The 115343-nt window shown below is 40.6% G+C and carries 94 protein-coding genes, 2 tRNA genes, 1 other RNA gene and 3 pseudogenes (2 of these 100 cut by a window edge); 36 read left to right on the top strand and 64 right to left on the bottom strand.

Annotated features, from left to right (window positions below; genetic code table 11):
• Window positions 1–1393 carry the end of a DEAD/DEAH box helicase gene (locus ES754_RS00730; protein WP_147221144.1) on the top strand. 1853 nt of this gene lie to the left of the window's left edge, so 1393 of the gene's 3246 nt are visible here — the last part of the coding sequence; its start codon lies beyond the left edge, outside the window; it ends in the stop codon at window positions 1391–1393.
• Window positions 1394–1487: 94 nt separating this feature from the next.
• On the opposite strand, the gene ES754_RS00725 is transcribed toward ES754_RS00730, so the two are convergent.
• Window positions 1488–3740 (bottom strand): ankyrin repeat domain-containing protein, encoded by a 2253-nt coding sequence (locus ES754_RS00725; RefSeq protein ID WP_147221142.1) that lies wholly within the window; start codon window positions 3738–3740, stop codon window positions 1488–1490.
• Between the two features lie 550 nt (window positions 3741–4290).
• Between ES754_RS00725 and ES754_RS00720 the strand changes: the two genes are divergently transcribed.
• Both ES754_RS00720 and ES754_RS00715 read left to right on the top strand, forming a co-directional pair.
• Entirely contained in the window at window positions 4291–6669 is a 2379-nt protein-coding gene (locus tag ES754_RS00720) for an AAA family ATPase (RefSeq protein ID WP_147221140.1), read from the top strand.
• A complete protein-coding gene (locus ES754_RS00715) occupies window positions 6666–7937 on the top strand; it encodes an McrC family protein (protein WP_147221138.1) in 1272 nt (423 codons plus the stop codon). The genes ES754_RS00720 and ES754_RS00715 overlap by 4 nt, the downstream gene beginning before the upstream one ends.
• Window positions 7938–8276: 339 nt before the next feature.
• Here the strand turns inward: ES754_RS00715 and ES754_RS00710 are convergent.
• From ES754_RS00710 to msrB, 4 genes are all read right to left on the bottom strand, one after another.
• Window positions 8277–8353, bottom strand: a tRNA-Asp gene (locus tag ES754_RS00710).
• 54 nt (window positions 8354–8407) lie between these two features.
• Window positions 8408–8483, bottom strand: a tRNA-Val gene (locus ES754_RS00705).
• 245 nt (window positions 8484–8728) lie between these two features.
• Window positions 8729–9220: a glutathione peroxidase gene (locus tag ES754_RS00700; protein ID WP_147221136.1), complete on the bottom strand. Its 492-nt coding sequence runs from the start codon at window positions 9218–9220 to the stop codon at window positions 8729–8731.
• Window positions 9221–9327: 107 nt separating this feature from the next.
• Window positions 9328–9753, bottom strand: a complete 426-nt coding sequence (gene msrB / locus ES754_RS00695) for a peptide-methionine (R)-S-oxide reductase MsrB (protein WP_147221134.1) — start codon at window positions 9751–9753, stop codon at window positions 9328–9330.
• A gap of 529 nt (window positions 9754–10282) precedes the next feature.
• Here msrB and ES754_RS00690 point away from each other — a divergent pair.
• Complete coding sequence (locus tag ES754_RS00690; protein WP_147221132.1) at window positions 10283–11995, top strand: aminotransferase class I/II-fold pyridoxal phosphate-dependent enzyme; 1713 nt, start codon at window positions 10283–10285, stop codon at window positions 11993–11995.
• A 151-nt stretch (window positions 11996–12146) separates the two neighbouring features.
• On the opposite strand, the gene ES754_RS00685 is transcribed toward ES754_RS00690, so the two are convergent.
• A complete protein-coding gene (locus ES754_RS00685) occupies window positions 12147–13757 on the bottom strand; it encodes an inorganic phosphate transporter (RefSeq protein ID WP_147221131.1) in 1611 nt (536 codons plus the stop codon).
• Window positions 13758–14294: 537 nt separating this feature from the next.
• Window positions 14295–16118, bottom strand: coding sequence for an ATPase (locus ES754_RS00680; RefSeq protein WP_147221129.1), 1824 nt, complete (start codon window positions 16116–16118; stop codon window positions 14295–14297).
• Between the two features lie 288 nt (window positions 16119–16406).
• Between ES754_RS00680 and ES754_RS00675 the strand changes: the two genes are divergently transcribed.
• From ES754_RS00675 to ES754_RS12380, 5 genes and pseudogenes are all read left to right on the top strand, one after another.
• Window positions 16407–17120: an FFLEELY motif protein gene (locus ES754_RS00675; RefSeq protein ID WP_147221127.1), complete on the top strand. Its 714-nt coding sequence runs from the start codon at window positions 16407–16409 to the stop codon at window positions 17118–17120.
• Between the two features lie 347 nt (window positions 17121–17467).
• Window positions 17468–18331, top strand: coding sequence for a bifunctional demethylmenaquinone methyltransferase/2-methoxy-6-polyprenyl-1,4-benzoquinol methylase UbiE (gene ubiE, locus ES754_RS00670; RefSeq protein ID WP_147223155.1), 864 nt, complete (start codon window positions 17468–17470; stop codon window positions 18329–18331).
• Between the two features lie 49 nt (window positions 18332–18380).
• Window positions 18381–19094, top strand: coding sequence for a ubiquinone biosynthesis accessory factor UbiJ (locus ES754_RS00665; RefSeq protein WP_147221125.1), 714 nt, complete (start codon window positions 18381–18383; stop codon window positions 19092–19094).
• A gap of 139 nt (window positions 19095–19233) precedes the next feature.
• Window positions 19234–20895, top strand: coding sequence for an ABC1 kinase family protein (locus ES754_RS00660; protein ID WP_147221123.1), 1662 nt, complete (start codon window positions 19234–19236; stop codon window positions 20893–20895).
• Between the two features lie 32 nt (window positions 20896–20927).
• Window positions 20928–22355, top strand: a pseudogene (locus ES754_RS12380) (FAD-binding oxidoreductase).
• Window positions 22356–22428: 73 nt separating this feature from the next.
• Here ES754_RS12380 and ruvB read toward each other — a convergent pair.
• The 5 genes from ruvB to ES754_RS00630 form a co-directional block, all read right to left on the bottom strand.
• Window positions 22429–23406 carry a Holliday junction branch migration DNA helicase RuvB gene (gene ruvB / locus ES754_RS00650; RefSeq protein ID WP_147223153.1) on the bottom strand — a complete coding sequence of 326 codons (978 nt, stop codon included), beginning with the start codon at window positions 23404–23406 and terminating at the stop codon, window positions 22429–22431.
• A gap of 248 nt (window positions 23407–23654) precedes the next feature.
• On the bottom strand, window positions 23655–24275 hold the full coding sequence (ruvA, locus tag ES754_RS00645) for a Holliday junction branch migration protein RuvA (RefSeq protein WP_147221121.1): 621 nt from the start codon (window positions 24273–24275) through the stop codon (window positions 23655–23657).
• A 72-nt stretch (window positions 24276–24347) separates the two neighbouring features.
• Complete coding sequence (gene fba / locus ES754_RS00640; RefSeq protein WP_147221119.1) at window positions 24348–25385, bottom strand: class II fructose-bisphosphate aldolase; 1038 nt, start codon at window positions 25383–25385, stop codon at window positions 24348–24350.
• Between the two features lie 273 nt (window positions 25386–25658).
• The gene (locus tag ES754_RS00635; RefSeq protein ID WP_147221117.1) at window positions 25659–26030 is read right to left on the bottom strand and encodes a hypothetical protein; all 372 of its coding nucleotides are present in this window, start codon (window positions 26028–26030) and stop codon (window positions 25659–25661) included.
• Between the two features lie 324 nt (window positions 26031–26354).
• Complete coding sequence (locus ES754_RS00630) at window positions 26355–27563, bottom strand: phosphoglycerate kinase (RefSeq protein WP_147221115.1); 1209 nt, start codon at window positions 27561–27563, stop codon at window positions 26355–26357.
• Between the two features lie 344 nt (window positions 27564–27907).
• On the opposite strand from ES754_RS00630, the gene ES754_RS00625 reads away from it, so the two are divergent.
• The gene (locus tag ES754_RS00625) at window positions 27908–28237 is read left to right on the top strand and encodes a TraR/DksA family transcriptional regulator (protein ID WP_147221113.1); all 330 of its coding nucleotides are present in this window, start codon (window positions 27908–27910) and stop codon (window positions 28235–28237) included.
• 40 nt (window positions 28238–28277) lie between these two features.
• Here ES754_RS00625 and ES754_RS00620 read toward each other — a convergent pair whose 3' ends face one another.
• Together ES754_RS00620 and ES754_RS00615 are read right to left on the bottom strand one after the other, a co-directional pair.
• The gene (locus tag ES754_RS00620) at window positions 28278–28961 is read right to left on the bottom strand and encodes a thiamine phosphate synthase (protein WP_147221111.1); all 684 of its coding nucleotides are present in this window, start codon (window positions 28959–28961) and stop codon (window positions 28278–28280) included.
• A 93-nt stretch (window positions 28962–29054) separates the two neighbouring features.
• Window positions 29055–30119: a serine hydrolase gene (locus ES754_RS00615; RefSeq protein ID WP_147221109.1), complete on the bottom strand. Its 1065-nt coding sequence runs from the start codon at window positions 30117–30119 to the stop codon at window positions 29055–29057.
• A 448-nt stretch (window positions 30120–30567) separates the two neighbouring features.
• Here ES754_RS00615 and ES754_RS00610 point away from each other — a divergent pair, with 448 nt between their 5' ends.
• The 3 genes from ES754_RS00610 to ES754_RS00600 all read left to right on the top strand — a co-directional run bounded on the left by ES754_RS00610 (window position 30568) and on the right by ES754_RS00600 (window position 34941).
• Window positions 30568–31203, top strand: coding sequence for a response regulator (locus ES754_RS00610; RefSeq protein WP_147221107.1), 636 nt, complete (start codon window positions 30568–30570; stop codon window positions 31201–31203).
• 43 nt (window positions 31204–31246) lie between these two features.
• Window positions 31247–33046, top strand: coding sequence for a sensor histidine kinase (locus ES754_RS00605; protein WP_147221105.1), 1800 nt, complete (start codon window positions 31247–31249; stop codon window positions 33044–33046).
• 194 nt (window positions 33047–33240) lie between these two features.
• Complete coding sequence (locus tag ES754_RS00600) at window positions 33241–34941, top strand: sigma-54-dependent transcriptional regulator (RefSeq protein ID WP_147221103.1); 1701 nt, start codon at window positions 33241–33243, stop codon at window positions 34939–34941.
• A gap of 50 nt (window positions 34942–34991) precedes the next feature.
• Here ES754_RS00600 and ES754_RS00595 read toward each other — a convergent pair whose 3' ends face one another.
• Together ES754_RS00595 and gpmI are read right to left on the bottom strand one after the other, a co-directional pair.
• Window positions 34992–36602, bottom strand: coding sequence for a S41 family peptidase (locus ES754_RS00595; protein WP_147221101.1), 1611 nt, complete (start codon window positions 36600–36602; stop codon window positions 34992–34994).
• A gap of 217 nt (window positions 36603–36819) precedes the next feature.
• Entirely contained in the window at window positions 36820–38466 is a 1647-nt protein-coding gene (gene gpmI, locus ES754_RS00590) for a 2,3-bisphosphoglycerate-independent phosphoglycerate mutase (protein WP_147221099.1), read from the bottom strand.
• A gap of 258 nt (window positions 38467–38724) precedes the next feature.
• Here gpmI and ssrS point away from each other — a divergent pair.
• Window positions 38725–38920: non-coding RNA, 6S RNA (gene ssrS / locus ES754_RS00585), on the top strand.
• 251 nt (window positions 38921–39171) lie between these two features.
• On the opposite strand, the gene ES754_RS00580 is transcribed toward ssrS, so the two are convergent.
• Window positions 39172–39813, bottom strand: a complete 642-nt coding sequence (locus ES754_RS00580; protein WP_147221097.1) for an FxsA family protein — start codon at window positions 39811–39813, stop codon at window positions 39172–39174.
• A 129-nt stretch (window positions 39814–39942) separates the two neighbouring features.
• Between ES754_RS00580 and ruvC the strand changes: the two genes are divergently transcribed.
• Window positions 39943–40527 (top strand): crossover junction endodeoxyribonuclease RuvC, encoded by a 585-nt coding sequence (gene ruvC / locus ES754_RS00575; protein ID WP_147221095.1) that lies wholly within the window; start codon window positions 39943–39945, stop codon window positions 40525–40527.
• Window positions 40528–40650: 123 nt separating this feature from the next.
• Here the strand turns inward: ruvC and ES754_RS00570 are convergent, their stop codons facing one another.
• From ES754_RS00570 to ES754_RS00550, 5 genes and pseudogenes are all read right to left on the bottom strand, one after another.
• The gene (locus ES754_RS00570) at window positions 40651–41565 is read right to left on the bottom strand and encodes an META domain-containing protein (RefSeq protein ID WP_147221093.1); all 915 of its coding nucleotides are present in this window, start codon (window positions 41563–41565) and stop codon (window positions 40651–40653) included.
• Window positions 41566–41945: 380 nt separating this feature from the next.
• A complete protein-coding gene (locus ES754_RS00565) occupies window positions 41946–42608 on the bottom strand; it encodes a glutathione S-transferase family protein (RefSeq protein WP_147221091.1) in 663 nt (220 codons plus the stop codon).
• A 212-nt stretch (window positions 42609–42820) separates the two neighbouring features.
• Complete coding sequence (locus tag ES754_RS00560; protein WP_147221089.1) at window positions 42821–43459, bottom strand: peroxiredoxin; 639 nt, start codon at window positions 43457–43459, stop codon at window positions 42821–42823.
• Window positions 43460–43707: 248 nt separating this feature from the next.
• Window positions 43708–44482 (bottom strand): annotated as a pseudogene (locus tag ES754_RS00555) (phospholipase D family protein).
• A gap of 133 nt (window positions 44483–44615) precedes the next feature.
• Window positions 44616–46355 (bottom strand): glutamine--tRNA ligase/YqeY domain fusion protein, encoded by a 1740-nt coding sequence (locus ES754_RS00550; protein WP_147221087.1) that lies wholly within the window; start codon window positions 46353–46355, stop codon window positions 44616–44618.
• 251 nt (window positions 46356–46606) lie between these two features.
• On the opposite strand from ES754_RS00550, the gene ES754_RS00545 reads away from it, so the two are divergent.
• Both ES754_RS00545 and ES754_RS00540 read left to right on the top strand, forming a co-directional pair.
• The gene (locus tag ES754_RS00545; protein ID WP_147221085.1) at window positions 46607–47119 is read left to right on the top strand and encodes a peptidylprolyl isomerase; all 513 of its coding nucleotides are present in this window, start codon (window positions 46607–46609) and stop codon (window positions 47117–47119) included.
• Window positions 47120–47151: 32 nt separating this feature from the next.
• The gene (locus ES754_RS00540; RefSeq protein WP_147221083.1) at window positions 47152–48009 is read left to right on the top strand and encodes a UDP-2,3-diacylglucosamine diphosphatase; all 858 of its coding nucleotides are present in this window, start codon (window positions 47152–47154) and stop codon (window positions 48007–48009) included.
• Window positions 48010–48162: 153 nt separating this feature from the next.
• Here ES754_RS00540 and orn read toward each other — a convergent pair whose 3' ends face one another.
• The gene (gene orn, locus ES754_RS00535) at window positions 48163–48750 is read right to left on the bottom strand and encodes an oligoribonuclease (protein ID WP_147221081.1); all 588 of its coding nucleotides are present in this window, start codon (window positions 48748–48750) and stop codon (window positions 48163–48165) included.
• 228 nt (window positions 48751–48978) lie between these two features.
• Between orn and rsgA the strand changes: the two genes are divergently transcribed.
• The 4 genes from rsgA (at window position 48979) to secB (ending at window position 51880) form a co-directional block, all read left to right on the top strand.
• Window positions 48979–50082: a ribosome small subunit-dependent GTPase A gene (gene rsgA, locus ES754_RS00530; protein WP_147221079.1), complete on the top strand. Its 1104-nt coding sequence runs from the start codon at window positions 48979–48981 to the stop codon at window positions 50080–50082.
• A 195-nt stretch (window positions 50083–50277) separates the two neighbouring features.
• Complete coding sequence (locus ES754_RS00525; protein WP_147221077.1) at window positions 50278–50736, top strand: rhodanese-like domain-containing protein; 459 nt, start codon at window positions 50278–50280, stop codon at window positions 50734–50736.
• 274 nt (window positions 50737–51010) lie between these two features.
• On the top strand, window positions 51011–51274 hold the full coding sequence (gene grxC / locus ES754_RS00520; RefSeq protein WP_147221075.1) for a glutaredoxin 3: 264 nt from the start codon (window positions 51011–51013) through the stop codon (window positions 51272–51274).
• 153 nt (window positions 51275–51427) lie between these two features.
• Window positions 51428–51880 (top strand): protein-export chaperone SecB, encoded by a 453-nt coding sequence (secB, locus tag ES754_RS00515; protein ID WP_147221073.1) that lies wholly within the window; start codon window positions 51428–51430, stop codon window positions 51878–51880.
• An 85-nt stretch (window positions 51881–51965) separates the two neighbouring features.
• Here secB and adk read toward each other — a convergent pair whose 3' ends face one another.
• The 6 genes from adk to ES754_RS00485 form a co-directional block, all read right to left on the bottom strand.
• Window positions 51966–52631 (bottom strand): adenylate kinase, encoded by a 666-nt coding sequence (adk, locus tag ES754_RS00510; RefSeq protein ID WP_147221071.1) that lies wholly within the window; start codon window positions 52629–52631, stop codon window positions 51966–51968.
• Between the two features lie 264 nt (window positions 52632–52895).
• The gene (gene ccmI / locus ES754_RS00505) at window positions 52896–54176 is read right to left on the bottom strand and encodes a c-type cytochrome biogenesis protein CcmI (protein WP_147221069.1); all 1281 of its coding nucleotides are present in this window, start codon (window positions 54174–54176) and stop codon (window positions 52896–52898) included.
• Window positions 54173–54658 (bottom strand): cytochrome c-type biogenesis protein, encoded by a 486-nt coding sequence (locus ES754_RS00500; protein ID WP_420825346.1) that lies wholly within the window; start codon window positions 54656–54658, stop codon window positions 54173–54175. Before ES754_RS00500 ends, ccmI begins: the two co-directional genes overlap by 4 nt.
• Before the next feature lie 98 nt (window positions 54659–54756).
• Window positions 54757–55428, bottom strand: coding sequence for a DsbE family thiol:disulfide interchange protein (locus ES754_RS00495; RefSeq protein ID WP_227677792.1), 672 nt, complete (start codon window positions 55426–55428; stop codon window positions 54757–54759).
• Window position 55429: 1 nt separating this feature from the next.
• Window positions 55430–57442 (bottom strand): heme lyase CcmF/NrfE family subunit, encoded by a 2013-nt coding sequence (locus ES754_RS00490; RefSeq protein WP_147221067.1) that lies wholly within the window; start codon window positions 57440–57442, stop codon window positions 55430–55432.
• 345 nt (window positions 57443–57787) lie between these two features.
• The gene (locus tag ES754_RS00485; protein ID WP_147221065.1) at window positions 57788–59122 is read right to left on the bottom strand and encodes a DUF445 domain-containing protein; all 1335 of its coding nucleotides are present in this window, start codon (window positions 59120–59122) and stop codon (window positions 57788–57790) included.
• Between the two features lie 503 nt (window positions 59123–59625).
• On the opposite strand from ES754_RS00485, the gene mrdA reads away from it, so the two are divergent.
• The 8 genes from mrdA (at window position 59626) to scpB (ending at window position 67527) form a co-directional block, all read left to right on the top strand.
• The gene (mrdA, locus tag ES754_RS00480; RefSeq protein WP_147221063.1) at window positions 59626–61608 is read left to right on the top strand and encodes a penicillin-binding protein 2; all 1983 of its coding nucleotides are present in this window, start codon (window positions 59626–59628) and stop codon (window positions 61606–61608) included.
• Between the two features lie 16 nt (window positions 61609–61624).
• The gene (gene rsmD, locus ES754_RS00475; RefSeq protein ID WP_147221061.1) at window positions 61625–62308 is read left to right on the top strand and encodes a 16S rRNA (guanine(966)-N(2))-methyltransferase RsmD; all 684 of its coding nucleotides are present in this window, start codon (window positions 61625–61627) and stop codon (window positions 62306–62308) included.
• Between the two features lie 186 nt (window positions 62309–62494).
• Window positions 62495–62923: a 50S ribosomal protein L13 gene (rplM, locus tag ES754_RS00470; RefSeq protein WP_147221059.1), complete on the top strand. Its 429-nt coding sequence runs from the start codon at window positions 62495–62497 to the stop codon at window positions 62921–62923.
• Between the two features lie 10 nt (window positions 62924–62933).
• Window positions 62934–63320 (top strand): 30S ribosomal protein S9, encoded by a 387-nt coding sequence (gene rpsI / locus ES754_RS00465; RefSeq protein WP_147221057.1) that lies wholly within the window; start codon window positions 62934–62936, stop codon window positions 63318–63320.
• Window positions 63321–63603: 283 nt separating this feature from the next.
• Window positions 63604–64695, top strand: a complete 1092-nt coding sequence (locus ES754_RS00460) for an LpxL/LpxP family acyltransferase (RefSeq protein WP_147221055.1) — start codon at window positions 63604–63606, stop codon at window positions 64693–64695.
• A 102-nt stretch (window positions 64696–64797) separates the two neighbouring features.
• Entirely contained in the window at window positions 64798–65937 is a 1140-nt protein-coding gene (trpS, locus tag ES754_RS00455) for a tryptophan--tRNA ligase (RefSeq protein ID WP_147221053.1), read from the top strand.
• 43 nt (window positions 65938–65980) lie between these two features.
• The gene (locus ES754_RS00450; RefSeq protein ID WP_147223147.1) at window positions 65981–66844 is read left to right on the top strand and encodes a segregation and condensation protein A; all 864 of its coding nucleotides are present in this window, start codon (window positions 65981–65983) and stop codon (window positions 66842–66844) included.
• A 74-nt stretch (window positions 66845–66918) separates the two neighbouring features.
• On the top strand, window positions 66919–67527 hold the full coding sequence (scpB, locus tag ES754_RS00445) for an SMC-Scp complex subunit ScpB (protein WP_147221051.1): 609 nt from the start codon (window positions 66919–66921) through the stop codon (window positions 67525–67527).
• A 487-nt stretch (window positions 67528–68014) separates the two neighbouring features.
• Here the strand turns inward: scpB and ES754_RS00440 are convergent, their stop codons facing one another.
• The 23 genes from ES754_RS00440 to ES754_RS00330 all read right to left on the bottom strand — a co-directional run bounded on the left by ES754_RS00440 (window position 68015) and on the right by ES754_RS00330 (window position 95845).
• Complete coding sequence (locus ES754_RS00440; RefSeq protein ID WP_170231065.1) at window positions 68015–69061, bottom strand: glycosyltransferase; 1047 nt, start codon at window positions 69059–69061, stop codon at window positions 68015–68017.
• A gap of 149 nt (window positions 69062–69210) precedes the next feature.
• Window positions 69211–70746, bottom strand: coding sequence for a lipopolysaccharide biosynthesis protein (locus tag ES754_RS00435; protein WP_147221047.1), 1536 nt, complete (start codon window positions 70744–70746; stop codon window positions 69211–69213).
• Between the two features lie 210 nt (window positions 70747–70956).
• On the bottom strand, window positions 70957–71124 hold the full coding sequence (locus tag ES754_RS12055; protein WP_170231064.1) for a hypothetical protein: 168 nt from the start codon (window positions 71122–71124) through the stop codon (window positions 70957–70959).
• Between the two features lie 448 nt (window positions 71125–71572).
• On the bottom strand, window positions 71573–72517 hold the full coding sequence (locus tag ES754_RS00430) for an ATP-grasp fold amidoligase family protein (protein ID WP_147221045.1): 945 nt from the start codon (window positions 72515–72517) through the stop codon (window positions 71573–71575).
• Window positions 72518–73662: 1145 nt separating this feature from the next.
• Window positions 73663–75597: an acyltransferase family protein gene (locus ES754_RS00420; protein WP_147221043.1), complete on the bottom strand. Its 1935-nt coding sequence runs from the start codon at window positions 75595–75597 to the stop codon at window positions 73663–73665.
• 168 nt (window positions 75598–75765) lie between these two features.
• Window positions 75766–77196 (bottom strand): capsule assembly Wzi family protein, encoded by a 1431-nt coding sequence (locus ES754_RS00415; protein ID WP_147221041.1) that lies wholly within the window; start codon window positions 77194–77196, stop codon window positions 75766–75768.
• Between the two features lie 102 nt (window positions 77197–77298).
• Complete coding sequence (locus tag ES754_RS00410; protein ID WP_147221039.1) at window positions 77299–78510, bottom strand: DegT/DnrJ/EryC1/StrS family aminotransferase; 1212 nt, start codon at window positions 78508–78510, stop codon at window positions 77299–77301.
• A gap of 27 nt (window positions 78511–78537) precedes the next feature.
• Window positions 78538–79290, bottom strand: coding sequence for a formyltransferase family protein (locus tag ES754_RS00405; RefSeq protein WP_147221037.1), 753 nt, complete (start codon window positions 79288–79290; stop codon window positions 78538–78540).
• Window positions 79287–79619: an ead/Ea22-like family protein gene (locus tag ES754_RS00400; protein ID WP_147221035.1), complete on the bottom strand. Its 333-nt coding sequence runs from the start codon at window positions 79617–79619 to the stop codon at window positions 79287–79289. Before ES754_RS00400 ends, ES754_RS00405 begins: the two co-directional genes overlap by 4 nt.
• Window positions 79612–80208: a sugar transferase gene (locus ES754_RS00395; protein ID WP_147221032.1), complete on the bottom strand. Its 597-nt coding sequence runs from the start codon at window positions 80206–80208 to the stop codon at window positions 79612–79614. Before ES754_RS00395 ends, ES754_RS00400 begins: the two co-directional genes overlap by 8 nt.
• Before the next feature lie 8 nt (window positions 80209–80216).
• The gene (locus ES754_RS00390; protein WP_147221030.1) at window positions 80217–81344 is read right to left on the bottom strand and encodes a glycosyltransferase family 4 protein; all 1128 of its coding nucleotides are present in this window, start codon (window positions 81342–81344) and stop codon (window positions 80217–80219) included.
• Between the two features lies 1 nt (window position 81345).
• Window positions 81346–82236 (bottom strand): glycosyltransferase family 2 protein, encoded by an 891-nt coding sequence (locus tag ES754_RS00385; protein ID WP_227677794.1) that lies wholly within the window; start codon window positions 82234–82236, stop codon window positions 81346–81348.
• Complete coding sequence (locus tag ES754_RS00380) at window positions 82236–83276, bottom strand: EpsG family protein (RefSeq protein ID WP_147221028.1); 1041 nt, start codon at window positions 83274–83276, stop codon at window positions 82236–82238. Before ES754_RS00380 ends, ES754_RS00385 begins: the two co-directional genes overlap by 1 nt.
• Window positions 83277–83318: 42 nt before the next feature.
• Window positions 83319–84413 (bottom strand): glycosyltransferase, encoded by a 1095-nt coding sequence (locus ES754_RS00375; protein ID WP_201538796.1) that lies wholly within the window; start codon window positions 84411–84413, stop codon window positions 83319–83321.
• 206 nt (window positions 84414–84619) lie between these two features.
• Window positions 84620–85618, bottom strand: coding sequence for an adenine nucleotide alpha hydrolase family protein (locus ES754_RS00370; RefSeq protein ID WP_147221026.1), 999 nt, complete (start codon window positions 85616–85618; stop codon window positions 84620–84622).
• Window positions 85619–85645: 27 nt separating this feature from the next.
• Window positions 85646–86191, bottom strand: a complete 546-nt coding sequence (locus tag ES754_RS00365; protein ID WP_147221024.1) for a hypothetical protein — start codon at window positions 86189–86191, stop codon at window positions 85646–85648.
• Window positions 86192–86425: 234 nt separating this feature from the next.
• Window positions 86426–87361 (bottom strand): glycosyltransferase, encoded by a 936-nt coding sequence (locus ES754_RS00360; protein WP_170231063.1) that lies wholly within the window; start codon window positions 87359–87361, stop codon window positions 86426–86428.
• Window positions 87362–87630: 269 nt separating this feature from the next.
• Complete coding sequence (locus ES754_RS00355; RefSeq protein ID WP_147221020.1) at window positions 87631–88662, bottom strand: NAD-dependent epimerase/dehydratase family protein; 1032 nt, start codon at window positions 88660–88662, stop codon at window positions 87631–87633.
• A gap of 45 nt (window positions 88663–88707) precedes the next feature.
• Window positions 88708–89985, bottom strand: coding sequence for a Vi polysaccharide biosynthesis UDP-N-acetylglucosamine C-6 dehydrogenase TviB (gene tviB, locus ES754_RS00350; protein WP_147221019.1), 1278 nt, complete (start codon window positions 89983–89985; stop codon window positions 88708–88710).
• Window positions 89986–90042: 57 nt separating this feature from the next.
• On the bottom strand, window positions 90043–92007 hold the full coding sequence (locus ES754_RS00345; protein WP_147221017.1) for a polysaccharide biosynthesis protein: 1965 nt from the start codon (window positions 92005–92007) through the stop codon (window positions 90043–90045).
• 48 nt (window positions 92008–92055) lie between these two features.
• A complete protein-coding gene (locus ES754_RS00340) occupies window positions 92056–94275 on the bottom strand; it encodes a polysaccharide biosynthesis tyrosine autokinase (protein ID WP_147221016.1) in 2220 nt (739 codons plus the stop codon).
• Window positions 94276–94288: 13 nt separating this feature from the next.
• The gene (locus ES754_RS00335) at window positions 94289–94750 is read right to left on the bottom strand and encodes a low molecular weight protein-tyrosine-phosphatase (protein ID WP_147221014.1); all 462 of its coding nucleotides are present in this window, start codon (window positions 94748–94750) and stop codon (window positions 94289–94291) included.
• A 15-nt stretch (window positions 94751–94765) separates the two neighbouring features.
• Window positions 94766–95845, bottom strand: a complete 1080-nt coding sequence (locus ES754_RS00330; protein ID WP_147221012.1) for a polysaccharide biosynthesis/export family protein — start codon at window positions 95843–95845, stop codon at window positions 94766–94768.
• 899 nt (window positions 95846–96744) lie between these two features.
• On the opposite strand from ES754_RS00330, the gene rluB reads away from it, so the two are divergent.
• Window positions 96745–97656 (top strand): 23S rRNA pseudouridine(2605) synthase RluB, encoded by a 912-nt coding sequence (gene rluB / locus ES754_RS00325; RefSeq protein ID WP_147221011.1) that lies wholly within the window; start codon window positions 96745–96747, stop codon window positions 97654–97656.
• A gap of 109 nt (window positions 97657–97765) precedes the next feature.
• Here the strand turns inward: rluB and ES754_RS00320 are convergent, their stop codons facing one another.
• From ES754_RS00320 to ES754_RS00310, 3 genes are all read right to left on the bottom strand, one after another.
• The gene (locus tag ES754_RS00320) at window positions 97766–98329 is read right to left on the bottom strand and encodes a hypothetical protein (protein WP_147221010.1); all 564 of its coding nucleotides are present in this window, start codon (window positions 98327–98329) and stop codon (window positions 97766–97768) included.
• Window positions 98330–98367: 38 nt separating this feature from the next.
• Window positions 98368–98985, bottom strand: coding sequence for a hypothetical protein (locus ES754_RS00315; RefSeq protein WP_227677796.1), 618 nt, complete (start codon window positions 98983–98985; stop codon window positions 98368–98370).
• A 175-nt stretch (window positions 98986–99160) separates the two neighbouring features.
• Entirely contained in the window at window positions 99161–99910 is a 750-nt protein-coding gene (locus ES754_RS00310; protein WP_227677797.1) for a hypothetical protein, read from the bottom strand.
• A gap of 199 nt (window positions 99911–100109) precedes the next feature.
• Here ES754_RS00310 and ES754_RS00305 point away from each other — a divergent pair, with 199 nt between their 5' ends.
• Window positions 100110–100712 carry a LysE/ArgO family amino acid transporter gene (locus ES754_RS00305; protein ID WP_147221009.1) on the top strand — a complete coding sequence of 201 codons (603 nt, stop codon included), beginning with the start codon at window positions 100110–100112 and terminating at the stop codon, window positions 100710–100712.
• Window positions 100713–100828: 116 nt separating this feature from the next.
• On the opposite strand, the gene ES754_RS00300 is transcribed toward ES754_RS00305, so the two are convergent.
• From ES754_RS00300 to ES754_RS00285, 4 genes are all read right to left on the bottom strand, one after another.
• Window positions 100829–102244, bottom strand: a complete 1416-nt coding sequence (locus tag ES754_RS00300) for an NAD(P)-binding domain-containing protein (RefSeq protein ID WP_147221008.1) — start codon at window positions 102242–102244, stop codon at window positions 100829–100831.
• A gap of 239 nt (window positions 102245–102483) precedes the next feature.
• Window positions 102484–103125 (bottom strand): MarC family protein, encoded by a 642-nt coding sequence (locus tag ES754_RS00295; protein WP_170231078.1) that lies wholly within the window; start codon window positions 103123–103125, stop codon window positions 102484–102486.
• A gap of 211 nt (window positions 103126–103336) precedes the next feature.
• Entirely contained in the window at window positions 103337–104197 is an 861-nt protein-coding gene (gene nadC, locus ES754_RS00290) for a carboxylating nicotinate-nucleotide diphosphorylase (protein ID WP_147221004.1), read from the bottom strand.
• A 185-nt stretch (window positions 104198–104382) separates the two neighbouring features.
• Window positions 104383–105447 (bottom strand): NUDIX hydrolase, encoded by a 1065-nt coding sequence (locus tag ES754_RS00285; protein WP_147221002.1) that lies wholly within the window; start codon window positions 105445–105447, stop codon window positions 104383–104385.
• 307 nt (window positions 105448–105754) lie between these two features.
• On the opposite strand from ES754_RS00285, the gene nadA reads away from it, so the two are divergent.
• The 4 genes and pseudogenes from nadA (at window position 105755) to ES754_RS00270 (ending at window position 109715) form a co-directional block, all read left to right on the top strand.
• Complete coding sequence (gene nadA, locus ES754_RS00280; RefSeq protein WP_147221000.1) at window positions 105755–106894, top strand: quinolinate synthase NadA; 1140 nt, start codon at window positions 105755–105757, stop codon at window positions 106892–106894.
• Window positions 106878–108131, top strand: a pseudogene (locus tag ES754_RS00275) (L-aspartate oxidase); the annotation flags it as partial. The gene nadA and the pseudogene ES754_RS00275, both read left to right, overlap by 17 nt.
• 135 nt (window positions 108132–108266) lie before the next feature.
• Window positions 108267–108734: a hypothetical protein gene (locus ES754_RS12120; RefSeq protein ID WP_228267765.1), complete on the top strand. Its 468-nt coding sequence runs from the start codon at window positions 108267–108269 to the stop codon at window positions 108732–108734.
• A 69-nt stretch (window positions 108735–108803) separates the two neighbouring features.
• On the top strand, window positions 108804–109715 hold the full coding sequence (locus ES754_RS00270) for a LysO family transporter (RefSeq protein ID WP_147220998.1): 912 nt from the start codon (window positions 108804–108806) through the stop codon (window positions 109713–109715).
• A gap of 33 nt (window positions 109716–109748) precedes the next feature.
• Here ES754_RS00270 and ES754_RS00265 read toward each other — a convergent pair whose 3' ends face one another.
• From ES754_RS00265 to ES754_RS00245, 5 genes are all read right to left on the bottom strand, one after another.
• The gene (locus tag ES754_RS00265; protein ID WP_147220997.1) at window positions 109749–110459 is read right to left on the bottom strand and encodes an OmpA family protein; all 711 of its coding nucleotides are present in this window, start codon (window positions 110457–110459) and stop codon (window positions 109749–109751) included.
• 71 nt (window positions 110460–110530) lie between these two features.
• Window positions 110531–111133 (bottom strand): OmpA family protein, encoded by a 603-nt coding sequence (locus ES754_RS00260; RefSeq protein WP_147220994.1) that lies wholly within the window; start codon window positions 111131–111133, stop codon window positions 110531–110533.
• A gap of 78 nt (window positions 111134–111211) precedes the next feature.
• Complete coding sequence (locus ES754_RS00255) at window positions 111212–111802, bottom strand: OmpA family protein (protein ID WP_147220992.1); 591 nt, start codon at window positions 111800–111802, stop codon at window positions 111212–111214.
• Between the two features lie 18 nt (window positions 111803–111820).
• Window positions 111821–113089: an FAD-dependent monooxygenase gene (locus ES754_RS00250; RefSeq protein WP_147220990.1), complete on the bottom strand. Its 1269-nt coding sequence runs from the start codon at window positions 113087–113089 to the stop codon at window positions 111821–111823.
• Between the two features lie 144 nt (window positions 113090–113233).
• Complete coding sequence (locus ES754_RS00245) at window positions 113234–114484, bottom strand: FAD-dependent monooxygenase (protein ID WP_147223139.1); 1251 nt, start codon at window positions 114482–114484, stop codon at window positions 113234–113236.
• A gap of 598 nt (window positions 114485–115082) precedes the next feature.
• On the opposite strand from ES754_RS00245, the gene ES754_RS00240 reads away from it, so the two are divergent.
• Window positions 115083–115343, top strand: partial view of a PhoH family protein gene (locus ES754_RS00240; RefSeq protein ID WP_147223137.1) — the 5' end (the start) only. The gene runs 843 nt beyond the window's last position; 261 of the gene's 1104 nt are visible here — the first part of the coding sequence; the start codon lies at window positions 115083–115085; the stop codon falls past the right edge of the window.

Below are 115343 nucleotides of genomic sequence, written 5' to 3'. Positions count from 1 at the left end.
TGAAGCAATCTTAGTCGCACCACTTCATATAAAGAAGATAGATGTCTTTAGAGTGTTAGATGGCATCAATAGATTACAATTACAAAACGTAGGGTTAAAAGAATTTTTAAGCAAAAGCATCAGGTTTACAATGCGTTCCGGCTCAGACATTGAAGAAGCTATAGCTGATTCAACACTAAGAAGCACTGAAAAGTCATTTGTATCAGGTACTGGTTACAAGGAAGGTGATAAGGTAACTATCGGTTGTTCATTTAAAGGCAGAATATGGAGTAAACGCCGAGGTAATATAAAAAACTTCGTCACATGGTGTGAAGAGATGAGTAAGAGCTTAAACGACGAAAGTATTGATCCGAATCAGGTTCTAAAAGCCACGTTACAACCCAAGGAAGTTAATAGCTTACCTGATAATGTACCAATCATGATTGATTGGGATGAAGGAATTTATACGGATTACTCTGAGTCGCATGTTTATTTAGAGATTGATAATCAAAGTATCAACTTATCTGAATGCTCAATTAATTTAGGCAATTGTAGCAATAATGAGATACTTTTTGAAATTGAGACACCTAGCCATAACGTTAAGTTTAAACAAACTATTATAGTTGAGAAAGTAGACGGACAGGCGCAGTCAAGATATCTGATTACTAAACTATCTACTTATCAAGCACATTTTAAGCTCAAAACAAAAAGAGTAGATTTAGATTTTTATTTCAATGATACTCCACCTTCAGTTTGGTACGCTGATGGATCACGTCTAACTGGTAATGAGTACACGACCATAGAACAAATTATGACACCATACCCAGTCGAAAAGTTAATAGCGCGAGACTGGACAGGTGTAGATATAGGCAAAGAGTCGCAATACGTTGAGCCACTAATAATTGATTCTATTCAATATAGAGTGATCAACGATTTGAAGGCTCAAGATTTTGATATTATTTACGATGATGACGGGTCAGGTGAAATTGCGGATGTGGTTGCTATTAGAGATGAGGAGTCAAGAATTTATATTCAACTACATCATCTGAAATATGCTAAAGATGGTCGTATTAGCGCACGTATTGATAATTTTTACGAGGTTTGCGGGCAAGCACAGAAGTCAGTTATTTGGAAACAAAAAAAGGGTAGCGACTTTTTTAATCATCTATTACGCAGGCAGACAAAAGTACGTCTAGGTCAATCGAGAAGTAGGATTGAAAAAGGCAGTGTTGAAAAGCTTGAAAGTTTAATGAGTATGGCTAATAGAAAGCCCATAAAGTTTGAGATTTTTATTGTACAACCTAGTCTTTCTATTGATAATCCACCTGAGGATACTCTAAGATTATTGGCAGTCACTGAAAAATATTTGAAAGAGACTGCGAATATAGACCTGAATGTTATTGTGAATGAATAAAACCGAGCTCTTCGAGAGTTTTTCGCATTTATGTAATTAGACTATATACGTAAGAAGCCTCAAGTAAATCGAAAACCTGAGGCTAAAAAGCTGTTTAACTTATACTATCACTAATCTCTAAAGTTGAATGCCTGTCTATAACCTCCAGCACATTGTCAGCCTTAAAGTGCTTGCAAATTTTCTCATAGCCGACTGCTTTACCATATCTACGATCTCTATATACCATATTGATGATTTCATCTTTTGAGTCTTCAGTAGCGTTATCTAGCACATGAGAGACCAGTTCAGCTTCATTTAGCTCACAGGCTAATAAAAATGGAGTGTACCCGTCGATGCCATGCCAGTCATATTTAGAGCTAGGATTTGCACCTTCATCAATTAGTAGCTTTGCTATTTTGCGCATTTCTCTCAAATCAAATAACTCGTAGTTTGCCTGAGAATGCTCTTTAAAAACTTCAGATAGCTCTTTAAGAATAGCCATTTCATCCGAACTTTTCATACTTTGAATAAGATAGCTCGTAACTTCCTGTCTATTAAGACCAAGGCTACCCTGTGTCTCTCTAATAAAGGCAGAAAATTCAAAATCGCTCATTCTAGCTATCGCTGTTTCTGGATCTTCAGTGATCATAGAAAACTGTTTGAGTAACATTTTTGAGTTTTTAATCGTTCCAATTAAAGATATACAGGTAGTTAATGCGTCTAAATGACCACTACCGCCTTTTTGATTGACATCTGCTCCTAGGTTTAGAATATGTTCAACGACATCAGTTCGTCCTGTCTGCACCGCACTTAATAATGGTAAAAGGTGCTTTTTAGAGGTCATTGCATTAATCGTTTTTGGCACGTACTCTAAATCTTTGAGCGTTTGATAAAACCTATCGTCTGGTTCATGAATATCAGTTAAATTCATGTGCTGTAAAGCGACTAATAAAGCTGACTCGTTGTTATCAGAGAGGATGTTGATGTCAGCACCAGTTTGTAAGAGTTGATTAACAGCATCTAGATCCTTTCGTAATGTGTTCCAAATAAGCTGTGTCGTTACTTGCTTGCTCTTACCCTTATTTCTATGAAGCTTGTCATTGTTATTTATTTTCACTTTTTTATTAGGTTTTTTGAGGTCAAGTGTTAGCTCTTCTGCGTTTAAACGTATAGGTAGAACAGCTGAGCTCACTTTATATTTTTCTGGTAGTTCAACCTTAAATTCATTGAACACCCTTTGCGCATTACTTCGCCACATATTAATTTCCCAGTCCTCGACTAGGTTTTCCTTCTTACGTTTGGTGTCTTTCGTTACTATTGTAGGTAGAGTATAGCCATACAGAGCTTGAATACTTTTTAGCTTTGTTATCAGGTTCATATCAGGAGACTCTTGCCAGCTAGCAATGACAAAACCAACTTCAATAACTTTTTCACATATATGACCAGATCTGTATAAGCTCAAATCAAACGCATCAATAAAGCGTTTTTTAGCCTGTTCTAAATCATTCTTGGCAAAACTAGCCACACTGTAGGCCAGAAGCTCCATTCTAATTGCACTGATACTATTTCTAAATTTATCATCGTTTTTTTCAAATAACCGATGAACGTAATCTGTATCTCGCGTTTCAAGGGCGAATATAGCTTCTTCAAACATTACCATAGATGAGTCCAATGACCTAGGCTGCTCAATATATTGATTAAAAATATCAGACTCATGGCTTCTTTTGAAATATTCAATAGCACGTGCAGTTAGTAAGAAAACTAAGACATTCTTCGGTGCATTTTGAGTGTTAAAAATAGACATCAAGCTGGTACGACTAGGAAGATCAGCTCCACGACGCCATGCCGTAATCTTATCTTTATCGTTCTTAGATAAAACTGCATAAAAGGTATTCCAACCTTCAATCCGTTTTTCAATAACTTTAAAAGCTGGCTCTAAGCTAGAAGAATTATCAACCATTAGTTTAACGTAGTCAGATTTTTCAAAAGGCTTAGTCCTTATCCCTAAAAAATAAATAATATTAATTAGATTAGGGCAGAAGAAAGCTTCAAGGATCCAAGGTCCAATATCGTCTCTATTTCGCTCTGATAGATTGTAGGTTGCTACTACCTTCAGATAATCGTCAAAAATTTGAGCAACTAAAGCCTTAAGCTCATTCTCGACTGATTTTTTTAGCTCAACTCGTTCGATAACTTTATATATATGTATATTGATAAGCTGGTCAAGCTCATTCTTACTTAGATATAGATCATGACATTTGTTATCTAACGATTCACTATCATTCTTGCTGTCAATTGCTCTAGCAATAGCTCTTACTACTTCAGCAGGGAAGAAATAAGGGGTTTTCTTAGTGCTTGTATTGCTCATTATGCATATCCTTCTTTTGCATGTCTAATATCATTAATAAAATTCTTAAGTGCCCTATGATCGCTCGGCGTTTTAGAAAAAGTAACAGACTGTCTGCATGGTGCAACGATCTGATTGTGTTTTTGTTTCTTTCTAAATAACCAGCCTTGCTTTACAAGGCGCTTTATATGATGATTGAAATCTTTGTTAGTCGAATATCTCATATTTTTGAAAGCAGATGTGGCTTGCTACCGCATCTGCCTCTCCAAATTAATTATATTTGAATTTATTTAGGCTTTGCATTTCCGCGATTTGATCCTGACGAATTGCTTGAACCGTTCTTAGTTGGCCAATTCCCACCGTTACCTTGGTTCGAAGTTGGCTTTGCTTGTATAGACTTACTCATGGTGTCGCTCCTATTTTGTGTATGCCTTTAGTGGCCTCTATATAGTCTCAAACATTTGAGCGACCACCCACTGGGTTAGTGCCGTAAAAATTTTTATTTGTGATTAAATGCTTTATAAACCGTTTTCTGGTTGTAATTTTTGAGTTTTTTAAAGGAATTAGCAGTATGGATATAACAAAAATAGATAGTGATTTGGTATCAAAGATTATTGAACTAAGCCAAGACGATGCGATTACAAGTAGACCAGAAGGCGTTGAAGAGCTTTATGAAGAGTTTTTAAGTAAGTTTCCAAAAAATAAAATAACGGAATTAACTCAGGAGCAATACTGTTTAGGTCAAGGATCTATCACAGATAATTATTGTCGATGGATAGAGCGTGAGCTACAGCCTATGTTTGGTCGTTATATGCCGGGCACGGCGAGAGGTCATCTACTTTATCTACAAAAAGATGGAACACTATATAAGCATCAAAGCTTGAGCGACTTAAGTGACGATGACGCATTAAGTTATGTTCTTAAGGTACATCAAGTGATAATCGATGCTGACGTTAACGCTGATATCACTTGGATTGACCAAGATAATGAGGTATATGATCGTGCAGGTGTAGAGCCTAGATGTGTTATGGGAGCAGGACGTCGTGCTCGTTTAGTATCTATATACAATCCAGACATTATCCTACCTATTTCCTCTACCGTTCATATCAAGCATTTTCTGAAAGCGTTAGGTCTTCCTGAATCGGAAATACCTCCTTATAAAAATGTGATCCAACGCTTATTAATGCTTACTGATGTATACCAAGCTATTAAAAAAGAACATAATTTAGATCTCACTCCGCATCAGTTTATGTTAGTTCTTTATAGTGATAAGTTGGGCATTAAACCAAAGAAAGTGACAGTTGATGCTAGTTCCCATGATGAATTAAATGAGCCATTAGTCGCGAATATTTCTAATTATAGTTCTCTTAATCAGATTCTCTATGGACCCCCAGGTACAGGTAAAACCTACTCAACCACATGGCGGGCTGTTAGCTTAGCAGATCCCGAATGGTATTTTGAGCTAGAAGAACAAGATTTAGATCCTGATGATCAGAGGAACGTTACTAAGGAAAGGTACGATGAGCTCGTATCAGAACAGCGTATAGCTTTCACTACCTTTCATCAAAGCTTTGCTTACGAAGACTTTGTTGAGGGAATTCGGGCAAAGACTGATGACGACGCAAAGCAAATTTCCTACGATATAGAAGACGGGATATTCAAACAGATTGCAGACCGTGCGGCTAACATAGTTACTAGAAATAAAATAGAAGGATTAGCTGAAAAACCAAAGTTTTGGAAGATATCGTTAGGTGATGTATGGCAGAAAGAGCTGCGTGAGTATTGTTTTGATAATGATGAAGCTCGTATAGGTTGGGGCTATACGGGTGATTTAAGTACTAATTTATCAGAACGTAGTCAACAAGAGAAAGACTATTTAAAAGGTATGGGTAGTAATGACAGGTCTTCTATTAAAGATTTTTCTGAAAACATTGAAATTGGAGATGTGTTGCTTTGCCTTAAGGATCAGAAAACCATACGAGCTGTTGGTATCGTCACGTCAGACTATGTCTTTGATACAAGCTTCAAGGGTCTCGCAGAGTTTCACCATACTCGCAAGGTGAATTGGATTCTACGAGATATTAATTTTGATATATATACCTTAAATAACAGTACAAACTTAACTCAGAAAACTTGTTATAAAATTAATAGATTTACGTGGGATGATTTAGCTAAAAGTTTGGAGCATCAAGATTACTCACTAGATAGCCAGTCTATAAGTAACTCGCCAAAAGCTTCAAAAAATCACGTACTGATTATTGACGAAATCAACCGCGGCAACATATCTCGTATCTTCGGTGAGCTTATTACATTACTTGAGCCTGATAAGCGTAAAGGCGGTACAGATGCGCGCGAAGTTATACTGCCTTATTCTAAAGAGAAATTCTCAGTGCCCTCAAATCTTTACGTACTAGGAACTATGAATACCGCTGATAAATCTCTCGCACAGCTGGATTTAGCATTACGCCGCCGATTTGATTTTATTGAGCTATTACCTAAGCCTGAACTATTAGATGGCATAACAGTTCATGGCATTGTTGTATCTGAAGTATTAACAGTAATAAATCAGCGTATTGAAGTGCTGTTAGATCGTGAACACACCATAGGTCACTCGTATTTTTGGTCTTTGAAAGACTTGGATTCAGATGACGAAAAAGAAATTGAATTAGGTAATATTTTTAAGAGACGAATTATCCCTTTACTGCAAGAATATTTCTTCTCGGACTGGGAGCGTATTAGTTGGGTATTGAATGACCCTAGCAAACATAACTCAGAGCAATTTATTCAAACTGGGGAGATAACTCCGACCGTTAGCGAGTTATTTGATAGTAGTATTAAAGGTCTAAACGATCGTCGTTACCTTATCAATGAGACTGCTTTTAACAATCCCGAATCCTATAAGAAAATATTAATCGAGCTTAAGTCTAATTCTTCGGATGTCAAAGCATGATTCAAGTCAGAGAATATGCTCAGCTGACTACCGACCAGACAGCATCATCTAGCTTAGATTTAGCTATTATCAAGCAAGAAACATTTGATTGGTTAGTGGAATTAAGTGAAAAAGAGAGCTATGGACGGTTTATTACTTATAAGCGTCCAAATTACTTACAGTTGCATTCTTATGTAGGTTATTTGGAAAGTCCTTGCGGCGAAGGTATTGAGATACTACCAAAGACAGGATTAGGTGCTCAAGAGTCAGATAAGAGCAGAGAGGTCTTATGCAAAATGCTAAGCTCCGTATTAAACCTATCCTATAAAGAGGCTCAATCTGCCAGTCTCAATCGAATGAACCTACCTATTCATGAGTGGATATACTACCAGTTTTTATATTTGCTAAAGGAGCTGGTAGCGTCTGGGCTCAGATTTGACTATCAAAGAATTGAAGAAGAAAGTAGATTTATTCGTGGCCAGCTTGATATTACAGTTCAACAAAGGCAAACGGTTGGCCGAGCTCATCTTTTTCATATTCGTCATGATGTCTATCATCCCAATAGACTTGAGAACCAACTAATCAAAACAGCATTGGATTACGTACAGCAGCACTGTAGGAGTTCTGAGAACTGGCGACTGGCTAATGAGCTCTCACACATCTTAGACCCTATAACGAGTCTTAGAGAGCCTCTAAACTCAATGCATAAGTGGTCAGACATCAAAATATTGCAATCCTACCGAGCGATAAAGCCATGGTGCCAACTAATACTTGAAAAGCTTAATCCAAACTTTCAAAAGGGAGAGCATCGGGGTATTGCATTGTTATTCCCAATGGAAATTTTGTTCGAGAAGTATGTAGCAAAATGCTTACGACGAGATATCAAGTCGCCCTGGCAACTAACAACACAGGCTTCTAATAAGCACATGGTGAATGACCAAAAAGGTTTAAAATCGCGCTTTCAATTAAAGCCTGATCTATTAATCAGTAGAGAAAGAAAAAATTACCATGTACTTGATACCAAATGGAAGTTAATAAACTCAAATAAAAAGAATTTTGATATAGAACAGGATGATATTTATCAGCTATTTGCTTATGGTCACAAATATTTGAATGGGTGTGGAGACATGATGCTTATTTATCCTAAACACCATCAGTTCGAAACACCTTTGGAATGTTTTCATTTAGCAGAAAAATTGAGGTTGTGGGCAATACCATTTTGTATTGAAACTGACAAAATGGTTATCAGTGAATGGGTAGAAAGGTTTCCATCTTTATCTTTAACTTAGCTTGAGTCTAATATTTCAAGCTGCTGAACTTGTTGATAAGTGCAAATTTTAGGGATCAGTTAACGTCAGTAACTTTTAATAATCTTGGTCACAAAATGGTCACCGTTTGGTCACCGAGCACTTGGTCACCGATTTTCAAGAAGCAGAGTGCATGTATGCAGACTTATAGAAAATACATTATTAAAGAGTGGACTACTTCTTAAGGGTTGATAAAGAAAGAATAACCAACCCTTACGGATAAAGGCTTTAAGCGGAAATTCAGACACAAAAAAACCTCAAGTAAACTAATACTTGAGGCGAAACTTGCTTAAACTCGAGAGTTTAAATTCGTTTTAAATATGGCGCAGCGGACGGGACTCGAACCCGCGACCCCCGGCGTGACAGGCCGGTATTCTAACCAACTGAACTACCGCTGCTTAGGTCGTTTTTAGCGTTCTGCTCTTATCAAGGAGCCCACTTCGCTAAAAGAGTGGTGGGTGATGACGGGTTCGAACCGCCGACATTCTGCGTGTAAGGCAGACGCTCTACCAACTGAGCTAATCACCCTTTAAAAAATATCATAAATAATATTTTCTAAATTAATTAAAACTGTCATATTCCAATTAATTTTTATACAGCTAAAAGCTCATTAAAGCCTCTTGCTGTGGGTGTGTATTATATACACTTCCCTTGCCCTGTCAAATACTATTTAGCCTTTTAAGGCAGTTTCTAATTAAATTTAATACTAATTCTGACAAACATTTGTTTTTGCTAGCTTTATACGTTTACGCTATACAAATAATTTCAATCATTTATTTCTTAAAGTTTGCTAATGCTTGTTCAATATCGTCTTTAATAGCGTTAGGCTTAGTCGTTGGTGCATAGCGATCTATCACGTGACCATCAGTACCGATTAAAAACTTAGTAAAGTTCCATTTGATACCGTCTGTTAACACCCCACCTCTCTGTTCCTTTAACCAGTTAAAAATTGGATGAGCATCACTACCGTTGACGTCTACTTTAGCCATCATTGGAAAGGTCACACCATAATTTTTTTGGCAAAACGCACCAATTTCATCATTACTACCAGGATCTTGGCTACCAAATTGGTTACAAGGAAAGCCAATAACCATCAAGCCTTTATCTTTATACTGCTGATATAGCGTCTCTAATCCCTCGAATTGTGGAGTAAAGCCGCATTTACTAGCGGTGTTAACAACTAGTAGTACTTTACCTTGATAGTCAGAGAGGGCTTGCTGCGTACCATCCATACGATCAGCAATAAAGTCATAAATAGTGCTCATTAGGAATCCTTAGTTTACAATTTTTTTATGATTTTAACCAACAGGTACAAAATTAATAGAATGAAAGGAAGAACCTAATCACCCTATTAACTATATTCTCTTTCTAATTATTTATCTTCTTTATCTAAATCAATAGATACTGAATTGATGCAATAGCGCATGCCGGTTGTCTCACGTGGGCCATCAGGAAAAACGTGACCTAAATGGGCACCGCAGTTGCTACAGGTTACTTCAGTACGGCTCATACCTAGGGAGTTATCGACATGCTCATCAATAGCGCTGTTGTCGATACCTTGATCGAAGCTCGGCCAGCCACAACTGGCATCAAACTTACTGGTTGAATCAAATAATTTAGCACCACAACCTTTACAGCGATAAACCCCTTTATCTTCAGTATCATTATAAACACCGGTAAATGGACGCTCCGTACCTTTCTCACGCATAACATGATATTCATCAGCACTAAGGCGTTGTTTCCAATCAGCTTCTGTTAATTGGGCAATTTCTTCTTGAGTGAGTTGACTGTCTTGCATCGTTATTCCTTATTAATTATCTATATATGGATAGTATTGAGAGTGCTACTTGCTTTTAAAGATATCGTGTTTTTTATCGTTTATACAATGGACACAAGCTAATTTTTACCAAACCTACACGTAATGATTTAGAATTTGTTTAAGAACTTAATACTTTATAAAAGCCGTTTTTATATAATGCTTTTAAAGAGCGCTTAAGACACTTGACCTATGGTATGAACGTGAGCTCACTGCTAGGTTATGACTAGTGAAATGCAAGTATAACTTGCATTTTATATCAAAAAAGACTTGCATGAGCTTGAAAAATGCAATAATATCTTGCATTAAGGTTCAAATAAAGTGTGCCCATTTATATATATGATTTAACATCAAAAACAATTATATTTATATCAATTTAGAATAAAACTAAGTCCCAAACTATTGATATTAGACAACAAAAAGACAACGGCTTAACTAAAATGGCCTGGCTAATAAGTAGCTATTAAAAAATCCTGAAAGTTAGTTTATTATAAGAAAAGGCTTAAACGTTATGAATAGTGACAAGGATAAACAGGCACAAGCTGAACGCTTGGCTCACTTGCGGCGCAAAAAGGGATTAACCGCTGAACAATTGGCCCAAGCAATGACCAAAGCAGGTGCAAAAGTCAGTCGCGGGGCTATTTCTAACTGGGAACGTGGTACTAATGGTATTGTATCTTCAAAGCTGCCTACGCTTGCCCGTATATTAGGCTGTAGTGAGGGCTACTTATTACGTGGGGATCTTAATGTTGACATCAATAATAACAGCGCTAAGACTGTTAGAAATCGCGCAACACTCAAAAATAATAAGAAGGGATATATGACAACAAACGCAACTCATACGAGCGACCAAGATGCTACTCTAGAGGTTGCTACAGATACGCACACTTCTTCTAATGAAACAGTAGTGACGCAAAACGAGCATTCAGAAGCAATAGTACACCCAGACAAACAACCTTTACTCGATAGAACAACTATGGATGGCAAACCTATGACGTTACTAAAAAAATCCGATAAGTTAAAAAGTGTCTGTTACGATATTCGTGGTCCATTATTGAAAACAGCCAATAAAATGGAAGCAGAAGGCCAACGTATTTTAAAGTTGAACATCGGTAATCCGGCACCTTTTGGGTTGCATGCCCCGCATGAAATCCTACGTGACGTTGCTATGAACCTGCCTAATGCGATTGGTTATTCAGATTCGCAAGGTATTTTTGCTGCTCGTAAAGCGGTATTGCATTACTATCAATCAAAAGGTCTACGTTCTGCCGTAGACGTGAGTGATGTCTATTTAGGTAATGGGGTCTCTGAGCTGATTGTCATGACCATGCAAGCGCTACTGAATGATGGAGACGAGGTATTAATTCCAATGCCAGATTATCCATTATGGACGGCAGCGACTAATCTTGCTGGCGGTACAGCGGTGCATTATCGCTGTAATGAAGAGGACAATTGGCAGCCTGATATTGAAGATATCAAATCAAAAATTACCAGCAAAACAAAAGGTATTGTGGTTATTAACCCCAACAACCCTACTGGTGCTTTGTATTCAGATGACATCCTCAAACAAATTATCGAAGTGGCAATACAGCATGATTTAATTATTATGGCTGATGAGATTTATGACCGCGTCCTTTATGACGATATGGTGCATACCCCTATGAGCACTTTGACCAATGATGTGCTGGTTCTTTCTTATAATGGTCTCTCAAAGTCGCATCGAATTGCTGGCTTCCGCGCAGGTTGGATGATGCTATCTGGTAGAAAACAGCACGCTACTGACTTCATCGAAGGCTTAGACATGCTGGCTTCTATGCGACTATGCTCGAACGTGCCGGGACAATATGCTATTCAAACCGCGATGGGCGGCTATCAAAGCATGAAAGAGTTGACCTCAGAAAAAGGTCGTCTGTTTAAGCAGCGTGAATTGGCTATTTCACGCCTTAATGCGATTCCAGGTATTTCTTGTACTATGCCTCAAGGCGCGTTTTACTGCTTCCCAAAGATGGATCCTGCCGTTTATCCGGTCAAAGATGACATGGAGTTTATGATGGAGCTGTTACTTGAAGAAAATGTCTTAATGGTACAAGGCACTGGCTTTAACTGGGATGCGCCAGATCATTTCCGTGTGGTATTCTTACCTAATATGGATGATTTAGAAGATGCAATGGATCGTTTAGACCGCTTCTTTGCTAAAAAACGCCAGCAATATGGCACTAACTAATTTTTAGATTTAACCGTAAAAGTTTACTGCTCAATACGGTGAATATAGCTAAAAAAACGCTTATTGGCATAATACCAATAAGCGTTTTTTCATAGGTAGTTCTAAGAAAATGATTTTAAATGAAAATTTTATTTCATTAACCTAAATTAAATTAATGAAAAACCTGATTTAAAATAACGAAACTTACTGCCGACATTATAGCTGCAGCTGGTAGCGTGATTACCCAAGCTAAGCCAATGGGCTTCATCAATGCCCAGTTGGTATCTTTATTAACAATACCAATCCCTAAAACAGCACCGACTAGCGTATGTGTACTTGATACAGGCAGTCCCATAGTTGACGCACCCATAACGACCGCCGCCGCCGCAAGCTCAGCAGAGAAACCAGAAGCAGGATGCATTTTCGCTAAGTTCGTGCCTACCGTTTGAATCACTTCTTTACCGATAAACCAGAGGCCAACAATCAATGATACGCCAAAGGTTATCATCACTGCTGGAGGTACAGCAGCATGTGAGGCAATCTCATTCGTACGAATGACATCCATAATGGCAGCAAAAGGGCCTACCGCGTTGGCAATATCGTTCGAACCATGACTAAAGGCAAATGCTGAGGCCGTAAAGACCTGCATCCAGCTAAACATAATAAAGGTCGCTTTGGTCAGATCTTCTTTATGTTTACCACGGATACTTTTGGTATAGATATAAGTCGCAAGCCAAACCAATGCGCCTACCATACCCATGAATAAAAAGGCATTTAAGTTTGTCAGATGACTATTGACGTTTTTGAGACCTTTAAAGACGACCATTGCAGTCATTACTACCGCGCCTGCTGCTGCGATAATAGGTACCCATTTTTTCAGTGCTTTTAAGGTATCTAAACCAGTACGCTCACGATCAATTTTATACAGGTTTTTATAATAGTCTGTTTCAAGATCCTCAAGCGTACAATCTTCATCTTTATAGATGTCTTGATCGTGCAGCATCGACGAGGTATATGGCAGCTTCTCGGACTCTGTCATTGCATCGAAATAAACTTTATGGTTTTCTTTTATTATTTTCTTATCGTCTTTGAGCTCAACGATTTGCGCTTCGGTTTTATCATTGTAATCAATGATGTTCTTTTTAATTTGTCCATATAGCAAATAGGCGATGACTCCACCTAATACGGGCGATATGACCCAAGAAGTGGCGATTTGCGCAATGGTTGGCCAGTTGACCGTAGAAAACGCCATTGAACTGCCGCCCAAATCAAAACCCAGTACAATGGAGCTGCCCACGACGCCACCAATGATGGCATGGGTCGTGGATACTGGAAGTCCCCTTTTAGTGGCAAATAACAGCCAAAACGCCGCGGCAATTAAAGCTGAGAGCATCACATAAATAAACTGGTTGGGCGTAACTGAAAGACCATCTAAATCAACGATGCCTTTACGAATCGTATCTGTCACCTCAGCGCCTGCGAGAACAGCGCCTGATACTTCAAATATCGCCGCCACACATAATGCTTGCGTAATCGTTAACGTGCCTGCACCAACAGAGGTGCCAAAAGAGTTGGCAACGTCATTACCACCAATATTGAATGCCATAAAGACACCAAAAGCGGTAGCCACGACAAACAATAACGTCTGCTGATGCAAGGTGTACTCCAAACCCCACCACAAAAAGTAGCCGGTCATCCCGATAAGGAGAAGAGCGAAAAATATATTAATTCTCGTATTGCCGACTGATCCGGCAGACTTTGAAGATTGGTTGCTAATACCCATAAATTGGTATGCCTTGCGTAAGCTTAGTGAAGATACATGCAATTGATGACATTGCTATTATGTGTGCAGTGACAATAATATGGCAGCGCAATACTATAGATGACGTAGACTTATATTATGAACGTGAGGTCTGACATAAACTATGGATAACATAAATTCGACAATGCCATCTCCTCTTAATATAAAACTTTAGGCACGGACTATTTTGAATAATCATCTGCCATCACATTGAGACTATTTATAGTCATTATGATAAACGTGAAATAAAACCAATGCGGCGGGCGACATATCAATAGGCAAGATAACAAGCAGCACATAAAACGAGTCCATATGAAATCGCTTTACGTGCATCACCTTGTAACTTGAGCTTTCCACTGTATGTTCGAGCACTGATGACAAGAAAAATAGGGTTGTAAATTGACGCGCAGATAGCGGCACTATCGGTCTGCGTCTATCATCGCGCCTATTATATTCAATATATGCATATAATGCATGATGAAGATGATAATTTTTTTAGGATACTGCTATTAATTAATATTATAAACGATTTTCGAGTTGTATAATCGCATGATCGAGGACTTGCAAACGGGCGTAGTGCTTGTTATTGGTCGCTACCACACACCACGGCGCAGCAGTAGTATCGGTACGTGCCAGCATATCTGCTGCCGCTTGCACATAATCTCCCCACTTATCGCGGTTGCGCCAGTCATCATCCGTAAGCTTAAACTGCTTATGCGGGGTATCCTGACGGTCATCAAAGCGTTCTAGCTGTTCTTTTTTATCAATAGCCAGCCAGTATTTCAGCACAATTGTGCCTGTTGATACTAAATCTTCCTCAAAGCGATTAATCTCCGCATAAGCCCGCTGCCATTCATCACCCGTCGTAAGATTCTCGATACGCTCAACTAATACTCGCCCATACCATGTGCGGTCAAAAATGGCGATACGGCTAATGCGATCTATTTGCTCATTAGGCAGCCGCGTCCAAAACCGCCATAAATACGGATGCTGCAACTCATAAAGCATCGGTGCACCAATATTATAAATCTGATATTCACGCGGATCGAGCGGTGCAACTACTCTTTTGATTGCCCCGCCCTTGCCCGCTGCATCCATTCCCTCAAAAGCAAACACCACATGACGACTACCACGCGCACGCAACAACTCAGCAAGCTGGGCTTGTTTCGCCGCCAGCTGTTCATGATAAACAGATTTAACCATGTCCGGGTTATCAATATCTATCAGTAGTTTGGGTATCTCTACTGGTACAAATGGAGCTGAATCATGATACAAGCTTGTATTGATAAAACTGTTGTTAACCACGTCTATATTATCAGTCGCTGTAGAAGACTTCTTGTCGCACTTTTTATCAATATTGCTAATATCATCATTAGCATCACCGTCAAGTATATCTTTAGCAGGCACGCTGCTACTGGCTAGTGCTGCTTGCATTGCCTGTAGCACTTCATGACAGAAATCGGTTGCTGCTTGTGATTTATTGCAGCCATCAATAATAACCCAATCCCCTTGTTGACTTAATAGCGTAGCGGCAACCTGATTAAACTGCGCTAAAACTTCAGCATCGCTCCAGTCGATTTGGTATAAAAATTGGGGATCGGCTTCGTCATCATTTAACCGCGCTTGTAAGGTTTCAGCATCGATATGAAACCAGCATTTTAATATCTTCGTGTGGTTAACCGCAAGGTCATGCTCAAAGGTTTGTAGTTCAATAAGCTGCTCATGTAAGTAATTTTGCCACTTCGCGATAGGTAGATTTGAGTCTGGCTGCTTATTTTTAAAATTATTGTTTTGATAAGCGTTATTTTTAGACGACTTACTTTTAACCTTAGTGTTTTTTTCGGACTTATTGTCAATTGGAACCTTAGTGGTCGCCATGCGCATGACGTTATATAACAAGTCAGCATACCAGTTGCCAAAATAGACCATCACATCTCCATGACGAGGCATGGCTTTGATATGTGCCTGCCAAATCGGCTGATGCATCAATGAGGGATAACCGATGGTCGCCTCCACCTTTAATAGACGCGGATCCACCCATTGGCGCAGCTGCGTAACGGCCGTCCCTTTACCTGCTTGCTCCATACCGTTGACCAGTACTAACAGTCCGGTGGGTTTATCAATCGTTGGCGGTGCTTGCTTTCGTGTGGCTCGCAGAGCAAATTGGGCAGTGACTAACGCCAATCTAAGGGCATCTTTATCCATTGAAAACTGACTCAGTGGATTGGGTGTTAAACGCTGATTGATCACCTCTTCGCTAAATTGTGCGCTTACGGTTTGTAATGGCTCTTTCTCTTTCGCTAAACTATCAGCCTTCTTGTTATCTGGCTTATTTTTTGACATTTTTTATTCTCACTGTCATAAGATTAATGATGATATTAGCTTAATAAGACGTATCTATAAATAATAGCACTCACCGAAACCATAAATAACGTTGCTATGTAACAGTTTGGCATTTGTATTCTGCCTTATTTTATTTTAAGGTGACATACTATAATGGTGGCATGCCAAGTCATTAACGCCTATCATCCACCTTATAACGGTTGGTTTTATAAAAACCGTCCTAAAACCAGTTAATATTAAAACCACTTTGCTTAATACCCCATATTTCTTTATAGAGGATTGTCTGCCATGTCTGCTTTATCTGAGCTACAACACCATTTAACCCGTTATTGGGCGCTGCCTTATCATGAAGATACTGAGCTCCAGTCTAAGCTTGTTGAAGTTCAAGCATGGCAACGGGCGCGTCTTCAGCGTACACATAGCGACTTATTTGAGCAGCCAAAGAATAAACCTATGGCGGACTATTTTCTTACTCAATTATATGGTGGTGGAGAATTTAAGCTATTAGCGGAACAATTAGAACGTATTTTACCTAAAGCCAAAAAACTTGAACGCTTGGCAAAAGAGACGGTTCTTGAAACCGGCAGTATGGCCATTCAAGCTGCCATTTTAGCGATTGAACTGGATATGCATTTGGCGCAATGGTTGGTATCAAAAGACTTGCCTGTTGACGAAAAGAATATGCTTGCCGCCTACCAAGCCGTTGATGAATCAGATGAGCGCCGTGTTCAAATTAACAACCTTAAAGATGTCTGCTATCGCACAGACAAATATCTCAACTCCTTTGTGTTAAAAAAGGTATTTGCAATGGCTAAAAGCACTGCCTATAGTCATAATTATCAGCCTATGTATGACTTTATTGATGCCGGTTTTAAGGCAATGAAACCGCTGGATAGTGTCACTGGTTTTATTGAACCGTTCTGCAAGCGTGAGATGAAGATTATTGATCAAGTGCATGCTGCTGGCAGTAACGGCAAGACAGCGACGTTTGGTGTATCATAGCGATAACCCAAGCCCAATGCTTTTCAATCAATAAACATAAAAACAAGTAACTGGATACCCTTATGCCTGATACCTCAAATGTTAATTTAAATAGCGATAACGCTCAGCCTGACGATAAGAAAACTGCCATCGATAATAAGCAAACTGCCAATGGCAATATTCAAGATAAACTGGTCAGAGACAGTATTGCTCATAGTCAAGACATCAGTGCCAAAGCGCAAGCGCGCCAAAGCCCAGTGCTTAATGAAGTCATCAAGAACAGTGCTGCGGTAGAAACCAGCAGTGAGGATGCTTTTACTAAGGTTGAAGACTTACCTACGGGCACGCCACAAGGTCAACAAACGACTATGCCGAGTAGTAGTACCAAAAAAAGCACTGATAAAGATACTGATAACAAGCCAGCAGCAAAACAAACGGCTTTTAATCATCGTGATGATATTAATAATCCGCATACTTCTGATACTGATGGCGAAGAAGAGACGCATTTTGGCTACACAACGGTAAATAAAGCTGAAAAACAAGCGCGGGTGTCCGATGTCTTTACTTCAGTTGCCAAAAAATACGATATTATGAATGACTTAATGTCGTTTGGTATTCACCGCTTGTGGAAGCGCTATGCCATCAGTTTATCCGGTGTGCGCGCAGGTCAGCATGTGCTTGATATTGCAGGCGGTACTGGCGATTTGGCAAAAGTCTTTAGCCGTGAAGTGGGCAAGAATGGTCATGTGGTGTTATCAGACATCAATGCTGCGATGTTAGAGGTCGGTCGTGAGCGTTTGATTAATGCCGGCTGTAATAACGTGGACTTTGTATTGGCTAATGCTGAAACGCTTGCCCCATTTGAGGACAATAGTTTTGACTTGCTGACCATCAGCTTTGGTCTACGTAATGTGACCGATAAAGATGCAGCGCTACGTGCGATGTACCGTGTACTTAAACCGGGTGGTCGCTTATTGATTTTGGAATTCTCAAAACCTATCTTTGAACCCTTATCAAAAGCCTACGATTTATATTCTTTCACAGCTTTGCCATTGATGGGTAAGGTTGTTGCCAACGATTCTGAAAGCTATAAGTATCTAGCAGAGTCGATTCGTATGCATCCCGATCAGCAGTCATTAAAGCAGATGATGGAGCAAGCAGGTTTTGAAAATTGCGATTATAATAATTTAACGTTCGGGATTGTGGCAGTGCATCGCGGCTTTAAAGCTTAAAAGTCATCGTTCTTTATCCAACATCAGAGATTCAACACGAGGGCGTATTATGCTGACTATATTACTTTTAGCAGGTGCCGAAAAGCTGATTAATATCGCTATTGGTAGTGATGAGATTACTCAGGCAGGGCTTGCTTCGCTTGCTGGTAAAGTATTGCGCCTTAATATGGCGATGCCTGAGATACAGGTAGATGTTTTATTTAATCATGAACGCCTACGTTTTGAGCCTGTTACTACTGGTGATGTGTTGGAATCGCAGCATAATAGCGCTGGTAAGCCTATAACTGATGGGCGTCTGCAAGCAGATATAGACATGGCGCGTCTTGGTCGTAGTCTTCCTGATTGTATCCTTAACGTTGAAAATCCTGCGCAATTGCTTAACTTGATGCGCGGTGCTGAAGGTAATTTGCCGATTGCTGGTGATTACAAAGTACTTATGCAAGTTAAGCAATTGGTAGCAGGCTTTGACCCTGATATCGCAGGACAGCTTGAGCCTGTAATTGGTAAGCCCTTGGCAAGTCAACTACACCTGCTTATCTCGCAGCTCAAGCGCAGTTTTGGCCATAGCGCCAAGCGTGCCTTCGAAGATGTGAGCGATTGGGCCAATGATGTCGCAGGTAGTAGCACCCCTGACCCTGTGGAAAAAGCCCAATCTGATGATTTAAAGCAGCACCTATTGAAGCTACGTGCTGATGTTGAACGTGAAGAAGCGCGGTTGAATGCTATTAAAGCTGAACAAGCGCGCTTGACCCACAATCAATAAGTAATAAATACTCCTCATCTTATCCGTATAGTTATCTAAACTGATCGTTTAGCGTAATGATTGGTTCATAGCAATTTATGTAGAGTAACTATCTATTTATAGTTTTTTTAGAGTATCTTTTTTAGAGTAATTATCGCCCATGCTACTATCTCATCGTGCCCGCCTACTTGAGCTTTGGCGCATTGCGGCAAGCTATCGAATTGACACTCATTTTTTTATTGAAGACGCGCCGCAGTTGCAGCCGCTGGCGCGTTTAATTCGTTTACATCCAGCCGCGTGGGGTAAAAAACATCAGCCGAACGCCATCAAATACGCGCTTGAAGATATGGGCACGCTATTTTTAAAACTTGGGCAATTACTCTCTACCCGCCAAGATTTAGTCCCTCCTGATATTATTACGCAGTTAATTCAGCTACAAGACCAAGTCAAACCTTTCGCGCCAGATATCGCCATTGCCCAAATTCAAGACCTTAAGCATGGCTTAGGCCAATCTATTAACACGCTGTTTGCACGTTTTGATATTAAGCCTTTAGCGGCCGCCTCTATCGCCCAAGTGCATACTGCCGCGCTAACGGATGGTCGTGAAGTGGTGGTAAAAGTCGTCCGCCCTGACATTCGTACTACAATCATTGCGGACTTTGAGCTGCTACGTGAGCTGGCAAATTGGGCATCGGCACGTATTGAAGCGGCGCGTGCGGTACATATCATTGATATTGTCGAAGACTATCGGCAAGTGATGCTCAATGAGTTGGATTTAACTCTTGAGGCAGAAAACACCACTAAGATGCGCAATAACTTTTTAGGGTCAGCATTAATGTATGTACCAGAAGTTTATGACGCGTCCAAAAATGTCATGGTGATGGAGCGTATTCAAGGCGTACCTATTTCGCAAGTACAACTCTTTGATCAGCTCGGCTACGATCGCGCAGCATTAGCAGAAAAAGGCTTAACCATATTTTTTATCCAAGTCTTTCGTGATAACTTTTTTCATGCCGATATGCATCCCGGTAATGTGTTCGTTGAGACGCCACCAGTTAAGACGCTAACCTCTGATATGTCGGCTATTGACCTCGGCCATGAGCCACGCTATATCGGTCTTGATTGCGCTATCATGGGTACCTTATCTAAAAACGATCAGCTGATAGTGGCGCGAATGTTACTGGCTGTTATGAATAATAACTTTACCACGATGGTGGATATCGTTGGCCGCGCAGGCTGGATACCGCCGAATGCTGATAAGCATGCCTTGATGCGTGATATGAGCCGTACTGTTGGCCCGATGCTGCAAAAATCTATTAACGATATCGATTTTGCAGGTGTACTCATGCAAATATTAGATATTGCCCGTCGTCATCATATGAGCATTCCGCCACAGCTAATGCTACTACTTAAGACCTTGGTACACGTTGAAGGCTTGGGTCGCGACTTATATCCAGACTTGGATATTTGGTCACTTGCCAAACCCATTTTGAGCAGTTGGATCAAAGAGCAGCTTAATCCGATGCGTAATTTGCGACAGCTACGCGACAGACTGCCGGAACTATTATTATCTGCGACCGATGTCCCTAAATTATTGGATGAAGGTATGCAAAGCCTCGCCTCACAAGGGGCACGACAAGACAGTCAACTGCGTGAAATCCAACAAATCCGCGCCGATATGCTCAACGATCGCCGCCGTGATTGGATAGCGTTAGCAGGGTTTGGGTTATGTATCACTATTGCCACACAGGTGATCGGTTGGTTATCTCCTGTCTTTTATATTTTGGCTGTCCTAGCGGTTATTTGGCGTATCTTGGCGTAGCTCTATTTACATTTTCTTCATCGGAGTTATCTATGACTACTTCTGAAATCAAACCTACTGTTACTACCGCCGATCATAGCGCTGCTATTACGGCATTGCAAAAGCAGTTTGGCAAGCAGCTAAGTATCAATCAAACTGTTCGCGAGCAACATGGCCATACCATGACATGGCTTGCCAATCAGCCCCCAGATGCCGTATTGACAGTACATGATAAACAAGATGTCGCCACAGCCGTTGCCATTTGTAATAACTATCAGATGCCAGTGATTGCCTTTGGTATTGGTTCTTCATTAGAAGGTCAACTGAACGCGCCTTATGGCGGATTGTGTATTGATATGTATGCCATGGATACTATCTTGCAGGTCAATAATGAAGATTTGACCGTCACGGTATAGCCTGGGGTTACTCGTGAGCAGCTCAATCATTATCTACGCGATACTGGCTTATTTTTCCCAATAGACCCCGGTGCGAATGCCAGTATTGGCGGAATGGTAGCGACTCGCGCCTCTGGTACTAATGCGGTACGCTACGGCACCATGAAAGATGTGGTACTTGCGCTTGAAGTGGTAACAGCGTCTGGCGATATTATTCGTACAGGGACGCGCGCTAAAAAGTCGGCGGCAGGTTATGACTTGACGCGTCTAATGATAGGTTCAGAAGGCACGTTAGGTATCGTCACCGAAGTAACGCTCAAATTATTTGGTATTAGCGAAAGTATCGGTAGCGGGCTTTTTCATTTCACGACCATTGAAGACGCTTGTCAGGCAGTAATGCTGACCATTCAGATGTGTCTGCCAATTGCTCGTATTGAACTGCTCGATGCCATGCAAATCAAAGCCTGCAATCAATATGCCAATTTAACTTTAACCGAAACCCCAACCCTATTTGTTGAGTTCCACGGTACCGAAGCTGGCGTACGTGAACAAGCGCAAACCTTTGCCAATATCATTGAAGAGTTTGGCGGTACCGATTTTGTTTGGGATACCAATGAAGCTGAGCGCAAGCGCTTGTGGCAAGCACGGCATAATGCTTATCACGCCAGCTCAGCGCTACGACCTGAGGCCAGCGCTCTATCTACCGATGCTTGCGTGCCTATTTCACGTCTAGCCGAGTGCGTAACCGCTACAGCGCGCGATGTTGAAGAATCAGGCATGATCGGTCCTATCGTCGGTCATGTTGGTGACGGTAACTTTCATGTTTTATTACTAGTGGATACTAATAATCCTGAAGAAGTCGCTACCGCTGATGGTATCATCAGTCGCTTAGCGATGCGCGCTATTGACATGGATGGCACTTGTACTGGTGAGCACGGTATCGGTCAAGGTAAGCAGAAATATATGGATCAAGAACATGGCAATGCTATAGCCATAATGCAAGCGATTAAAACGGCACTTGACCCCAAAAATATTTTAAATCCGGGCAAGATATGGCCGCAACCGTTGGCAGTTACAGCAGAATAGGCAAAATGAAATAAAAAACGCCTCTACTTTATTGGTTTAAAGTAGAGGCGTTTTTTGTTGTGAAACTGAGTTATTATATTTGATCAATAGCCATTTGCGTGAGTACACGCCCACGCGCTGTCCGCAACACATAACCTTGTTGAATCAAATACGGCTCAATCACATCTTCAAGCGTTCCACGATCTTCCGCCATTGCTGCAGCTACCGCTTCAACGCCAGCTGGGCCACCATCAAAACGTTCGTGCAAGATTTCGATATAACGTCTGTCTAAATGATCCAAACCGCGCCGATCGACTGCCAGCATATCGAGTGCACTGCCAGCGATATTACCATTTATGCTGCCATCCCCTCGCACTTGAGCATAATCACGCACACGGCGCAATAAACGGTTGGCAATCCTCGGCGTACCACGAGCACGGCGAGCAATTTCAACCGCACCATCCTCACTCATAGGCACGCGCATTAAGCGAGCCGCACGGCTAACAATCGTCGTCAAATCAGCAATATTATAAAACTCAAGACGCTGGACAATACCAAAACGATCTCGCAATGGCGAGGTTAATAGTCCTGCTCGCGTGGTTGCTGCAACTAACGTAAATGGTGGCAAATCAAGCTTAATAGAGCGGGCAGCCGGCCCCTCACCAATCATAATATCCAGCTGGAAGTCTTCCATCGCTGGATAGAGTATCTCTTCGATAACCGGACTTAGACGATGAATCTCATCGATAAAAAGCACATCACCTGCTTCTAAGTTGGTCAACATCGCGGCTAAGTCACCTGCTCTCTCAAGCACAGGTCCAGAAGTTGAGCGCAGATTACCGCCCATTTCACGCGCGATAATGTTCGCAAGCGTCGTTTTACCTAAGCCTGGCGGACCAAAGATAAGCGTGTGATCCAGTGCTTCGTCGCGCGCACGTGCCGCTTCAATAAAGACTTCCATTTGCTCGCGTACCACTGGCTGACCAATATACTCAGACAGTAATGCAGGACGAATATTACTATCCGGAGCGTCATCTTCCCCTTCAAAGGGATTAATCAAGCGATCTTGCATCATAGGTTTTATCGTTATATCAAAGGCAGAGATAATAAAGAGAGAGTAATAGCATAACCAAATCAAGTTGATAAGTCATGCAAAAGTTATGTGTAGACAGACGCACAATAAAAATAAGCGACAACCAGTGTCGCTTATTTTTATTTAACATTTTAATTAATTTTTGAATTAATGCTAGGTTACGAGCTTTCTATTGAAGCTATAAATAACAGTATCCGAATAAAGCTTATAAAAATGACAACACTTACCTAAAAACCAGAGAGCTGCTGGAGAGTCGCCTTTAATAATCCCTGCGTATCTTCAAAAATAGCACCGTTACTCTTAGCTGCTTTAATCGCCTGCTGGGCTTCTTTCTCTTTATAACCTAAACTAATCAGCGCCCCTTCTACCTCAGCAATGATACTACCTTCGTGAGAGACTGGCGCTGATTGAATGTTAAATTCTAAATTGCTGTCATCAACTTCAATATTTTTAAGTTTATCTTTTAGCTCAATTAATAAACGCTGAGCCGTTTTTTTACCAATACCCGGAATACGCATTAATGCCGTTTCTGAATCTTGTTCAACGTGCATTTTAAGCTCAGCCGCTGACATCGCAGATAACATTGCCAATGCCATTTTAGCCCCGACTCCGTTAATTTTAATCAATTGCCGAAAGACATTACGTTCTTTACGATCGATAAAACCAAATAGCAGCTGGGCATCTTCTCGCACATGAAAATGCGTCCAAATACTTGCTTGCTGATTCAGTTGCAATTGGCAAAACGACGGCAGTGGCAATTCAATATCATAACCCACGCCAGAGGTGGTCATGACACAAGCAGTTGGCGCCATTAAATATTGCACCTGTCCAGTAATCAGTCCTATCATAAATCACTACCTACTTAAAAAAAGAGAAATAAAATAAGCCGCTGTTACACCGAACAGTTTGCCTTCATAACGTTACTGGTAAAAATCAACCATACCTTCAAGGCTAATCGGACGAATCTTGTCTGCTTGTCCAGCTGAACCAAAGGCTTCAAAGCGATTGATACAAATATCTGACATCGCAACCATTGAGGCTTTGAAGTATTTACGCGGATCAAAGTCGCTAGGATTGTGTGCTAAATACTGACGAATCGCACCGGTTGATGCTAGGCGTAAATCGGTGTCGATGTTGACTTTGCGCACACCGTGTTTAATCGCTTCCACGATTTGTTCAACAGGCACGCCATAAGTCTCGCCAATATCACCACCATATTCATTAATGACTTGTAGCCATTCTTGCGGCACAGAGGAAGAACCGTGCATGACAAGATGGGTATTAGGAATACGGGCATGAATTTCTTTTACCCGCTCAATGGACAAGATATCGCCAGTAGGTGGACGGGTAAACTTGTAGGCACCATGGCTGGTACCAATAGCAATTGCTAGGGCATCGACGTTGGTATCTTTGACAAATTGCTCGGCTTCATCAGCACTGGTCAACAGTTGCTCATGACCAAGTACACCTTCTGCGCCAGAGCCATCTTCTTCTCCGGCCAACCCCGTCTCAAGGCTACCTAAACAGCCAATCTCACCTTCAACGGAAACGCCGCACGCATGGGCTAACTTGACCACTTCTCGCGTCGCACTGGCATTATAATCATAATTCATCGGCGTTTTACCGTCTTCACCTAGCGAGCCATCCATCATAACCGATGAAAAACCAAGCTGGATTGAGCGCTGGCAAACTGCTGGCGACATACCATGATCTTGATGCATCACCACCGGAATATGTGGCCACTCTTCAATTGCAGCTGTAATAAGATGACGTAAAAATGCTGAGCCTGCATAGCCACGCGCACCGGCACTGGCCTGTACAATTACTGGTGAATTGCAGCTGTCCGCTGCCATCATAATCGCCCGCATCTGCTCTAGATTATTCACATTAAATGCAGGGACACCATAACTGTGTTCAGCGGCGTGATCTAAAAGTTGACGTAAAGATATTAAGGCCATAAAGCACTCTCTAATTGAGTTTCAAAAATGATTAAATATTCAATAAGCTTGCTAGGTAGTGCTGTACTATTTTAGCAACTCTTGTTAGGCGCCGATTATAGCAAATTTTGTCAGCCTCTCGCAGGGGTTACGCTAGTATTTATTTGTCTGGCACATCCTCTCATTATTTGATCAAAAGTTTATAAAAGCTGAAATGGAGCAAACACAAAAAAGCCTTGGTAATAACCAAAGCTTTTTAGATGCACTTACTCAACTTTTTAATAGTATCAAAAACTAATACTGTTGATCTGCAGGAACTTTTTCTTCTGCATTAGCCGCTACGTTAGAGGCACCATCAGAAACAGAGTCAGCCCCATCCGAGACTGCTTCAGCTGTATTTGCAACGGCGGTGTTGGTACCATCAGCGATTGCTTCACCAGCATTTTGTGCACCATCAGAAATCTCAGTACCAGCATTCTGAGCAGCGATTTCAGCTTCAGCTGACGCAGCTTCAGTATTGGCTGCAATATCATCACCAGCTAACTCAGCAGTATCTCCAGCTTCATCAGCAGTAACTGCCGCTTGATCTTTGGTTTCTTGGCTACATGCAGTGACTGCAAAAGTACCAGCAAGAACGCTAGCAAGTAACAAATGACGTTTTAACATAATAAACCTCTAGTAAATAATGCATGTCAAAATACATGGTAGCGTCATTTTATAGACAGCATTTGAGACATGCAATAACAACTTTCAAAATATTAACAAATAGTAACTGCTTAATAGCAAACAGTAATCGTTAGTTACCAGCTCTGCCAATCTACTATTAATGGCTTAACAATATAGCAAACTAACCCGCTTTAAGTAACTGATAGTCAAACTTACAGCTATTAGTGAAGGGTTAGTATAAGTAGTTACGAAGCTTGTAAAATCATCATACGTCACTTCAGTTATTCGCCAAATGTTGTATTCGTAGTCTTATTCAATGCAAGTCTAAACCTCTAACGCTGCTACTGCTGGTAAAATCTTACCTTCTACAAACTCTAAGAATGCACCGCCACCTGTTGACATATAGCTAACGCCATCTGCAACTTGATATTTATCAATTGCCGCTAGCGTATCACCGCCACCCGCAATAGAGAAGCCTGCGCTATCTTTTACAGCGTTGGCCAGAATTTCAGTACCTGCGCCAAAAGCATCGACTTCAAACACCCCAACTGGGCCATTCCACAAGATGGTTTTAGCATTGATAATAGCTTCTGCTAACTTCTCAGCACTTTGCGGGGCGATGTCTAATATCATATCATCGCTAGCAATAGCATCCACCGCTTTAACGGTAGCTTTAGCATTTTGCAAAGAGCCGGTAAAATCAGCGAAATCAATCTCGTTTTTATCAGCAACGACGACATACTCAGGCAATAATATTTCAGTTTTCTGCATAATATCGCGAGCAGTATCTAATAAGTCTGCCTCGTATAGAGACGCGCCAACGTTATGACCCTGTGCCGCTAAGAAGGTGTTGGCAATTCCGCCACCCACGATTATTTGACTGCATAACTCTGCTAAACTATGGAGTACTTCCAGCTTAGTAGATACTTTTGAGCCGCCAACAATAGCCAACATAGGCTGAGCTGGTGTCTCTAGCGCATGGGTCAATGCATCGAGTTCCGCTGATAGTAGTGGCCCTGCACAGACCGTTTTACCCGCTTGGCGCATCGCTTGAGTAACGCCTTCGGTTGAAGCCTGTGCTCGGTGCGCTGTGCCAAAAGCATCCATCACGAACACATCACACAAGCCAGCATAAGCTTTAGCCAAGGCAGCATCATTTTTCTTCTCGCCTTGGTTAAAGCGGACGTTCTCTAACAGCACGACTTCGCCCGGTTGAATGGTTACACCTGCGCTCAGATAGTCACTATTAAGAGTCACTGGCTGCTTAATTTGCGTGCTCAATTTATCTGTTAGATAATCGGCAACGGGTGCTAGCGAATACTGTGATTCTGGCTTACCTTCGATCGGACGGCCTAAATGTGAGCAAACAATGACTGCTGCGCCTTTTTCTAACGCTAATTTTATGGTTGGCAAACTGGCTTGTAAGCGTGCATCACTGGTTATCTTGCCGTCTTTGACAGGGACATTTAAGTCTTCACGAATTAATACTACTTTTTCTGCTAAAACCAGCTCACTCATACGCAAAAAATTCATTACCTGCTCCTATTTTAGATATTAATTTGTTATTTATAGACACTGTTATTTATTAACGATGCGGTTGCTAACGGCACACTCTTATTGATTTATAAAGATTTGGTTATAAAGGTTTGATAGCTTTAGGGCGTGAGTGTAGCATAAGGCAAACTTTTCTAGACTGTTAATCAAACAAAATTTAGCCACTAATTAATAACTGTATTGATAGTCACTACTTGATAGCTACTATAACAAAACCAAAGATCCAGTAACATTTCGTGGTGGTACTAGGCCTGTGCGGCCTTTATTATAGATAAGTAAACAATAATAACTATGTACATCTACTTACCCACTAGGAGAGAATAATGAGCATCGATTTAGGTATTGCCAAACAAAAGCTATTAGCACTTAAAGAAGAATATGAGACCCGTATTGATAAGATAAAATATGATATCCAACATCCGCAAGACGAGCTTAATAAAGATTGGGAAGACCAAGCCATCTCTATCCGTCAAAACGATACACGCCAACTCCTATCAGCAGAAGCACAACAGAACCTTATCTATGTTCAAGATGCGCTAAGCCACATCGAAAACGGTACTTATGGTGAATGTGAAGTATGTGGCGAAGAAATACAAGAACAACGTATGCAAGCCGTCCCTTACGCGACTTTATGTATGGAACATGCTGAGTAATGTCAGCTCAATTACAGGCTACTCAAATCTATTGTAACTACTAAGAAGGGGCGCACCATTCGGTAAGCGCCTGCTGCCATTGCTGACAACGCACAGCTATTTTATCCACGGGAAAATCCATAATATCGCCAACGATTGCAATATAAGCAAGTGTCAACCCTGCCAATTGACCAATATTTTCAGCAGTCAATCCACCAATAACACAAATATCAATTCCATTATCAATACCCAATTGGCAACCAGCAATCAGCTGTTGATGGCTAATAGTGTTCGCATTGGGCTTAGTAGTGGATGCAAAGACCGCACCCATCGCTGCATAATCTGCCCCATCATTTAGTGCTTCTGTGACCAGCTCAATATCGCCATGACAAGTGCGACCAATAATTTGATTGGCTGCCAGTTGTTGTTTAGCGGTACTGATATTGCCATCTTGCTGACCCAGATGAACACCTACCCCAAGCTTAACGGCCAAGTCAATGTCATCATTAATCACTACTTGAGTGTCATATTTATGAGCTAAAGCGACCATTTGCTTTGCTTCATTAAAAAGCTGCTGCTGGCCATTTTTTTGTGATAGAACTTGCTTGCGCCGGATTTGCAACAAGCCTATCATCCCTGTTGCTAAGGCTGCCTCTAACTTAGAATATAGTAGCTCGAACTCATCATCATTGGTAAGTAAGTAGAGTTTAGGGGTTAATAACTTAGGCGCTAAACGTTGAATCATGTTAATCCTTTAGCATAATACAATTAAAAAAAAGAGCTGTTATATCGAATAACAACTCTGTTAATTTATATAAATAAATCCAACTCGCTAAACTTATACTGTCCGGCGCGAGGAGAGACTGTTTAAGATGTTCTTCGCATCACCCCAGCGAGTATCTGAGCTATTAGCACCTAAAATGACAATAATAGCAGGCCTATTATTTACCTTGGTTTCCATGACTACACAACGACCGGCTTCGTTAATAAAGCCTGTTTTTGAGATACCAATCGGATAGTTACCTGAGCGCACTAAGCTACTGGTATTGCTTGCTTTGTAAGTGCGGTTACCACTTGAATAGTTGGCAACAAAGAAGTCGTAGCTTTTAGTGGTAGAAAAGCGGCGAATAACATCATAATTACCTGCTGCACGTACCATTTTGACTAAGTCATTTGAGGAAGCTACATTACGTGCATCAAGACCCGTTGGATCACCGAAGAAAGCAGTCGTCATTCCTAAATCTCTAGCTTTGCGGTTCATTGCACTCATAAATGCACTATAGCCACCTGGATAATTTCGAGCTAAACTTTTTGCTGCTGGATTTTCTGACTTCATCAAGGCCATCAACAATAGCTCAGCACGATTCATGCGATCGCCTGACCTAAGGTTTGAGCTTGCGCGTTTGGGGCCAACAAAGTCTTCCGGATCTAACGTGATTTCTTCACGCATGTCGAGGTTGCCATCTAAAACAACCATAGCCGTCATCAGTTTAGTGATGCTGGCCATTGGGCTTGCTGTATTCGCATTTTTTTCATAGATGGACTCACCAGTCTCCGCATCAATGACCGCCACACTGCGCGAATTGGTGCTGATCGGTATCATATCGCTGCTACCAAAACTGCCGCGATAAGTGGTGTTAAAAGTATTGTTTGCAGTACCAACGCTCTTATTAGCATTGGTAAGCTTAGTCGTACCGTAACCATTATCGACTTTTTTAATACCAGAGCCATTGGACTTCGACATAATATTACGAGCTTCAGATAGACTACTCGCCCCGCCCCAACTCACACGAGCACTGGATTCAGCACCATTGATCGTCAATGCAGCTTGTGCAGCAGTACCTAAGCTTAACGAAATCATGGCAGCAATTAATCGCTGTTTGGTTAATGGTAGATGTTTCATTCTTCCTCCGGCTATGGCTGTAGCATCAACAAAATAAAGCGAGATGCAAGTAACATACGTAGCGATTATGGATGTGTTTATAGAGACGCGTATAGATAAGGATGCGTTTGTAACCACTCGTATAGAGTTTTTGTACTTTTAGTGTATCATGGTTTGCATTCAAATTTAATCTCCTGAACTGGCCACAGCGAATTTTTTTGTATATGGTCAATATTTGCTACACTTGCTTTGGGTTCCGGTAATGTTTATTAACACTAAGCTAATAAATAGGGGTTTTCATAATAGCCTAGTGAAGTTGGTATAAAAGCAGCCAGTGGCAAAAGATTCATCTTATTATTATTGAATATTGTAAACTAAATATCTTCAAACATACTGTAAAATGATTCAGCAGCATAAGGTAAAATCAATGTAATTTCACCTTAATTGAGCAATCGATAAGAGTATAACTATGATTCAAGTATTAGTAGTGGATGATCACGATTTGGTGCGGATGGGCATCAGTCGTATGTTAGCCGATAGCACTGATATTGAAGTGGTAGGTGAAGCGGACAGCGGTGATATGGCGATTAAACTTGCCAAACAGCTGCGTCCTGACGTGGTATTGCTAGATGTTAATATGCCCAATATTGGCGGACTTGAAGCCACCAAGCGTTTGGTACAATTGGATATGGGGATTAAAATCTTAGCCGTCAGTAGTATGGCAACCCAGCCCTATCCATCGATGCTCCTTAAAGCTGGGGCCAATGGTTATATTACTAAAGGCACCCCGCTAGATGAGATGATTCGCGCCATTAAAAAGCTTTATCAAGGTGGTCGTTATTTTAGTAATGATGTTGCTGAACAATTGGTAGGGGTTCTATTGTCAGATAACGCCGGCTCACCGTTTGACTTACTCAGTGATCGTGAAAAGCAAGTAGCAATGCTAGTCGTTAATTGTCAAAGCCCGCAAGAAATTGCAGACCAATTATTTGTCAGTGTCAAAACTATCAATACCTATCGTTATCGCATTTATGAAAAAGTTGGCGTCGATAGTGACGTAAAGTTGACACATATGGCCATTCGTCATGGTTTAATTCAACCTTAGGTTAAACTGGTCATACATTTGGTCGTACTCATTTGGTTGTATTATGAAAACTGCCTCTTCCGCCATTGCCACTGTGATTGATTATTTGCATCAAGGCGATGCGCTGCCCTCTCCGCAGCTCCGCCGGCTTGGGCTGACCTATAGCAGCTATCGGCTAGTCATCAGTATCTTTTTTATATTGATGAGTTACCTCACGATAAAGTCTGATGTCAATGTGTTGTTGCCTACTTTATTACAGCAAACGGCACTTGGTTTTTATTTATTACTAAGCCTCATACTATTCGGACTTTTTTATGTGGTGACCAAGCAGCTACGTCGTCAGCTAGCGTTCGGACTCACACTTGATGTCATCTTTTTAAGTTTGTTGCTCTACACCAATGGGGCACCAGATTTACAGCTGACTATGCTTTATATGGTGGTGGTTGCCGCGAGCTTTATGCTGTTGCATGGCTCCCAAGCCGTCATAATTACTTTATTAGCGATTATTTTTGTTATCTATCAGCAGTTCTTTTATGCTATCGCTAACAGTATGAGTTTGACCAATTTAGGCGATGCCTTATTGATGTCTGTTAGCTTTTTAGCAGTAGGGTTTTTGAGCTGGTCAGTCTCTCAGCGCTTGGTACAGGTCGAAAAAATGGCCGTCAAGCACGCACAAGAGGTTGAGCGCCTTAATACTATCAACCAAGAAGTCATCAGTCAGATGCTAAATGGGGTAATAGTGATTGATCAAGGACATATTGTCTTAGCAAATGCGGCAACCTATCAGTTATTAGGCATCATCAACAAGTTAATAATACCCCATCCACACGCTCAGACACCGCCTAATAGTACTAGCTGGTACATTAGCATTTTTAAACGACAACGCAGAACAGCTGCTAATCAGACAGAAAGGCTATTGATAGCGTTCCAACAGCAAGTACAAAGTCAGCATACTTTACTGCTTGATAGCTGCTCAGCGGTCGGTGTTGGGCAATCGCGCAGCTTTATTTATGAGTTGCCGCCTACTCCCACTGCGTCAGTCATGAATAAGTTGCGTGTCCAAATTATTCCTTTAAAAGATTACAGTCAACTGGTATTACTAGAAGACTTGCGCCGCGAGCAAGCTTCCGCACAACAGCTAAAACTAGCCTCTCTTGGACAATTAACCGCCAGTATCGCACACGAGATTCGTAATCCTTTGGCAGCTATATCGCAAGCCAGCCAGCTGTTGATGGAGGATATTGTTGACAGTGTAGAAGGAAACGATAGCGCATCGGCTCCGACGCTGCATAATGACGATATAGCGGGCAATCACGAATTATACAAAATGATATTTGCCCAGACTAAGCGCGTTAATCGTATTATTGAAGACGTCTTAAAGTTATCACGGCAACAATTGCCCAATCAGCGGCCGATAGCCCTTGCAGATTGGATGCCACAGTTTTTAGACAATTACTTTCGTGGTCAGGACGTATTTTTACAAATCCATTCCCAGCCCATTATCCGCTTTGACACCCATCAGTTAGAACAAGTGTTAATTAATCTCATTAACAATGGCCTGCACTATAGCAGTTACGCCCATCCTCACGCCTATGTTGAGGTCGAAATTCATTGTGCTCAGAACGATGTTATAATTGATGTTTTGGACACTGGTGCCGGCATTGATACTGCCAATTTAGAGCAATTATTCAATCCATTTTTTACAACTGATAAAGCTGGTACAGGATTGGGACTTTATTTATCACAAGCTTTTAGTGAGGCCAATCATGCACGCCTACTATACGTACCCGACCATGAAAAAACTTGCTTTCGCCTAATTATTCCCGTGGTGTCTTGTCCAACAAACCCGAACCCTAAGCAATAAAACACTGGTGAGGCAGTTTGCTATTAAATCATTTATAACACCTATTTTATATGCTCTATATTTCAGTATTGAATGATAGAAGTTATTTATGAAAAATAAGAATTAGTTTTAAACTATAAAATTCGATTTCGAAACATAATAAACTCCGCCATAATTTTGCAAATTGTACCAATTAGACAGATATGAGGTTATGTATGACAGCAACTGCGCTGGTCGTCGATGATGAAGTAGATTTATGCCGATTGATGCAAATAACCCTGACTAAAATGGGTATAAAAAGCGACATCGCTTATACGTTAACCCAAGCCCAAACCTACTGGGAAACCAATCAATATGACTTTTGCTTGACAGATTTAAATCTGCCTGATGGTTCAGGGTTAGAGTTGGTCAAGCAAATTAGTAGTAGCTCCAGCTCCCCAGTCGCTGTTATTACGGCGCATGGTAGTATGGATTTGGCGATTGAGGCGCTTAAGCTCGGCGCCTTTGACTTTGTAAATAAGCCGCTTGAATTGCCACGTCTGCGCCAGTTGGTTGAAAATGCGCTAAAAGTTATTCGACAGGATATGAATGCCGCGCCAAACGGTCGCACGCCTGAGCAGCAGTTGTTGGATAGCCGTCTAATCGGCGACTCTGCCGTAATGCATAGCCTTAAAAATACAGTTTTAAAATTAGCACGCTCGCAAGCACCAGTGTTTTTATCTGGGGCTTCTGGTACGGGTAAAGAAGTAGTTGCTCGACTCATTCACGACCTAAGCCCGCGCCGTGATGGCAGTTTTGTGCCCGTGAACTGCGGGGCGATACCCTCAGAGCTAATGGAATCTGAATTTTTTGGACATAAAAAAGGCAGTTTTACTGGTGCAGTTGCCGACAAGCAAGGGCTGTTTCAACAAGCCAGCGGTGGGACATTATTCTTAGATGAAGTGGCAGACTTACCGCTAGCCATGCAGGTAAAACTGCTGCGCGCCATTCAAGAAAAGAACGTACGGGCTATTGGTGATACCAAAGAGATGCCAGTCGATATACGGATATTATCAGCGACCCATAAAGACTTAAACCAGCTGGTACAACTCGGTACTTTTCGTCAAGATTTATACTACCGTATTAATGTGATTGAGCTCAAATTACCTGCTCTCAACACCCGTTATGATGATATTCCAGCGTTAGCCCAGCACTTCTTAAGATTAATTGCTGAAGAATGGCAGCTGGATATGCCATCACAATTAACTGATGATGCCTATCAGCGTTTGCAGCAGCATGACTTTGCCGGTAACGTGCGCGAGCTGCGCAATATACTTGAGCGCGCGATAACTTTAGCTGAAACCACAGTAATTGACGTGAATCATTTGGGTTTACCCGAAATCAATATTAGTTCGCAAACGCCAGATTTGCATTATTTAAATCATGCTTTAGATAATAATATTTTAAATACCAATGCGACTGTCACTAATAAGAATAGCACCGATGACACACCTGTAAATACTGCTAAATCCGAACAAGTTAATAATATTCAATCAAAAGCTGGAACAGTAGCCAGCCAAACACATACCACTGTTAATTTGCACCCCTATCGCACGAATAACCAACCCTACCCCTCAGCCATTCAGGCGTCTAATCCTATCGGTTTTGGTAAAGACATCAAGCAAAATGATTCTGTTGTTAAAAAGACAGCTCATCACTCTGAAGATGATCTTGTACAATCTCCATTAACGCAGGCTGATAGCGCTGCATTGCCCGCAAAAGGTCTGGAAGCTTATTTACAGGAGCAGGAAAAGCGGCTTATTATCACCGCCTTAAAACAGACCGACTGGAATAAAACTCAAGCGGCTGATTTACTAGGAACCACTTTTCGCTCACTGCGCTATCGTATGAAAAAACTAGACATTGATGAAGACTAATACAGTAATTAATAATTGCTACCAAAACTAAAAATTAGTATTTAAGCTTTTTATTCATTGCTCAAATTATTATCACTGCCTTTTTGCACAAAGCGAATACCCGATGACAGTAATTTTGGGCGTAATATATCAAGTGCCTGTTGCTCCCAACTGCGCTCGTTACCTGTTAGCGTCACATCTGGCTGGACACCAATTTTATCTATTTTTTTGCCAGTGGTAGTTAGGTAATGAGCGACCGTTAATTTTACGGCGTGCTCATCATTAAGCGGTATCACTGACTGTACCGAACCTTTACCATAGCTAAGCTCACCGACGATGATAGCGCGTTTTTGCGTCTGTAAGCTGCTAGTAAGCACTTCAGCCGCCGATGCTGAATAGCGATTTTGTAGAATCACTACAGGCAGTGATTTAAGTACTGGCGTGCCGCGCGTGGCTAAAGTCTGTAGCGGGCTTTGCCGACTTTGGACTTGCACCACCTGAGTATTATCCATAAATAGGCTCGCCACCTCCACCGCTGATGTCAGTACGCCCCCAGGATTATCGCGTACATCAAGTACTATCCCGGAGACAGGCGCATCTAAACGGGTCAAGCTATTTAGGATTTGTTCGCGACTATTATTTTGGAAGGCTGGCAGTTTAATGATGGCAATACCATCGATGAGGCGGGTCTCAATGGTCTGAGAGTGCGTGTTATTACGCTGCAAAGTAGTAGTATGTCTACGCCGACCAGCTTTGGACGTGACAACGTCCACTTGCGACCCTGCAATGCCTGTGAGCAGTTGCTCAATGTCACTACTCTGCTTATCCTCATCAAGCTTAATTTCACCAATTTGGTGCAAATAATCACCAATGGTAATACCCTTTTTATCCGCTGGAGAATTATTAATGACCTCCTTAATTATCCAATAACCCACTGCCGCTTGATACGTTGCTTTTATGCCAATATCGCCCACGTCACCTTGAGTAAAGGCGCGCAGATTCTCATAAGCTTCAGCATCCAAAAACTCAGCATGGCTGTCAAGTTTGGTCAACATTCCACTCATGGCACTATTAAAGAGCTCTTCATCATTCACAGGATTGACATACTCACGGCGTATCAAGTCTACCACGGCGACAAACGTCTTTAATGTTTCAGGAGAAATGGCGTTTAGCGAGACTTGAGCTACCTCATTTGGAATATCAGTATTGATATCGGGTATCCCATTTATGTTGTTAGACGCTTTTACACTCGCATCACTAACAGCATTAATAGCACTAGTATCCGTCCAGTCATCGATGTCATCCATCGCGGCAGCGATATCTGATAAATCATCAGCACCGTTCTCCGCGGTAACCTCATCACTTTTTAAGTTGATAAGTTGCAAACCTGCGGTAGGACTTTTATTCACTTTGGCATTGACTGATTTTTTACTGCTTGTCACTTTATTAGCAGGTTTTGCCTGAATTACAGGAGCTTTATTACTATTTTTTTTATTCGAAGCGCTAGATTTTGGTGCTTTTGAGTTACTGGCGCTACTTGCTGCAAGTGCAGCTTGAGAGTACAGACTTAAGGCCCCCAATATGCCAAACAACCCTACTTTCAATACAGGTTTATGTAACGCTAATTTAATTGCCGTCCATAATTTTGATTGGCGAGAAGCAGTGCGAGCAGATAAACGCATAAAAATACTCATATAAAATAAGGAAAATAATCGTGTTATTATTATAAGGGTATTAACCAATAACATGACAATAAAAACACAATAGCGTTAAATACGCGTGAACGACCAAGCCGGTATAAAAATGGGAACAGCGCAACCTTAGCTCATAAAAAAGGGAAGGATAACCTTTTACCCTTCCCTTACATTAATCATCAGTAAACATAACAATAACGTGCGTCTATGACAATACTGGAACCAGTAAATTCTTACCAGTCATCTCAGCGGGTGGCTTAAGATCCAGTAGCGCTAAAATAGTAGGCGCAACATCACTCAGCTTACCCCCTTCACGCACTTGTACCTTTTTATCGCCAATATAAATCAGTGGCACATGTTCAGTAGTGTGCTGGGTATGTACTTGTCCGCTAATATAATCCTGCATCTGCTCACAGTTGCCATGGTCAGCGGTAATCAACATATCGCCACCAGCAGCACGTACTGCTGTCTCAATACGACCAACGCACACATCTAGCGCTTCAACCGCTTGCACTGCCGCATTAAAGATACCGGTATGCCCAACCATGTCACCATTCGCGTAGTTCACGATTAATACGTCATATTTACCCGATTCAATCGCTGCAACCAGCTTATCAGTGACTTCAGGCGCACTCATCTCGGGTTGCAAATCATAAGTGGCGACATCAGGAGACGGCACTAAGATACGTTCTTCTCCCTCGTATTCCGCCTCTCGGCCGCCACTAAAGAAGAAAGTGACGTGCGCATATTTCTCTGTTTCGGCAATACGCAGTTGGGTTTTTCCTTGATCCTGCAAATATTCTCCCAACGTATTACTAAGGGAGGTTGGGTAATAAGCAATACTGGTTTTAGCACTATCCTCTAAAATATCTGAGTATTTGGTCAGCATCACAAAGGCAGCAAGTTTAGGACGCTTATGACGCGCAAACCCTGAAAACTCATGGTCTGGCAACACGAACGCTTGTGCCAATTGACGGGCGCGATCAGAGCGGAAGTTCATAAAAATAAGAGCGTCATTATCATCAACGGTAAACGGTGTCTCGTCACGGCCAATCACAATAGTAGGATTAATAAATTCATCCGTCTCACGGGCTTTATAAGCCGCTTGTATTGCCCCATCTGCACGCGTTGCTAAGCGATCAGCTTTACCTTCGGTCAGTAGCTCATAGGCTTTTTGTACCCGATCCCAGCGATTGTCACGATCCATCGCATAATAGCGCCCGATAATACTGGCTATCCGAACCCGACCTTCATAGTGCGCATTAAGCTTATCAATATAATCACGTAGTCGATTGATATATTTATCAGCAGACTTAGGCGGCGTGTCGCGCCCATCTAAAAAACAATGAACAAAGACATTCTTCGCCCCGTGGACCAAAGCAGAATGACACATGCCTTCAATATGATCTTGATGGGAGTGAACGCCGCCATCAGACAATAGACCCATGATATGCACGTTACCACCCAGCTCATTTGCCGCCTGTACGGCGCCAACTAACGCCTCATTTTTATAAAAATCACGGTCAGCAAGCTCACTTGAGATACGGGTTGAGTCTTGGTATAGGACACGACCCGCGCCTAGGTTCATATGGCCCACTTCTGAGTTACCGAACTGTCCTTCAGGCAAACCAACATCTTCCCCCGACGCGGATATTAACCCATGTGGATATTGCTCATAAATTTTATCTAAATTTGGCATCTTGGCAGCAGCGATGGCATTGTCTTTTTCATCTTCACGATGTCCAAAACCATCTAATATCATTAACACATGGGGTACTTTTTTATTCTGCTTATTATTAGGCTGAGTCTGATTGTCGTCAATAGACTTTGATTGTTGCTGCGTACTGGTCATAGATTACCGCTCCTCAAGTGAATGAACGCCTATCGTGCATTGTTGAAATTAATTAGAATTGATACGTATCAAGCGCTCTATACTAACACAAATCCTAAAATAGCCTAAAACTCGACATTATTAAGGGTTAAATAAAAGTTTCATTTTCATATAAATTTTAAAACTGGACAATAGTGACTATAAGTAAGAGCATTATTAACAGGACGTATCAATCTGTAAAACAGACTTGCAATCGCTTATTTCATTGGGTAAGATGGTTTTATTCTGGAGTGTTGGCTAGTAGATGTTTATTCCCTGAGCCGATAATGTTATACCTGGATACGCTACCTATTGTCTCATTGTGTATGCCTGCACCGCTTGCGGTGTCTCAGGAAACCTGCAGAGGCAGTGACGTATCCGCCCTGAACTTCACGGTTCATGGGTCACCATCTTACGGCGATACTCCGGTTGTTTTATTCAGTGACTGTCATTCATTATTTAGCAAAAGTGCGATAAGAATGATATCACTAACTACTCTTAGTAAGTAATGACATCCATAGTAGAAAGCCCCTTTTGATTGTCAATCAGAGGGGCTTTTTTATGTCTGCTTATCGCTATTTATGGATTATGGGTTGTTGTTATTTATAAATATATGACGCAGATCACACTGATCTGTCTAGTATGAGCGACTACTCTATTAAATCAATAAAACTTTAAACTGATAAACTATTCATCATTAGCAGACTTAGTAATTTTTTTCACATCTTTAGGGATGTTTTTAGCAGTACCGTCAATCGTTGTATGTTGTTTAAAGACATTACCAAATGGGTTTTGTTGCTGCTTATCAAATGGATTGCTATCACCGAATGGGTTTTGACCACCCATACCACCAGCGCCACCGAACGGGTTTTGTCCGCCCATGCCACCAAATGGATTTTGACCACCGCCCATTTGCCCACCCATCTGCTTAGCCATCATTTCCATCATTTTTTGCTGATTGTTCATGACGTATTTATTGGCCATATCTTTCAGTTTCTTTTGAACCGGTGGCAATACTACCAGTAAGGCGAGTAAATCGCTGATAATACCTGGAATGAGGAGAAGAATACCCGCCACTGCCATAGCAACACTTTTAAGCATAGTTGATTCTTGGGGACGCATCGCAGGGTTCATCATACCGCCTGCTTTCATTTGCTGCGCCATAGGGTTGAGAGCAACCATACCTTTGCGAATGAGCGAGATACCAATAACGGCGGCAATAACAAACCAGCCAAAGACCAACCAGCCACTGATAAACTGGGCCATTAAATACCACAGTAGCATTTCAATAATAAACCAAACGATGGCAATACCGACTATCTGACCCATAAAGTGTCGTCCTATAAAATAATAAAGTAAAATCTGTGCATAAATTAAAACGGTTAACTTATGATGTATATGGGGATGGCTTGCTATACTATCAAACTTGTAAGCTTTTTTTAAGTGATATGGAACACTATGGCAATTATTATTGGGATTGATCCCGGCTCGCGGATGACAGGATATGGCATTATCCAACAAACGGGGGATAAGCTGACTTATATTGATGCCGGTACTATTCGGACAGATACTAAAGAGATGCCAGAACGTCTTAAGCGCATCTTTAATGGCTTAACGCGAATTACGCAGCATCATCTAAAGTATGCTGACGAGCCTATTTATACCGCTATTGAGCAGGTATTTATGGCAGAGAACCCAGACTCAGCGCTGAAACTTGGGCAGGCTCGCGGTGCAGCAATTGCAGCAATGGTCGCTTTAGATTTAGAAGTGTCAGAATATACAGCGCGCCAAATCAAACAAGCGGTTTGCGGGTATGGTGCCGCCGCCAAAGAGCAAGTGCAAGAGATGGTTTGTCGCATTCTGAAGCTTGATGTCGTACCTCAACAAGATGCTGCCGATGGTCTTGCCTGCGCCATTTGTCATGCGCATTCAAGCCACTCTATGACTAAACTATTGCTAAATAGTGGTATGAGCGGACGCGGCGCTACAAAGAAAAAAGGCCGTTGGCGCTTAACGGAAGAAGACTTAAATAACCGACGTTAATTACTTACTCTCTTAAAATTAGAGATTTATAGAATTATTCCACCCATAAAACACGCGCACTTAGACATGTGTTTTTTGTTTTAAGCGCTGATGATTTATTGAATTATAAATCGCATTACGGATTTACTTTGTAGCGGTAGTTTCGATAATAGTATCAAGTACGTAGGCATGATCTTCATCGGTTACATCTGCTGAGTCTTTCTTGCCATCAAGTTTATAACGCTGTAGACGCAGCACTTCGTTATGGTTACCGTCATGTTGGTAACCATCGATATCTCCTGCAAATTCAGTCCACGCGCTTTCACTCGTCTTCACGCCTTGTTCATCATAGGTCACTGACTTGACTTGCAAACATGCCTGCGCGCTGTTATTCACACATGGCTTGGTTGCGGAATCCACTGCCCAAAACACCGTCTCGCCTTTACTATTATATTTTGCTTGCGCTGTCATTCTTCCTTGCCACACTAAAGTGATAGAATCACTGGTCACCTGCGTTAGCATTGGCGTGTCACCGTCTACCAAGTCCAGTTGGCTGTCACCTTCCATCAGGTCATTGAGACGGTTTTCTGCCGCATTAAGATCGCCACATGACATCTTAGTACTCATACTGTCTTCAGTACTGAGCTGGCTGCCCTGTAGCTGATAAGCGGCGCTCATGGTGTTACAGCCAACGCTATAGCTGATAGTAGCCTGTCCTTGGTTTTTATTAAAATTTAAAGTGACTTGGTCTTTTATAGTCGTCAAGGAGGTCAGCGGCTGGTTGGTGCCATCATTCGCGGTGACCAGAGACCAGCGATATTTAGACAGGTTATCAATCATTTGCTGTTCAGGAGTCATGGATGCATCCGCAGTTGCCGTGCTCATTGGGTTGGCATCCTCAGACACTACTGAGTTGCTAGCATCGGTGGTCACATCTGTACGCTCCTTCACCTCAGTATCGGCTGGTGAGGAAGAGTTTTGGCACGCTGTTAGCGCAAAGTTTACCGCCAGTAATATTGGCAACAAAGTGAATTTTAAAGTTGATGTTGATGAGCTCATAGTTAACATACCTACAAAGTTACAGTTTAATCACATCCTTATTGCCAGCCGATTTAGCTATCGAATATCACAACTTCATGATAATGCTCATGTTAAAGGAAGTTGTTAGAATAAAAGTACATAACAACAAATCGAAATAGCTTATATCATACTTGGCAGGTGCGGATTATTTGTCCACTATAACCTTGATATCACTAGATTTTGTAACGAAGTGTTTGGTTTCGTAACCTAAAGTTTTATCATCCAAACACATTTAAATATGCTCCTTCATAATTACTAAAAAACAATCTATCAATACCAGATAGCAAAATGGACAATCCAAAAGGTTGTCCATAAAGTAAAACATAACGCTTGTAAAGGTAATACCTGTTCTATTAATCTTACTCGTTATCCGCTGCTGGCTTAGCTTTTGCCATATTATGAATACTAAAACGCTCATTCATATTTTTATAAAAACGAGCAAGATTCTCACCTTGTTTGTTTGGATTTACTTTTAACACTTTACCGAAATCAAGTCCCAGATAAAGCACAATATCAGCAAAACTTAACTGGTCACCTACTAAGTACTCATGTCCCTCTAAAGCCGCTTCAAAATAAGGCAAGGCTTTAATGGCTCGCTCAATAGACTTAGGAGAAAATTCTGGCACTTGATCAACGCGCTGAGCTTTTGATGGATGGCTATGTTGAAACGCCAGCATAAAGTTATACAACACCTCAAACTCAGCGGTACGGCGCATAGCGCACACTTGTGCCCGCTGAACCACATCATTGCCCATCACTGAACGCTCACCAAAAACGCGGTCGAGATACTCACAAATTGCCTGTGAATCATTAAGAACCGTTCCATCATCCAAAATCATCACTGGCACGGTCTGCATGGGATTAATTTTAGTAAAGGCTTCGGTCATATGCTCATTACTGGCAATATCAATATCTACCACATCAAGGTCGTCCATATCATCGATATCGATACCCTTTGAAGCCAATAAAATTAAGGCTTTACGTGGATTAGGGGCAGTACGGCTTACATATAATGTTTTCATAGCAAACTCCTTGTAAGAAACAGCAAACAGCTTTTCAGTGCTGACAGGTTTCATGTTATTTTAATTAAAACGACTATTGCTTAGAAAATTCAGATGAGAGCAAGCTTTATTATAATAGCAAAAGTCCATCGACGCTTGTAAAGAGAATAGTGAAAAGCCCTACAACTTTAAGTTATAGGGCTTTTATTCTAAACCTGCTATTTAATTCTTAATTATTTATTTGGCGCAGGCGTCGTACGTAGATACGGCTTAATTTCTGTATGGCCTTTAGGATAATTGGCTGCGATGTCTTCATTCTTCACACTTGGCGGAATGATAACATCATCACCATCTTGCCAATCTACTGGCGTGGCAATATTATACTCATCCGATAATTGCAGCGCATCAATAACACGGAGAATTTCATCAAAGTTACGACCACAGCTCGCAGGATAAGTCAGAATTAGGCGTATTTTTTTCTTTGGATCAATAATGAATACGCTTCTAACCGTAGCAGTCGTACTTGCATTGGGATGCATCATGTCATACAGATTAGCGATTTCTTTATTAGGATCAGCAATGATTGGGAAGTTTAAATCCGTACCTTGCGTCTCACCAATGTCTTTTGCCCACGCGTGATGCTCCTCTAAGCCATCAACTGAAATACAAATTGGCTTAACATTACGCTTTTGGAATTCGCCATTTAGGGCGGCAGCACGACCAAGCTCAGTAGTACACACAGGGGTAAAATCTGCTGGATGCGAGAAGAAAACCACCCACTTATCCCCTGCCCAATCATAAAAGTTGATATCACCATCTGTGGTGCTAGCGTCAAAATTCGGTGCGCTATCGCCTAAACGTAAATGTGCCATGATTGTGTCCTTATTTCTCGAGATTTATGCGCTGATAACAAATTTATATTTGCCTCAGCGCGCGGTATTATTATAATTGATGTAGGAATTTTAAAGATTACGATTACCACATCGTTAAAAACTCATTTTATCTTAACAAACTGGTTATGAATGTCTTGTGACGGATTGTAATGCGCTTATTCCATTTGTAGATAAGTAAGCCAAATGGCTGTTGAGGAATTTTACATTGATTGTGATAAAAAACCCTCTTAAATCACCATTCCCGAATCCCATATACAAAACTCTCCGAACCGTCCGCGCTTACTGGTGCCACCCGCTGCACTACCGGTATCAGTCAGTACCAACTCGCCCTCTTTTTCCTCTAGATAACCCATCTCCAGCAATCTATCGTTCAGCTCTTGGGTTTTGATTCCCAACTCTTTAGCGAGCTTCGCCGTCGTCAGTTTAGAGTAGCTAGGTTTTGCACTATCTTCTGCTGCTTTGGAAACAGAAGGTACGACTGTATTCACAGTCTTATTATTAGAATTATTGACATCGGCCGTTGGCGTTGGCATAATTTTTTCAAACGACATCCGTACTTCATCACTGATACGGATGATACGTTGGGCTTCATCATAGGTATCAGCATACAGCTTCGTATCTTCATTACGATAGATAAGCACGCCCATCTCATTATTATTCACTTGGCTAAACTCGTACAGGTTTAGGCTGGTAATAATGCATTCATTTTCATTAAGATAGCATTTAGCGTGTAGATTTTTACAAAAGCTAGTACGAATAAAGGTGAGGTTCTTAAGCCAGTTAATCTCTTCTGGCTGCAAGTCATTTTTACCATAAACAATCCGAATATCAATTTTTAACCGGTTGCGGTCTTCTAACAACTCCTTAATACGGTCATTGAGTTTGAGAAATACGGTCATTGAGTTTGAGATAGGGGCTAATAATAATCAGACGGTCAGATGCGTTTTTAATCAACTCCTCTAGATGATAGGTCGTGCCACTACTATTTAAAAATTTTGCCATACGTATGTCCTCAATGTTTACTGTTAAAAATTTATTATTTATTATAAAAATGCCCACCCCTAGCGTACTAGAAATGGGCAAGCTTGCAAACTACTATTGTTCAGTATGGTTGCACGACCTCAATACTTATAGATTAGGCCGGTTTATAACTGTCACGTAGGCTTACGATTTGGTTAAATACTGGTTTCTCGCTGCTATGTTCAATCTCATCAGCTATAAAATAGCCTTCACGTTCGAACTGAAAGCGCGTGCCAGCATTAGCATTGGCAAGCGACGGCTCAACCACTGCAGACAGCTCAGTCAATGAATTAGGATTGAGTGCGGCATGGACATCGCTGACGCTACTTGGATCCTCAACACTAAACAGTGATTCATATAAACGCACGGTAGCTGGGACACCTTGGCTAGCAGATACCCAATGGATAACGCCTTTAACCTTACGGCCTTCAGGGTTATTACCTAAAGTAGCGGGGTCAATAGTTGCTTTTAGCTCAATGACATTGCCTGCATCATTTAACACATGCTCAGAGACAGCCAATACATAAGTATTGCGCAGACGAATCTCTGGTTTTTCTGGTGATAAACGCTTATAGTCAGCTGGTGGCTCAATTTCGTAATCGCCTTGGTCAATATATAGCGTTTCAGTGAATGGAATTTCACGCTCGCCCATATCGACGTTCGGATGATTAGGCTGGGTTAGCCATAAGGTTTGGGCGGTATCATCCCAACGGGCAGTAACACTATCGGCTTTTTGAGATTCCCAACTACTGACGGCTTCGCTAAAGTTAGTAATGGTTACTTTTAATGGTTTAAGCACTGCCATACCACGAGCGGTCGTGTCATCTAATGACTGACGAATACTAAACTCTAGCAGGCGCATATCGACCACACCATCGGCCTTGGCGACACCAACGCGATGGCAGAAGTCACGTAACCCTTCAGGGGTATAACCACGGCGACGCATACCAGCAACGGTAGGCATACGCGGGTCATCCCAACCATCAACGATACCTTCATCAACCAATTGCTTAAGTTTGCGTTTACTGGTCAAGGTATGGTCAACGTTTAAACGTGAGAACTCGTACTGATGTGGCGGTTGCTCAAAGCCAATTTTATTCACAATCCAATCATAAAATGGACGATGGTCTTCAAACTCTAAGGTACACAACGAATGGGTAATGCCTTCAATGGCATCAGATAAAGGGTGAGCATAATCATACATCGGATAGATACACCATTTATCACCGGTTTGATGATGCTCTTGATGCATGACGCGATAAATAATCGGGTCGCGCATGTTCATATTAGGGTCAGCCATATCAATCTTGGCACGCAATACGGCTTTACCTTCGGCATATTTGCCGTTCTTCATATCTGCAAACAGTTGTAAGTTATCGGCAACACTGGCATCACGTTGCGGAGAGGCGGTACCGGCTTCTTTATATGAGCCACGATTGTCTTTAATTTGCTCAGGCGTTTGCATATCAACATAAGCTTCGCCTTGCTCAATCAGCTGCACTGCCCAGGTATAGAGCTGGTCAAAGTAGCTAGAGGCATGTAGTGCCTCGCCTGCCCACTCAAAACCCAGCCAATGGACGTCTTTTTTGATATTATCGATATAGTCTTGCTTTTCAGCTGTGGGGTTGGTGTCGTCATAGCGCAAATGGCAGATACCATCGAACTCTTCAGCAACGCCAAAGTTCAGGCAGATAGACTTCACGTGCCCAAGATGCAGATAGCCATTAGGCTCTGGTGGAAAACGCGTGACAATTTGCTTATATTTTTGCGCTTTGACATCTTCACGAATCATATTACGAATAAAGTCATTTTTTTGTTCCACTTTTTGTTCAATATTACTCGAGTTGTCACTCATGGGGCATTGCTCCTAGCGCAAGTTATCAGGTTATGGTGCGTGCGATCACGCCTCATAAAAATTCAGAAGGGAATAATCAATAATTACTAAAGAAATATACTAAGAAAAGTTAAAATTGCCTTATTCTATCAGGTTTCACAAACGCATTAACAGCCTGATACATGACAGGCGACAAAAAAGTCGTTAGACTAACCACACCATCAACTCACCACAGTGCTATTTTAGGTGCTGCAATTAGAAAGGAATATAATATGGTAGATATGCCAGTAGTAGAACTTGACACCACTATGGGTGCGATCGTTATCGAACTTAACGAAGAAAAAGCCCCAAAAACCGTAGAAAACTTTTTAAACTATGTAAAATCTGGCCATTATGACGGCACTATCTTTCATCGCATCATTGATGGCTTTATGATTCAAGGCGGCGGTATGGACGCTGAGATGAAAGAAAAAGGCACCAATGCACCGGTTGAAAACGAAGCTGATAACGGTTTGAAAAATGACGCTGGTACCCTTGCTATGGCGCGTACCAACGACCCGCATTCAGCAACGAGCCAGTTCTTTGTGAACGTAAAAGACAATGACTTCTTAAACCATACTGGTAAAAACGCCCAAGGTTGGGGTTATACCGTCTTTGGTAAAGTCACAAGCGGTATGGATGTGATTGAAAAAATGAAAGGTGTCCCTACTGGTCGCTTCGGTATGCATGCTGATGTGCCAAAAACGCCAGTTATCATCAACTCAGCGAAGATTATTTCTGAGTAAGCGCCTTATATAAACTACTAGGATTATGATAAATGCAAAGTTTCGACCATCTGATTACCACCCGCCCTCATGAGGTGCGGCAAGTATTGATTAGCGACTTGCATTTATCACCTGAAGAGCCTGCCTTAGTGCAGGCTTTTTTGGCCTTGCTTGATGACTGTCTTGCCCTACCTGCCCTTAAGCGCTTATTCATTCTAGGGGATTGGTTTGAGGTGTGGCTAGGGGATGACGCTTATTTATCACTATCAGAGATTGAACAACAGACACATTGGTTAACCCCACTGATGATGAAGTTAAAACAACTGCGTGTTGATGGTTGTGAAGTATTAGTGATGCATGGCAACCGTGATTTTTTATTAGGTCAGCCTTTCTGTAATGTATTCGGTGGTGAGCTGATTTATGAGCCTTATACCTTACATATTGGACAGCAGCGGTATCGTTTAGAGCATGGCGATGCCCTCTGTACCGATGATAAAAAATATCAGTTCTTTCGCAAAATAATGCGCAACAGAGTAACCCAGTGGTATCTGCTCAATAAATCATTAGAAAAACGCTTGGCCATTGCCGAGAATATAAGGCAAAAAAGTAAAGAAAAAAATACTACTAAAGCCGCTCATATTATGGATGTGAATGAAGGCGCGGTGAATTACGCCCTTTATACCTTTGACGCGCTGCTACATGGTCATACGCATCGTCCTGAGATTCATCGCAGCTCTGATGGCAGAAGCCGCTACGTGCTTGGTGATTGGCGCCTGCTCGATAAAGACACACGCCAGCCTAAAGTTAGCGCTGTTATTGGTGCCATTACGACAGATATCGATACAGATATTGACAGCAATACTAATAATGCCGGATTTGGATTATTTGAATTTAAGTTTTTGCCAAGATAGCTTTAAGCTAGTGTAGGGTTACAAACTTTATAAGACTGCAAAACTTAGTAACGTTTATTAAATAACTTTCTTAAAAAAGACGTTAAAAAAAAGGGTTTGTTGACTAGTCAACAAACCCTTTTTTTAATACTACATTTATCGAACGGCTTAAACTTAAGGTAGCAAATTAAAAAAGTGCTGACGATAATGCCTAAGCTCGCGAATAGAGTCGCGGATATCATCTAACGCTAAATGGCTACCACCCTTCTCAAAGTTTTTAAGAATATCAGGGCGCCAGCGAAAGCATAGCTCTTTGATGGAGGACACATCAAGGTTGCGATAATGAAAAAATCTCTCTAATTCTGGCATTTGTCGCGCCATAAAACGGCGGTCTTGGCAAATAGAATTACCGCACATAGGCGACTTACCGCTGTCCACCCATTTATTCAAAAACTTAATAGTTTCGGCTTCTGCTTCCGCTAAAGTAACCGTACTACGGCGCACCCGATCTACTAAACCTGACTGCCCGTGTTGCTTGGTATTCCAATCATCCATACCGTTTAACTTACGATCAGATACTTTGATAGCAAAAACTGGGCCTTCTGCTAAGACATTTAAGTCTTCATCGGTCACGACAGTAGCAATCTCGATAATCTCATCATTTAAGGTATCAAGTCCGGTCATTTCTAAGTCAATCCATACCAGCCCTTTTTTACCTTGGTTTTTAATTCTAATCTTATTGGGATGGTCGCTGGTACTCATAAGCTATCCTATATTTAATATGCTTAATCAATAGTTATTAATAAATGGTTGTTAATAAATAGTTATTAGCAAATACCATGGGGTACAAATAATAGTTTAAATTGCCCGCATATGATTTGCATTGTACCTAAAACGTTACAAAATCACTGGCTGTCATAGGCGCTTTAGGCTGTATGTTAGCAAATTTTCACGCTACACTTAGCAATATTTTTTAATAGGTCACCCTTCATGGCATTAATTCGGCAACGCAGACTGACCAAACAGCAGATTCGTCGCATTGATAAACAGCAGTTATCCAATCAAGACAGCATAGATGAAAGCTTGATGGATGGCGTGGTCATGGCGCACTATGGTAAGCAGTTGGAAGTACAAGTCACTAGCTTGCCAGCCGTTATCCCTGTTCAACCCGCATTTGCACCCGATGACCCTGAACCGTTTTGGCAAGAGCTCGCATTGGGTGATATTTGGCGCTGCCACGTGCGTACTAACCTACCGATGTTAGCTGCAGGTGATAATGTACGCTGGAATGCCGATTCCAATACTGGATTTGGCCGTATAGAATCCGTAAAGCCGCGCACCTCTTTAGTTTCACGCCCCGATCGCTATCATAAACTCAAGCCCGTCGCCGCTAATGTTGATATTCTAGCGATTGTCTTTGCGCCCTTACCTGCCGCTGCGCCTACTTTGATTGACCGTTATTTAGTGGTTTGTCATCATGCTGGAGTGAAGCCATTGCTGGTACTTAATAAAGCAGATCTGTTGGCAGAAAATGATGACGCTGATACTAACAAGCTACTAACCCAATATGCAGCGCTTGGTTATGACAGCGTATTAACTTCAGTTGATTGTCCTGAAAACGTCGCCGCTAGCAATGATCAGCAAGGACTTGGCGAACTTAAACGTTATATCGATACTAAGCTGGTCATCTTCGCTGGTCAATCAGGCGTGGGGAAAAGCAGCTTAATCAATGCGCTACTGCCCGAATCAGCGCAGAGCGTTAATATCATCTCTGATAACTCAAAACTTGGTCAGCACACCACCACTACCAGCCGCTTATTACCGTTTAATCCAGAAGACTTAACCCAAGGCGGCATTGTCGATACCCCAGGGATACGTGAATATGGTATCTGGCATTTAACCCCTGACGATATTATCTCAGGCTTCGTTGAGCTGGCACCTTTATCTGGCAACTGTCAGTTCCGCGATTGTCGTCATACCCATAACAGTAAAGGATGTGCGCTATGGCAAGCGGTCGCTGACGGTGAAGTACTACAGCGCCGTGTTGAGAATTTGGTTACCTTACAAATCGAGGCTGATACTAAGCCTTATTAATGCTGAACTTTACTGACAACGAGCATTATTAAAACTAAGTTTTGCTAATAACAGTATTAGTAACGCCAATCGTTATAACAGAAGCTTGGCGATGACACGTTTACTATAGACCTTCTTAGCGGTATAATAGCGCCTTGTTCAATGTTAGATTGCGGATAGCGCCTAACAGAGCACCTATTTTTTTGGAGGTATGGTTTGGATCGTGCGCTTGAATTTGTGGGTCACCACCCATTTTTATTTGGTATATTAGCGGTACTTATCGTACTGTTCTTTGCCATTGAAAATAAACGTAGCGGCAGAAAAGTGTCGCCAAACACCTTAGGCATGATGGTTAACTCTCAGAACGCGCAACTTATTGATATTCGCGCCAAAAAGAAGTTTTCCACCGGCTATATTCAAGGCAGTCGCAATATTCCTTTTACTGAGCTCAAAGAGCGCCTAGAAGAGATACGCGCTATTGAGCATCCTGTCATTATTATTTGTGATATGGGCGTACAAGCTGGCGCTGCGATACAGATGATAGGTAAAGACAGTGTCTATCGTTTAGATGGCGGGATTGGCGGTTGGCAAGCAGGCGGTATGCCTCTAGTTGGATTAAAAGACGTTCAGGCTAAACAAACTAAAGGCAAAAACAAACCTAGTTTGCTTAAGTAGTCTAGGATATTGTAAAAAATAACTAGCGATAAATAGCCCATAAAAAAAGATACGATATAAACTAGTATCTTTTTCTATGGGCTATTTTTTTAGGATACTCATCATACTTATCTGATATTCCAGCTGAGAGAACTTGAATTCATGGCATCCATCCCCATTTTATAATGAGCGCAATCAAATATAGGCTTGTGCTTAACTTGATTGCAGCCAACCATAGCACCTCTTATAATACCAATATTGCATGATAAACTCATAAATTAACTAAGGATCGATAATGACTGTCTCTGTTAAAGTCTATACTACCCCTATTTGCCCATACTGCTCAAACGCTAAACAACTCCTCAAATCTAAAGGCGTTGAATATGAAGAAATTGGCATGCATGATATGAGCAGCGATGATCGCCGTGCGCTAATGCAAAAAACCAATAACTATCGCACTGTGCCACAAATCTTTGTCGGCGATACTTTTGTTGGTGGTTTTGATGAGCTTAATCAGATGAATCAACAAGGCAAACTTGACGAGCTATTAGCTGGTTAATCCGCTACCCTACCTTTATTAAGATGCTACTTATATTTATAGTGGTATCTTTTAATAAAGATTTAGCTGGGTGAGAATTTATTACTATTGAATTATAATTCAGAGTAGAATTACATTTTCTCAACATTTGACTAATTTATTATAGGAATTATCATGGCTGACGAACAGGCACAACCACAACTAGCGCTAGAACGCATTTATGTCAAAGACATGTCACTTGAAGTACCAGGCGCAGAGGTATTCACCAAAGAGTGGAATCCTGAGCTGGATATCAATTTATCAAGCAATGCTGATAAGCTTGATGACGGCCATTATCAAGTGATTTTGACTGTTAGTGTAACTGCTAAAAATGCTGAAGAAGCGGCATTTATCGCTGAGGTTCATCAGGCGGGCATCTTCTTATTAAAAGATATTCCTGAAGATCAAATCGGTCAAATCTTAGGTGCTTACTGCCCTAACGTGTTGTTCCCTTATGCACGTGAAGTAATCAGCGACATCGTTACTCGTGGTAGCTTCCCGCAGTTATTACTAGCTCCCGTTAACTTTGATCAAGCTTATGCTCAGAGCCAACAACAAGCACAAATAGATGCTGAAGGTAATGCATAAGTATGAAGTTAAAAGCTTCTACACTATTCAATAAAAAATCCTGCTAATAAGCAGGATTTTTTTGTTCAACTAAACGTTATTTAGCTTAACCTTTTAGCGCAGATAATATTTGCTGTTTAACCTCATCAATACCTTGCGTACCATCAAATTTATCATAATCAGGCGCAGTTTTAGCATTACTATCATCTTTAGCTTTGTCTTGGTAAAAACCAACCAAGGCTTCAGTTTGCTGATGATAAGTCGCCAAACGCTCACGAATGGTAGACTCTTTATCATCCTCACGCTGGATAAGGGCTTCACCCGTGACATCATCAATGCCGTCTTCTTTAGGTGGATTATGGTCAATATGATAGACACGACCTGAGCCTGCATGCTGGCGACGACCAGACAAACGCTTAACGATTTCGTCATCAGGCACACTGATTTCAACCACATGATTAATAACTACATCAGCATCGGCAAGGGCTTGCGCTTGTGGAATAGTACGCGGGAAACCGTCAAAAATGCAGCCATTAGCACAGTCAGGCTTAGTGATACGCTCTTTTACTAGGTTAATAATTAAGTCGTCAGAGACCAGACCTCCAGCGTTCATGATACCTTGGGCTTGTTTACCAAGCTCAGTGCCTTCTTTAATTGCAGCACGCAGCATATCGCCAGTCGAGATTTGCGGAATATCGTATTCTTTAGAGATGAATTGGGCTTGGGTACCTTTACCGGCACCTGGTGGACCTAGCAAAATAATACGCATCATTGTACGACTCTCCTCAATAGAAAATGTTCAAAATAAATAGGACTTAAGGGCAATTATTTAGACCTTAAATTAATGTTACCATAATGTTAATTAGGTACGCTATTAATTGTCCCGCTTACCTTACCTTGTGAATTTACAAAGCTCAAGTATTTTTAGTCTTGATGCGATAAATTATGGAAGATTTATCTTTTCATAACACAAAATCAGCGCCGTAGCTAAAGTCTACGGCGCTGATTTTACCAAATTTATTATCGTACTTATTTGTTAGGGTACTTGTTGATTGATCTCAACATTTACTTGATTCTGCTCAGCACTAATCACAACCGGATTACCAGACAAATCGCCTGACTCTGCAACAGCATTGCCGCTATGGCTAATGCGAGCAACGACAGCAAGCTGGGTCTTTTCTGCACGGGCTGATGCAATGGTGCGTTCAGGCATCATCGCATCCAAATCGCTTAGACTAACGCTAGCTTCACCTTGCTTAATCACACTGATTGGCAAACGCTTGGCGGCAAATGGTGGCCCGCCTTTGATGTCACGAATCGCAATAAACAAGACATCGTCGCCTTTTACCAAGGGTAATAAGCTAGAGTTAACCGTTACGGTGACATCAATACCTTCAGAAGCTTGCTGCTTCTGCGCGCTAACGTTCGCACTCAGCTCATCTAAGCTTGCCAACGCTTTAGTATGGTCACCCGGTTTGGCAGCGATACTGTTGCGCAAACGCTGAATCCAACCCTGAGCTTGATCGAAGTTACTGCCACGAGCCTCACCCATGGCCATGAGCATTTGCGCCCCTTCATGTTGCGGGTTTTTGGCCAATACGTCTTGTAAAACACGGCGGCTATTGGCATCCAATTTACCTTGATTGGCAAAAAAGCTGATCTGAGCGTAAGTAGTCGCAATCTCTTCATTGTCAGGAGATAAACGATAAGCACGTGATAACGCCTCTAACGCAGAATCAGTGGCTTCAAGCGATAAAAATAGCTCAGACAAGCGCATCCAGCGGTTGGGATCATCAGCATGACGATGGACGTTGGTTTGCATCGCTGTAATCAGTTGGCGACCATCTTCAATCGCCCATGCTGGTGGCTGGTCAATTTTACCAGTCAATAAGTCATCAGCAACTTGTCCTACTTTATCCTCAGCTTGCCACAGCTCAAATACAGGGGTGCGATTACCTATTAATAGATAAGCCAGCGCCGCCAATATTGGCACCCAAGCCGCTACAATTAGACGGCTTTTATTACTTGGGGTAACCATTGGCGCTATTTGGCGCTGGGCTTCTAATAGCTGACGCTCCAGTTCCAGCTTCTGGTTCTGATAATGGCTGTCATCAATGGTACCGTTGTCTTTATCGGTTTTAAGCTCCGCTAGACGTTCGCGAAATACCGCGACGTTGATATCCAGCAGTTGATTGTCCACAGGATTATCCTGCGAGCGCGCAGCTCGTAGCCACGGCATGATGACAATAAGAGCGAGTATAAGAGCAATCAGTAAGCTTAAAGCGATAAATAAGCCGGCAGTAGAAAAAATGGTCATTTTTTGTCCTCTGGGCTAGTGATGTCGTGGTCGACATTCTCGGCTCGCGATAATAGACGATCAAGTTCAGCTTGTTCCGCCGGCGTTAAGGGCTCAGCTGTGCTGTCCACTATGACGTCTTTTTGACCACGGGCCACAACTTGGCGACGCTTACTTTGCCAAAACCAGCCGATAATTAAGACGATTAATAATAATGGCGGAAAAAACCATAAGATCCATGTCGATGGACGCACAGGCGGCTTATAGCTAATAAAGTCGCCATAGCGCTCCTGCATATAGTCACGAATTTCGCCATCACTACGGCCATCTTTAATCAAATCAAACGTTTTCTGTTTTAAATCTTGTGCAATAGGGGCATCAGAGGCCGCAAGGTTCTGATTCTGACATTTTGGACATCGTAGCTCTTCGATTAGACCACGATATTGGGCTTCTTGTTGCGGTGAGTCAAAATCGTAAACGTCAATAGCCGCGTATGCCGTCATGCTAAGCAGACATGCCAGCATCACGCTCAACAACTTTAAGACCGCGTTGGTTGGCACACGATTAACTTGCATTTCGGGGACTATAAATTGTTTGGTACTCATTGGCATACCTCCGCAATTTGTTGCTTATCTGGACTACCACCGCTCTCATTGGCTTTATTAAGCACCATCAAACAAGGGGTAATACGATTTTGCCAATTTTCTTCATTAATCTCACCAATAATATGCTGACGAATGATACGATCACCATCAACCACAAAGGTTTCAGGTGCGCCCGTTAAGCCCAAATCTAGCGCAAACTGCCCCGATAAATCTTGAATAGACATTGAAAAAGGATCGCCGCGCTGATTTAAATAGCTAAACGCATTACCAATATCATCTTTATAATTTACCCCAACGATATTAACCCCGCGCTCGGATAACTGCATTAAAAAGGGATGCTCAATGATACAAGTTGGGCACCAAGACCCCCAAACGTTCATTAAAAATGGCTGGTTTGGTAAATTATCATTGGTCATCATACGGGTCGTGTCTGATAATAAAGGCAACTCAAAAGTAGGAACTGGTCGCTCAAGAGCCGTATTGGTCACAATTTCTACCGGTTTACCTAGGCGCATGTATAGCATAATCATCAGCCCCGCAAAGACGATAAGCGGAATCAAAAACCAGATTTTAAGCTGTTTTTTATTCTTCTTTTTAGGGCTAGGCTTTTGGTTCTCATCGTTATTCTGAGCAGGGTTATCATTAGGCATATTATCAGGAGATGTCATCTTACTTCTCCCCTGTGGACACGACTGGCAACTCTGTTTTAGGAAGCGTATCAGCAAGCAACGGTGAATTTTTCGCTTTTTTAATGCGATAGCGCTTGTCAAACATACTCAGTAAGCTGCCTAAGGTCATAATAAGCGTACCCAACCAAATCCAGCGTATAAGTGGTTTAACATAAATACGCACGGCCCATTGATTGCTACCCTCAGCAATAGGTTCACCGAGTGCCACATAAACATCGCGCATGAGACTGGCATCAATAGCTGCCTCAGTCATCGGCATCATGCTGACGACATAAGTACGTTTTTCAGGGAATAAAGTAGCTACCGCGCGACCGTCTTTGGTCACTTCAACTTGTGCTTGCATGCCATCAAAGTTACTCCCTCTGACTTCATGAAAGTCCTTCACTTCAAAATCATACCCTTGCACATGAACGGTATCACCGAGACCTAATGCTACATCACGCTCTATACTCAAACTGCTGGTAAAGGCCACCCCAATAACTGCTATGAGTACGCCAATATGCGCGGTTTGCATGCCCCAATAACTCAAACGCAATTGACCCAACCCTTTAAAGAAGTTTGGTGCATTTTTAGTTTTGTCTTTGAAATCAACCACCATCCAGAACAGCACCCAAAAGCTAAGCGCTAAGGTCACGCCAATATTGAGCATAGAGGACGGATGAACAAAGTAGGCAATGACTGCGCCCAGTATAATACTACTGACCGCAATGACCATCCCAACGCCCAAGAGCGGACGCTTATCTTGCTTCCAGCGAATATTAGATCCCATACCCATCGCTACTAATAGCAGCCAAGTCAAAGGGACAAATAACGCATTAAAATAAGGAGGACCTACCGATACCTGACCCAGATTGAAGGCGTCAGCGATAATAGGATAGAGCGTACCTAGCAATACCACTAAGGTGGCAATTAAAATAATGGCATTATTAATGACTAGAAATGACTCACGTGAAATCAGTTGATACTGACTTTCGACCGTCAAGCGCCAACCGCGAACGGCGAACATTAACAAGCCGCCACCAACGATAATGCCCAGAATCACTAAAATTACCAGACCACGGGTCGGATCGGCGGCAAATGAATGTACGGAGGTGATAACCCCAGAACGTACCAAAAATGTTCCAAGCAGACTTAATGCAAAAGCGAAAATCGCCAGCATAATCGTCCAAGCTTTAAATACCCCACGTTTTTCGGTGACCGCTAAAGAATGCAGTAGTGCAGTACCAGCAAGCCACGGCATTAATGACGCGTTCTCTACTGGATCCCAGAACCACCAGCCACCCCAGCCAAGCTCGTAATAAGCCCACCATGAACCTAGCGAAATACCCACTGTCAAAAAGCCCCAAGCCGCAAGCGTCCAAGGTCGTGACCAGCGAGCCCAAGCTGCATCCAAGCGCCCTGCCCATAATGCTGCCATACAAAAGGCAAACGGTACGACCATGCCCACATAACCCATATATAGCATCGGCGGGTGAATAATCAGACCAAAATCCTGCAACACAGGGTTAAGGTCAGCTCCATCCACGGCTAGATTTGGCAAAGTGCGATCAAATGGTGACGAGGTGAAAATCAACATCGCCAGCATCATTAACTGGACACCTGCTAAAATAATCAATACCCGCGCGCGCATAGACAGCGGCAGACCACGGCTAAAGTAAGAGACTAGCGCGCACCACGTCGCCATGATAGTCATCCATAACAACAGCGAACCTTCGTGCCCGCCCCATGTTGCTGATAACTTATAGTACCAAGGCAATAAAGTGTTGGAGTGCTGAGTGACATAGACTAAGCTAAAGTCATTATAATAAAAGCCTGCCATCAACGCACCAAATGAGGTAATCATTGCCGCAAACTGCGCCCAAGCTAAACTTGGCGCCAGACGCTGCAATGCAATTTGGTCACGCATAACGCCAAAGGTCGGTAATACCACTTGCAAAATCGCCAACACAAAGGCGGCAAGCAAGGCAAAATAACCCAATTCTGTGATTAACATACGGTCTAACCTTGTTTACCTTAATACGGTTACAGTTGCGGACTGGGCTGTTTGATTTTTTAAAACGCCCAGTATTGGTGTGGCTCTCTTTATTATCAGTATCTTATTCTTAGTAATCGATATGAGTCACTAATATTCATCACTGATACGGTTTATTACTTAATTTACATTGACGTACATTACCGTCAGTTTATTACAGAGACGTATCTACGCTGTATCGCCTGTGTAGAAGACCTGTATGCTACTAATACCATAGCCTGACTGTTGATTTACCTACTAGCTAATCTGCAAATCGATAGGTTAAACAGCCACTAAAATGACTGTTTATAATTTCAGCTTACCTCTTTATTGCATGGCTGGAAAAAACACTAAAATCAGATGTAGCCAACCTGCTAAAAATCCAGTTAAACCACCCAGCACAATCAGGGTCAGCTCGTCTTCACGAAACGCAGGACGCAATAAGTTTTGAAATTCATCAGGCGATAGCGCGCGGATACGGTCACGGAACAGCCCAAATATTTTACTAGCCCGGCTCTCATTCAGCTCAGGATCGCGCAGTGGCACCATCGTTGCCATAATCGATTTATCAATGATCGTATTTTTTAGCTGACCAAACTCGCGGCGACCGAGACCCATACGTAAAGTGGTGCTGACGACAGGTGACTCTAGCACTTGATAAAGGTGCGATTTCATCAACTCACGGGTTTGCGCCGCTCGCTCGCCATACATCATCTCATTCATGATGTTCTCAAGCGTCACCAAATCATTAACAACAATTTCAGCAAACACCACTGAAACTTCTTCTTGGCGTTTCATAAAGCCACCTTGCCAGCGAAATTGCGCCATATGCGGCAGTTGCAAGTTAATAAAAGGGAAACCACTACGACGTGCAAAAAACTTCAAATACGGGATAAAGCGCGGCTCAACTGGGTTAAACACCATCCAAATCGCAATCCAGTTAGTGAGTAAGCCCCAAACTGCAGCAAAGAACGGCACCGTCCAATGGGCTGGCACCACCAAAAAGATGAACATCTGGATAAAACCGAAAATGAGTCCAATCAAGGCACTAATATGCCAAATAAAATCAATCTCTGTTTGACCAACTTTTAGGAACATATTAACCATCAAGCGCCGATCACTTTCCATCTTATTGACAATCATCTGCCGCATATCAACCAAGTCTTCGACATGGTAAGTCAAATCAGTTACCAGTGACTGCATGATACCGGGCAACTCTTGATGCGCTTGGCTATATATCCGGCGCTTTACAGCATAAGGAATGTTATTCCAAAGCGTCTCTGAGCGCTCAAGCATAATCTCATCAATCAGCGCCTCAAGGTTCTTATCAACAGTTTCAGTGATAAAATCCGCCATCTGCTCAGGTTCCATCGCTTGAAAAAACTCATCAAGCGAACCCAGTTTTGAGAGCGTCTGATCAACGATAACGCCCGCTATCTTGCCAGCTTTACGCGGAACGATACCTTGCCAGCCAATACCCGGTAGCCCAAAAAATGGAAAACCTGGAATGCGAATACCCCGAAACTTAATCGGATAAAATAGCATTTTTAGTGCCATCCACACATGTACCCACGTTACAAACGCGGTCACTGGTGGAATGGTCAGCATGGCAAAAAATTCTGGATGCTCAGCGAGTGTCTGCCATATTGAAGTTGCAACCATGACTCTTTATGCCCCTACCTTAACGGTTATCATCGTTCTAATGCTATTGATACTGTTATTAGCTATCCGCAATTGACATTTGGCGGCTGGTTTGTTCTGGATTCTAATAAAACCGTGCTTTCAGCGATAATCAATGCAATAAATAAAAACGTCTAATTTTAGCATACTTGCTATTTATTAGCACATATTACCCTCGGTTATAAATGACTGAAGGTAACGCATTTGATTGTATTTTTTAACGATCGCTTGTAAGTGGTAGGTACAGCCTTCTCTGTAAAACCTCAGGTTTTAATGGTTGTGGACAATCAATTACGAACCATCACCACCCTCTTAACTTTTCAATTAAAAACCCATAATCATCTGAAAATCTATTACTATGCTGAATACAGCAAAGACGAGCACTTTTAACGGATGTTATCTTATAAATTTGTTCTGTTATAATCTAACGTAACTGATTATTTTTATTATTTTAAACACGGCACACGCCTTGGTACTGACTTTACATGAATAGATCGTTAACCCCAGATGCCGAACAAGTCGACCGTATTTTCATGCACCGGATTATTATCTTTGGCTTGCTTATCTTTGCAGGTTTGGCCGTTTTGCTGCTGCGTTATGGCTACCTGCAGTTGTACGCCCATGATAAATATAAGGCGCAAGCAGACAATAACCGCATTAGACTGATATCAACGCCACCGAGTCGGGGTTATATTTATGATCGTAATGGCATACTGCTAGCGGACAATCAGCCTGTTTTTACCGCTATGCTCAATCCCGATACCGTAGAGAACCCAGAGAATACCCTAGCGTTACTTGCGCCTATTTTTGAGCTGACAGATGAAGACATCATCAATATTTTGGCAAGATTGCACCAAAGTAAAAAAAATGATCCGGTAACTATTAAAATCGACCTCACTGACGCCCAGTTAGCGCAGTTTAGTGAGCGTCAGCCGTTTTTCAATGGGGTCACTATTGAAAGTAAGCTGACCCGTTCCTACCCTTATGATGAGCTGTTCGCGCACGTCATCGGTTATGTCGGACGTATTAATGATAAAGAAACCAAGCTGATTGATAAAGATCGTTATGCCGGCACTGACCTTATTGGTAAAATCGGTATTGAAGATTTTTATGAAGATATTCTACTCGGACAACCGGGACATAAAGCTGTAGAAACCGATGCTCATGGTAATGTATTGCGCCAGTTGGATACTAAGGCGCCAATTGCAGGTAATGATATTACCTTGAGCTTAGATTATGGCTTGCAGATGGTAGCCCAGCAACAGCTTGCTGGTCGCCGTGGAGCAATTGTAGCGATAGACCCTCAAAATGGCGACGTACTGGCGTTTGTCAGTAACCCAAGCTATGACCCCAATCCTTTCATCTCTGGAATCTCCTTTAGAGACTATGGCGAGCTGCGTGAAGATCTTGATCAGCCGTTATATAACCGCGCTTTACAGGGCATGTATCCACCCGGCTCTACCATAAAGCCATTTGAGGGGTTAGGAGGTTTGCATTACGGCCTGCGCACTTGGAACAGCACTATCTATGACCCCGGTTATTTTAGTTTGCCAGGTAATTCGCATCGGTTTCGTGATTGGAAAAAAGGAGGTCATGGAACGGTCAATCTCACAAAATCTATTGTCATGTCGGTCGATACTTATTATTATAAATTGGCGTATGAGATGGGCATTCAGCGCCTGCACGACTGGATGGTACGCTTTGGTTTTGGTTCAAAAACTGGTATTGATTTGCCTAATGAGAAAGCTGGTATTATGCCCTCACCGAAATGGAAGAAGGATAGCTACGGTACGGAGTGGCTGCCAGGTGAAACCATCTCCGTCAGTATTGGTCAAGGCTATTTCTTAGCCACGCCCCTACAAATTGCTAAAGCCACTGCTATCACTGCGAATAAAGGCTATCACATTACCCCGCATCTGTTGAAGAGCAGTAATGGTGCCGCAGAAGTGGCCATTATTAGAAAGCCGGACGGTAAAATCGCTTACAATGGAGAAGAGTCTGACTGGACACGCATGCAAGATACAATGGAAAATGTGATTAAACAAGGTACCGGTCGCCGTATATACACCTCCGATTACCGTATTGCAGGTAAGACAGGTACGGCACAGGTAAAGTCTATTGCACAAGGCAAAAGCTATAATAAAGCGGCACTCGATAAACGCCATTGGGATCACGCGTGGTTCAATGGCTTTGCACCCGTCGACAACCCGCAAATTGCGCTATCAGTCTTGGTTGAAAATGGCGGTGGTGGTAGCGTTGTCGCGGCTCCCATTGGTCGTGCCTTATTTGATTATTGGGTGCTACAGCGTAACAACGACCCTATTTTACCGCCGAGTGCCGATGAGCTTAAAGCCATTAAAAATCAAAAAGTACAAGATAAAGCTGAACGTGATGCCATACGTGATCAACAAGATGCGCTCAAAGAAAAGGCAGAGGCTGAGTTGACCGCCACTGCCAAGACAAAATAAAGATATTATTAATACTATGAAAAAAACATCTGCATCACCAAAACCTAAATCCAAACTTAAAACAAATCATAATAATAAAAATACAGCTGCCGGTAATGTCCGTATTATCGGTGGACAGTTTAAACGTCGTAACATTACTTTCATCGATGCCGACGGCTTACGTCCAACGCCAGATCGATTGCGTGAGACTTTATTTAATTGGCTACTAGCGGATACTCATGGTGCGCGTGTACTTGATAGCTGTGCTGGTAGTGGAGTGTTAGGCTTTGAGGCCCTATCACGCGGTGCGGCTTATTGCACCTTTATCGAAACCAATCGTGCGCAAAGCCAAATGCTCACACAAAGCGCTCAGCAACTACGCCTTATTGCCGATAGCTATCAAATTATGCATGGTGCCGCTGAGCAAGTGTTAACCCAAAACCATATAATCAATACCTCTTTCAACATTGTCTTCATCGATCCCCCTTATGCTGATAATTTATGGCAGCCGATTTTAACAGCTTTGATTACTCAAGAGTTAATAACGGCAGGAACGCTGATTTATTTAGAAGCCGATAAAGATTTGACTATACAACTGGATGAATTGGCTCTCTCTTTACGCACGACGTTGACCGCTCAAGGGTTAACCGGTTTTGATTGCCTAAAGCATACCAAAGTGGGGCAAGTTGTTGCTGGACTTTATAGACTGTCATCGTCATAATCAGACAGCTTATATCAAAAAACACTTAAAACCCTGCAAAACGTTAGGATTTAATGATTAGCAGGCGAAAATAAACAACAATGCAGCTTGCAAGCGTAAGCGCTACTGCTTATAATGTGCAGTCTGTTTTTTGAGAGCCCCGTTCCCAGATGAACTCTCAACGAATTTTAAATTTAAGGTTTTATCATGAAAACACTTAGTGCAAAACCAGCTGAAGTGACCCATGACTGGTATGTCGTAGATGCTGACGGCAAAACCCTTGGTCGCTTAGCTACTGAAATTGCTAGCCGCTTACGTGGCAAGCATAAGACTTGTTATACCCCGCACGTTGACACTGGTGACTTCATTGTTGTCATCAATGCTGAAAAAATCACGGTAACGGGTAAAAAAGCGCAAGATAAAAAATACTATCGCCACAGTGGCTATCCAGGTGGTATCAAAGAAACCAACTTCACTAAGCTGCTTGCACGTAAGCCTGAAGATGTTCTACATAAAGCGGTTAAGGGTATGCTTCCAAAAGGTCCTCTTGGCTATGCGATGATCAAAAAGCTGAAACTATATGCGGGTACCGATCATCCACATGAAGCTCAGCAACCTAAAGAACTAGACATCTAAGGATAAACTTATGGAACGCAATTACGGAACTGGTCGCCGCAAGACCTCTACCGCTCGTGTCTTTTTAGCTAAAGGTACTGGTAGCATCGTTGTTAACGGTAAACCACTTGATGAATATTTTAGCCGCGAAACCTCACGTATGGTTGTTCGCCAGCCGCTAGAGTTACTTGAATCTGGTAGCGCTTATGACATTTATATCACCGTGAAAGGCGGTGGTATGAGTGGCCAAGCGGGCGCAATCCGTCACGGTATTACTCGTGCATTGATTGAGCTTGATGACACTAATAAACCTTCTCTAAAAGCAGCTGGGTTTGTTACTCGTGACTCGCGTCAAGTTGAACGTAAGAAATTGGGCCTACGTAAAGCACGTAAACGTCCACAATTCTCAAAACGTTAATCTTCAGAACGTTAATCAAAGCTATCTCCTATCTGTTGGTTATTATTGCCCCTGCTTTTATATAAGCAGTACAATAATAGGAAAATAGATTTGCAAAGCCTTATAAGCTGTAAGCAGCTTATAAGGCTTTTTTATATCTGCATTTTGGATAAAGTTTTTGCCGCTCTTACTAGCTGAGCCAATAACTGCTAATATTACTCAAAACCTTTGTGAAAAACTCACTTGCAAAGCTGTCCCCGCTCCCTCATCATTATCATAACTTTTCAGCCTTAGTATCGATATCATGAAAGCGCCCGAACAGTTCGATCCCAGTAAAACTTCCTCAAAGACCGTCACGCCTGCGCCAAATAATAGCAAGCTTGCTAAGTCGCCTGCTATACCGGTCGGTACACCCACCATAAAGCAAACCCATAAACATACCGAACAGGCCGCTAGAAAGCCGTTCGAGGGGCGATTTTTATTGCCAAAATATTGGGGTATATGGCTGCTTCTTGCCATGATTTTGCCCATGATTTATTTGCCATTGCGCTGGCAGTTTTGGCTAGGGCGTAAATTAGGTATTACACTCTATAAGCTGGCGAGCTCGCGGCGGCGCGATACCTTGACCAACCTTAGATTGGCATTTCCTGAGAAGCCTGAGGTCGAACGCGAGCTGATGGCCAAGCAAGTTTTTGTCAATCAAGGTATCGGGGTATTTGAGACGTTATGTACCTGGTTCCGTCCGAACATCTTTACTCGTACTGTTTCTATCTCTGGATTACAGCATGTCATTAATGCACAAAATGATGGTCGGGCAGTTATTCTATTGGGCGCGCATTATACGATGCTAGACTTAGGCGGTATGCTGTGCACGCAATTTTTTCCGATGGATTGTATGTATCGACCACAGAATAATGCATTCTTGGATTGGCTCGTTTATAACGGCCGCAATGCTATCTTTGGCAAACAAATCTCTAGCCGTGACATGCGCAGTTTGGTAAGCGCCATTAAAGACGGGCACGTTATCTGGTACTCACCAGATCAGGATTATGGCCTTAAACAAGGGGTGATGGCGCCCTTTTTTGGCGTGCCAGCCGCAACGATTACTGCACCAAGACGACTGGCTAAGCTCGGAGATAAAGCGCATCCGCCAGCCGTTATGGCTCTGCATACTTATCGACAAACCCCTGATAGCTTACCTAGTGGAAAACGTCCGCATTATCATCTGACCATTACGCCCCAGTTAGACAACTATCCTAGTCACGATGAGGTCGCTGATGCCACGCGCGTCAACGAGATTCTAGAGGGTCTCATTCGTATTGACCCTACTCAGTGGATGTGGTTCCATCGTCGTTTCAAAAATGGCCCTAATGGTCGTACTGACATCTACAAGTAATATAAGCTAAGTAATATGAGATGTGATGGAAATTTGCTATACTTCTTTAGTAGTCTTTAACCCCATTAATGACACCTTAATAAAAATATCTACGGATTTTTCATGAATAATAATGACAGTGTAAACCCTTCAAATACCCAACAGACAGTAGCCAAACGTATTTTAACGGGTATTAAACCAACTGGTACTCTACATTTGGGGAACTATGTTGGCGCCATTCGCCCAGCGATTGAGTCTATCCAAGACAGTGATGATGAAGCATTTTTCTTCTTAGCGGATTATCACGGCATTATCGGTTGCTATGATCCTGCGATTATTCATGAATCTACCAAATCAATTGCGGCGACTTGGATTGCCTGTGGTCTTGACCCAGAGCGCGTGACCTTTTATCGTCAATCGGATGTGCCTGAAATACCAGAGCTGGCTTGGATTTTGAATTGTTCATGTGCAAAAGGTCTGATGAACCGTGCCCATGCTTATAAGGCTGCTGTTGATGCGAATAAAGAAACGTCAAAAGTAGCTAAAGAAATGCATGGCGATATGGAAATAAAAAACTTAGAAGATATCAACTATAATGAGTTTGATGATGGTATTAGTATGGGATTATTTGACTACCCTGTTTTGATGGCAGCTGATATTTTAATGTTTAACGCTACTCACGTACCTGTTGGTCACGATCAAATACAACATATCGAAATGGCGCGCGATATTGCTCGTACATTTAACTTTAGATACAAGCCACTATTTACTGAACCTAGCTCGGTGGTTGATGATGACACACCATTATTAAAGGGTCTTGATGGTCGTAAGATGAGTAAAAGTTACGGCAATACTATACCGCTATTTGGTGATGGTAATCCGCAAGTAAGTGCCGAAAAACAGATGCATAAAGCCATTATGAAAATCGTCACCAACTCACAGCTACCTGCCGAACCAAAAAACCCTGATGACTCCGCTATATTTGAGATTTATAAAGCCTTTGCCACTCCTGAAGAAATTGCAGCTATGCGCACACAATTCGCAGCAGGTATTGGTTGGGGCGATGCCAAGCAAGCGCTGTTTGATAAAATAGATAGTGAGATTGCCCCGTTCCGTGCCCGCTATCAAGAGTTGATGGCCAATCCAAGAGAGCTGGAAGAAATTTTACAAATGGGCGCAGACAAAGCACGACGCCATAGCCGTAAGCAATTAGATAAAACGCGCCGTGCTATTGGTATACGCCCACTTGCTAAACTTAAGTAATAGCCTGAGCTTTGAAAGCGTACCTGATCGCGGCCATACATCTATTACTGCCGATGTTTATGATATCGCCAATCCCCACAATACTGTAGCACTGCGTATCTATCAGACACCGGTACAGCACCTGCCGGAAGACTTGTATGTACCACCACAAGCGTTTGCTATTTGGCTCGAGCAATTTGTAGGACCACTAGATTTTTTATTATATTTGGTCAAGAAGAACAACGTTGATTTGACTCAAATGCCTATACTGCCTATCACTGAACAGTATTTAGCTTATATCAATGAGTTAGATACTGAGCATTTTGAATTAGCAGGTGATTACCTATTAATGGCATCAACCTTGATTGCTATCAAAACTGAGCTGTTACTGCCCACTCCGCAAACTCCTACTGATGAGTGTGACCCAAAGGCTGAGTTGATTGATCGCTTAGAAGCATACGCACAAATTAAAGAGGCGAGCCAGCGTTTGGACACTCTCCTCCGTCTTGAACGCGATGTATTCTTAGCGATGGTTAGCATGCCCAATCAAGATATTATGCGCACAGAGCTACCCAGTTACTCACCGACCTTATTGATTGATAGCCTATTTAAAATGCAACTCATACCAAATTATCAAATGCATACCATTAAGGTCGACGCTGTACCGCTGGCTGATCGGATTGTGAGTATTAGTCGTCAGCTAAGTATAAATGGCGCATGTTTATTTTATGAGTTGCTTGATAAAAGACAGGGTAGAATAGGAGCAGTGGTTAGCTTCGTGGCGGTGTTAGAGCTGATAAAAAGCCAGATGATAGAAGTAGTCAATACTGGCTTAGCCGATAAGAAATTAACTAAAGATAATACTAATCAAAAAGCTGAAGAAGAAGCTACTAATCTTAATCCATTAACCTTACAGTGGATAACCTAGAGCGCATTTAAAGACCATCGCAACTTCTTCAAAGCATCCTTTCTACCAAACCTTTTTTAAAGAGCAGTATAGTAATGACAATATCTAGTGATGCTACAACGGATAATGATAAGCAGAAAGTCTCAGCAGTTCTAAATCAACAAGACAAAGATATCAATAAGTACGAAACGATTAGCAAGTATATCGAAGTACTCCTTCACACCTCAGAAGCGCCGCTTACTGCAAATGCTCTAAAAAAATATTTGTCACTATCTAATAAAGAGCTGCAACTGGCACTGGATCAACTTCAAGAACGTTTAGAGGCTGGTGTATTGAGCCTTACTGAAACGGCCAGCGGCTACCGCCTACAAATCGCTGATGGCTATAGCGCGCTCATTCAGCGCGTATTTCCCCAGCGCCAAGAGCGGCTCAGCCAAGCACTACTAGAGACCTTAAGCGTCATTGCCTATAAGCAGCCAGTAACCCGTAGTGACATCGAGTATGTACGCGGTGTAACCTTATCGAGTAACATCTTACGACAGCTTTTTGATAAAGGCTGGATTATAGAAAATGGCCATAAAGATACTTTAGGTCGTCCGGCATTATTGCACACCACTCCTCAGTTCTTAGACGCTTTTGGACTGACTAGTTTAGATCTGCTGCCACCAATGCCGGATATGACAGTAACTAATGCAATAACTTAAAGGTCTGACTCTATAAAAAAAGACTTGTTAAGTTGATAAGTTCCTTTTAAATCTCTCATTAAGGCCAAACTTAATAAGTAGTAAGCTATAACTCATACATACTCAAATGTCTGTTAGCTTTATTGTTTAAAGTTTAGCGGTGATTAGTACTTATTGTCTTAGATAATGCATCTGTATGATATTGACACATTCTATAGGGGAGGTAGCTCGATTAGTGACTCTAACTGATCGATTCACTTCGAAATACTAAAGCTTGGATGGTACGTCACAATCGAGGATATAGCTTCCAAATTTATATCGAGTATTTTTTATACCAGACGTAGATAATCAATCAATTGACATCACTAACGTAGTCAATCGTAACCAAAGTCTTTTCTTACTGAGTACTGATGAGATTGACTAAGCTAGTAGCTGACTATAAAAAATGCCAATACAGACTGTAACTGCTATCAGTATTAAACTTTCATCTCCGTAATCCCTATTGGGATCATGAGCGTTTTAAAACTACTTTTAGTTTACGCCTAAGTAATAATACAGGATAAAATGAATCATATATTAAGTGCATATGGTCTTTTAAATAAAAAAGCATTTTCTGTTGCTTAAAGATAAATGCATAATTATAGCTTTTTTCAATTGCTTTACTAAAACTATTAAACTCTTTTTCTTTAAGATAATACAAAGCAAGTGTATAATACATAGCAGACAACTTTACAGACCAATCTAAATCCTCAAAGCCTTTAATTTTTCTTGATTTTTCTATTGTTTGCCGCATGGAAGCTATAAACTTTAATTGATTATCAATTTTATTACTAGCCATTGTTTCAGACCAAGAGTTTTTTGCTGCAAGCCGATAGACTGAGCCTACTTCAGGAGAATAAACGAATTTTCCAAAAACAGCGCAATATAACTCGATAAATGTATCACTTACAGGTGCACCGATAAACGCTTCTTCAGCATTGATGAGATAAGATTTCTTCACCATATATGAATGGGTCGGTGCAAACATACCTGGAACATTCAAAATATCTTGAGCTGTTACACTCTTTTCATTAGGGCCGTAATAACAATGTAGATCGGATAATAGCTCACCATCACGCAATCGCTCACCAGGAGCTACAACCATAGATATAGATTTATCACTCATCATCAAGTTGAATTGATTTTCGATCTTATCTTCATTAATCCAATAATCATCTCCTTCACATAAAGCAATATAATCACCATCAGATTCTTTTGCTGCAATTAGTATAGGTGATATTCCTTGACTGTACTTATTCTCATCTTGGTAAATACATTTTATTATATTTGGATATTTTAACCTATAACCTTCAATAACTTCTTTTGTTCCATCTGTAGATTTATCATCATGAATTAAAATTTGGTAAGGAAATGAAGTTTTTTGTACTAAAAAACTTTCGATGGTTTGACCTACGTAATCCTTTTGATTATATGTCGTACATAAGAATGTAACTGATGGGCTACTCCAGTCAGCTTTAACTCTATCTAATATTTCAAACTCGCTGAGTAAGTTCACTATTATTCTACCTATTAATTAAATTTATAAAATAAATTATTATTGATTCATTTCTACAAAAAATAAAACCAATTACGGTATTAAGATTAAAAACAAATATATTAAATTACGACTAATTACTTATAACTTAAAAAATATCAACCTTTTAGCTAACTCATAGCTTTTGTACGCTTTCTTTTTATTTTATTTTTAACATTCCCTCTAATAAAGCTTGAAGACAAGCTACTTACTGCCATTACTATCGTTCCCATAATCATTAGTACAAGAAATATAACTGGCCGAGAAAAGTTATTCGTTTCTGGATATAGATACTGCATTAGCAATGCAATTAATGTTACAGCTAATACGATAATCAATATATCATTAAATAACCACTTCCAATGTAAACCTGGTGCGAAATAATGATGTACGATAGGCGTCCAAACCAGTCCCCAAACTACTCTCAGTATAAACCATGTAATACCAGCACCTAATGCTCCATAGTTTAATGCAGCATAAACTATAATTGGCACTTCAACAATTGCTGAAAGAGTAGCACCTAATATATGTAGTTTTAATTTACCATGTGCTATTTGCAAATAATATTGAAAAGCTATAATTGCTAAAATACCATTACCTAGAGCAAACCAAAAAAGTATTTCTTTTGACCAACTGGCTGCTTCTTTGTTCCCTGTCCAAGCATAAATTAATGGCTCCGCAAAAAAAGCAACCATAATAGAGACTGACATTGATACCCAAGTCACAAGCTGCGTTGCATTACGATAAAGGACAAGCATATCTACTTCTGAACCACCTGATAATAGATAGGTCATACGCGGTTGTATAGCATTACTAATAGGTCCAGTAATGGCGTTAATAGCGGATGCTATTATAACGACTAAACTAAAGTATCCGAACTCTGCAAGAGTTAGAACACCTGATAAAATTAATTTATCTACTTGAGAGACAAATATCCAGATACCCGCTGTATAAGCTACGCCCAACGCAAAAGGTGCAACAGATTTAACACTATCCCAATGAAATGAGATGACATGAATAGGTACTTTGGATATCGGTAGCTTCGTATAAAAACGCATCATTACAACAACAAGCTCAATTGATCCAATAACAAGCTGATACTCAAAGAAGTGTTGTATATCATTACTAATAAAGATTAGTAATATTAAAGCGCCAACGAACTTAAGTGTCATTAAAAGAATATTAGCAATGTTTAGCCAAACTTGGTCTTCAAGACCATTAATACCGCTACGATATAAGCCCGAAAACCAGCGCAGGCCAATCATTACACCCATTAGTTTGATACAATAGGCTATCACATCAGTTGAGAGTAGCTCAGCATTGATCCAATCATTAGCTAACCACGTACTAGCAAAATAAACACCGGAAATAGCAATTAGCGCTAAACCGAAAAATATTATTTCGAAACTTTTTAATAACTTTCGAAATTCATCAAAGCCTTTCGTTTTGCCACGTGCATGCGCAATTTGTCGACCTAACGTTGGTGTTAAGCCTATATCTAACAGATTCATCCAAGTTTGCAGCAAAGCAAAGAAACCTACTAACCCATAAGCTTCTACACCCAAGTGCTGTAAATATAATGGTGTAACAATTATACCAATCAGCATTACATATGCTTGGCCAAAATAATTAGCTATAGCATTTCTTTTTAGAGAAGGATTTTTCAATGTTTTCTCTTAAATTTCCATTTTTATATTATAATTTTTAAAACACGATTAGATTGTACGTACCGTTCTTTAAGTTAATTATTTTATAATTTTCTATTAATGTATGAGTAAGTAATTATTATAGTCTTCAATATTATAGTTATGGAGTACGATAATTACTTACTAGACTTCGACACAAAACAGCAGTTCTTTAATAAATATTTTATAACCTTAATAGACTTTTTGCTCTTTAATTATTTTTGCTAGTATGCCACAATAAACTCCAAAATCACGATAATTTCTTATTATCGAACTTAAAGCACCAATAGCTACACCATCTTCAGGAATTACATTTGATAGCACGACTGATCCTGCACCACCTGTAAGTAGAACTCTCATTAAATTTATTACCTAAAATAATTGAAGTACTGGAGTAATACTACCCTCTAATAACTTCATTAATTAAAAACTCAAAAAAAGCTTTGGCTTTGCTTGTAATAGCCTAAAAACGCCATCCTACCTCAGATGCAGACTCAAAATAAAACCAAGTTCTAATCAGATTAACATTATTAGTTTGCAGTGCCCCTTAATTCTCTCTTTAGAAAATACATTGCCGTACATCTTATTCACATAATCAGTGAATGTGTAAAGTATCAATGGAAGTGATCTAAATTATCTTTATTTTTAAAAACGCTCAATGAATGTTATAGGTAGCAGTAAGGAACGCATGCGTAAAGCTTGGCGCCTTGGAGATCTGATGTAGTAGTCCTTTATATTCTAATACGCCATTGATATTAGGTTTACAGTGGTAAGGATTGACTATATCAATGATAATATGAACTATTTTTTATTTAATATCTAACCAACTTGATACTAAGAGGTCAGCTTCTTCATTGCTAAATTGCTGTGTACCTCCACTTGGGTAAAAGGTAATTTCACCAAAACTTATTTTACCTTCATTATTATATAAATCTACTCGGCAAAAAATAAATGGATTAGCTATTTTTTCAGCATATTCAATCATCAGTTGTAAATTATCAGGCTTTTCAACTAAGCTTTCATCGAAGTTCTCTCTACCAACTGTGAAATCTTGTAGATTAAATTGTTCATCATATATGTTTCTTTTAGAATTTGGATTATGTTTACCATCTTCTGATGCCGTATCTGTATCAACAAATATCAACTTAACCTTACCGTGAAAACAAAAAAACCTATAATCTAGTAGCGTCGATTGACTCTCAATAAAGTCTTCTACTAATATCTTAGGTACAATATTTTTATAATTCCACTCTCTAGTTTGATGGTAATAATTTACCTTTAAAGCTTTATTAAATTCTTTATTGAAGCGCTTTCTATTAAAACTACTTTCATTTTTTGAATCAAAAAATGCATTAACACCTGAAACGTGATTACATTTTATAAAAAACTTACCATTCATTTCACTAAATGGCACATCTTCGGCAGTATCATAAACACCTCTGATTGGATTAGATAAACAACCTAAACCAATTTCATCTAAATATTTATGTACTTCAACTTTATCACTACACTTTGTCATTAAAGGTGTTCTATAATTTATCTTTAACCACCATAACTTCTCATTGAATGTAATTGGATTTTTTAAATTTAACTTAAGTTTTGTAGCATCATAATACTTCATCTTTGCATATAGATCATCACTAATAACACTTGAATAATTAGCTTTAACGTTATTAAGTAAGGAATAGAGTCGACCAAAAAATATATTAGTATGGGAAATATCTCTAAACTTACGCTTGATAAAATAAGTCATTGAACAACCTTTAATTTTAGAAACCACATTTGAAATACACAACACTTTTAATCACAGTGTTTTAATAATTAACAACTTATAAATTGGCTTACAATACTCTTTATATAAAAATCAAACTATGCTAAAAACAAAATAACTTGCTTAAAACAGGTTAATTCAGTTACTGACTGGATTTTTACGTTAAGCCTCTTGCATAAGTCATAACTGAAGCTCGAAATTGATATAAATATTATACTTTTTATTAGCAGATATTTAATAAAGTTACAAACCCAATAACTGTAGCGTCATACAATAAGTCCAAAATAGAAATAGTATCATACTTTCAAAGCAAGTAAAGCGAAATAAAAACGATGACCTATTCAGGAGACTTTCGTAATCAAGCTATTAAAAAACTTCAAACAGCAAGATATAAGTATTCAGTAAGCTTGTGTGTTCTATAGTATTAGCAGAAGCATACTACAGCGCTGGCTCATAGACTCTAGCATCCAAACCACCAGATACAAAGTGCCAACCAGTATATCTAATGAAAATATTTAAAGACGTGGAACAATATCCAGACGATTATCTGTATGAGTGAGCACAGCGTCTAAACTGTAGCAAATCAGGCATGGGCTATGCTTTGAAAAGATTGAATATTAGCAAAAAAAAGATATAGGCATAGTCATCCTCTGTTATTTCTAGCACCCTATAGTCCTACTCTAATCTAAACCCTACCGACAAGAAATGGGCACAAGCTAAATCTCTGCGTCAAGGTTGGATGGAGAATGATATGCCTAAACTATCTCATAATATGGGTTATGTTTCTTTTATTTTGGATTGACTATAACACTATAGACCGCATTGGTAGAGCTAAACGCGTTAGGCCTCGCACGCAGCCTTTCATATTTTAAAAACCATTAATGTTGGATGGGTAGTGGTAAGAATTGAGAGTCGTACTACATCGGACGCTACTCAATGCTGTAAGAATTCTAAATGTTAGCACACAGCTTTGCAATTTTCGAGGCTAAGCCTATTACTATCAATAAAATTAAAGCTTTCCCAAGGTCACTTTTCATGGATTCAATTTACTTAATATCTCATCCCAACTCAGTTATGATAATTTTTCGTTTGGTATAGAATACATATCCCATAACAGCATTTTAGCCCTATCTAAAGACTTCATCATAAATAGGTGAAATTAGTTCTGAACCATAACTACTTAAATGATCATCATCAAAATAAAGTGGAACTCCATCAACATCACCATAACAGTAGCCGTCATCGCATAGAATTGGTGTAGGGTCTAATATTTTTGCTCCACAGCGCGCTGCAGCATCATCTTGCATTTTAAATGCGGCGGTATGACGCTGGTTGTATTCATCGCGTGTTATCTTGATATGTGTATCCTTACCAAAAATTAAACTTCTAAACATAGTGTTTGGCACATGCCGTTTAACCTCAGGCGTTGGCCTTACTAAGTAAACAGGATTATTCTGGGAAAAATCACAAACCGTATTAATCATATGGTTAGTTATATTGTTTACATACTCATTACTTCTTTTTTTGAAAACCTTATCAACGAATGTTGGAGGTTGTCTATCATCATCAACTTCATTGAATCCAAGTAGTGTTGAACTAGTTCTATTGATAATAATCACAGGTATATTAGGGTATTTACTTGCTGATATATCAATAGCATTCGATACTAACTGTCCACAGTTTAAATCCACATTTCCTCTATTATTAACAATTTGTTTCATACCTTTGATTGTCACACAATTATCTAGGCCAAAACTTAAAATACTACCATGATGTAACTTAGCACTTTCTCCAATAGCAACCATCTGAGCATTAGCGTGACTATCACCAATAACAATGGCTTTTACTGGACCATCACCGTAAAGACATTTTGGAGAGACGCCGTTTTCCACTTTTCCACAAACTGGTTCTCTAGGATCTCTCAGCTTCTGCTCTATTATCAAGATCTGGTCTGCCGATAAGCGATAAGAAGTAAAGGCTTGAGAACTTACAAACAACATGCTTCCTAATAGTCCTACAATTCCCGCAATATATATCGGTTTACTTCGAAAATAGCTAAATAAACTAGAAAAATCATTCCTAAACCTAATTTTCTCCACATATTTATAGCTTAGGAAACCAAGAAGTATGGAGAGTGCCATCCCCGGATAAATATAATATTTAGGTAATGGGAATATGTAAATAATGACCACGAGAGGCCAGTGCCATAGGTAGATAGAATAAGACCAAGCCCCTATTTTTTGGAATACAATATTACTTGTAATGATACTGTCATTACGCTGAGCTTGAATAATAAGAAACGAGCCTAGAACAGGGAATAGTGCTAAATAACCTGGCCAAGGGTCTTCTGCCGATATCAAGAAGTAAGAGCCAACGATTAAAGCAATTGCTGTCCACTCTACCAACTTCTTTCTATTCTCTTGCAATGTAAAAGGATAAAGATAAGCAACCCCGCCAATCATCATCTCCCATGCCCTAGCAGACAGTAGGAAATAAGAAGCATTAGGCCACTTGTAGGTAGAAACAACACAAAAAATAAAGCCTAAAACCGTTCCTACCAACAGCATTATCTTCATGGTTTTAATAGACAAGAACTTACGCATACCAACCAGTAATAACGGGTAGACGATATAAAACTGCCACTCCACCGATAGTGACCAAGTATGTAAGAGCCACTTTTCATGAGAAGCTGCATCAAAGTATCCAGCTTCTCTCCAATAAGCAAAATTAGATAAGAAACTAACACTACTGGCAGCATGCTTACCTAATGCTTTATATTCTAGTGGTGTGAGATAGAACCAACCAAAGACTATCAATACCAAGCAAAGCAATGCCAAAGCAGGAATAATCCTATTAGCACGAGCGACATAGAACTTCAAAATAGAAAAATTCTCTTGCTCGATACCTCTAAAGATAATTCCAGTCATCAAAAAACCTGAAATCACAAAAAATACATCAACGCCAGCAAAGCCACCAGGCATCCAAGACGCATTAAAATGGAATAGCACAACAGCAATGACTGCGATTGCCCGAAGGCCGTTAATATCTTTTCTAAACTTCATTTCAACACTACCAGAAATTTAATATAAAATTATTATTCATTATTTTTTTAATGAATATAACATTGTGAATCTACTCCAGGCTACGCTAGAATCATTTTATTTAGACCAAAAAACAGGGTTTGCTAAAAGCTTAACAAACCCTATTTTAGAAGCTTCAGAAAACCAAGCTCAATAAGTCTTAAGCTCTAGCCCTATTCCTGCACCTACATCAGTTGACTCTATTTTTGAGTCCACTGCCCAAAGTCTAGTTGTGATTAGCGCTTGTGGTTTTAGTTGATGATCCCACGAAATATCGATAGCTTTTAGGGTATCTGTATTTGGAAAAGCTTGATTGGTATCTCTGTCCGATTCATTCACCTTGGCATACTGCAACTTTGCTCGGATAAAGTCATTATTATTTATCCAAAGTTTACTGCCTACAGACATACTTCGGGTATCGCCTCCTAAAGCGTGACCAAGAGGATAACCTTGCTGATAGTAACCATCTGTATAATTAAAATGATTATAAGAAACTCCTCGTGCTTTGCCACTGGAGCGCGTATCCGCATACTCAGTATATAATTGATAAGGCATATCATAAATCTCAGAGGCATAATCTGCTCCGAGCAGATACATGTTTTTGGCAGGCAGACCACCCGCTTCATCCTCACCTACATACTGAGCATAGACCGCAGCTGGTATATTCACTAAAGGCGCAAGGTTCATTCGCGCATCGAAACCACCGAGCTGGTTAGCAGGGTCTTCCTTGCCAGTATCGCCATTGTCTTTTGTTCCTTTTAATGCATCCACAAAAGAACTAAAACTTTGCGGTCGGCCGTCACCGCCCCACATAAAAGTACGGGACGCCCCAAGTTCTAACCATGGCAACGGGGCTGCCGTAAGACGCATACCAAATAGTTTTGTTTTTGGTACAGCGGCATAATCATCAAGCTGACCACCGAATAGTTGATATTGCCATGGCCCTACCCATGATAGATACTTTGAGGTGGGCGCTTTTTGCTCATCACGCTGCATAGTAACACCAACCACAGGACGGCTGGCATCACCTCGGATAAGGCTACCGTCATTTCCAGGTCCCCACCATGTAGGAATTTGCCCCGCTATCAGCCATTGATTAGCAGCAGTACCAGCAATATAAGACCCTTCAAAGCTGACATCGTCATCATTTATCAAATCATCTTTTTTTACATTAGCTTGTAAGTTTGCTTCCCACTGCTTGTCACTAAAGCCTACTTGTACAGTAGCTTGTTGTCTCGCCATTTGATCATCAGCAAATGTTTGCGGAAGCTGCTGTCGATCCGTCTGAGCATATAGCCCTACAGAAGCATTAACGCCGACTTGAGTACTTTCATTCAGCATAGCTCGAACAGATTGTAGTACTTGCTGCTGCGCAGGGGTTGACGCATTAGCAGACTGCAAGGCTCGACCGATTTCATTAGCAGTTAGTGGCCATGTACTGGTACTAATTTGAGTGACGCCTTGAGTGTTTAACCAATCAAGGTCTGACTTAAGTCTCATATCGTTCATATATAGACTCTGTGCTGATGCTAGCACTGATACCACACCAAAACCCAATAGAATGCTCAGTTGTTTATACATAATTGGCTACTTTTATAAATGTGTATGGTGATAACGTGACATTTGATAGCGAGCAAACCTCTCTCACTCCACTATCAAATGATAATGACGATGGGATATGACTCAAGCTTTATTCAAATTATCTATCTTAGTAAATACAGTATCAATCGCTTCTACCGTCTGCTTAATCTCTGATTCAGTAAGCGTTGGATGTACCAAAAACATCAAACTAGTCTCTCCCAGTTGTTTAGCCATTGGCAATCTAGGCTCTGGGCGCAGACCCGTATTATCAAAAGCTTTTTCTAAATATACTTCAGAAGCTGATCCAGAAAAGCAGGGTACATCGAGCTGATTAATCTCTTCAATAATTCGGTCACGCGACCAGCCAACAGGTAAGTTTTCTGTCTGTACATAAACGTACAACTTGTAATAAGCATGCTTAGAGTCAGCAAACTCCGCAGTGTCTTCTAACTTGGGCACAGACAAATAACCTTTCGCAGCCCATTGATCACACGCCTGCAAGATTGCTTGCGCATTAGCAGTACGACTCGCGGTCCAATCGCTCATACGTCCAAGTTGAATTCGACCGATTACTCCTTGCATCTCAAGCATGCGCCAATTAGTTCCAAAGCTCTCATGTAACCAGCGATAACCAGGAGGATGTTCTTTTTCATAGACCGCAGCATAACTTTTGCCGTGGTCTTTATACGCCCACATTTTGCGCCATAGCTGTTCATCATTGGTGGTGACCATACCGCCTTCACCACCTGTAGTCATGATCTTGTCCTGACAAAAGCTCCATGCACCAATATGACCAATACTGCCCACACTACGACCTTTATAAGTTGCACCATGTGCTTGCGCGCAGTCTTCAATAACATATAAATCATGCTTATTTGCAATCGCCATCATCGCGTCCATATCACATGGCCAGCCTGCTAGATGCACACATATGATAGCTTTGGTCTTATCAGTCAGTACCGCACTAATTGTTTCAGCAGTGATATTACCTGTCGCTTCATCAACATCAGCAAAGATAGGAATGGCACCAGCATTGACTACACAGGAGATACTAGCTATAAAAGTACGTGGGGTGACGATAACTTCATCGCCAGTACCAATATTGAGTGCTTGCAAGGCGACATCTAGTGCCAACGTACCATTACCTAAAGCAATGGCATAGTTACTATCTGCCCAGTCAGCAAACTCCTGTTCAAACTGACGACACTCTTGCCCTGTCCAGTAGTTCACTTTATTAGATAATAGGACTTGGCTAACAGCATCAGCCTCTTGCTGAGTGAAACTCGGCCACGGTGAAAACTTTGTATTTAGCATACAGCTCCTTCATTTTACTACTTTAATTTAATTAGCTATTATATTCACTTGTATACTATATTTTTTTCCATCTACAATGAAATAAGCAGCTTCGTTAACATCATTTGTCGTAAGGGCTCTAAGCTTGTCAATAAGTTCCAAAGGTAATATTTTATTATCCATATCAATTTGTTGAATTCTAGACAAAGCTTTTTTGTTGTAGCTGGTACCCTTGCCACTTTGTTGTATTCTTTTTGGGTTTAATGATACTAATTCTGGTAGTGCATCAATAAAAACCTTTTTTTCTAATTCTAGAACGTTTTTATATAGCTCATTTGCAGTGAAACATGGTTCTACTTCTATTTCTGCCTGAGCTACTATATCACCCCCATCGAGCTCTTCACTCATAAAATGTAGAGTTGCTCCATATTTTTTCTTATCAATAATGGCCCAACTTGGCGTATGCCAACCTTTATTATAAGGTAGATAAGCTGGGTGTAAGTTAAGAAAGCCAATCTTCGGTATAGAAAGCACATTTTCATAAATAATATAAGGGAAATGAATCCCAAAGATATAATCCACCTCGTAGTCATTTAATACATCTGCATTTTTTGGATCATTCATAAAGCTCATATTATAAATACTTTTTTCTTCTAAACCGCTTATCTTAATAAGTTCTTGCTTATGACTTGAACTTTTAGAATCACCAACAATTAAGAAGCTTGGCTTATACCCTTCATTAATTAAAAAGCTCAATATCTCTACTGATAGCTGTCTATCGCCCGCAAAACCGTATTTCATTCTTTTATACTCTCTAAAAAATTAGAAGGGTAAGGTATGCTATTTTTTAAAGAATCAAAAGAGAATCGGTCTTCTATGTTTTCTACTTCTTTCTCTAAAGCAGAAAACTGTAAAAACCAGTCTTCAAGATGAAATAAATAGTCAAATACCTTTGTTGATATCTCTTTAGTCATAACTTCTAGTTCTAATAAGTGATTTAAGCAAGTATACACTTTTTCATTAGCGTGAAAGATATGTAGGGCGTGATGGTAATTCGGATGTTCAGAATATATGTGGTACGCTGCTTCAGATCGCTCTATATTATTAGTAAGGGCTGTATAGTCAGACATTATTACCTCTAAAATTTTCGACAGTAACGTGATTAGAAGCCTTTATATCCTCTGCCTTAAAGACTTTACCAACTGTTTTAAATAAAATCTTGATATCTAACCATAATGATTGATTTTCGACATACCATATATCAAGCTTAAACTTCTCTTCCCAACTGATAGCATTTCGCCCATTGACTTGAGCATACCCAGTGATACCAGGACGTAGCAAATGGCGACGATTCTGTTCTTGATTATATAACGGAATGTATTCCATAAGCAGTGGACGAGGTCCTACTAGGCTCATATCACCTTTTACTACATTCCAAAGCTCTGGTAGCTCATCAAGACTACTACTGCGTAGCTTCTGACCAAATGTTGTGAGGCGGCCACTATCTGGCAAAGAATTACCATCGGTATCTTTAGAATCTATCATAGAACGAAACTTAATCATCTCAAATGGCACACCATGCTTGCCAGGACGTGTCTGCCGAAACAGCACCGGTGACCCAAGGTTTTTATTAACCTTATAAACCAAAAAACCATATACCGGAGATAAAACAACTAATGCTGTTGTTGCAACAGTAATATCAAATAGTCTCTTTAACATTTTAGCTCCTATAAACCCATCAGCTTTAATAAGCGCTGATTGACTTTATCAGCATCAAATTTTTCTTGTGCTATTTTATAGCTTTCATAACCCATTCTTTCAATCTGATCAGGATGATCAATAAAATAAATCATTTTTTCAGACAAAGCTTGTGGGTTCCATTTTTCAACTAAAAAACCGTTTAAGCCGTCGATGACCGTTTCGCGACAGCCCGGAACATCAGTAGTAATAATAGGACGCCCAATCGCCATTGCTTCTTGAGTACTACGTGGTACTCCTTCGCGATAGTAAGAAGGCAAGACAAACACACTAGATTTTGCTATCCATTCTGACACATTGTTAACATGACCAGGATATTCAACAATATTCTCTTCTACTAATCGCTCTAGTTCTTTCTCTGTTAAGGCACCTAAAGCTTCTTTATCTATTGTACCTAACACAATAAACTTAGTATCTGGATACTTATCCTTCACTATTCTAGCAGCGGCTATATAATCATGTATGCCTTTTTCAGCTAATAAGCGAGCGATAAAAATAAAAGTTATATTTATGGGATATTGATCTGAATAACAATATTCTTTGAGATTTAGTCCTATACCACCTAATACACTTAACCCTTTAACATTTATATTATTAACAGTCAATAAATCGTTCGGATCATCAGGATTCAAGAAGATAAGCTCATCTAATTGAGGTAATGCTATTTTATAAAGAAGCACTTGGAATCGTTTTATGATTTGGGTTCGCTTACTCAATCCTTCAGGTTGCTCAGTAAATGTATATCCTAGTCCTTCTAACATTCCTATAACTTTAGGAACTTTTGCTAACTTGGCGGCTAAAGTACCAAAAATTATCGGCTTAGAGAAATATGAAAATACCAAGTCTGGAGCTATCATTTTAATTTTTTTAGTTAACGAATGAGTTGCCTTTATATCTGCTATAGGGTTTAATCCACCTCGACTTAGCTTATAGGTGACTGGTATTGCTCCTAAACCTTCTATCTCTTTCAATTCATTTATACTATATTCAGATGTAAATGCATACACATGATGTCCACGAGCTATAATCTCCTTGATTAAATCAGATCTAAAACCTAAAAAGCTACTAGCTACGGTACCTATCAGAATAATCTTCATATTATAAAACTCTCATTTTCTTTATTTCTATAATATTTTTTTTGTAATAGTCTAAGTCCTCTTGACTATACTTATCAGACCTAAGAAGAAGTAATAACTTTAACAATCCAAACTTATTTAAAGATTTTACTATTAATTTTTTCAACTGAAATTTATTTATGATTTTGTTTTTCTTGCTTTTTGTTATAACATCTTTATAGCTATTGTTTATAACTTCAATTTGAGTGTTATAGCCTTTAATTAATTTTGTGATTGTTACATTTTCAGCTACTCTATACCAATATAAAGGCTCTTCAATCACTATATAATTTAAATCATTATTCTTTGCAGACTTCAACCAGAGTTCAAAATCCTGTGCTATTACCCTATTTTCATTGTATTTATTCCTAACACACCAACTTTTACGTGCTAATAAAGAAGCGTGTAACAAATTAGTAAGTCCATTCAGAATCATTTCTGCGTCCATTTGATAATTTTTGCCTAACCTCACTCCAGTTAGCTCATTATCTTCACCTATTGTTAAACATCCGGTAGTGACAAGGTCTATTGCACTATTTTTTTCCAAAATATTTAACTGCTTTTCAAGTCGATCATTACTCATTAAATCATCTGCATCCATACGGGCGATATAATCATATTTAGATGCCAAAATAACTTGATTTAAGCGAGCTGCTAAACGTTTATTTTCTCCATCAGATAAAACCCTAATGCGACTATCTTTTTCTTCATATGACTTTGCTATTTCTAATGAGCGATCAGTCGATCCGTCATCTATTAAAATAAGTTCCCAATAGGGATGGGTTTGAGCCAACACCGAACATATTGCATCTTCTAAATACTTTTCATCATTAAAAAAGGATATACCAATAGAGATATAAATTTGCTTATTCATTAGAAAATCTCAAAAATAGGGTTAATAATATATGGAGTTAAATCACTAAATCTAGATACTGTTAGAATGAAGTAAGTTAAAATGAGCCCTACGAAAAGGCTAGAAAACAAAGTATTATTGATTTTTTTAAACACTATAGGTAATACTAGAATTAACGGCCATATAAAATAAGTAAGAAGTCTTTGCGGACCTGATGGATTTGTACCTAGCATAGCAACTGGTATAATAAAAGCCACACCAACAGCATAAAATGTAAAAAGCCTATCAAAATTCTCTTCTTTAATTCTATAAACATTGCTAATAAAGTATATAAAAATCATTATTATAGCAAAAAAGCTTAGTACCAATAAACCTCCAGGTTTTTCTGATACTTCCGTATAAACCTCATACCTTTGATTACTTTCTGCAAAATAAGAAACTAAAAAGCTACTTGAAACCAGAGAACCGAAAAAAGATATTAGAACCTTATAAATCATTTTTATCTTTATAGTAGATAATAAATAGAATGGAATCATAAACAGGGCACTAACATGGAAAAGAGAAGCAAGTAAGGATATCAATACATAAGGAATAATTCTCTTTTCTAGCAAATAAGGAGTGGCTAATACAAAAATAGCCATAGCTAAGCCTTGCCGCAGTCCATTAAAAAAGAATATATAAGTACCAAGAGTTATAAACAAGAAAACAGACAATAGGTAATTTACACTATATTTTTTAATCATTTTTAAATAGCAATAAACAACTATCAAACCAGTAATAAAAAACAGCCAGAAATAGTTACGTGTTAAGCTCAATATACTATACTGTAACAGTTGGTAACCAACCTCTACATCATCTCTAAATTTAAATTCCCCAATATCCAGTGGATTAATAAAACTTCTCACATAGCCTGGTGAATCAGTACCAACATAATAACTTCGAATACCCGCAAACAATGCCAAAACTATGAGAGGTAACCAAAAAGATTTGCGATTAAGGACTTTCTGTTCTAGAGTAATCCAAAACATTACAAAACTGAGAACTAATAAATATGGAAGCATTTATTCCTCTATAGAAGTTTCTTAAAACATACTGGTGCTTAATTATAAGCTCATGTACATTTTAGCTAGTTTTTCTGCACTTAAAGCCACATCAAAACCGCCTGACTTCAATACATTTATTATTTCTTCGTTAGATATATTAGATTGTTTATTTTCTAATAAATGATCGGCCCATTCGACAGCGGAGTCAATGGGCAAAAAATCAACTAAACCAATCCCTAAATCTACTTCAGCTGGTACCTCTTTCGAAACTATCGTCATTAACCTAACGGTTTGACTTTCTACTAATACTACGGGAAAACCTTCAGATAAAGACGGCATTATCATATAGTCTGCACTGGCCATTAATTCGGTAATGTCCGTGCGTAGCCCTAAAAACTTAACATTATCTAGTAACGAGGTATCTTGGGCTTGTTGCTTTAGATCTTTTTCAAGCGGGCCTTGACCAATAATATATATTGTAAAGTTTACTTGACGCTTCTTAAGTTCTTCAGCAATCTTTAGAGAAAAAGTATGGTTTTTGACTTTATATAAACGACCCACTTGAATGATTTTTAGACCATTGTCACTAAATTCGCGATTTATATAATCACGAGAATTTTCAGCGACTGTTACCATTTCTTGTATATCAACAGCGTTCGGTAATAATAAAACATTTCTTGTAGTACCAAATAAATACTGTGCAGCTAATTCACCACATGCTATTTTATATGTTGCTATGTGACGGTTAGTTATTAAGGCCCACTTCTCATATATTTTTTCTACTATACCTCTTTTACCATTCTTAGTGCTATGTGCATGTGAAATAAGGTGCTTAACTCCAGCGTTTTTAGCAGCGAGTAAATGGAAAGCATTACTTAATGACATATGAGCATGTACGATTGTATACTCAGGATGTCGTTGTAAGAATTTTTTTAGTTTCAGCATTCGTGTAATTGGATTACTGGCTATAATTGGAATAACTTTTCCACCTAATGCTATAATCTCAGCATCGTAATCACCCGTTTCATCTGTAAAAGTTATAAAATCAAATTGGATCTTATTGCGGTCAGTATGCCGATATAAATTCATCAGCATAGTTTCGGCTCCCGCACGATCCATTTTACTTATAATATGAAGAACGCGTTTAGGAAACATCAGTAGTCCACCTTAATTTTATTTGAATCAGTCTTATACATAGTTATAATTTTTTCTGCAAGAGTAATACGATAAGCTATGGTTGTCGAAGATAATATTTTTACTTGTTTAGATTTAATATAAGCCTTAATTGAAGTTGGTAGATAGTTTGATAGTAACGCTTGAATTTTTTTGGAAACTACTGTTTTTCTAGAAACTGTCACATGTTATTGATTTGATGATAAGGACTTTTGCTCAGAGAGAAGCCTTTGAATAGATGTAACTAAATCTGAAGAAATATACTTACTTTCTTCCAAAGATTTAAGCTGTTTAAGTAAATACTTTTGGCCCTGCTTGTTATTAAAATATGAGTCCATTGAGCGCAACGAGCCAGCTGCTTTGGAAGATGTGCCACTGCGGTCATACTTTTTCCAAAGTTTTCTGATATGTAGTTTGTCTCCTTTTTCTTTATCAGGTAGTCCCATATAAAGCTTAAATAACGTCCAATTTAACATTGGCGTTCTATTTTCTGTAAATCCGCTTATTTGATGTGAAAATGCTGCAAGTACTATAGGTACACGAATACCTGTGAAAGTTCGATCTCTCCATCTTGTTAGCGACTCTCCATCTAAACGCTTAGTTAGGAATTCACTCTGTAGCTCAGAATATTTTTTTACGTTAAAACTATCTATATTTGAATAGTCACTAAACAGTTCTAGACCCATCATTATCCTAATTTGAAGCTCATCAAGGCAAAATCCGGCAGGGAATGGAATATCACCTCTCACGATCATTCGATACCCATTCTGAAAAAATTTATCCCACATCTTAAAACCATCTGTAAATGCATTAAAGTGGTCAATACGACCTTCACTTGCTTCCACGAAACTATCTAAAACTTGGTTGTAAGAGTCTATATGAGCAGGCAAGGACATATCCAATAAGTCTTTACCATAAAAGTCTGCTACACGCTGGGCAGCTACTTTATCATCAAAAACATCTTCTCGGTTCGCTACTCCCCAGTTAACAAGAGTCAACTTATCATCGAGGTTGGCTTTTTTACTGAGCGCCAACAGTAAGCGACTATCCAGTCCTCCAGACAATGGCATTAAAACCTGTCCTTTGGGATAACTGTTAACAATCTGATCCAGCGAAGTAGTTACTTGTTGTTCATACAAATCAAGATAATCACTCATTTTAGTACTACCTGACAACGGAAGTTCCATACCAGGCTTCTGCTTTGAGTCTACACACTAATTAGCAACGTCCAGTCTGTATTCTAAATGTGGAAGTACCTGCTTAACATCTTTATCCCAAGAAATAAACGGTCCCTGACACCCTGATGATAGATACCAAGCAAGCGCCTCTTCATTAAATTGAAAACTGCCTTTTAGAGCAACAATCGCACGCTGTGAGGTAGAAACGATAACAGCACTCTCGTCACAGTAGTACCATAAAGTTCGTGATCCGAACTGGTCTGAAAAGAATGACAACTCATTTTCAGTATTTTTAATAACAGCATAAGAACCATCAGACTCAGAGTTGAACAAATCTGAGCCGTTATAATTTGACTGCTGAACCCATCCGATCACTAACGCGCCATGCTCGGGTTTAGCAGTACTCTCGCTATTCTGGATAGCATAAAAAGAGTTTGAACCTTTTGGCCATACCGCTACTGTATTTTTACTTTTTCCTTTAATTGCTACAGGTGTTAATAAATCACAGACCTGTTCAAGCTTTGAGAATATTTTTGATGGTTCAACGGATTGGCGAATTTTCACAAAAACATATTGTGCCATTGAGTTTAATATTCCATAATTTATTAATTGACTAAGATCTAAATTAGATGTGGTATGCTTGCCCGTAGCACTTCAGTTGTTATAATACGTACTACTCTCGAAAAGTAGAAATATTTTTAATTATAAAGACAATTAAATAAGACTGAACCTTAATATATTTAATATTTTGTTAAAGTTAAATAGCATAGTCTCAGAACGAGCCTAGTTTAACTTTTCAAAAAATATAGTATTGTTTTATATTAAAATATCTAACCATCTTTCTTTAAATGCTTCCAAACTAAATTTATCAGCATTCTTTAATGCATTTAGATGTAGGTTCTCATATAAAAGACTATCACTTATTATCAATTTCATCTCGTTTGAAAAGGATTCAGCTTTTCTATCAAAGTCTGCAATTAAAGCTGAATCATCTACCAGCTCTAAAACTCCTGGTAAATGGTTAAAAACTATGGCTGGCAATCCATAAGCTTGACTTTCAATCAGAACTAATGGAGTCGCTTCTTTTCTAGAAGGTAATAAAAACACAGACGCGTCTTTGTAAAAATCCTGTATATTCTTTACTTTACCGTATAACTCTATGTTTTTAACATTTCTAGTGTTTACTAAATGTTTTAGATTTAACATTTGATCTTCATTCAGACCTACTATACGCAACTTCCAGTCAGTATTTAAAGTTACCCAAGCATCAAGCAATATATCAAAACCTTTAACATTAGTAATATTACCAATGGCTAGAAATGTCTTTAAGTGCATTTTATTAGACTTATCTATATCATTTGTATCTATAGATAATGGGTTATATATTAGCTCAGATTTATTTTTTGCAAAAAAACTATATTTGCTCCATGCCATCACCTCATATTTAGATAAAAACACTAATTCTTTACAGCGTATTACTGAATAATGCCGGGAGATGGTAAAAAGCACCTTTTTAAAGTTGTTTTCAATTGAAAAATGTTCCCAAAGAATTATTTTAGTAAATCTTGGAACAAAAAAACCATTTAATATTAAAGAGTTAGAATCCAAATTAATATAATATTTAATTTTATTACATTTTAATATTTTATAGATCTCTAAGTTTGTATTTAGATATCCTGGTGTAGCAGGCAAAACATCTATTTTAATACGTGAGTCAAGAGGAAAAAAAGAATCACCTTTAGAATGAACCATTATGATTATATTAAAGTGGTCCACTAATAAATTGCAGAGACAACACAACATCCGCTGTGTACCCCCTGAGTTCTCTAAATCAGATATTAAAAAACAAATGTTTGATTTCATATTTATTCAACCAAGATTTTATAGAATAGAGAAGATAATATAGACGTAATTTTAAAAATATCATTTAAACGTGTATTTTTAATTATACTTTCTAGAATATAAAACCTTTTAAACATACTAACGTTTAGTTAGAAAACTTTCTTTATTTCTAATAGTTTTTAACCTGAAAAACTAACATACCAAGGCATAGCATTGGCAATGCCGTCTTTAATAACAAATTTAGGATTATAGCCCAGTAAAGTTTTAATTTTGCTTATATCAGCTTGCGAATGTTTTACATCGCCTACACGGAATTCACGGTATACAGGTTGCTTGTTATAGACAATACTATTATCCGCTAAGGCTGTCTTGATAGCTTTGAATAATTCATTTAATGTTGTTCTATCACCGACTGCTACATTATAAACTTGGTCTTTAGCTTCTGGATTACGGGTAACCGCTGCTAAGATATTAGCCTGTACCGTGTTATCGATATAACAGAAATCACGACTCGTTTCTCCATCGCCATTAATATAGACATCATCTCCTGCAATCATGGCAGCAGTCCATTTTGGAATAACCGCAGCATAAGCACCCTCTGGATCTTGGCGTCTACCAAAAACATTGAAGTAGCGAAGACCAATAGATTCAAATCCATAGGTACGAGCAAATACTTCAGCATAAAGCTCATTAACATACTTAGTTACTGCATAGGGAGACAAGGGCTTGCCAATAGCATCTTCAACTTTCGGTAACGCTGGATGATCTCCATAAGTCGAGCTACTAGCTGCATAAGTGAAGCTTAAAACTTTGGCATCACGTGCCGCAGTCAGCATATTCAGAAATCCTGAAATATTGGTCTCATTAGTAGCAATAGGATCTGCTATAGAACGTGGTACAGAGCCAAGTGCTGCTTGATGCAATACATAATCAACACCTACACACGCCTGATGACAGTCATCTGACTTTCTAATATCACCTTCAATAAAACTAAAGTTTTGCCACTGGGCTGCGCTGACTAATGACTGGACTTCATCCAAGTTCTTCTGATAACCAGTAGCGAAGTTATCTAGACCAATAACTTTTTGGTTAAGCTTTAATAAAGTCTCAAGTAAATTTGAGCCGATAAACCCTGCTACTCCAGTGATAAGCCAAGTCTTTGTATCAGTTAGCAGTACTTGTTCAATTTGTTCGTAATTAATATCTTTCATCGTAGCTATTTTCCTTATTGCTTATTATTTAAACTGAACAATTAACTATAGGCGGATATCAGTTTTATCTTTTGCAAACATATATTTTAGATCATAGAGAACATGATCGTCTTTACCAAGACGGCGAATATTATCTATGCCCATTTTGATAAACTCTTGATGCGCAACGGCTAGAACAATACCATCATAATGATTAGGTAGGGGCTCAGTGATAGGAATGACATTATATTCACGCTCAGCTTCAAGTTTATCCACCCAAGGATCATAAATATCGACCTCGATATTGTATTCTTGTAGCTCATGTACGATATCTATGATTTTAGTGTTACGAACATCTGGGCAGTTTTCTTTAAAACTGAGTCCCAGTATTAATACCTTTGCACCTTCGACTTGAATACGCTTTTTTATCATCGTCTTGATGAGCTGAGTCGTTACATAAGCACCCATACCATCATTAAGACGTCTACCAGCAAGGATAATTTCTGGATTATAGCCGATAGCTTGTGCTTTGTGCGTCAAGTAATAAGGATCAACGCCAATACAGTGCCCACCTACTAAGCCTGGACGAAAGGGTAAGAAATTCCATTTCGTCCCTGCTGCTTCTAATACAGCTTCAGTATCTATATTCATCTTATTAAAAATGACTGCTAGCTCATTGATAAGAGCAATATTGACATCTCTTTGTGTGTTTTCAATGACTTTTGCCGCTTCTGCTACCTTGATAGACGGTGCTTTATGGGTTCCTGCGGTGATAATTAGGTTGTAGACTTCATCGACGAAATCCGCTACTTCAGGAGTAGACCCTGCAGTCACCTTTAGGATATTAGTTACCCTATGTTCTTTATCACCTGGATTAATACGCTCAGGGCTGTAGCCTGCATAAAAATCTTCATTAAAAACAAGCCCGGATATTTTTTCCAATACAGGGATACAGACCTCTTCCGTAGCACCTGGGTATACGGTAGACTCATAAACCACAATGTCACCTTTTTTCAGTAGGCTACCAATAGCTGTTGAGGCCTTTATCAGCGGAGTCAAGTCTGGCTGCTTATATTCATCGATAGGGGTAGGCACAGTTACAATAAAAAAATTGCAGTCTTTAAGCGCTTGGATATCTGAGCTGTAGCTCAAATATGATGACTGTGACAGCTCTTCATTACTAACTTCTAACGTATGATCTATACCTGACGTTAAATCAGAAATACGGTCAGTATTAACATCGAAGCCAACTACTGAGTTAGTCTTACCAAACTCAACTGCAAGGGGTAGTCCCACATAACCAAGACCAATCACGGCTATCTTAATGTTATTGATATCTATCATAGTATTCCTTTGAATTATATTAGCCGTATTTAATTTAATATATTATATGCTCTAGTATTATATAGGTGTAGAACCCTCTTGGTAGCCTACAACAAAGTGTTTAAACTGTTGTTTTAGCCATATAACATCATGTTCTCGCTCTCTATGAGAGAGCTCAAATAAGGTATTTTCAATATCGTCCAACGGGAAGCTTTGTTCCATTGCCTGCATAATTAATGGATGATAAGTTTCTTTGACATTATTTTCATCAATAATGAGTTCTTCGTAGAGCTTTTCGCCTGGCCGCAGTCCAGTAAATAGAATCTCTATATCGCCATTCGGATGGTCATTATCTTTAGTCTCGCAGCCACTTAGGTGTATCATGCGACGCGCAAGATCGACAATCTTGACAGGCTTACCCATATCGAGTACAAATACTTCACCACCCATTGCCATAGCACCCGCTTGGATCACTAAATTAGCAGCTTCCGGAATAGTCATAAAGTAGCGTGTGACATCTGGATGTGTGACTGTAATAGCGCGACCTTGCTCAATTTGCTTAGTAAACAAAGGTACAACTGAGCCTGATGAGCCCAGCACATTACCGAAGCGTACCATGCTAATATTAGTATGGCTATTCCTCTGTTCTGCTTTACTTAACCCTTGACATATCAGCTCAGCTAAACGCTTAGACGCTCCCATTATATTGGTAGGTCTCACTGCTTTGTCAGTAGATATTAGTACAAAGGTTTCAACCTCAGCACCAATAGCAGCGCGAGCACAATGGTAAGTACCTTTAGCGTTGTTGATTACCCCTTCAAAAGGGTTGTACTCGACAATAGGAACATGTTTATAAGCAGCAGCATGATATACCGTTTGAATGTGATGCTTTTTAAATATTCTCAAGAGTTTATCTTCATTGGTAACATTACCAATAATGGCTACTATATTTATATTCTGATATTCAATATTTTTCGCTTGTGTCGCTACAAGCTCTTGATGAATGCTGTACAAAGCAAACTCTGATAACTCATAAAGTATTAAAGTTTTGGGTTTGTTTTTAATAATTTGCCGACATAGCTCACTGCCAATAGAACCACCTGCGCCAGTAACCAGCACACATTTATCGGTAATGTTTTTTTGTAGCAAGTCAGCATCTGGTTCTACTGTTTGTCGATCTAATACATCTAGTATGTCTATTTTACGCATATTGCTTACAGTAACTTTTTCATCAGCAATCTCTTGTAGACTAGGTAGCTCTTTAATCTTAATAGAAACATCTGCTAGCTCATCTATAATCTGTCTTTTACGTGCACGGCTAATAGATGGCACAGCCAAAAATACCTGTGCTATATCCAGCTTATCTACCAAGCTTATTAGTTTATTAGCCGCATAAATTCTTTTACCAAGTAGATATGCACCTGTCAGTTGCGGATCATCATCAACAAAAGCAACTACATTGTACTTGTGAGAATTTTTTAGTCCTTCCAGTAACTCCCTACCTGCCTCTCCTGCCCCGTAGATAATAATGTTGTCATAACCGGTATAATCTCTAAGACGTTTTTGGCTTTTACCCTGCCAGCGCGTTAATAGCTCTTTGACAGTTAGTCGACTGTTCCATACCCAAACAAAAAACATGAATAAAAATATAATAGGCACAGTGTGTGGAATGCTAGGCAATAACTCAAATTGAATAATGGTTTCATAAAGAACAATAAGGATAATAAATAACTGTAACACCCTACCCATTACTGCATCAGAGAATACTCTAGCCACACCTTTATAAAAACCAATAGCATAAAGACCCACTACTGGAAGCAGCGCATAACCAAAGAGAGCTATGGGGCTAACATGATTACTAATATAACCATAACGTAATGCAAGAGCAAAAAATAAGCAGATAGCTGACATGATGAAATCGGCGCTTATCAAGATCCCGCGCTTAACACTACGTGGTAACGCTAATAGATATTGAGCACTACTCTGAAACCAGGTATTGGTAATTTTATGATCATAATTGCTATCGTTGGAATTCGACTTCATGAATATAACACTCACTTACGGTACTGATAATTGGTAATGACAATATGATTATTTATTATTGCCATAAGCATAGCTGTAATGGTAACTGTATTTATTCATAATACCTTGCTGCATGTCATTAAGAACAATACCATCTACTTGTACATTAGCTTTATTCATTTGTTTAACTGCATAAACTACTTGCCTCTCTGTAGAGTCATTATATCGAGCCACCACTAATACTTTATCTGCATATTGCGATAATATTATCGCATCTGAGGCCGCCAAAATAGGTGGGGAATCGATAATAATGTAGTCATAATGAGGATTTATTTGCGTCATTAAATTAGAGAATTTATCACCGGCTAGTAGTGAGGATGGATTCTGTGGATACTCACCTCTAGGCATAAAGTCAATATGATCCATAGTAGTAGGATGAATAAAATTAGATAAATTATTATTGTCTTTTAAGACTTCACGGTTCTGTGATAAGTAATCTGCTAGACCAATATTCTGTTCTATCTTAAACATTTTATGCAATTCACCTAAGCGCATGTCCGCATCTATAAGTAAGACTTTTTTGTCAAGCTGGGCGAATACCTCTGATAAGTTAGCAGAAATAAACGATTTACCAACACCTGGACTTTCACCTGAGATGAGTATCACTTTAGCACGCTGACCGGCTTTGCCTTCTTCTGGCATCCCGAACATCAGGTGCGTTCTTAAGCTTTTGATAGCCTCATAGCTCAGACTATTATGATCAACATAAGCCAGCAGACGATTTGATGCCTTGCTCTTCCTCATCAACCGTGCCAAAGTTACCGAGCGTGGGACAGTGGCAATCACTGGTACGCCAGTTTTTGCTTCTAAACGCTCGGGATCTTTAACTACATTTCTAATCAAGTTTTTAATTAATACCAATATCGCTCCTAAAAGAGAGCCTATTATTGTTGCTAACAACATTATCAGTAGTTTTTTTGGCGCAATAGTATTATAGGTACTAATAGGAAGGTCAATAATACGTGCGTAGCCAATTTGGCCCGCTTTGACGATTTTTAATTGCTCATAGTTTTTGAGCATCGTGAGATAAATTTCTCTGTTAATACCAGTATCTTCTGACAACTTCAAAAACTCTCTTTGTATTTCAGGTAAACCTGAGATAGTGCCATTTATCTCTTGCTTTCTATCATTGAGAACCTTGAGCTGGTCATTAATTTGCACGACTAGTGGATGCTCTTCCGTATAATACGTCGTCAGATCGGCTCTTTTAAGTTTTAGTTCATTTAACTGAGAGTCTATTTGAGAGTTTTCTGTCAATAGTAGCTCAGCTTCTTTACTGACATCAATAGTGCCATATTTTTTACGAAACTCATTGAATACAGCTTCAGAGTCCTCAAGCTTTTGTTTAAGCGTAGGTATCTGAGTTTCCATAAAAGTGATGGTTTTAGTGGTTTCTTCAGAACCACGCGACTGGTTTTGATCGACATAAGATAAAAGGATTTGCTTTAATATTGAGGTTGTTTGCTGTTGGTTTGCCCCAGTTAGAGATAGAGCGATAATGCCGGTCTGCTTGCCTTTTTCTGTTACAGATAAGGCACCGTTTATAGAATCTGTCGTAGACTGTAAAGATTGCTTAGTGATATTGACAGGATGAGCGCCAGCGGGTAAATCGGTGACGGTAATTTGGATGACACCGTCTGTGCCTTTAAAGCGGTGGGGCTGATTCAGCTGTCCTTTGAAGTCATCAAAGCCATTACTGAGTACGAATCCTGTATCAGATCTTACCAAAGTAAAAGGACGATTGAGATAGTCTTGTGAGACGTTGAATTGACTGACTTCTACCTGTCCGTTTTCTGTCTTTAGCGATACCCCTCCAGGCGTGTTGAATTGGGTATCCGTGCGATTGTTTTTTATCTTATCCCAAGAGTTGACTGTAGGATCATTCAAACGAATATCAAGGTGCAGCATATCTACGACAGGCTCTAATACCATGCGCGATTTTATTAACTCTGCTTCCGTCTGAGCTTTACTAACTTCCGATCCAATAAGATCAGAGATATTCGCACCGAGCGCTGAGATGCCCTGTGACGTCTCGTCAATCTGTAATAGCGCATCTGATCTAAACGTAGGGTTTACATATCGGCTATATAGTATCCCTATAGCTAGGCCCAATAATGCAAAAAAAACCACAAATTTCCAGCCGCGCAATAACATCAGCAGAAAAACCGATAAGTCAATCTCATTATTATCGGCGGCAGACTTTGATAAATTATTTGAATCTGTATTCATAAATAGTCACTACTTAGATTTTATTAAACCATTGATCCAAACTGTCAACGATATCTTGTTTGGCAGTCTCAAATGCTGTTTCACTATGACCATAAGGATCGGCAACATCTTTGTCAATCCAATGTCCGATTCTAAAGGTTTTGCCACGGCAATGCGGCCACTGTTCTTCAATCCACTTGCTTTGGCTGGTTGACATGGTCAAAATCAGGTCTGCTTTTCCTACCAGCTGCTCGTTAATCTGTTTGGCAATATGGTCGCTCATATACATATCGTCTATTGAGTGGCTTGCCGACATGATTGAGTGGCTTGCCGACATGACTGCCATCGCTTTGCTATCAGCAGGGTGACCTACCACGGCTGATAGACCCGCAGAGTCAATATGTTTTTCAGGATAGTGATGCATCAAAAGAGCGGCAGCTATCGGGCTGCGGCATATGTTACCCACGCAGACCACTAAGATATTATTAAAACTCATGATACCTACTACTACCTAGAGACGTGAAATAGAATTAATTGCCGATGAAGAGGGTAATAATGAGCTGATAATACGATTCCAACGTGTTAAGCCTGTTGGATCAACATAAACAATGTCGTTTGGTTGCATCTCAAAACGGTTGGCAAGTGCAAAGCTCGTAATGGTTTGCATATCTACATAATAGATATTGGTATATCGATTTGCTGGATTGTCGCGAACCACATATATTTTAGCAGCATTGGCGGTATTAGAATTCAGACCATTCGACTCACCTAGGACCTGTGCCAAACTAATGCCTTGCTCGAGAATGGGGACAGGCTCTACTTTGCCAAACTCACCTAAAACATAAATTCTATTGCGGCTTTGACTGTTTACGTGAATGGAGTCGCCATCTTGCAAATAAATTTGGTTGGCTGACGAGCCCATTTGTCTTAATGATTGTAGACCTACGTTATAGTTGATGCCTTTACGGTTAAATACGATATTGTTGGAGTCGCCAGCTGGGGTCGCTCCTCCTGCCATAGAGAGTGCGCTATATAATGAAACTGGTGCATCTGCAATACTGAACTCGCCAGGCTTACTCACTTCACCATCAATAAAAAATTTGTTGCCACGGTAATCAACCACTTTGACTTGGGGGTCTGAATACTTAAGATAACGTTGCAGCTGTCCACGCAGATTAGCGGTAAATTGCGGCACACTGATGCCACTGGCTTTAATACGTCCTATCAGCGGGAATTGAATAAAGCCCTGCTGATCTACTGGATAACCGGAAGCACCGGCAGTGGTAATGTCAGGGTAGCCAACTAAGATAATGCTTAGGACGTCACCTTGTGCAATACGATAGTCTACTCGATGAGACGATTTAATTAGGCGAGATAGGTCACTGTTAGGTCGAACAGCAGCTTGCTTAGGAGGCAGTGTGGCTAAACTCAATGGTTGAACATTAAAATGAATGCCATTATCGGCTGTAAATTCGCCATTAGGTGGCAATGGGCCAGAATGAAGGCCAGAGTTGATGGTAGCAGTACAACCAGAAAGTAGGCTGCTGATTACTAGGCATGCTGCACTTAGCAGCTTGGTTGACTGTCTCATATGAGAAACCCTATAGAATCATAATGGTAATGCAAGGTCACGTAAGATAAGCTTATTATACTACATGCTTATCTTTACATTAGTAGCAAAAATAATCCGCATCATAACATAAGTTGTGTATAAATAATTAATTGTTACCATTTATCTGCGTAAATGTATATTCTGTCGAGCATTTTTTATTTTTCTTCAATTAATTGCTGCGAATAATAATTTTGCTAAATTCTATAATGTAATATTAAACAGTAATCCCTTTTTTAAACATGATTATCAAGCAAAACCCATGGATTATCTTGTGAGACTATTCCTTTTGCTAGCCAACTAATAAGTAGAATAGTACCAACTATAGGGATGAGAGCCTATGATATATTCCGATCAGAACGACCTATAGGATGTAAGCGTCTTGCTATTATTGCTGAAGATGAAACAAAACCAAAACGTAGACGGTATATAATACGCTCGGCTCGCTACCTATAGTAACATCAAATACAAACAGCGCATTATCTCGAGTTTTTGGCAAAGATTACTACGGTCAGCCGTTACCATTAAGCACTTTCTATACATCATCGTCGGCAATAAGCATACCTTGATTCTCAAGCATATTAAAGCTAATTATTTTACCTTATACCTAAAGTACTCTATTTTTGTTGGTAACATTATGTACACAATAACGAATTAATCATAATTTAACTATACCTCACAAGTTTTTGTTATAAATATTGATAATTAGCATCAGTCAACCCTTAAATTATTGATATTCAATGATTAATAACCATTATGTATTCTAAAAATGGTTCAACCGTACAAATTTTTCATTATGTTTCTTATGAAATAGCGTAGAATGAACGTCTATAAATTCGTACATTGCGAAATGTAACTACAACCGACTCAAGGATATCGTTATGAAAGATGAAAAATTACAAAAAGCCCTCGCTCGTATGGGACTTGGTTCGCGCCGCCAGATGGAAGAAGTGATTAAAGCAGGCCGTGTAACGGTAAATAACGGCCCAGCTACCATTGGTGACCGTGTTGAGCAAGGCGATGAGATTCGCGTTGATGGCCGTCAGATTAAATATACGTCTGAGAATGAGAAGCGTCGCCGCGTATTGGCTTACTATAAGCCTGAAGGTGAAATTTGCTCAGCAAATGACCCTGAAGGTCGTCCGACTGTATTTGAGCGTTTGCCTAAATTGACTCATGACCGTTGGGTGATGGTGGGACGCTTGGATATCAATTCATCAGGGTTGTTATTATTCACTAATGACGGCGAGATGGCGCATCGCTTAATGCATCCTTCTAGTGAAGTCACGCGTGAATATGCGGTACGTGTATTGGGTGAAGTTACCCCTGAGAAAGCACGTGCGATGACCACGGGTGTGATGCTAGAGGATGGTTTGGCTAAATTTGATGATATCAAAGATGGTGGCGGCGAAGGTGTGAACCGTTGGCATCATGTCAAACTAAAAGAAGGTCGTAATCGCGAAGTGCGCCGTCTGTTTGAGTCACAAGGCCTTAAGGTAAGCCGTCTACTGCGTACCAGCTATGGCAACATTGCGCTACCAAAAGAGCTGCGTACAGGTCGCTTCTTAGAGCTGGATAGAAAAGATATTAATATCCTAACCGACTTGGTAAGCTTGCGCCCTCGTTATGGTACTGGTCTACACGGTGCCGCTAAAGATAAGCAAGAACGTATCAAAAATAAACCACTCAAGGCTCGCCGTACTGATAGCTCTCGCAGTCAGAGCGCAAAACCTAAAAGCAGTGCAAGTCCTGCTAGCCGTGGTTCACGTAACACCCGCAATAGTAATGGTTAGCCCTAAAGTTAGACTAACGCATACTTAATCTATTGAATTAAAAAATCTGCCAACGATGTGTATCGTTGGCAGATTTTTACATCTACAATCATCTAAGATAGCGACTAAGCTAAGCATTATGGCTATCTATGTAACGCTTCATGATTCGTAAATCCTGTAAGTGCTGTGTCTCCATTCTCTCTAACCCGTTATCTAAGCGCTCTTCGATATTGTCTAACACTTCTTGCAAAATTTCATTGGCTTGAACGGTGTTAATATTATCCGTATGACTTCTATTATCACCGGCGCTCGTGCTTCGTACATGATGATGACTGGTAAGCATCTCTGGTAAACGCGTATGAAGCAATTTATGCAGCACAAATTCTTGTTCAGTCAGAGCCTCCGTTAGGTTTTGTTCTTGTAGATTTCGTTGATAACCTTTATAAGTAGTCACCTTATTATCAATACGTTGCAATTGGCGCAACTGTTCATCGGGCAGACCATTTAAATACTTAACATTTAAAGCTAAATTTTGCCACGTCACATCAAGCAGCGATAAAGGTTCATTGGGGTTTTTATAAATCAACACACCTGGGGTAATACCTACCGCTCTATGCAGCGCCTGCCAGCCTTTTTTACCTAAATATATAACGGTAACTGTGGTTACTACCCCAACGCCTAGCAATATACTCATATTCGTTTATCCTTTGACTACTCCCCTACTTTACTCCATTATTCCTCTCTATTATCCTTAATAAGGTTAATACTATTATCAACATCTGCAAGCTTACCAGTCTGAGTATTGAAAGCAGGAGTATCAAAACGCTGCTGTAAATAACGATTGGTCACTAGCAGCTTTTGTCCATCTTGATGATAAGAGGCATCTAATAAGTCATCAAATTGAGCATCAATAGTCCCTAATACCTCTAATAAGGCTTCTTTACCCGTGACATCCGAATTTTTAATTTTAGTAGTATCAACGCGTGCACCTTCCAAATCGTATAAACGCCGATAATCAGCAACCGCTTGTGGAATATGCTTATCCATTAAGTTTTGAATCATGACATAAGTTTCGGAGACGGCGTCCTTATCGTCAATTTGACCATCATTATTGGTATCCCCGTAAATTACCCGTAGTTTCTCGCCTTTTCCATTGATTTGAGCCAACGAATTTTTGACTGCTTCTGGCAAGCTTTTTTCAGGGATATAACCCAACTGTGGCATAGCTTTATATTCCAGCATTTTTGGCGCCGTAACTTTTTTGATACCACGATAACCTAAATATATTCCCGCTGCCGGCAACACACCGTATAAAACAAACATCACTAACATAGCCGTTAATTGAGTCATTATAGTTTCCTTATTCTTATGGTGTTAGGTAACTCTTTATTATTATTGTCTCTTCAGCATTCAAGACTAAATTAACTTCTAATATTAAACAAAAAAATAAGGGCAAATTAAAGCCCTATATTGTTATGTAAGATATCGCTTTTTTGGAACGATGATAGCTAAAATTAAGTCTGTCTTATTTTTTGGTACGGCTCTTAACATAACGATGGGTCGAGGCTAGGCGATTAAGCACGGTCTGGTGTAGCTCATCTAACAATTCATCTAATTCATAATCAATCTCCAAAAATAGATCAGTCAACATGCCTCCTGCAGTCATATTACCCTGAACAGTGCTGTTCTTTGTACGGTGCGGACTAAATCGCAACAGCTGTTCATAATGATGCAATGCTTCAGGAATACTTTCAGTTACCAGCTTATCAATGACGAACTGCCGTTCACTATGTTGCTGCTGTTGTTCTTTATTTAGCTCCTCACTCCAATCGCGGTAGCGTTTTAGCTTACCGTTAATACGATCAAGGATAGCCACTGCTTCAATTGGCATGGCATTTAAAGTGGCCTCATCAACAACATCGACAAGTTCAGTCATAATCGGACAGTATCCATATTTAAGAAACCATAAAGTATTAGGGTCGAAGGGGGGTCGATTAGTCGGGCGCATCTGCGCGCGATTGGATAAATAGCGATCTGTCAGCGGCGTTGGTGTGCGGATATCATTGACTTGTGCTAAAGCCGAACAAATACGCTCTACCCGCTGCGGCTGGGTTAGGGTTGTAACGGATTTTTGGTCTTGTTTAACATTAGAATGTGAATCATCATTAATAGGCTCACGCGCAGCAGTTTGCCGCGCATTTTTAGCAGCTTGTGCAGGTAAATCATTGTGTGCTTGCCCAAATGACTGGAGCATTCTTGTCAAACTGATGACCATAGCTGACGCTGTCCTTACGTGTTTAATTCATATTGCATATGCTAAACCTATAGCGTATCTTAGCAGCTTTTTAATAGTCTGCCAGTAAGCAAACGTCAACGCTCTATACGCTTAAACCTTTAAATAAAGCAATGCGTCTATATAGTTACCCCATGATTACCTGTCCTAATTTTCTTACTAACAAATTAAACGAACCATTATGAATGCTACCGATTATTTTTCCGGTTTCTTGCTTGGGCTCTCACTAATTTTTGCTATTGGTTCGCAAAACGCTTTTGTCCTCAAGCAAGGGCTTAAACGCGAGCATATATTTTTTATCTGTCTATTCTGTGCGGTCAGTGATGCGTTATTGATATCAGCAGGTGTTGCAGGTTTCGGTGCCGTCACCACACGTTATCCGCAAGTCGTTCATCTCGCCAAACTTGCTGGTGTCACATTTTTGCTCGGTTATGGGCTACTAAGTTTATATGCCAGTATCACTGCCTCACACGCACTAACGACTAATGGACAAGTGGTCACTAGCTTAAAAAAAGCCCTACTTTTATGTTTTGGCTTTACGTGGCTGAATCCGCACGTTTATTTGGATACTTTAGTGTTAGTTGGCATGGTGTCTACAGGTGCTAGTAGTAAACTTATATTTACTGGTGGTGCGGTTAGCGCCTCGTTTTTCTTCTTTTTTGCATTGGGTTATGGCGCACGTTTATTAACCCCTTTATTCGCAAAGCCTAAAGCATGGAATATACTCGATGCAATGGTCGGCATATTAATGTGGTATTTAGCATGGCATTTATATCAAAGCTAAAGTCAGAGTAAATATCAAAAATGAAAAAACCAAACACGACTGGTTGACGTGTTTGGTTTAGGTTAGACATTTAGTCACTATTAATAATTATTATTAATAAAACAGCTTAACTTTGTTTATGACACTTTCCTAGACTTTTTATTCTCAATATATGACACTTTATTGGGCTTTTTGCTTTCAATAAACGTTAAGTTTAAAAAATGCTCTAGCGAGTCATCGAGAATATCTAACCAAGGCTCTGGCAACTCAGGTGCTAAAGTATTCGTTAATGTCGAACGGTAGGCCTTTTCTCTAAAGCCCATAATGTCGACTACTTTATCTTTTTGCCATTCTTTAAAGATATCGCCCTGTTTTTCAACCGCAAATTCGGGATAATCGGTAGCATTGGTTAAATCACGAATATATTTGGCTTGAAAGTCTATCTCACTATTAACGGTATGCACATGCTCGTATTCTGCTAGCCACTTCTGCTCATCCTGCTCGCGCATGGCTAAGTCAGGCAATTCAACGTCGCCTAAGATGACATCACGCGCATACCATGCTTGGGCATCAAACATATTAAAGGTGAAGTATTGATCTTGCATACCCAAATAAATCAGCTGCGGGTTGGGCTGCCAGAAGATACCTTTATATAAATTCGCGGGATATAAGCAGTTATGTGTTTGCAAGCGCAGCTCATCGGGCAAAAAAGGAAAGTGAAATAAATACCCTGTGCACATAATAACGGCATCAAAACGCTGCGCTGTGCCATCTGCAAAGTGTGCAACATCCCCTTCAAAATGAGTGATACACGGCACTTCTTTAATACCTTCAGGCCAGTCATAGCCTAATGGGGTACTACGGTAACTGATCGTAACTGAATTGGTGCCGTATTTATAACACTGCGTACCGATATCTTCTGCTGAATAACTACTGCCCACCAATAAAATATCTTGGCCTTCAAACTCTAATGCATCGCGAAAGTCATGGGCGTGCAGAACACGGTTAGGGAATTCTTCTAGACCTTCAAAATAAGGCATGTTCGGTGTTGAAAAGTGACCGGTCGCAACCACAACGTAATCGAACTCTTCCGCTTCTTGCTCTTCGGTTTTATGGTTCATCACCGTAACCGTAAACTTTCGGGTATCATCGTCAAAAGTCACCCAACGTATGGGGCTTTCAAAACGAATATATTTACGAATATCTTGATTATTAATCCGTCCCATAATGTAGTCTTTGAGCACTTCACGCGGAGGATAAGAGGGAATGGCTTGACCAAAATGCTCTTCAAACGAATAATCAGCAAACTCTAAGCATTCTTTTGGCCCATTCGACCACAGATAACGATACATGCTGCCATGTACTGGCTCACCGTTCCTATCTAAACCAGTGCGCCACGTATAATTCCACATACCGCCAATATCATCTTGCTTCTCGTAACATACTATTTCCGGTAAATCTTTCACACCGGCTAAACGAGCGGCTTCAAAAGCTCTCAATTGCGCCAAACCGCTTGGACCTGCACCTAAAATAGCAATTTTTTTCTGACTCAAAACTGACTCCTATAAATGTAATGAGTCTTACTATAACATTATTTTATGTATAGCGTTTATAGGGGGGTTATCTGTTGATTGGTAGGATGGCAAACAAGCTCTGTTTAAAAGATAGTAATCAGGATAGGTAAGTAAACGCTAATATTTTTCTATCATATATTTCGGTTGTCGTAGGCCGTTTAATAGTTTAAATAGCCCATTGTTTGAAGTAGTAAGAAAGCAATGGAGCAAACCAATACTTAGATTAAATGTGGAAACAGGGTGCGGAGACCACTGACGATAATTTCAATAGCTACAGCGGCAAGTAGCATCCCCATAATTCGGCTCATGATATTCAGTCCAGTATCACCTAGCACACGACTGATACGGCCTGCTGCCATCAGGGCTAAATAACAAAAGATACTAATAAACAAGCCAGCAATGATTACCGCCGACACTCGCAATGCGCCAGAGATTTGCGAAGAGTAAATAATGACGGTTGAGATTCCACCTGGCCCAATCATCATTGGAATGGCTAACGGCACTACTGCTGATGCGGTGGTTGGCGGCGTATGTTGTACATGGTCAACATCGAAGTTCTCTTGATCAGGCTTAACCGGATTACCATCCCCATTCATCATATTAATGGCAATTAAAAACACTAGTATGCCACCTGCCATCTGAAACGAACCAATTGAGATACCCAATATTTTGAGTAGTGACTCGCCTGCCATCGTAAAAAAGCTAATGGTGATAAAAATAGTCAAACAAGCAACACGCGCCACTTTACGTCGATCGATCATCGAATAGCCGCGGGTTAAATCCAAAAATAGCGCCAGGGCACCAAACGGATTAATCAATACCATAAAGGCCAAGATGATTTTGATAATTTCAGTATCCACTGAGCGCTCACTTGTATATAAATAAGAGGAACTGACAAAAAGATAAAGGCCATCACGCGCGTGCAGTGATGACCTCATAATAGTCGGTTAATAGTGGTATTGTATCATAGGCAGATGAGCCAATTAAATCATTAGCTTTAACTGATTTTAGACGCAGCAGTACAATTAACTCTTACGCTAAAATAATAAATATTTATTAGAGCTATTGAACCTACGCGCTGAAATCAAGGCCAATATCTAGCGCAGTGGTGCTGTGAGTCAGATAACCCATGGCAATAAAATCAACGCCTGTTTTTGCGACGGCTTGAACGGTCTCAGGGGTGATGCCTCCGGACGCTTCAGTTCTTGTACGTCCTTTACACATAGCAACCGCCTGCTGCAAAATTTCAGGTGACATATTGTCTAATAATACCAAATTGACGCCAGCTGCTAATGCCAGCTTTAGTTGCGCTAAGGTATCAACCTCAACCTCAATCGGTATCAAATGCCCAGCAAAATCTTGCGCTTGCTTAATCGCTGTCGTAATGTCACCTGCAATGGCAATATGATTGTCTTTAATTAAAATAGCATCATCTAAGCCTAAGCGGTGGTTGCGCCCGCCTCCACAACGTACTGCATACTTCTGTACCGTACGCAGCCCTGGAATAGTTTTACGAGTACAGGTAATATGCGCGGGATACTCAGCTACGCTATCAACGATCTGCTTGGTAGCCGTAGCAATACCACTAAGATGGGTCATAAAATTCAACGCTGTGCGCTCTGCCGTTAATAAATGCCGCGCATTCCCACGGACAGTAGCCAATACCGTATTGGCAGCAACGGTTTCCCCATCAGTAACTTCAGCGATAAACTCAATCTGCGCATCAACCAAGGCGAACGCCAGACGTGCCAAGTCCATACCACAAATGACACCCGCTTGCCGTGCTTTAATCTGTAATTGGGCTTGCATATCTGCTGGAATAGTCGCCTGAGAAGTCACATCACCACGCCGTCCCAAATCCTCAATTAATGCCACTTCAACCAATGGTTTGAGTAACACCTCATCTAATGCTGGCTCTACTCTGTCTGTCATATTCGACCCTTTTTTCGGCTCTTTATTGATATTGAAATTGATATTAATATGGATGTCACGTATTTAAACTCAAAATGAGCATAAATATAACGTAAAGTACAACGACTCGCAAGAAGATAATGGAGTCATTTATTTATAGTCAGTGACAATAATATCCGCAGTATAAAAAACTATCCTTTGCAAAATTATTTACGTTTAGGAAATTTGCTATCCATTAATAAACTTTGCAATTCGATATCATGACGAAAACGATATAACTTCGCTGGACGACCGCGCTGGGCGTTACTGCTCTCTCCTGTCGGCATCACTAAATTTTGCGAATCAAGCAGGCGACGGAAGTTTTGTTTATGCAAAGGCACCCCTGATAATGCTTCAACGCTTTGCTGAAGCTGCGACAAGGTAAAGACATTCGGCATTAAGCCGAAAATCAGTGGTTGGTATTCAATTTTTGCACGTAGCCTTGAGATGGCAGTGGCAATGACACGGCGATGGTCGTAATACATCGGCATGCCTATCTTCTGTGACCAATCAACTGGCAGATTATCTAGCAGATAGGTGGGTGGATAAGTGGGTGCTTCAGGAATCAACCCTGCTTCATATAGCATCTCATAACGCAGCAGCACATGCTCTGCAACCCATTCTCTGCCTTCATTATTATCATTACGATTGTCGCTATGGTCATGCCATTCATTATGATTACTCAGGTCAGATTGAGCTTCTTCTGGTTCGTATATCACTGCAGAATTTACGCCCCAACATAAACGAATACGTTGCCTGCGACGGTACTTAGCCGCCTCATCACTAGCAGTTTCTGCCCATGCTAATAACGCAGGTACTATGAAACACATGATGATATCAGGCGCGCCATTCAAATGATTTTCCCATGGAAAATAATCATACCAATCCCGCCATAATGCTTGGCTTTGCAACGTAACCGTTTGCGTCTCTTGCACCAAGCCAAGATAGCTGACGTAAACCAGCGCATGGCCCTCTTTATTGCGCCGATTGGTATCGACAAAGGTATATAGCTGCTCCAAATAACCCAATGGCTGCTGCGTTTGCTCTTCAACCCATTGCCGTACACCCGCTTGTAATGAGCGATGTAAGGGCATTAAAGGACCATTAGGCAACAATTTACCTTGATCAACGGTTAAGACACGCGCGGTATGATCAGTGATGGCAATCAAGACGGCAACCACTTCGGTCGTGCCACTGCCCTGCTGGTGCGCATGCGAATAAGACAACGTCATGTTTTTTATGATTACCTTTTATATTATAGCGAATGAAGTATTAATGCTTTATACAAAGCAGTATGCCAGCAATAAGACGCAGTATAGCGTGAATGGGATTTTAGATACGTTCTTATCATCATAACTGATAATCATTAATACGCTAGATAATAACGCTCATTAACAAACAAGATAAAATTTACTTGTATTTATACTCAAAATGAGCATAATTAAATTATTAACTTTCTGTTAGATACTTTCTCACTCTTTCTGACATCTCTTTTTAGCTGCTCATTTGTCATTGCGACTACACTAAAGGCTTACACCTATGAAAACTTATCCTTATGACGCGCCGATTTTAAGTACCGATAACCGTATTGCTACTCATTTTAATATTGAATACGCCAAAGCAAAGATGCCAGCAGACTTACCACGCTCCGAGCGACTGAAAGTTGAAGACAATATTAAGCAGTTGCTCATAGACAATAATGCGGTGCTGGTCGCCCATTATTATGTTGACCCTTTTATTCAAGATTTGGCATTGGCGACAGGCGGCTGCGTCGGCGACTCATTAGAGATGGCACGCTTTGGTCAGGCACATAGCGCGCAAACGTTGGTGGTCGCAGGTGTTCGCTTTATGGGTGAATCGGCTAAGATTCTAAGCATGGAAAAAACTATCTTGATGCCAGATTTAGAGGCAGAGTGCTCACTCGATTTGGGCTGCCCTGCTGATGAATTCTCAGCCTTTTGTGATGCTCATCCTGAACGTACGGTAGTCGTTTATGCCAATACCAGTGCGGCAGTTAAAGCGCGCGCGGATTGGGTGGTAACCTCTTCAGTGGGTATCGATATCGTCCGTCATTTACATGAACAAGGTGAACCTATTATTTGGGGCCCTGACCGCCATTTAGGCAAGTATATTGCGCGCGAGACGGGTGCAGATATGCTGTTATGGCAAGGCTCATGCATGGTACACAATGAATTTAAAGCCACAGAACTGCTGCAACTAAAAGAAGAGTATCCAGATGCAAAAGTGCTGGTGCATCCTGAATCACCGGATAGTGTGGTAGAGCTTGCCGATGTGGTCGGCTCGACCAGTAAGCTGCTCCAGTCAACCTATGAGATGGACGCAGATACCTTTATTGTGGCGACTGACTTAGGTATCTTGCACGAAATGCAAAAACGCTCTCCGAATAAACGCTTTTTAGCGGCACCTACCGCAGGTGAAAGTGCCAGTTGTAAGAGCTGTGCCTTTTGTCCATGGATGGCGATGAATGGTCTAAAAGGTATTGAGCAGTGTCTGATTAACAATAGTGGCGAAGTAACACTCACGCCTGAGATGGCAGATGCCGCTAGAAAACCATTGCAACGCATGCTTGATTTTGCCAAAGACAACCAACAGCGAGTCGCTGCAAGTGGAGATATCGTTGCCGACCGTCCTTTGTTTGCCAATGTCGGAGCAGCCTGATATGAGTGCACGATTAGCAGATAATAACACGTCTATTCATACCGACGTTTTGATTATCGGTGCAGGATTGGCAGGATTAAGTGCAGCGCTGGCATTACCAAAGTCATTAAATATTACGATATTAAGCAAAGCCGCGCTGGAGACCTGTTCAAGTCACTACGCCCAAGGCGGTATCGCGGCAAGCTTGAATGAAAATGATACTAGTGCCGCCCATGTGGCCGATACCTTAACCGCCGGTGCAGGATTGTGCGATGCTGAGAATACCATTAAAACTCTCAGCGCTGGGCAACAGGCGGTACAATGGTTGTGCGACCAAGAAGTGCCATTTACCCAAATTCCTAAAAGTGATAACCATCAAAATCTAAACGCTGACAATGCTCGATATGAGTTAAAAACAGCTGATTTACATTTGACCAAAGAAGGCGGACATGGTTGTCGGCGTGTCGCCCATGCAGACGATGCAACAGGTCGTCATATCATGCAAACACTAGCGGCACAGGCACAGTCGGCTGCCAACATCACCATTTTGCCTTATCATGAAGCGCTGGGCTTATTAACTGAGCCCTCTTCTCAGGTGCAAAAGACAACCGAATCTAAAGACAATTACTGCAATGGTGCGATTGTCTTTAACCACCATCATCAACGTCAACTGACCTTTCACAGTCGCGCAGTCGTCTTAGCTAGCGGCGGCTTAGGGCAACTGTTCCAACGTGCCAGCGCACCTAATGTCTGTGTAGGCGATGGCGTCATGATGGCGTGGCAAGCAGGATGCCGTTTAGCCAATTTAGAATTTGTGCAGTTTCATCCGACAGGCTTAGCATTAGGCGATAGCAGCTTTCTTATATCAGAAGCCTTGCGCGGTGAAGGTGGGCATTTGCTTTGTCCGTAAACAGGCACACGCTTCATGTTAGACATTGACAGTCGCGCGGAATTAGCCCCACGAGATATTGTGGCGCGTGCCATTGCTGAGCAAATTCATAATAATGGCTTAGGCTATGTACATCTTGATGTCAGCCACTTGTCAGCAGAATTTTTGCGTGAGCATTTTCCGCAGATTTATCAAACTTTACTAGATCTTGGTATTGATATTACCACTGACCCCATTCCTGTTGCGCCTACTGCGCATTATAGTTGCGGTGGTGTGGTCACTTGCACCACTGGTCTAACTGATGTGCGAGGATTATATGCTGCTGGCGAGGTTGCTTATACCGGTCTACATGGCGCAAATCGCTTAGCGAGTAACTCTTTATTAGAGTGTGTGGTTATCGGTCGTAATATCGCCGCGCACTTACCAACGTATTTACTCTCTGCGAATTGGAGCCCTGTAGAGCTTACCAATACTAAGTCGATTCACTTACCCTCCTCTAACTTAATGACTGAACGTAACTATAATAATCAAGCTAAACTCAATACTACTCATCACATTAATGATATTACTGCCAAGCTAAAAGCCTTGATGAGTCAAAATATGGGTATCACTCGCAGCGCTGATCTATTAGCACAGGCGCTTGTAAAAATACAAGGTTGGCAACAAGCCATTCAACTTTCAGGTTTAGATGACTTAACGGGTTTAAGCAATTTAGACATCATAGATAATGCAACCACGCCTAAACATCTGCTTCAGTTTCGCTTAGAACGCCAGTTGCAATTAGCCACGCTTATTGTGCAATCAGCTTATCAGCGCTGTGAAAGTCGTGGCGGGCATTATCGAAAAGATTATCCTGCTTACGCCTGTCAACCATTAATCAGTGTCATTGAGCCAGTCACGGATAAAGCAAATAACCTGACTGCTACCTCAGAGTGGTTATCCATCTCTCTTTCAGTGATGAATTGCGCCTAGCGATTCCAGTTTTTAACCCTTATTATGTTACAATTGCCGGTTTAGCAAAAATCTCACGAGCCTGCCTCTATGCAAAGCCTAATTACCCTTGTTTTAGTCTTAATGCCGCTATTTATTGGCTTTGTAATCCCTAGTAACCCAAAGTTGACGAGGTTTGCTGACAAAGGTTTGTCTTACTTGGTCTTTATTATTTTGACCCTAATCGGTATTGAGCTGTCACAAGTAGAAGGTCTACGCAGTCAGTTGGGCGAGATTGCGTTGTATGTGACTATATTATCGATATTGACAATCGGTACGGGACTGCTGGCGTTGATGTTATTTGATCACTTGCGTCCATGGCATGCCAAAAAGCCAAGCGCCAAGTCTCAGCAGCACCGTGTTAGTATTCGCGGTAGTCTCACACAAGTAATTTGTGTGGTGATTGGCTTTGTCATTGGACACTTTTTGCCTGCCGCTTATCTACCGCACAATACCACTATGACAGTGATGCTCATGCTGTTAATACTGCTAGTCGGTATTGGGCTCAAAGGTTCAGGCATTACCTTAAAAGAGGTGATGCTGAATAAACGCGGGGTTGAGATGAGTATTGTCTTTACCATAGCGGTATTGGTAGGCGGATTGGTCTTTGCGATGTTATTTATTGATGTATCATGGACCAAAGGTTTAGCATTAGCCTCAGGATTTGGCTGGTATTCACTATCAGCGATTGTAATGACCGATGCTTATGGTGCGATTTGGGGCAGTGTGGCGTTGTTTAACGATTTGATACGTGAGTTTTTTGCGCTGATATTTATTCCGGTATTTATGCGGCAGTACCCTTCATCAGCAGTAGGTCTTGGCGGAGCGACCAGTCTGGATTTTACCTTACCCGTTATACAGCAATCAGGTGGACTAACCGTTGTACCTCTTGCCATCAGCTTTGGGTTTATTATTAACATTGTATCGCCGGTGCTGATGGTGGTATTTTCGGCGTTGGGGTAAGGTTAAATTTTTACGGTTTATCAAAATTTGCCATTATTCAAAAAGCTTACAATGCTTGGCGTATCCACCATATCTTTGAATATCAGATTTATACTTAAGATTCATTAAATCATTGACTAAACTACTCGCCATTAAAGTGGCGCGGCGCTGTTTTGCCTCAAGACCTTTCATATTAAGTGCTTTAAAACTAGGATTTATATAATCTGTCTCTCTAACCAATAATTTATTTGAGCACTCGTAAGTACGGATACGCTCAGCATCAATATTATGTTGCAAGACTAAAGTATTCTTGAGGATGAGTGCGCGATTGCGTGATAAAGAATCGAAACCAAGAGTCACTAAAGCATCTTCATCAATTTCATTCGTAGCTGCATGACCAAAAATAAAAACACTGGCTTCTGGATACTCATTGATTTTTTCTGCCATTTTCACAAACTCTGCAGCATAAATAGTAGGTAATTGACTGCTCATTGACGGGAAAAACCCACTAAACTCCATTTCAATTCCGCCTACATCAACCACTATTGGACAACCTTTAGCATCTACTACTGTATGAAGCGGCGTTTCAGGGCATTCGTCTATTTCATCAAGCACGCCATCACCATCTGAATCAAGACTCACAATCAATATTGGCAGTGGCGCTGTCACTGTGTTCTCAATCGTCAATATTGGCGCAGTTTGACAAGCCGATAACGCCAAAGAACTGCAAAAAACGCTACTGGCTAGATATAAATTTAGTTTCATATCGAATCGAAGTTCTTATTCAGTTGGATTTGATGACTTGCCTCGAATCGTTTTAATAATAAAATTATTTTTTATTCTTCAGGTTCAGACGCAATCGCATAAACGCGTCGGTTCAACATATTGCCCTCCTCACTATCAGACGACGTAATTAGTCTTCTTGCGCCATACTCAGTCGCCGTGAGGCGTTCAGGGGCGATGTTATATTTCGATATTAAATAATCTTTAACCTTATTCGCTCTATCTTGCGCTAAGGCGTTCGCTTGGTCTATAGAGACGCTATCGACTTCAGTTCTTGAATTATGACCTTCAATCAATATGGTAGCGGTTTTATACTCTTGCAACTTCATTCCTACCTTATCAAGCTCAGCTTGATACTTCGGCAACAGCTCACTGCTATCTTTATCAAAAAAGGCGCGATATTCCATTTTTAGACCTACCCCAGGCATCGTAAAAGGACAGCCTCTGTCATCTACAACCACGTTTTCTGGAGTGGCTGGACACATATCTAACTCATCAGGAACGCCATCGCCATCTGAGTCAATCTCTGCTTTTATTGTGACAATATTTTCATATTGAGTTGCATCTTTAAAAGGCGTCGTTGTAGTCGTTTGACAGCCAGCTAGAGTTATAGATGCTGCTAATAACAATAAAGTGCGATGATTTTTAATGGTCATTATTACTCTCTCTTTATCCAGAGTAACTTAAGGCTTTATCTGTCATCAGCTTCCACTCTTTTTAAAACGTTCAATATATTACTCAACGTTGCTAATAAGCGCATAAATACGCTGGTTGAGCCAACTGTTTTCGGCGTCATTTGTCGCAATTGGACGCTCTGATCCATAGTAAAAGGTATTAATACGATCAGGATCAATATTATATTTCATGGTCATATAATTTTTAATACCTTCCACACGGTATCTTGATAATGTTTGATTGGCACCATTGTCTTCACGCTTGGATATATGCCCTTCAATATGCATAACAGCGTCCAAATGATCTTGCATTTTTTTGCCTGCGTTATCTAGCTGTTCATAATATTCACTTTTTATCTCACTGCTATTTTCAGCATAATATGCTCTAGCTTCCATCCTAAATTCGTTTTCACCAAAAAGTAAGGAATGCGGACAGCCTCTGTCATCAACTACTACGTTCAAAGGTGTGCCTGGGCACTCGTCTATATCATCAGGCACACCGTCGCCGTCGCTATCAATACTAATAAATATGGTAGGCGCATCAACAATAATAGCATTGGTTATTAAAGGGTTTTGGGTGGTAGTCCGACATGCTGATAATGCCAAAACCGCACACAAAGCCGCCACTTTTGAACAAATTTTAATCGTCATGACTATTTCCTTATTGAATTAAACCCCACTCGCCTGCTTAGCAAACAAACGCATCAGCGGTTTCATTTTGCTAACCCGATACATGCCTTCATTACGTATCTGCTGCACAGGACGCAGTTGCGCAAACTCGCCTGCGAACAGCCAGTTGAGTGCAGAGAAGCTATGCATCATCAGACTATTATGCGGACGGCGCAGGCGTTCATACATGCGTAGAGTCTGGTTAGTTCCCCATAATTTGCCACTACTCCGCGCAAAGTCATTCTCTAACTGTGCGCTTAACGCTTGCACATCGAGCATACCGAGGTTTAACCCTTGTCCAGCTAAAGGATGTACCCCATGCGCTGCATCACCAATTAGTACTAAGTTATCAGCGACATAACTTTTCGCCTGCTGCGCTGCCAATGGAAAGCTGGCAATGGACTCAATCTGACTGATCGCGCCAAGCTCATAAGTGCTAGCTGCAGCTAATTTATCAGCGATAACTTGCGGGTCTTCCTCAATAAGTGCCAATGCTTGATTGCGCGGTAATGTCCAGACGATAGACTGCCAATGCTGGGGGCTGGCCTTATCCTCTGCTGTAATATCAGCCAATGGCAATAACGCTAGCGTGCCGGTGGGCAACATCGCTTGGCGAGCGGTGGCTTGATGGGGTTTGGCAGTTTGAATCGCACAGCAAATCGCAGTCTGCTTATAGTCTAAAGTATCCAGCTCAATCCCTGCCTGCCGACGTACAAACGAGCCGCGACCGTCTGCCCCTACTAATAACGCTGCTTCGATAGATTTACCATCTTCTAAGGTCACCCGATAACCTTTCTCTGAACCCAGCCAGTCCATTGCTACCACTTTTTGGCCTGCGATAACGGTTAAGTAGCTACTGACATCCTCTTCCTGCATACGCTGCCATAATGCATATTCAATAACAAAAGGCTCAACCATACTGCCAAGTAGCTTAGGTGAAGCATTATCCCCATTACCAAGCCTTTCATCGCCAAATTTTAGCTCACCGATACCATTGCGCTGCCAAACCTGCATTTGTGAATAATCGGCCTTACGCTCTGACGCTGCTATTTTTTGCCACGCGCCCACCTCTTTTAGCAGTCCGATACTGGCAAGGCTAAGCGCATAAACCCGCGCATCACGCTGAGCGAGTCTAGCAGCCCAGTCTACTTCGTTCTGCTTAGGACTCGCATCAATCAAAGTAACGGGACATTTAGCTTGTGCCAGTTTTAGCGCCAGACTGGCACCAACGATACCGCCGCCGATAATGAGCGTGTGATTATTTTTCATAAGACATCCTTTATTAATCGTATCTAGTAGTAACCGCAGCAAACACAGCCTAAACTTATATTTTTTATTCTTGAGCTCCGCGTTTTTATCATTTTAACCATTAAATTAATAGCGGTTAAAATGATAAAAACTGAAATTTAGAGACTATGATTTTAAGCCCATTGCATAATTGGCTATCAATGGCTTGATATTAGGCAACTTATCAAAAGCAATTAAAGCCACATTACGCGCCAGCTTAATAGCTGGATTGGGATGGGTAAAGCCATGAACGACGGCGTCACAAAAGCGGATGACTCGTTTCTGATCTGTTTGCCGTGATTTTTCATAGCGTTTTAGTAGTGTTGGGTCGCCAATATCAGCGCCTTTGAGCACTTGGGCGCTTATCATTTGCGCGAGTACATGCGCGTCACGCATACAAAGGTTAAAGCCCTGACCTGCTACTGGATGTAAAGTATGAGCGGCATTGCCCATAATGACACAACGTCCATCGACCTGTTGCTTTGCCAATACGCGTGTTAATGGATATGCACCGCGACGACCAGCCGCGACAAACGTGCCCGCGCGCTGACCAAACGCTTTTTGCAAGGTCTGTAAAAAGTGCGCATCGTCTTCTAGATATTGCGTCTCTTCCCCGGTTGGGCATACCCAAACGACTGAGCGTCTGTAGCCTTTCTGATAATCATCATTCCCATCCCCTTCTGGATCAGTTAATGGCAGTACGGCAAGCGGCCCTGCTGGACTAAAGCGCTCAATCGCCACATGCTCGTGCGGCTTATCCGTCTGTACGACGCCAACGATAGCCGTTTGTTTATAATCATAAGTCGTCGTACCAATATTCAGTAACGGGCGAATCGTAGAGTCACGACCATCACACGCAACCAGTAAGCTTGCCTGCAACTCTTGCTCATGTTCGTCCGTATCGTAATAGTTGAAGCGGAGCGTGACGCCAGCCTTTTGTTGCTCAACAGCCGTAACGTTGGCGTTATCTATAATGGTAATTAACGACTCTTCTTGTGCTGCCAATAATAACTTGCGTCCTAGCCACGCATTCTCCATTACTTGCCCAAATGACTCAACTTGCTCATCTTCCTTATTCAACTGCGCGCGCCCAAAGCTGCCCTGCTCACTGATTTGCACCGCATCAATACGGCAAGCATGACTTTGTAGTTCTGACCACAAGCCAATCTCTTCATAGATTTGCACGGTTCGCCGTGATAACGCGGTATTACGACTGTCTAAATAGTGGCTGCGTGTCTGATCATCATTTGGGCTAATAGTCGGATAGCTGTTTTTCTCGAGCAAAGTACTGGCAATGCCATGATGTGCCAGTAATAATGCAAAGGACAAGCCAACATGACCGCCACCAACAATCAACACTTGCTGCTCACTTAGCATGGATGAAGGTGTAGACTGGGGACTAGTAAAGGTTGGCTCGGTACCTGAAGATTTAGACTCTATATTTGACATTATTATTCCTATTATGCTTTGCTCAATGCGCTTTTGCTAAGCAGTTAATGATTGCTCACAATGGTTAGTTATCGTACGTTATTTATTATGATCTAACGCTGCCAAATTCAGTGCCTGAATAGTGGCTGGCTAACGAATAGATTACCACAAATTATCTATCATTCAGCGGGATTGACAGTATTTACAGCGCCTAGCTGGTTAAGGTTGATATTTTTCCGCATTTATTATCAGCAGGATGTTACTGATAACTCCTTAAGATGATAGCCACTTGCCGAGTGGTTGCAATCAACATACAAAAACTGTCTCGCCCACTAGGATGTATGGCTTGAAATTTAAAAACTATCAACCATAATGAAGGAAGTGCTTTTATATATCGCTCAGCCTATTTAATAATAAAATTTTAATAACTTTTTGCCAGACAATTTATTTATTAAACCCATTGATAATGTCGTGTCTTCTATATAAATATAACGTTATGCCGACGACATTGAATGCCCAATACAAGGATAATCGCTTGACTGCCTCCATGAGCCGCCATATAAAAATAGAATTTTTAACCACCGCCCAACTCAAAACAGTGCTTGGTGAATATAATTATAATTTAAAATACTTACAAGAACGTCTTGATATCAAAATCAACCAACGCCAAGGTGACTTTACTATAAGTGGTGATTTATCAGGTGTTGAAATCGGTGAGCGGGTTTTATATAAGCTGGTTGATGAAGCCCAGAACTCTAAAGATATTAGCCCGGCAGAGCTACACCTCATCATCCAATCAAGCATCGCA

The sequence above is a fragment of the Psychrobacter frigidicola genome (assembly GCF_007997305.1).
GTDB lineage: Bacteria > Pseudomonadota > Gammaproteobacteria > Pseudomonadales > Moraxellaceae > Psychrobacter > Psychrobacter frigidicola.
This window is presented reverse-complemented; position numbering and strand designations above follow the sequence as displayed.

Bases quoted from the DNA above. Each gene is read 5' to 3' on its own strand.
- ES754_RS00725 (WP_147221142.1), bottom strand. From the start codon at position 3,740: ATGAGCAATACAAGCACTAAGAAAACCCCTTATTTCTTCCCTGCTGAA.
- ES754_RS00720 (WP_147221140.1), top strand. From the start codon at position 4,291: ATGGATATAACAAAAATAGATAGTGATTTGGTATCAAAGATTATTGAA.
- ES754_RS00715 (WP_147221138.1), top strand. From the start codon at position 6,666: ATGATTCAAGTCAGAGAATATGCTCAGCTGACTACCGACCAGACAGCA.
- ES754_RS00700 (WP_147221136.1), bottom strand. From the start codon at position 9,220: ATGAGCACTATTTATGACTTTATTGCTGATCGTATGGATGGTACGCAG.
- msrB (WP_147221134.1), bottom strand. From the start codon at position 9,753: ATGCAAGACAGTCAACTCACTCAAGAAGAAATTGCCCAATTAACAGAA.
- ES754_RS00690 (WP_147221132.1), top strand. From the start codon at position 10,283: ATGAATAGTGACAAGGATAAACAGGCACAAGCTGAACGCTTGGCTCAC.
- ES754_RS00685 (WP_147221131.1), bottom strand. From the start codon at position 13,757: ATGGGTATTAGCAACCAATCTTCAAAGTCTGCCGGATCAGTCGGCAAT.
- ES754_RS00680 (WP_147221129.1), bottom strand. From the start codon at position 16,118: ATGTCAAAAAATAAGCCAGATAACAAGAAGGCTGATAGTTTAGCGAAA.
- ES754_RS00675 (WP_147221127.1), top strand. From the start codon at position 16,407: ATGTCTGCTTTATCTGAGCTACAACACCATTTAACCCGTTATTGGGCG.
- ubiE (WP_147223155.1), top strand. From the start codon at position 17,468: ATGCCGAGTAGTAGTACCAAAAAAAGCACTGATAAAGATACTGATAAC.
- ES754_RS00665 (WP_147221125.1), top strand. From the start codon at position 18,381: ATGCTGACTATATTACTTTTAGCAGGTGCCGAAAAGCTGATTAATATC.
- ES754_RS00660 (WP_147221123.1), top strand. From the start codon at position 19,234: ATGCTACTATCTCATCGTGCCCGCCTACTTGAGCTTTGGCGCATTGCG.
- ruvB (WP_147223153.1), bottom strand. From the start codon at position 23,406: ATGCAAGATCGCTTGATTAATCCCTTTGAAGGGGAAGATGACGCTCCG.
- ruvA (WP_147221121.1), bottom strand. From the start codon at position 24,275: ATGATAGGACTGATTACTGGACAGGTGCAATATTTAATGGCGCCAACT.
- fba (WP_147221119.1), bottom strand. From the start codon at position 25,385: ATGGCCTTAATATCTTTACGTCAACTTTTAGATCACGCCGCTGAACAC.
- ES754_RS00635 (WP_147221117.1), bottom strand. From the start codon at position 26,030: ATGTTAAAACGTCATTTGTTACTTGCTAGCGTTCTTGCTGGTACTTTT.
- ES754_RS00630 (WP_147221115.1), bottom strand. From the start codon at position 27,563: ATGAATTTTTTGCGTATGAGTGAGCTGGTTTTAGCAGAAAAAGTAGTA.
- ES754_RS00625 (WP_147221113.1), top strand. From the start codon at position 27,908: ATGAGCATCGATTTAGGTATTGCCAAACAAAAGCTATTAGCACTTAAA.
- ES754_RS00620 (WP_147221111.1), bottom strand. From the start codon at position 28,961: ATGATTCAACGTTTAGCGCCTAAGTTATTAACCCCTAAACTCTACTTA.
- ES754_RS00615 (WP_147221109.1), bottom strand. From the start codon at position 30,119: ATGAAACATCTACCATTAACCAAACAGCGATTAATTGCTGCCATGATT.
- ES754_RS00610 (WP_147221107.1), top strand. From the start codon at position 30,568: ATGATTCAAGTATTAGTAGTGGATGATCACGATTTGGTGCGGATGGGC.
- ES754_RS00605 (WP_147221105.1), top strand. From the start codon at position 31,247: ATGAAAACTGCCTCTTCCGCCATTGCCACTGTGATTGATTATTTGCAT.
- ES754_RS00600 (WP_147221103.1), top strand. From the start codon at position 33,241: ATGACAGCAACTGCGCTGGTCGTCGATGATGAAGTAGATTTATGCCGA.
- ES754_RS00595 (WP_147221101.1), bottom strand. From the start codon at position 36,602: ATGCGTTTATCTGCTCGCACTGCTTCTCGCCAATCAAAATTATGGACG.
- gpmI (WP_147221099.1), bottom strand. From the start codon at position 38,466: ATGACCAGTACGCAGCAACAATCAAAGTCTATTGACGACAATCAGACT.
- ES754_RS00580 (WP_147221097.1), bottom strand. From the start codon at position 39,813: ATGGGTCAGATAGTCGGTATTGCCATCGTTTGGTTTATTATTGAAATG.
- ruvC (WP_147221095.1), top strand. From the start codon at position 39,943: ATGGCAATTATTATTGGGATTGATCCCGGCTCGCGGATGACAGGATAT.
- ES754_RS00570 (WP_147221093.1), bottom strand. From the start codon at position 41,565: ATGAGCTCATCAACATCAACTTTAAAATTCACTTTGTTGCCAATATTA.
- ES754_RS00565 (WP_147221091.1), bottom strand. From the start codon at position 42,608: ATGAAAACATTATATGTAAGCCGTACTGCCCCTAATCCACGTAAAGCC.
- ES754_RS00560 (WP_147221089.1), bottom strand. From the start codon at position 43,459: ATGGCACATTTACGTTTAGGCGATAGCGCACCGAATTTTGACGCTAGC.
- ES754_RS00550 (WP_147221087.1), bottom strand. From the start codon at position 46,355: ATGAGTGACAACTCGAGTAATATTGAACAAAAAGTGGAACAAAAAAAT.
- ES754_RS00545 (WP_147221085.1), top strand. From the start codon at position 46,607: ATGGTAGATATGCCAGTAGTAGAACTTGACACCACTATGGGTGCGATC.
- ES754_RS00540 (WP_147221083.1), top strand. From the start codon at position 47,152: ATGCAAAGTTTCGACCATCTGATTACCACCCGCCCTCATGAGGTGCGG.
- orn (WP_147221081.1), bottom strand. From the start codon at position 48,750: ATGAGTACCAGCGACCATCCCAATAAGATTAGAATTAAAAACCAAGGT.
- rsgA (WP_147221079.1), top strand. From the start codon at position 48,979: ATGGCATTAATTCGGCAACGCAGACTGACCAAACAGCAGATTCGTCGC.
- grxC (WP_147221075.1), top strand. From the start codon at position 51,011: ATGACTGTCTCTGTTAAAGTCTATACTACCCCTATTTGCCCATACTGC.
- secB (WP_147221073.1), top strand. From the start codon at position 51,428: ATGGCTGACGAACAGGCACAACCACAACTAGCGCTAGAACGCATTTAT.
- adk (WP_147221071.1), bottom strand. From the start codon at position 52,631: ATGATGCGTATTATTTTGCTAGGTCCACCAGGTGCCGGTAAAGGTACC.
- ccmI (WP_147221069.1), bottom strand. From the start codon at position 54,176: ATGACCATTTTTTCTACTGCCGGCTTATTTATCGCTTTAAGCTTACTG.
- ES754_RS00500 (WP_420825346.1), bottom strand. From the start codon at position 54,658: ATGACGGCATACGCGGCTATTGACGTTTACGATTTTGACTCACCGCAA.
- ES754_RS00495 (WP_227677792.1), bottom strand. From the start codon at position 55,428: ATGACATCTCCTGATAATATGCCTAATGATAACCCTGCTCAGAATAAC.
- ES754_RS00490 (WP_147221067.1), bottom strand. From the start codon at position 57,442: ATGTTAATCACAGAATTGGGTTATTTTGCCTTGCTTGCCGCCTTTGTG.
- ES754_RS00485 (WP_147221065.1), bottom strand. From the start codon at position 59,122: ATGGTTGCAACTTCAATATGGCAGACACTCGCTGAGCATCCAGAATTT.
- mrdA (WP_147221063.1), top strand. From the start codon at position 59,626: ATGAATAGATCGTTAACCCCAGATGCCGAACAAGTCGACCGTATTTTC.
- rsmD (WP_147221061.1), top strand. From the start codon at position 61,625: ATGAAAAAAACATCTGCATCACCAAAACCTAAATCCAAACTTAAAACA.
- rplM (WP_147221059.1), top strand. From the start codon at position 62,495: ATGAAAACACTTAGTGCAAAACCAGCTGAAGTGACCCATGACTGGTAT.
- rpsI (WP_147221057.1), top strand. From the start codon at position 62,934: ATGGAACGCAATTACGGAACTGGTCGCCGCAAGACCTCTACCGCTCGT.
- ES754_RS00460 (WP_147221055.1), top strand. From the start codon at position 63,604: ATGAAAGCGCCCGAACAGTTCGATCCCAGTAAAACTTCCTCAAAGACC.
- trpS (WP_147221053.1), top strand. From the start codon at position 64,798: ATGAATAATAATGACAGTGTAAACCCTTCAAATACCCAACAGACAGTA.
- scpB (WP_147221051.1), top strand. From the start codon at position 66,919: ATGACAATATCTAGTGATGCTACAACGGATAATGATAAGCAGAAAGTC.
- ES754_RS12055 (WP_170231064.1), bottom strand. From the start codon at position 71,124: ATGAGAGTTCTACTTACAGGTGGTGCAGGATCAGTCGTGCTATCAAAT.
- ES754_RS00430 (WP_147221045.1), bottom strand. From the start codon at position 72,517: ATGACTTATTTTATCAAGCGTAAGTTTAGAGATATTTCCCATACTAAT.
- ES754_RS00420 (WP_147221043.1), bottom strand. From the start codon at position 75,597: ATGAAGTTTAGAAAAGATATTAACGGCCTTCGGGCAATCGCAGTCATT.
- ES754_RS00415 (WP_147221041.1), bottom strand. From the start codon at position 77,196: ATGTATAAACAACTGAGCATTCTATTGGGTTTTGGTGTGGTATCAGTG.
- ES754_RS00410 (WP_147221039.1), bottom strand. From the start codon at position 78,510: ATGCTAAATACAAAGTTTTCACCGTGGCCGAGTTTCACTCAGCAAGAG.
- ES754_RS00405 (WP_147221037.1), bottom strand. From the start codon at position 79,290: ATGAAATACGGTTTTGCGGGCGATAGACAGCTATCAGTAGAGATATTG.
- ES754_RS00400 (WP_147221035.1), bottom strand. From the start codon at position 79,619: ATGTCTGACTATACAGCCCTTACTAATAATATAGAGCGATCTGAAGCA.
- ES754_RS00395 (WP_147221032.1), bottom strand. From the start codon at position 80,208: ATGTTAAAGAGACTATTTGATATTACTGTTGCAACAACAGCATTAGTT.
- ES754_RS00390 (WP_147221030.1), bottom strand. From the start codon at position 81,344: ATGAAGATTATTCTGATAGGTACCGTAGCTAGTAGCTTTTTAGGTTTT.
- ES754_RS00385 (WP_227677794.1), bottom strand. From the start codon at position 82,236: ATGAATAAGCAAATTTATATCTCTATTGGTATATCCTTTTTTAATGAT.
- ES754_RS00380 (WP_147221028.1), bottom strand. From the start codon at position 83,276: ATGCTTCCATATTTATTAGTTCTCAGTTTTGTAATGTTTTGGATTACT.
- ES754_RS00375 (WP_201538796.1), bottom strand. From the start codon at position 84,413: ATGTTTCCTAAACGCGTTCTTCATATTATAAGTAAAATGGATCGTGCG.
- ES754_RS00370 (WP_147221026.1), bottom strand. From the start codon at position 85,618: ATGGAACTTCCGTTGTCAGGTAGTACTAAAATGAGTGATTATCTTGAT.
- ES754_RS00365 (WP_147221024.1), bottom strand. From the start codon at position 86,191: ATGGCACAATATGTTTTTGTGAAAATTCGCCAATCCGTTGAACCATCA.
- ES754_RS00360 (WP_170231063.1), bottom strand. From the start codon at position 87,361: ATGGTTCATTCTAAAGGTGATTCTTTTTTTCCTCTTGACTCACGTATT.
- ES754_RS00355 (WP_147221020.1), bottom strand. From the start codon at position 88,662: ATGAAAGATATTAATTACGAACAAATTGAACAAGTACTGCTAACTGAT.
- tviB (WP_147221019.1), bottom strand. From the start codon at position 89,985: ATGATAGATATCAATAACATTAAGATAGCCGTGATTGGTCTTGGTTAT.
- ES754_RS00345 (WP_147221017.1), bottom strand. From the start codon at position 92,007: ATGAAGTCGAATTCCAACGATAGCAATTATGATCATAAAATTACCAAT.
- ES754_RS00340 (WP_147221016.1), bottom strand. From the start codon at position 94,275: ATGAATACAGATTCAAATAATTTATCAAAGTCTGCCGCCGATAATAAT.
- ES754_RS00335 (WP_147221014.1), bottom strand. From the start codon at position 94,750: ATGAGTTTTAATAATATCTTAGTGGTCTGCGTGGGTAACATATGCCGC.
- ES754_RS00330 (WP_147221012.1), bottom strand. From the start codon at position 95,845: ATGAGACAGTCAACCAAGCTGCTAAGTGCAGCATGCCTAGTAATCAGC.
- rluB (WP_147221011.1), top strand. From the start codon at position 96,745: ATGAAAGATGAAAAATTACAAAAAGCCCTCGCTCGTATGGGACTTGGT.
- ES754_RS00320 (WP_147221010.1), bottom strand. From the start codon at position 98,329: ATGAGTATATTGCTAGGCGTTGGGGTAGTAACCACAGTTACCGTTATA.
- ES754_RS00315 (WP_227677796.1), bottom strand. From the start codon at position 98,985: ATGACTCAATTAACGGCTATGTTAGTGATGTTTGTTTTATACGGTGTG.
- ES754_RS00310 (WP_227677797.1), bottom strand. From the start codon at position 99,910: ATGGTCATCAGTTTGACAAGAATGCTCCAGTCATTTGGGCAAGCACAC.
- ES754_RS00305 (WP_147221009.1), top strand. From the start codon at position 100,110: ATGAATGCTACCGATTATTTTTCCGGTTTCTTGCTTGGGCTCTCACTA.
- nadC (WP_147221004.1), bottom strand. From the start codon at position 104,197: ATGACAGACAGAGTAGAGCCAGCATTAGATGAGGTGTTACTCAAACCA.
- ES754_RS00285 (WP_147221002.1), bottom strand. From the start codon at position 105,447: ATGACGTTGTCTTATTCGCATGCGCACCAGCAGGGCAGTGGCACGACC.
- nadA (WP_147221000.1), top strand. From the start codon at position 105,755: ATGAAAACTTATCCTTATGACGCGCCGATTTTAAGTACCGATAACCGT.
- ES754_RS12120 (WP_228267765.1), top strand. From the start codon at position 108,267: ATGACTGAACGTAACTATAATAATCAAGCTAAACTCAATACTACTCAT.
- ES754_RS00270 (WP_147220998.1), top strand. From the start codon at position 108,804: ATGCAAAGCCTAATTACCCTTGTTTTAGTCTTAATGCCGCTATTTATT.
- ES754_RS00265 (WP_147220997.1), bottom strand. From the start codon at position 110,459: ATGAAACTAAATTTATATCTAGCCAGTAGCGTTTTTTGCAGTTCTTTG.
- ES754_RS00260 (WP_147220994.1), bottom strand. From the start codon at position 111,133: ATGACCATTAAAAATCATCGCACTTTATTGTTATTAGCAGCATCTATA.
- ES754_RS00255 (WP_147220992.1), bottom strand. From the start codon at position 111,802: ATGACGATTAAAATTTGTTCAAAAGTGGCGGCTTTGTGTGCGGTTTTG.
- ES754_RS00250 (WP_147220990.1), bottom strand. From the start codon at position 113,089: ATGAAAAATAATCACACGCTCATTATCGGCGGCGGTATCGTTGGTGCC.
- ES754_RS00245 (WP_147223139.1), bottom strand. From the start codon at position 114,484: ATGCTAAGTGAGCAGCAAGTGTTGATTGTTGGTGGCGGTCATGTTGGC.